This window comes from Shewanella sp. ECSMB14101, assembly GCF_000773485.1.
Lineage (GTDB): Bacteria > Pseudomonadota > Gammaproteobacteria > Enterobacterales > Shewanellaceae > Shewanella > Shewanella marisflavi.
On record NZ_JSFF01000002.1, the window covers coordinates 57,672 to 173,014 of the forward strand.

Here is a 115,343-nt window from a genome sequence, read left to right on the forward strand (position 1 = left end):
CTTACTGGATCGCCACTGCTATGGCCTATAGTCAGGGCGAAGTCAGTGTCGATACGGGTTATGCCATTATCATGGAAGATGACGATCGCGGTTATCTAAGCATTACTGGGCCTGCGTCTCATGATGGTAACGGCAACTATGAGATCGGCATCAACTGGGATATTCCGCAAACTCAGGCGGGCGATATCTATTATGGCGGTCTCGACCTGGGCAATATGCCGGGCGCCGAGGGAACCTTGGGCTTTACCTCGCTGGATATTCGTCGCGCCGACGATGCCGTGCAGTGGCAGGTGAGTCAAGACAAGGCGCGTAGCATGGATGTGGTGGATATTAGCCTGAGCATCGCTGCTAACCTTGAGAGCCAAGACCGTCAGTATGAGTTTGCCCTGCAGCTTCCAGAGGGAATGCGTCTGGCGCCTGAGACACTTAGCACCAATAACGATCAGGTGACTCAGGCGGTAACCGCCGATGAGCGCGGCTTTACCCTGACGGGCATGCAGGCGTCGACCCGCGACGTACAGCGCGAGTACAAGATGACCACCAACCTGACCGATAAGATGTGTCGCACGCCGATGATCGACGAGTACTCGACCGGTGGCTATATCGACCTGTTCGGTGAGTTCAAGATGCAGCCGATGGCCGACTGGTTTGTGGGCGACTATCGCAGCGCCTTCGACGTGCCTATCGACTGGTTGTTCTACAAGGAAGGCGCCAAGTTCGAGCTGTACAACCAGCCGAACGCCGGTTATCTGCGCATGCATACCGTAGGGGCCATGAAGCTCAACACGGGCTACTGGTACATGATGCTGCACCGTGGTCCAGGCTTCCTGGTCGAGGCGCTGGCGCCATTCTGGCGTGGTAGCTTCGAAGGTAAGTATCGTCGTCACTGGGAAGATCCGTGGGGACTGACCATTGCCTCTCAGTATGCCGAGGAGCGTCCAGACCTTGGGGATCTACTCTTCCTCGAGTTCGATAACGTGACCGATAAGAACACAGGCGAAGAGTATGATTTCGAAACGATTCTGCGTAGCGGCATCGATGACCGTCCGGGTCAGTTCGAGATCATCTATGCCTACGATAACCTGGGTGCCGATCTGGCCAAGGGGGCCGTGTTTATCGAAGGCTTCGATACTCAGTGGTCGACCAAGGCAGGCGCCAAGGGCGGCGGTCTCTATGAGGTGCTGGGCTTCGATAACTTAGATGAGGTGCTAGCCGACGATCTCGTGGTCTGTTTCGACTATGTGGGACCTGAGCAGAGCCGTATGGAGGTCAACTTCAAGGCGGTGATCAAGCCTGAGGCGACCGGTACAGTGCAGAATTTGGTACTGGATTATGATCTGCAGGGCGCGCCTTCAATGCAACAGACCCATGCTATCAGTGTGTTAGGGAATATCCAGCTGGCCGAGATCGCCGATCAGCTTGTAGCGGAAAACACGCCGCTAGAAGGGCTGACGGTAAGCTACATCGACGCCAACAAGGTGCCTAATACGGTGGAAGTGACTGGCGAGCATGTGAGCGCCGAGATCCAGGGAGATAGCTTTACCCTGATCCCCGAGGCCAACTTCCATGGTGATACCCTGGTGACCGTGACCGTGCGCGATAACGAGCACAGCAGCGACAGCGCCAGCACCAGCTTTATGCTGACGGTAGAATCTGATGGCGTTGAGCCAACACCACCGCCTCAGCCAGAAGTGGAGACTGAATCTAGCTCGGGTGGTGCACTAGGCTTTGGTTTGCTCAGTCTGTTACCACTGGCTTGGTTGCGTCGCCGCATGGCTAAGGCTAGCCGCGTTTAACGCTGAGTAAAGAGTAAGCAAAGACCAAGCACTTATGGTGCGGCGGGCGAAAAGGCGAGAGCCTGACTGCCACCCTAGGTGATGGATAAAAAGAGGAGCAATAGCTCCTCTTTTTTTTGCTTGGTTGTCGGCATCACGCTGCGCAGTTCTATGGGGTCTTTTGGTCGAAGTAAGTTTCACACAGGGTTAATTCAGCCTTACGGCTGAGAAAGTCGTGGAACTCCGTTCCATACTAGGGTCGGAGTGGCCTTTCGGCCTGAATTGAGTTTCCCAAACTACGTTTGGATTAACGTCGTGGGTCTTCAACCCACACCCGACCAAAAGGGGAAAATCGCCTGTTCCTCTTTTTGGAAATCCCCTAACGCCCCCGACGAAGTTGTTGATCCCCATGCTTCAATGAAAATCGCCTAACGACTCGGATGGAACTCCTGTCCCCCCCGAGTCTTAGCCATCGTCCATGATGGCTATACGGCATTTTTATCTGCGCCCTTCGGCAACTTCGATGGGGATTTGTTGTAGCCATAACCTTCATTTAAACAAATACGTAAAAGTTTACTCTGCTCCTACTAATTCAAAATGCCACCCTAGGTGATGGCATAAAAAGAGGAGCAATAGCTCCTCTTTTTTTGCTTGGTTGTCGGCAGAAAGACGCGAATGTAACAGCTTTTCTTCGATGGGGGGCGTCGGTGGACTAAGAGTGGGTCATCTCAAGATTCTCCTGACTGGCTGCCTGTAATCGATTCTTACTCTTTTGATAAAAGTAGGCCACGGTGAGCAAGATGGCGCCTATGATGATGAAGGCGACGACCTTCTGCAGCAGTTCGAAGGAGGCCATATCGACAAATAGGGTCTTGATACAGGCGAGACCAAAGAGAATACCAGCCAGGCGCACTAGACTTTCCTGTCGGGGCCGCAGGCTGATAAACATCAGTGTACTGCCATGGCAGACCAACAAGATGCTGCTGATTGGTGCGGCTATCTTGGTGCCCAGCTGATAGCTCCAGATAAAGTAACTCATCGCCAACAGGCCGTGCCAACCCCACAGCAGCAAAGGTTTCGGCAGTAGCTTCTTGTGCTGGGCTATGGCGAGTCGATTGCCCTTTAGATACCAGGCCAGTACCAGGAGTATGCCTAGCTCGCTGAGGCTAAACAGCAGATTAGTCATATCCAGCACAAGCGGGCGCTCGCTGTGCAATATGATTGGCATTAGTGATAGTAAGATAAGCAAGCCGTAGGCCATGCGATAGCCAGGCTTGAGCGCCTTGGCGAAACGTTTACCCAGAGCATTGTCCCGCTCTAGCAGCAGGGCAAAGTAGGTGGTCAACGCCAAGAACACCAAGGACCAACCCGGTGCAATAAGCCCCGACAGGCTCTGTACGGCGACGGCGACAACTAAGGCAAAATGGAAGGGGCTTAGGTGCCAGGGGAAGGTCAGCAGCAAGCGCCAGCGGCGATTTAAGCCGGCATAAAGCCTGAGTATGCTGCCCATCGCGAGGGCACCCAGGGCGAGGGCGATAAGCCCCTGCCATTGATTGTCAAGACAACTGATAGCGGTGGTTAGCATGGCTGTCGAAACTAGAATCTGGGTTTCAATGACCTGGCTTCTGTGTCGTACCAGGCGGGCCAGAGCTAGACTCAAGGCGCTTGCAAGCCAGAGATAGATGGGGAGCAGTTCCTGATAGCTGCGCAGCACCTTGGGGAGCAGCAATAGCGGTAAGGCAAGGTAACAGCCGAGCTGGACGTAATAGGCCAGACGCAGCAAGGGAGAGTCGCTAAAGTGCCGCTTGTACCAGTAATAAGCCAGTAGCAGGCTGCTAAACAGTTCGATGCGTGCCAGCTTGGCATTAAGTGGCTGGTCGCCATAGGTGATGCTATTGGCTTCCACCGTTCCCATGAAAATTAAACCGACTAATGGCAGTAGCCATATCCAGGCCATGATCTCGCTAAAGCGCAGCTGGCCTCTGGCGCTGTAGTGAAGCAGCAGCAGGCTGAGTAGAGGTAAAATGGTCAAATAGTAGGTGTCAGAGATTAGGTAAGCGATAAACAGAATACTGATGCAGGCAAGTTGCCCCAAAGCCTCTCTTAACAGCGTGTGGATCAGCCGCTCCGGCATTGTTAATACGACGAGCTGTGTCGTGATGAGTCGAGTCGCCGCCCAACAGGCGAGGGTGGTGAGCACCATGCTCATACTCAAGAGCACTGGGTTGTCCAGAGTGGCTGTAAGGCCATCAAACAGGCTGAGCAGGTTACTTGCGATCCCTACCAGGAGTAGCAGATATGCCTCAGTGCGAATGGAGATGAAATCATGTTTGCAGCCCAGCCAGAGCAGTAACAGGGCCTCGACTAAAAGCACCAGCCCCAGAAGTTCGGCGCTGATAAGATAGAGGGCTGCTATCCCTGCAAATACCCCCGCGGCGGCCAACATCAGCGGTGCAATCAGGGGATCACGCCTTACTTTCCAAACTATTAGGACGCTTATTAGAGCGTTGATAGCAAAGATCTCTCCTGCATAGGCAGTAAACTCACTCAAGGTGTAGAGAATGAAACAAAGCATGGCGACTGGCACCATGAGCAAACGGGCATTCAGTTTCATCTTGCGCTGTAAAGCGAGGCTGCTTAGTCCATAGAGATAGAAGAGGCCGTTGATGCAGAGCATCGCCATGATCGCCATGGAATCGATTGGCGTGAGAGGCAGAAATAGGAAGAAACTCAGCAACTGCACACAGGCGATATGTAGGAGTGCCGTGATCTCGATAAGCGCTGGCCAGTTGAGTCTGTGGCTCTGTGCCAAAGAGCAGGCGCCTATGATGAGCAAATAGGGGAGATAGAGCAGTGGTGCTTGGCTGGCATCGAGCAGCATAAGTGGCGCCAGCGAGCCGCCGCACAGGGCGATAACGGCCACCACCTTGGTCGCTAGTTTCATCGACAGGCCATAGCCCAAAAGTGTGTTTGCCAGCATCAGCAAGAAGGCGAGACTCTCAGGTATCAGCTCATAATAGGGGCCGAGGAAATAGATGGCGAGGTAGTTTAAGATGACGCCTAAGCCGACGATGCCCGAGGCATAGTCCTCCATGCCGGGTCGGGCGCGCCGGATAAACAGGCCGCCGGCGATCACCGTATTGGCGGTTACCAATGCCAGTATTGCCTTGCCCATCTCAGAGAACCAATGATTGATAGAGTATTGCAACAGGTAGCCGAAACCGAGCGTCAGTGTGATGATGCCGGCTAGGGTCATCAGAAATACCGCGCTCTGTCCCTTATCCCGATAGTGATCATAAAAGCCCTTCGCCTGCTCGCCGAGGGCGGCAAAGGGGCCGAGTAGTTGGGGGACTATCTGTCCCAGAGTTCCCTGTAGCTGAGCCGTTGCTTTGGCTAACTGAGGACTAATACCAACACGGGGACCTTTTTGAGGGGGATTCTGACTAGGAGCCTGTTTCTGGTTTTGCTTATCTGAATGCCAAATCTCATGGTGGTAGCCAGTATTTGCCGGTGAGGCAGATAGGCTCTCTTTTTCTGGCAATAGTTGCTCTTGAGTGGCACAGGCTTGAGTTTGGGTGTCAGTTTGGGTCTCTTGAAGGTGAGATTCTTGCGCGTTGACTCGCTCACTTAGCTGCGATAACTGCAGGCTAAATAGCGCCAGTTGCCGACTGAGCGTCGCCTGATCTGCGGCTTGTTGTGATTTGAGCGCATCAAGCGCCTGGCTGAGTTTGTTGACATCTTCCTTTAGTGTCATCGCCTTTCCTTTGGTCTTGCCAGCTTGTCCTTAGAATTTTCATTGTACTTGCAGTTGGGAAGTTAGGGAAATGATTGGTTTTTGTATGAATGCGGACGTTCGCTCGTTTTCCAAACTTCGTTTGGATTAACGTCGTGGGATTCCATCCCATACTAGGGGATGTGCGACCTGACGGTCGAGGTAAGTGTCACACAGGGTTAATTCAGCCTTATGGCTGAGTAAGTCGTGGAACTCCGTTCCACACCAGGGGAATTAAAGTCTTATGGTTGTTTGCTCTTTTTCCAAACTTTGTTTGGATTAACGTCGTGGGATTCCATCCCACACCTGGGCAAGGAGGACTGCTCGTCCTCGCCCTCCTTGCATCCACCCTGACGCCCCGACGAAGTTGTTGATCCTCATGCTTCAATGAAAATCGCCTAACGACTCGGATGGAACTCCTGTCCCCCCGAGTCTTAGCCATCGTCCATGATGGCTATACGGCATTTTCATCTGCGCATTTCGGCAACTTCGATGGGGATTTCTCGTAGCCACAACCTAAATTGAAGTAAATAAGTAAAAGTTTACTCTGACCCCACTATTCAACGGTCGAGGTAAGTTGTGGTGCTCCGTTCCACACCAGGGGAATTAAAGTTTTATGGTTGTTTGCTCTTTTTCCAAACTTCGTTTGGATTAACGTCGTGGGATTCCATCCCACACCTGGGCAAGGAGGACTGCTCGTCCTCGCCCTCCTTGCATCCACTCTGACGCCCCGACGAAGTTGTTGATCCTCATGCTTCAATGAAAATCGCCTAACGACTCGGATGGAACTCCTGTCCCCCCGAGTCTTAGCCATCGTCCATGATGGCTATACGGCATTTTCATCTGCGCATTTCGGCAACTTCGATGGGGATTTCTCGTAGCCACAACCTAAATTGAAGTAAATAAGTAAAAGTTTACTCTGACCCCACTATTCAACGGTCGAGGTAAGTTGTGGTGCTCCGTTCCACACCAGGGGAATTAAAGTTTTATGGTTGTTTGCTCTTTTTCCAAACTTCGTTTGGATTAACGTCGTGGGATTCCATCCCACACCCGGGCAAGGAGGACTGCTCGTCCTCGCCCTCCTTGCATCCACTCTGACGCCCCGACGAAGTTGTTGACCCTCATGCTTCAATGAAAATCGCCTAACGACTCGGATGGGACTCCTGTCCCCCCGAGTCTTAGCCATCGTCCATGATGGCTATACGGCATTTTCATCTACGCATTTCGGCAACTTCGATGGGGATTTCTCGTAGCCACAACCCATATTTTGTTTGAGATGAGTCTTGTTTTTATCTGTGTTAAGTGTATGTTTTATTTCGTTTAAATAACGAAAGTATACATAATTAAGACTAGACTGTTTCCTGACACGCCTGTATTTTGAGTAGAACTGAATTTGTCCAGCGAGGATGGCTTTTAGTTGCTTCAAAATTATTAGTCTGCGTTAAAGTGGACTCAGACGCTTAGGAAGGTATGTTTTACGTGAAATTAATGTCTTCCTTTATTCTCAAGGGCTACAAAAGGAAATTGTAATGTCTGAATCATATCAAACATTTAAAAAAGCAATCAGTGATGCTCAGGAGCTGGTAGATTGCTATGACAAATTGAATCAACCACCACAATCAGTTGCGCCAGAGGTCTTAAAAAGAGCTGCGTTAATAATGATTCTTACTGCATGGGAAACCTATGTAGAAGATATAGCTGCTGAGATATTTGATAAGAAATTTAGTATGTTGAAAGGATGTGCTATCGGTCAATTTATGGATAAGCAGTTTGAGAAGCGTTTAAAAATGTTTCATAACCCAGATTCGCAAAAGACCAAACAAATTTTTGAAGATTTCTTTGATATTGATGTGACCGAAAGTTGGACATTTACAAATTACATTCCCAAGCTGGCTCGTGAACAATTAAATTTGTGGATAGTAAAACGTGGTGATGCTGTTCATAGGGCACAAATCGATTTAAATCAGCCCCAAATTATCAATAGAAAAGAATTAGATAAGTGTATTAGATTTTTTAAAGATTTAGTTCAGAAAACTGATGAAGTTCTTGTACTCATTTAATTTTTTAAGGTGGCTTTTTAAATGGTTGAGGGTTAGTTATTTTTTGTATGAACTAAGGGGCTAGAAACTACGACAAGTCCCCATCGAAGTTGCCGGAGTGGATTGCAGAAAATGGCGTGAGACTCACATGGATGTGAGGCTAGCTTTCGGGGGGCTTGGATGCCCCATCGGAAGCGTCAGTCATTTTCAAATAGCCACGTAGGGATCACAACTTCGTCTGGGGCGCTGGGGGATTTCCAAAAGGGGAACAAGCGATTTTACCCTTTTGGTCGGGTGTGGGTTGAAGACCCACGACTTTCGCCTCCAAACGGAGTTTGGAAAATCAGTATTCGGCCGTAAGGCCGCACTCTTGACGTTAGCCATACAAACGAAGTTTGAACAAACCTCTCCTTATGACGTTAGTCATCAAAACGTTATTTAAACCATTGTTAACTGACAATGGTGATACGAATCGTTAGAATAACCTCCAGATTATTCCTATCCAGAGCCAACCCCATGCATGTACATATCTTAGGCATCTGCGGCACCTTTATGGGTGGTCTCGCACTCCTTGCTCGCGCTAACGGTCACAAGGTCACGGGCAGCGATGCCAACGTCTATCCGCCCATGAGCACTCAGCTCGAAGAGCAGGGGATAGAGCTCATCCAGGGCTTCGACCCAAGCCAATTGGGGCAAAATGAAGATGATGCGCCGGATCTGGTGGTGATAGGTAACGCCATGAGTCGTGGCAACCCCTGCGTCGAAGCCGTGCTCAATCGTGGTCTGAAATATACCTCAGGCCCGCAGTTTTTGGCCGAACATATTCTGACCAATCGCTGGGTGCTGGCCGTGTCGGGCACCCATGGCAAGACGTCGACCTCCAGTATGCTGGCTTGGATTTTGGAAGATTGCGGCTATGAGCCGGGCTTCTTGATCGGCGGCGTGCCGCAAAACTTCGGCGTGTCGGCGCGCTTGGGTAACTCGCCGTTTTTCGTGGTAGAGGCCGATGAATATGACAGCGCCTTCTTCGATAAACGCTCTAAGTTTGTCCACTATCAGCCACGTACTCTGGTGATCAATAACCTGGAGTTCGATCACGCCGATATTTTCGATGATTTAAAAGCGATCCAACGTCAGTTTAATCACGTAATACGCACAGTACCGGGTCAGGGCAAAATCATCTGGCCGTCGGCGAGTAACGCCGTACGTGAGGTGATCGACATGGGCTGCTGGAGTGAGCAGGAAACCTTTAATCTGATGGCAGGTAGCCCAGGCTGGTACAGCGAGCTGCTAAGCGAAGATGGCCACAGATTCGAGCTGTTTTTCGATGGCGAGTCCCAGGGCGTACTCGACTGGTCGCTTATCGGACAGCACAATGTAGAAAATGCCACCATGGCGATCGCCGCAGCCCGTCATGTGGGCGTCAAGCCCGCGGCGGCTATCGAGGCGCTGACCCGTTTCGTACCGCCAAAACGTCGTATGGAGCTGATCGGCACGGTAAATGATATTGCCGTGTATGATGACTTTGCCCACCACCCGACGGCCATCGCCACTACGCTGCAGGGCTGCCGCGCCAAGGTGGGGGAGGGTCGCATCCTGGTGGTGCTTGAGCCGCGTTCTAATACCATGAAGCGCGGCGTGCATAAGGATACTCTGGCCGGCTCTATGGCGCTGGCAGATGCCGCCTATTTGTATCAGGCTGACAATATCGACTGGGACGTGGAAGCGGCGATGGCTAAGGCCGAGTTACCCGTGACTGTGCTATACCAGATAGATGAGTTGGTGAGCAGGGTTGCAACGGACGCTCGCCCTGGCGACACCATCATAGTAATGAGTAACGGCGGCTTCGGCGGCCTGCACGGTAAGTTGCTGCACAAGTTGGAATCTAAGCTCAAGCGTTAAACTCGCGTCTTAAACGAAGAGAGTAATATGAATTATCCCAAGAAGGCCAAGGCGATCAGCCTGGCCTGGACCGGCGCCTCGGGTGCCCCCTATGGACTCAAGCTGCTGGAATGCCTGTTGATGGCCGATTACCAGGTGTTTTTGATGATCTCCAGTGCGGCGCGGGTGGTGCTGGCGACCGAACATGGCCTGCAGCTGAGTGCCAATGGCTACAAGGCTAAGGCACAGCTACTGGCATTGTTTGCCGAGCAGGAACTCACGCCAAAAGGGGAGCTGCATGTGCTGGGTAAGGAGGAGTGGTTTTCGCCACCGGCCTCTGGCTCGGCGGCGCCAAAGCAGATGGTGATCTGCCCCTGCAGCACAGGCACCCTGGCGGCGGTAGCCACAGGCATGAGCAATAGTCTGTTAGAGCGCGCCGCCGATGTGGTGATAAAGGAGCGCGGTCAGCTGATTCTGGTGCCACGGGAAACTCCCTTTAGCAGCATACACTTAGAGCATATGCTATCCCTGTCTCGTCAGGGGGCGACCATAATGCCTGCGGCGCCTGGCTTTTATCATGATCCCAAATCGGTGCAAGATCTGGTAGACTTCATGGTCGCTCGGATTTTAGATCATCTGGGCGTCGACCACGCGTTAACCAAGCGTTGGGGCTATGATAAGCACAGTGCCGACAATCGCGACAATTAACACAAATTTGAGAAGAGTATGAAACACACCACCGAAGTGATGATCTCGGCTGATGAGATTGAACAACAACTGGATATCCTGGCCGCGCAGATCAATGCCCATTACGCCAACAGCGAGCGCCTCTTGATGGTGGGCCTGCTAAAAGGGTCTGTGGTCTTTATGGCCGATCTTTGCCGCCGTATTAAGGGCCATGTTGAGATCGATTTCATGTCGGTATCCAGCTATGGCAATGCCATGACCAGTTCGCGCGATGTGAAGATTTTAAAAGATGTGCAGTCTGATATCGAAGGGCGTGATGTGTTGATCGTCGAAGATCTTATCGATTCGGGTAACACTCTAAACAAGGTGCGTGAGATGCTGATGCTGCGCGCGCCTAAGAGCCTGGCGCTTTGCACCCTGCTGGATAAGCCTGAGCGCCGTGAGGTAGATGTACCGGTCGACTTTATCGGTTTCACCATTCCCGACGAATTTATCGTGGGCTATGGTATCGACTACGCTGAGCAGTATCGTAATCTGCCTTATATCGCCAAAGTCGTACCCTTAGATTAATCGCATTTTAGCAATACCCTAAACTCCTGCCCTGTGCGGGAGTTTTTATTTACTCGCATTTGTCAAAAGAACGGAAGTAACTAATGACCCAAGAGCCATATGCTTTAGTGATTGACTCGCTTAGGAAGACCTACAAGGGCGGTGTCGAAGCGGTAAAAGGGATTAGCCTTAAGGTTGAGGCGGGGGATTTCTTTGCCCTGCTAGGGCCTAACGGCGCCGGCAAATCCACTACCATAGGGGTGATCTGCTCCCTGGTGCAGAAGAGTTCTGGCAAGGTTAAGGTGTTCGAGCATGATATCGACACCCAACTTGAGCTGGCTAAGATGTCTATCGGTCTGGTGCCTCAGGAGTTCAACTTTAACCAGTTTGAGACGGTGCAGCAGATAGTGGTCAATCAGGCCGGTTATTTTGGTGTCTCCCGCGAGCAGGCTTTCGAGCGCGCCGAGAAGTACCTGAGTCAGCTGGATCTGTGGGATAAGCGTAACAGCCCAGCCCGAGCCCTATCTGGCGGTATGAAGCGCCGCTTGATGATTGCCCGCGCCCTGATGCATGAGCCTAAGTTACTGATCCTCGATGAGCCCACCGCCGGGGTGGACATTGAGCTGAGACGCTCCATGTGGACCTTTTTAACCGAGCTTAACCGCAAGGGAGTGACCATCATCTTGACCACCCATTATTTGGAAGAGGCCGAGATGCTGTGCCGTAACATAGGCATTATCGACAAGGGCGAGTTGGTGGAGTGTACCAGCATGAAGTCTTTGCTGAGCCGTCTGAACATGGAAACCTTTGTGTTTGACCTCAGTGCCGATATCAGCGAGCCGCCATCGCTTAAGGGGATCAACTGCCGTCTGAGCGACCCACACACACTCGAGGTGGATGTGGAGAAGGCCCACAGCATCAATAGCGTATTCGCCCAGCTCACCGAGCAGGGGATCGAGGTGTTGTCGATGCGCAACAAGGCCAATCGATTAGAGGAGCTGTTTGTGGAGTTGGTTGAGCAAGGTAAGGGAGGTGCCAAAGTATGAACTCGAGCATGAATATGAAGCATGTCTATTTTACCGCCTTTAAGAGCATATTGATCAAAGAGGTGACCCGTTTCACCCGTATCTGGGTACAGACCTTGGTGCCGCCAGCTATCTCTATGACGCTCTACTTCCTGATCTTCGGTAACCTGGTGGGTAAGCGTATCGGCGAGATGGGCGGCGTGAGCTATATGGAGTTTATCGCGCCTGGGCTTATCATGATGTCGGTGATCACCGCCTCCTACTCCAACGTGGCGTCCTCCTTTTTCAGCGCTAAGTTCCAGCGCAATCTGGAGGAGCTTATTGTCGCGCCGGTACCACACTATGTGATGATTGCCGGGTATGTGGGCGGCGGCGTGGCGAGAGGCCTGTGTGTCGGCACCATAGTCACTCTGGTGGCCATGTTCTTCGTTGATATCAGTCTGCACCATGCGGGGCTGGTGGCCCTGACCGTGCTGCTGACCGCTATCTTGTTCGCCCTGGGCGGCCTGATTAATGCGGTGTTTGCCAAGAGTTATGATGATATCAGCATAGTGCCGACCTTTGTGTTGACGCCGCTGACCTACTTAGGTGGCGTCTTCTATTCGCTGACCCTGTTGCCTGACTTCTGGCAAGGGGTATCTCAGCTGAACCCAGTGGTCTATATGATCAACGTGTTCCGCTACGGCTTCCTTGGCTATGCCGATATCAGTATCTCGCTGTCGGTGGCGATCATGGTGGGCTTCTGCGTGGGTCTCTGGCTGGTGGCTTACTACCTGATCAGCCGTGGCATAGGCCTGAGAACCTAACCCTATATAGCCAGATATATTCAATAAAAAGCCCCATGAAATTGGGGCTTTTTTGTGGATGGATTGTGTGTGTGAGGGGGAAACAGCCTGGTTGTCGCCTCATTGGTCGTCGAGATAGCGCACTATCTCAAACAACTGGCTAATCGACTTGGCGCCGATTTTAGCACTGCAGAAGTGACCGTTTTGGCAGGCGTATTCACTTACCCAATCGATAAGCTGGGCTAACGTAATAGGCTCCATCAAGGGGATAAACTCGCCCGCTTGGCAGCGATAGGCTGCGCCCTGACGGTCGATAATAAGCAGGGCATCTTTAGGCAGATGGGCGCTTTCACGCTGCAAGTCATTCTGGTTATCGATAAGTAACAGCTGTTTGTCGCCGCTGACCTTGAGTAATAGGGGAAAGTGGATCATCAGATGCGCGTTGGCGCCTCCTCCGGCTCTATGTCGGGATGCTTCTGCTGGCAGCCCAGGTGATAATAGGCGCCGAGCTTATCTTCTATACCATGGGCTAAGCCAAAGGCATAACCCTTGATATAGATAAATAGATACAGGGGAGCGTCTTGGCCATCATCGTAGGCGGCCAGCGCCTGATGCAGATCTTGATTAATCTGTTGCTGATCTATCTCATATCCCATGTCAGTGGCCAGCTTGGCGCACAGCAGTGGCGCGATCACCTCACTTTGGGTGGTGAGATATTGGGCATGATCGACGAAGCTTTCAATATTGGGTTCCCTAGAGGTACTGGCAGGGCTAATGAACTGGTGGCGTAAATATAACCCCACGAGCAGCAGGCCGATAATAAGCAAGCTCAACTGGGTTTTGTTCATGGCCTTCCTCTTGGTCTTTGGTTAGTTTTGCTCGCCTTGTTTGCTACTTGCCTCTAACGCCGGATCTTCAGCTCCCTCGTTTGCGATGCGCTGTTTGTGCTGTTCTAAGGTGGCCATGGCATCGAGATTGAGTTGAATCAAGCCATCGAAGTAAAGGTTCATCTCCTCGAGTTTGGCAAGAAACTCAGGGTCATTCTTAGCCTGTTTTTGCCAATAGCGTTTACGATCCAGCTTCTGTTTTTCACTGGCCCTTAGGATCTCATAATAGCTGTTTTCCTGTTTGAGCCGGTATATTTCGGCATCGATTAGCTGCAGTAATTTTTCTTGGGTAAGAGTGCGCTTGTTTAATAAGGTCAGCAGGGGATCGAGCTTTTCCGCTTTTTGATCACTGTCGGTTTCCGTGGTGATCCCCAGTTGATACTCGATATGGTGCTGTTTGAAATCTTTGGGACAGGAGGTCTGACTAAAGACGATCTTTTCGCCCTTGATGCACTTATAGATGCCGTTGGCTTGGCTCAGGCCGGGAAGCAACAGAAGTGCGATGGCTAGGAGCAGTTTTCCCATGGGGCGATAATTCCTCTATCTGCGTCGGACGGTATCAACCTGAGGTGAAATGTCGTCGTAACGACTCTATTCCTTATTTCATCTATCAGGTTTGGCAATACTTAGGCGGGTCGGCTACTTGGGTATCGCGCTATATGACTTGCTAATACTATGGCGCAAGTCACGGATTAACACCAGTATTTTGCATGACGTGTGGGATCTTCGTTTGTTTTGTCGTGGGGGAAAGATAAAAAAACCGCGATGTGAGCTGATGTCACACCGCGGAGTTTGCTTGGGTGGGTTATCTAAACCTTAAATCGGTTGCGACTAACCTATCGGCTACACTCCTCTAGGAGGTAGGCCAGGTGGCGATAGGAGATACCGCTGTGATGTGATAGACCCACTTCACACATACGGTTAGCGTAATAGCCTTCCTTGATGTCCGCAGGGATCAGTTTCTTGATGTTGCGCAGCGCACTGGCGTTCATCTCAGGCTTGTACAAGCCCTTCTCACCCGCATAACCACAACACTCGATGCCTTCAGGTAGCTTAACGCCTGCACTACAGGCATCGGCTAAAGCTTGCATCTTAGGCTCAAGCTTCATTTTACGCGCACTACAACCAAAGTGCAGCGCGACGTTAACCTTCTTGGTGAAGGTCAGTTTAGGCAAGATCTTGTCGTGCATAAACTCGACCAAGTCGGTGATTTCCACCTTAGGGTTACCTGTCAGGGTGCGGTAAGTACAAGAGAGGGCATCGACCACAACGGGTACCTTGCCGTTTTCACTTAGTGCGCTTAGTGCATCGATTAGCTCATCGCGCTTAGCATCGGCATTTTTAAAGTCACCCTTAGATTCCCACATCTGACCGCAGCATAGATGACGGGTATTGTCAGGGGTCACCACATTATAGCCCGCACGTTCAAGTAAGGTAACCACGACATCGGGTAGGGTGCGATTGTCTGGGTCTAGTGGTGTTGGACCGAAAGTTCGACCGCCACATGCTGGGAAGTAGACCACGGTTTCTTTGTCTGGAGATGCTGGCGATGGCTTAGGCAGGTTAGCGCCTTTAGCGAAATCAGGATTCCAGTAAGGTACCTCTTTAGACACCATGCGGCCCACTTTCATCAGACCGTTGGTGACGCTGTCGCCGGTGACCTTATGGATGATGTTGAGTATATTGAAACCTGTGCTGATCACCTGGTTTACCGCGCCAAAATGTTTGGCTTGGAAATCCAGTACTTTCTGCTCAGTGGTAGTGATATAAGGTGTACGTAGCTTACGTACCAGATTACCCATGCTGTTGTCTACCGGACAGGCGATAGTACACAGCTGACAGGCCGCGCAGGTGTCGACCACATCATACTTGGCGGCAGCGCGCATCTCTTCTGCGGCTTGCTTGTCGCCAGAGGCGTCGAGACGGGCGATTTCACGTAAAGTCGCGATACGCTGACGTGGAGTGAAGTTGAGCGCAGAGGTCGGGCAGGTCTTTTCACAGAAACCACACTCAATACATCTGTCTACAAAGTCATCGACCACAGGGCAAGGCTTGATGTTCTTAACGTGCACGTTAGCATCATCGTTGAGAATCACCCCAGGGTTGAGCAGGCCTTGTGGATCGAAGATCTGCTTGATGCGCTTCATCAGGGTATAGGCGTCGGCGCCCCATTCCATTTCGACGAAAGGTGCTACCGCGCGGCCTGTGCCGTGCTCGGCCTTCATGGAGCCGTCGTACTTGTTGATCACCATCTCTGCCACATCTTGCATAAAGGCGTGGAAGCGGTCGATATCTTCCTGTGAGGCGAAGGTCGGTGTGATGATAAAGTGGAAGTTACCCGCTAATGCGTGACCGTAAATCACCCCTTCAGGGTAGCCGTGCTTGTGGAATAGCTCGGTAAGATCGGTCGCGGCATTGGCCAAGTGTTCTAGCTCAAAGGCCACATCTTCGATGATAACCGAGGTGCCTTTAGGACGCTCACCACCAATGATCGGGAACAGGCCTGAGCGCATTGCCCAGTACTTGCTGTAAACCTCTGGGTCACGGCTAAAGGTGATAGGACGCTCAGTTTCGATATGAGCCAGTTTGGCGATCACATCTTGGGTGTATACGTCCAGAGTGGCTTCATCGTTAGCACGGGATTCGATCAGCAGGATTGCAGAGCCTTCAGGTAGCTCGCTCAACCAATCAGGCATGCCTTTCTTACCTGTTACGGCTTTAATCGATGCCCAGTCCAGTAGCTCCGCAGCGGCGACGCTGTCAGATTTGATTGGTGGGATGGCACGGGCCGCATCTTCCATGTTGAAGAATACCGCCATGGCAGAAGCCTTGAACTTAGCCTCATCGACCGTGTTATAGGTTACTTCTTCGACGAAGGCCAGGGTGCCTTCAGCGCCGACGATCAGGTGGTTGATCAACTCAAATGGGTCTTCAAAATCCACCAGGGCATTAATGCTGTAGCCTGTGGTGTTCTTGATAGAGTATTTTTTACGAATACGATCGGCCAGTACAGGGTTGCTGCTGGTGAGTTTCGCCAGTTCGGTCAGCTCGGTAAGTAGCTCCTGATGCGACTCTTTAAATGCCGCCTTAGAGCGCTCACAGCCAGTATCTAGACGGGTACCGTCGGCAAACAGTAGCTTAGCCGAGGCGATGGTCTGATAGCTGTTCTGGGCCGTGCCGCAGCACATGCCTGAGGCGTTGTTAGAGACGATACCGCCAACCATGGCTGATGCCAGAGTCGCTGGGTCGGGACCAATCTTTTTGTTGAAGGGCTTAAGCACCATGTTGGCGTCGCTGCCAATGACTGCCGCGCCTAATGAGATTTGGTTGTGATCATCGCTAACGGCGATCTTTCTAAAACCATCATGGCCCAGAATCAATAAAATCCCTTCGCCAATCGCCTGACCAGACAAACTGGTACCGGCTGCGCGGAAGGTGACTGGGGCATTGTGGGCACGTGCCACTTCTAGGGTGCTTTTGGCATCCTCTAAGGTTTCGGCGTGTACCACTACCTCAGGGACGATACGGAAATAACTGGCATCTGTTGACCAGGCAAAACGACGCACTGCATCGTCTGTTACTGCTTCATTACCGAGTTTTGCGCGTAAATCTGCGACTACTGCTGAATAATTAATCGACATAACATTACTCTTTTAGTTGACCCACAGAAAGGCGGGGTCATCACTTCCGCCTTTCTCGAGTTATCTGTTATAGGCCGCCCCATAGGCTGGCGATAGTACCTGCAATCAAGGCATAACCCAGAGCGACTGGCATTGTTTTACGGATAATTTCTGATTCACGGCCTGCCATACCCACTACGGTAGCGGCAGCAACTACGTTCATCACACACATCATGTTACCCGCGTTGGCACCTATACCCTGAAGGGCTAGGACTAGCGCGTGGTTCATGCCGATGTTGTCGGCAACACTATATTGTAGACCCGAGAACATCATGTTAGAGAAGGTTGCAGAACCTGATAGGAAGGCACCGAAGATACCTACGATAGGTGACATCCAGGCCCAGATAGCGCCCATAGAGCCTGCAAGCATGTCAGCCAGAGCAACTGGCATAGACTGTAGACCCGCTTCGTTAGTCCCTGAGTTTAGGAAGATCTTAACCATAGGCACTGAAGCGCCTAGAGAGATAATAGTCGGTAGCATTGACTTGCAAGAGACCGTGATTGACTCTTTGATGGCTGGTGACTTCATCTTAAAGAGCACGAAACCTAGTATACACACTAGCACAAAGAAGGCGCCTGGGGCATACAAGGTCGCGAAACCGGCTTTCAGTTCGGTGCCCAGCAGGTTAGTCCAGCTGATGTTAAAGCTGGTCAGCCAAGACTTAAGCGGTGTAACGGTACGTGACAGTACTAGCAGACCTGCCATGATGATATACGGAGTCCAAGCGGCAACCTGAGAGAATCGCGCCTTTGTCTCAATCTTAGCTTTGCCTTCTTGGTTATCATTTTCAGCGAAATCGTTCCAAGGTGTCTCAGGTAGTAGCAGACCTTTACGTGCTACTGGGATCACAACGGCCATACCGACTAGCGCACCAATTACAGATGGGAACTCAGGACCGGCGAAGAAGTTGATCAACCATGCTGGTACAGTAAAGGCAAGACCGGCGAACAGGGCAAATTTCCAGATAGCCAGACCTTCTTTGAAGGACTTGTTACGGCCGAAGAAGCCTGTCAGTACTGAAACCAGTACCAGTGGGATTAGAGTTCCTGTGATCAAGTCGATAGTGATCATGTGCAGTGCAATAAACTGCGCATAGTCAGCGAAACTTGTACCGTGCTGAGCGATCTGCTCGGCAGCCATGCTCACACCACCTTGCATCAGACCCTGCTCCATACCGAAGAGGACAGGTAGACCGATGGCGCCAAAAGAAACACTGGTTGAGTCGGCGATAAGCGCAACCACGGCGGCGGCGACAGGTGGCACACCTAGCAGCACCAGCAGCGGTGCGCCGATAGCGGCAGGGGTACCGAAACCGGCAGAGCCTTCAATAAATGAACCAAACAGCCAACAGATGATGATCACCTGAACACGGGCATCACCACTGATATTGGTAAATCCTGCGCGGATGGTATCCATTGCGCCTGAATATTTCAGGGTATTAAGTAGGAACACTGCACCGAAGATGATGCTGAGTGGGGTGAGGGCGGATAGCAGCCCTTCAACCACGGAGGCACCGAGTATGGTGGTATCCATTTGCCAGATAAAGACGGCGGCAAGGCCAGTCATTACCATTGAGATGGGCATGGCGCGCGATGCAGGCATCTTGAGTAGCACCAAAAATAGCATAACGCTGATTACAGGCGTCAAACTGGCGAGTAGTTGAAGTAGGGTCATGATTGCCTCTTACTGTCGTCACTTGGTAGTTTTAATTTGTCGATGCTGACTCGTCCGATGCAGCATAGTGTGTTGGGGGAAAGCTATTCCTAAATGGAATCGGTTTATCCTTGATGCGTAATAAACGCTAATTCATCAAATGCAAATATGATCTAGATCATTATGTGCTGATTATGTGAGATGGAGTTAGATGTGTGTGAACTTAGTCTGACGCCTTAAACTAGAAATGTGACGCAGGTCACTAGGCGGCGAGGTCAGTTATAACTTTTCGGAACTAAGAATAGGTTTATTAGCCAAAAAACAGGTATTTTAAAGAGTAATTACTCTAATTAGGTCTCGAAAGTGGAAAAATCTGATCTGATAATTTCAGTTTAGAAGCTAATCGTTTCGGTGACGCTCTTGGGTCACTGTGACCCATGTCACCTTGTAACTCCTATGTGGAGAAGTTGAATTCTTGGTAAATAGGTATTACCACTTGCTTTCAGTGTATTAGGTTCGATAAGTGGTAATCTGTCTGAATCTTATGTAAATGAAATGCAGGTGATCTGGATCAGGGTCACTTTTTTGAGCTTTCCTCATACACGTAATTTATTTTCCAAATTTTGCGCAAATAATGGCCACGGCTGTGAGCCGATTTGGTGCGCAGCCAATGAGTTAAGAAGGATATTTGCGTGTAAGTTGCCGCGATTTGGTGCAGAGATGGGGGGAGAAGCGAGGTAAAAAAGAGATGAGGGTCAAAATCGGCTTCATCTTAGAGAGCTAAAATGAAGCCGTTAAGGTTAACGCTTATCGCTGAAAACAGAGGTTATCGATCAATCGCGTGCTACCCATGAAGGCGGCGGCTAAGATCACTAACTGCTTGTCATCATCACCGACGGCTTGCAGGTTAGCGGCGTTACGCACCGACAGATAATCAGGCTTGAATCCAGCCTGGTGCAGTTGCTCCTGAGCGCGCTGCACTACATTAGGGATAGCTTGACCAGCCGTGATCGCCTCGGCCATCTCATCCAAGGTGCGCTTTAGCTGAGCCGCTTGCTGTTTCTGCTCCTCACTGAGGTAGCCGTTGCGCGAACTCATCGCCAAACCTGAGTCTTCCCTGATGGTATCGACGCCAATGATCTCGATAGGCAGGGAAAGATCTTCTACCATGGCCTTGATCACCATGAGCTGCTGAAAATCTTTCTTACCAAATAGCGCCACGTCAGGTTGGACGATATTAAATAGCTTACAGACTATGGTGGTGACGCCGCGAAAATGACCCGGACGACTGGCACCACATAGTTCATCCGATAGCCCTGGCACCTCAACAAAGGTCTGCTGATCCATTCCCTTGGGGTAGATGATGGCCGGCGTTGGCGTGAACAGCAGCTCGGCACCGGCAGCTTCGAGAGCAGCTTGATCGGCGGCTAAAGTACGTGGATAGGCGTCCAGATCTTCGTTTTGCCCAAATTGCATCGGATTAACGAAGATAGAGACCACCACGTGATCGGCCTGTTTTAGCGCCTCGGTGACCAGGGTGATGTGCCCCTGATGCAGATTGCCCATGGTGGGTACAAAAGCCACTGTCTCGCCAGCTCTTTTCCACTGACGCACCTTACTGCGTATCTCGGCGATATCTTGGGTGGTGTACATGTTACTGCTACCTTAATTTAGCTAAATGTATGCTCGGCAGCGGGGAAGATCCCCTTGTCGACTTCTTCGATATAGGCGCGAATCGCGCTGCGGATCTCGCCGGTTTGAGCCAGATAGTTTTTCGAGAAGCGAGGAATATAGCCGCTAGAGATCCCTAATACGTCGTGCATGACCAGGATCTGACCGTCTGTGTCAGCGCCTGCGCCAATACCGATAACCGGAATCGTTAGTACTTCTGTGATGCTTTTCGCCAGTGCAGCCGGGATACATTCGACCACCAGTAACTGAGCACCTGCCGCCTCGATAGCCTTGGCTTCATCGATAATGCGCTGGGCGTTGTCGGCATCTCGCCCCTGAACCTTAAAGCCACCAAAAACATGTACAGACTGAGGTGTGAGTCCTAAGTGAGCACAGACGGGAATGCCGCGTTCGGTCAGCTTGGTTACAGTCTCAAGTAGCCAGTGGCCGCCCTCTAATTTGACCATGTTGGCGCCTGATTGCATGAGCACTGTCGCGTTGTTCATCGCCTGCTCTGGCGTAGCATAGCTCATAAACGGCATATCGGCGATCAACAGAGAGCGTTTGATACCACGGCGCACGCAGCGGGTGTGATAGGCGATATCTTCAATGGTGACCGGCAGGGTGTCGTCATGACCCTGCAACACCATGCCTAACGAGTCGCCCACGAGGAGGACGTCTATCCCTTCGCTGTCGAAGGCGCCGCCGAAGCTGGCGTCATAGGCGGTGAGTGCAGTGAACTTCTTACCTTCCTGCTTGAACTTCAGCAGGGTAGAGCTGGTTATTTTGGACATAATGCTGGTCTTAACTTTGATTTAGAAAAGGATTCGGCCTAGGGTCTGTTTACCTTTCAGGTTTAATTTTTGTTCAATCTAAAAGCGTTTTGCTCAAGGCGCGTGCTGTGCCGCATAGTTTTTCTATGCAAATAGCACGCAACGCAGGACAAGGCGTGTTTAGATGAACCCTTAGGGCAGCTTTTGCAGTCCATTTCTACGGTGCTATCGCCCGTCTATGTAGAATAACTACATTACACAGGCTCTGCCTGGTATAAATCGTCTACAAAATGCTGGAAAACAAAACAGTAAAGGTCAACAGACTCTACAGTAGTGTGCTTTATAAGCTAACTGGCGCCTAAGTTCAATGATCCAGGGCGAGTTGTTGAACTTGGCTCTTAAGTTCGGGGCTGATGAGTGATGCTAGTGGGGTACCACAAGGAAGGATCAGATCAGGAGACAGATCGTACAGAGGGATTAGCACGAAGCTGCGACTCTTCATGCCGTAGTGGGGCACCTTAAGACGGGGAATATCCAGCTGCCAGTCACCATAGAGCAGCAGATCCAGATCTAAAGTTCTCGCTCCCCAACGCACTTGCCGCACTCTGCCCTGTTCGTTTTCGATGGCTTGTAAAGCATCGAGTAGCGCCAATGGTGCGAGCATAGTCTGAAAGCGAGCCACCCCATTGAGGTAGTCCGGCTGCGGCACATCACCCATAGGGGCACTTTGGTAATAGGGAGAGACGCTCACCTGTCCGTCGCTTGCCAGGGATTTCAGTGCCTGACAGGCTTGATCCAATTGGACTTTTGGGGACGCGAGATTGGCCCCCAGTGCGACGTAGACAGTGAGCATTATTCGGCTTTAGGTGCTTTCTTTGGGCTGCGACGACGGCGATTGTTGCGGTTGCGGCTGCCTTTATTGACACTGCGGGCAATCACGCTTCGCTGCTCTTCGTTACCTTCGACAAAGCTCTTCCACCAGGCGGCGGATTTGGCGACATTGCCACCTTCGGCTTCTGCTCTAAGTAGCAGCAGATCATAGGCGGCGCGGAACTTAGGATGCTCGATAAACTTAAAGGCGCGGGTGCCCTGGTTACGGTCGAATCTCAGTTGCAGCTGCCAGATATCTTTTGCCGGTGTGCTGAATCGACGGGGAATACTGATGGTGCGGCATTGCTGCTCCATCACATCGCCCATAGCAGCGTAGAAGGCATCATATTGGGTTAGGCCACTTTCCAGCGCGATATCATCGGCTCTTTGGCTCAGGGGATACCAAAGCATGGCGGCATAGAAGAAGGCCGGAGTGACCGACTTGTCAGCTTGGACGCGCTCATCTGTGTTGCGCATGATCGCCTTGACCAGTTTATTAACCGGTCCCTTAGGATCTTCCTCTAACAGGTTATCGACCAGCGGGAAGAGGGGGGCGAACAGGCCAAAGTCGCGCATCATGGCTAGGTTGTTTTCTGCCTGACCGTTAAAGAAGAGTTTAAGCACCTCTTCATACATACGGGCGGCGGGAATATCTTGAAGCAGCGGCGCCAGTTCATAGATTGGCTCACTCGCGGCCTTATCTATGTTCATTCCCAGCTTCGTGGCGAAGCGCACGGCGCGCAGCATGCGCACAGGGTCTTCCCGGTAGCGTTTTTGCGGATCGCCAATCAGGCGCAGGGTGCGAGACTCGAGATCTTGTAAACCGCCGCCATAGCTGTGGATGGAGAAGTCGCTGATGTCATAGTAGAGGGCGTTGACGGTAAAATCGCGGCGCTCGGCATCTTCATCTATGGTGCCATAGACGTTGTCGCGCAATAGGCGCCCTTCAGCATTGACCTTAGAGATCTTCTCGCCACTGTCAACATGGTGCCCACGCAGTGTAGCAACTTCGATAACATCGCGACCAAAGACGATGTGGGCCAGGCGGAATCTGCGCCCAACCAGGCGACAGTTGCGAAACAGCTTCTTAATCTCTTCCGGTGTGGCATTGGTGACCACATCGAAATCCTTTGGCTCGAGACCGAGGAGGATGTCACGCACACCACCACCCACCAGGTAGGCTTTATAGCCAGACTTGTGTAGACGATAGAGTACCTTTATAGCGTTTTCGCTAATTTGCTTACGAGAGATTGCATGGTGTTTGCGTGCAACTATCTCTAGGCTTAGTCCCGCTTGTGTGGTTTCTGTGGTGTTTTGATTGTCGTCAAAAAGCTGCTTACAGAATTGACTAATACGGCGAAAAATAGGACACCTCGAACTTGGATCTTGAGTTAGGGTTAAAATTAGGCCGCTATGATAACCCAAATATGGGTTAAAGAGTATACCCGGGCTTTCCCGGTCAACTGGGTTTCGTGACGGCGGTTAGGTTTTGCATTTCACTACTTTAGCGCATCGACTTAAGCGCCTTGCGGCAGAAGGATCTCCTGCTGACACGGGATCCGCTTCAGGTCAAATTGGCTGATGGCCTGGGCTAACATGATTTCAACTTGGTCGATATCGCAAGGAGCTTGGCCCAGAAAGGCGAGCGCGGCATTGATACTGGCCTGTGGCGCCTCGATATCGATCGCCGGGGCATGATTCTGTTTTGAGAGCTTCATCCCAGGTTGGGCGCAGGCCAGTGGCAGATGTAGCCATTTAGGCGCCGTTTCGCCAAATAGCTCAAAGAGCGTCGCTTGGCGGGCGCTGGAGGTGAGCAGGTCGGCGCCGCGCACCACTTCGGTGATCCCTTGAAAGGCATCGTCCATGACCACCGCCAGCTGGTAGGCGTAGAGGCCGTCGCGGCGCTTGATAATAAAGTCCTCAGCCGCAAAGTCTGGTTCTACCTGGATAGGGCCCAGTAACTCATCATTAAAATGGTCTATGGCCAAGGTATTGTGAATGCGTATCGCGCCTTCAGTATGTTTAGGCATGCGCGCAGAGCAGCGGCCATCATAGGTGCCGCCCATCGCCTGGATCTGTTTGCGGGTGCACTGGCAAAAGTAGGCTTTGTCCTGCTGAACTAATGCGTCAAGCTGCGCCTGGTAGGCGCCTAGGCGATCGCTTTGATAGAGCACGGCGTCGTCCCATTGCAGGCCATAGGCATCTAGAGTCTTGAGGATAAGGTCGCTGGCACCTATGACCTCTCTCGGGGGATCGATATCTTCGATGCGCACCAACCATTTACCTTGGTTTGCGCGGGCGCGCAGAAAACTACCTAGCGCGGCAATTAAGGAGCCAAAATGCAGTGGACCCGAGGGGGAGGGGGCGAATCGACCAATATAGGCCTCTGCGCCGGTGGCTTGGGACGCGACGGCTTTGGCCATAGTGGTTTGAGTATTAGGGGGTTGAGAGTGGTCTGCTTGAACTATCACGGCAAAACCTTTAACGACACATCATAAAAAAGCGGGGCTAAGCCCCGCTTTACGCCAGATTAACCGGCCATCTGTTTCTCTTTGATCTCGGCGAGCGTCTTACAGTCGATACAGAGATCGGCTGTTGGACGAGCTTCGAGACGGCGGATACCGATTTCGATACCGCATGAATCACAGAAACCGAAATCGTCGTCTTCGATCTTCTGCAATGTCTTTTCAATCTTCTTGATCAGCTTACGCTCTCTGTCACGGGCGCGTAGTTCAAGGCTGAACTCCTCTTCCTGAGCCGCACGGTCGACAGGGTCTGGGAAGTTAGCCGCTTCATCTTGCATATGATTCAGGGTGCGATCCACCTCTTCACGGAGCTGACTACGCCAAGCATCGAGAATTTTTTTGAAGTGACCCAGTTGAGCGGTATTCATATATTCCTCACCTGGTTTTTCCTGGTAAGGATCTACACCTGCGATAGCGAGCACGCCAAGTTTTTTAGTGCCTTCAGGCATAACGCATCTCCTGTTCATCATTTGCGTTGTAGGGCGTCTTTATTAAAGGCCGATATCTATATCAGAATCTGATATACCACGCAAATTTTTTAAGCTGCCATAAGTTTATCTTTTGACTATGTCCTCTATTACGCATTAATTCAACTTTTACCTTCTATTTACAACTTGACAGGGCAGGATTTAATCAGACTGGCGCCACTTGGGGATAATTTACTGCTGTAGGCGAGGATCTCCACCCCATTTTGGTGGGCCTGAGTCAGAAGCTCGGCGTAGTCTGGGTCGATATGTTTGGCGGCGGCCACCGAGGTGATCCCCGTGTGTTGCACCACAAATAGCAGTACCGCTCTGTGGCCTTGCTTGACCATCTCCATCAGTTCACGCAGATGTTTTTGTCCCCGAGTGGTGACCGCATCGGGAAAGTAACCCTGGCCCTCTTCTAATAAGGTACAACTTTTGACTTCTATATAGCAGGCGGGTTTGCCCTCGCTATGCAGTAATAGATCGATGCGGCTATTCTCACTGCCATATTTTACCTCGCGGCGCAGGGTGTCGTAGCCGCTCAGCTCGGTAATCACGCCTGCCTCAATCGCCTCAGCCGCCAGGGCATTCGCGCGCCCAGTGTTGATCCCTATGATGTGGCCCTCATCTGAGGCCGCTTGTTCCCAGGTATTGGCATATTTGCGTTTGGGATTGTCAGAGGTGGAGAACCAGACGGGCTCGCCGGGATATAGGCAGTTGCGCATCGAGCCAGTGTTAGGACAGTGGATGGTGATCTCTGAGCCATCATCAAGTTGCACATCGGCGAGGAAGCGCTTGTAGCGTCTGAGCAATATTCCCTGTTCAAATGCGGGGGTAAAAATCATCTTGTCGACCTTATTATGCTGCTTATTATTTCTGTGGCTGGCTTTGACGTTGGTTTGCTATCTCTATGTGGTAACAGACCACGGCTGAGCGCAGCGATTCTACCTTATTTAGCATTATGCTGTCGCACCGCTCTGCTGGCCCAGGTGTAATGGGGTTGATTTAAGCGATTAGATAAAGGCCCATGATTGGCGTTATACTTGGCGCCATTATAAGGCGGAGCCGCTAAAGGTTTCGCGACTCTCTATACAGAAAAGGAATAACTATGAGCGACGTGATGAAGATTTATCTGACCAGCGATGCACCAGCAGCCCATTGGGGCAGCGCAGATGTGACCTTTACGGCGGGCCAGGCCAATATCCATCTGCAGGCGGGCGATCAGCTACGTCAGGTGCAGCAGGCGGCGCGTAAGCTACGCAATCAAGGGATTAACGAGGTGGCATTAGAAGGTGAGATCTGGGATCTTCACACTCAGTGGGCCTTCGCCCAAGGCTTTGCTACGGCCAAGCAGATAGGCAAGATAACCTGGACTGGCGACGACGCCATCAAGAAAGTGCTGGACGACAGACGCGACAGCGCGGCCTTCGCCAGGCAGTTGATCAACGAGACTCCTGAAAACTTGGCGCCGGTGACCCTGGCAAATCAGGCTGCCCAGTGGCTGACTAAAGTCGGTGGCGACAAGGTGAGCTATCGCATCGTTGAGGGTGAAGCCCTGCTGGAAGAGAAGTGGATAGGCATTCACTCTGTGGGCCGCGGCAGTGAGCGTGCGCCTGCGCTGCTCGAACTGGACTATAACCCACTGGGTGAAGACGCTCCTGTGTCGGCGGCGCTAGTGGGTAAAGGGATCACCTTCGACTCAGGCGGTTACAGCATCAAGGCGTCCGAAGGCATGCTGGGGATGAAGTGCGACATGGGCGGCGCGGCGACAGTGACCGCGGCGCTGGGCCTGGCGATCAAGTCTGGTCTGAATAAGCGTGTCAAGCTGTTCCTCTGCTGCGCCGAGAACCTGATCAGTGGCCGTGCCTATAAACTGGGGGATATCCTCACCTACAAGAATGGCGTATCGGTTGAGGTAGTAAACACAGATGCCGAGGGGCGTTTGGTATTGGCCGATGGCCTGCAAGCCGCTTGTGAGACAGGTGCACCGCTGGTGATCGATGCCGCGACCCTGACCGGTGCCGCCGTGATGGCCGTGGGGACTCAGTACAACGCCATCTTCTCGCCAAGTCGTGAGTTGATTAACCGCACCCAAGAGAAGGCTTCATCTGTCGCCGAGATGGTGTGGCCACTTCCCCTCGATCCTTGGCACAAAGAGATGTGTCCATCTGCCTATGCCGATACTGCCAACAGTCGTCCGGTCAAAGGTGGCGGAGCTGGCGGTGCCTCAAACGCTGCCGGTTTCTTGTGGCGCTTTGTGTCGGATGACACTCAGTGGCTACATATGGATCTGGCCTCGGCCTTTGCCGATTCGGCCAATGGCTTGTGGGCGGCGGGGGCGACCGCTCACGGCGTGTTAACCATTGCCGAGTTGCTGCAAGACTAAGCTAAGCAGTAGTGAATGAGAAAAACGCGCCAAGGGCGCGTTTTTTTATGTAAGTGTCCAGGAGGCCAATATCTCATATTGCACGCCTTGCTCACTGCTTTGGGAGTGATATAGATGCAGGGCATGGCCATTGAGGGTAAGAGTCGGGGATTTGATATCGGGCAGTGCCTTAGCCTTACGCATCAGGGTGATATGAGGCTGGAAGCTATGCTCACTGGTATGTAGCCCGAGTTGCTGCGCCAAACGCTGACATAGGTTAAACAGGGAGACTAGTTGCGGGTCTCGCGCCTCGCCTTTGAGGCAGAGGATCTTCGGCTTGTCCCAATGCGCTAGCGTGTTGAGCGTCACTTCAAAAGCCGGCAGCCGGCGTTGGTGGGCGAGCCGCGCTAAGGTTTCGCTTAGGGCCTCTTGCTGCGCCGCGCTACATTGGCCGAGAAAGGCCAGCGTCATATGCAGATTGTCTCTAGGGACTATGCGCCCTTCGTCACCAATGTTTGCCTGCAGCTGAGTCAATGTGTCGAGCTGAGCAGCATTGGGAGAGATGGCAAGAAAGAGTCGTTTCATGGGTCTATCACCTGGTTGCCGATAAAGGCCAAAGTGTGTTACAAAAATACAAAGCGAATAATATTCTATTTGTTTGATTTTAAGCGAGTTATTTCGTCAATGCTGCATGAGTAGCTAAATGTGTCCTGTTGTCGCGTACTACTAGTGTTTACAACTTAACCTATGGGTAATTCTATGATTTCTGACTATAATCAGTGTCTGTATCAGATTAGCCAATCTAAGGATTAGATAGTATATGTCATCCGATACGCAACACGGATCTCGATCGCTCGAGCAAACTCTTGCTTATTTGTGCGAGCATGATCTGGAAGAGGAACTGCAGCTAGTGTTGCAGGAACTTGCCATCGATAATAATTGCGATGGCTTGTTTTTGTTACGTATTGGCAAAGGCCGTCTGCCTGTGCAGATTGAGGCTATGTATCAGTCTGATACATCCATCTTTAGTAAGCGCGACGCCGAATTGTTACTCAGCCGGGTGGCCAATAATCGCCACCTGCATTCCTATACCTCGCTGCGCGAACCAGCCATCGTTGAAGATGTGGCGGCCGCTATTGACGATGACGATAGTCGTGTACGCCTGAATCAGGCCAAGATCCGTAGTGTATTGCTTTTACCCGTCGGTGGGATCAAGCAATATATTTTCGGGGCTTACCGCTACAACTGCGAAGGACATTGGCCAGAGCTCGTCAGGCAAAAACTACTGTTGGCGGGAAATTTACTGGGTCTGGCGCAAGAGGTGACGCATCAGCGATTAGCGGCCAAGAGTAATGAGCTGGTTTGTATCGAGCATCTTTATCGCCTGCCTATTCCCTGTGTGCATGTCGGTGCCGATGATAGAGTGATACGTTTTAATCAGAGCGCATCTGAAACCTTGCGTGTGGAGACGCTACAGCGAATAGAAAGTCTGGTACCTGCATTAGCTCAAAAACGCTTTCTCGATACCATGAACCTGGTTAAAGATCAGGTGCTTGAGCAGTCGAGCTGCGAGGTGCCGCTCAAATTTTCCCCCAATGAGGTCGATTCCAAGGTGACCTTTCTCTCCCTCTCAGGGGAAGATGGCCCCATACTCATGTTGGTTGAGCCCGTGAAAGAGGTGGTGGAAGTCACTGATGAGCAGCGACTCTCGCTGAACTTTGATAGCTTAACTGGCCTGCCAAATCGCGCCTATTTTGAGGCTATCTATGATCTGTCCAATCCCTGTGACTGTGAACGTGCCACCTTTGTTGGTTTCATTAATATAGACAGATTTCAAATAGTCAATAATGTCAGTGGTCACAGGGCTGGCGACCATTTGCTGTGCCAGTTGGCCTCTCGCTTGAGCCAGTTGGTGCGCAAGGAAGATGTGGTTGCCAGGCTAAGCGGTGATGAATTTGGCATTTTAATGCCTAATATCGACGGCAAGATTGCCGAGCAGGTGGCAGAACGTATCTGTCAGGCGTTGGCTAACCATGAATTTAGCTGGGAAGGGCGTAAACATTGCGTGAGCGTTAGCATGGGAGTGGCCCGCTGCGAGAGTGATATAGATTCGATATCGGATCTGCTGCGGCGCGCCAGTGCCGCCTGCCGCTTGGCCAAGGAGAAGGGCGGCAACGCCTGGTATTTCTATAGTGCTCAAGATCCTGTGGTAGAGAAGCTCAATACCGAGATGAGCGCCTCGGTGGATATCATTGGCGCCCTGGCTAACGACAGATTTGAGCTCTTTTATCAGCCCATAGAACCCCTGAGTGTGAGTGACGAAGGCTTACATCTGGAGATTTTGCTGCGGATGCGATCTGCCGATGGCGAGCTGATCGCGCCGGGGATCTTTCTACCCGCCGCCGAGCGCTTTAACCTGGTGGCCAAGCTGGATCGCTGGGTGATCGACAAGCTGCTGCGCTGGGGCAGTGAACATATCGATATCTGGCAATCTTTGAGTATGGTATCGGTTAACCTCTCCGCCTTGTCGATTGGTGATAGCGAATTTATCAACTGGCTGGAGATGCGTTTGCTGGGCGAGCCCGAACTGGTGTCTAAGCTCTGCTTTGAGATCACTGAGACGGCGGCGGTCAGCCAGCTGGATCAGGCGACGGAGTTGATCAGCATGGTGAAACCCATGGGATGCAAACTGGCGCTGGATGATTTTGGCTCAGGTTTCTCAAGTTTTGCCTATCTCAAGCTGCTCGATGTGGACTATGTGAAGATAGACGGACAGTTTATTCTACAACTGTGTGATGACAGGGCGGATCAGGCGATCGTCTCGGCCATCTGCCAACTTGGCCGCGACATGGATTTTGAAATCGTGGCGGAATTTGTCGAGTCGGTTGAAGTGGCCAAACATCTGGCGCGCTTGGGCGTCGAGTATGGTCAAGGCTATGGCATTGCCCGGCCGACATCCTTGGCGACCTTGAGTTCGGGTGAAGGCCTGCATTGGTATCGCCAGCTCTATTGTGAATAGATGTTAACCTTATAGCGCCCTTTAGCCGGGGCGCGTATGTTTAGTTTTGCCTTCATCCCTAGTAAACTGTCGCCAGTTTTTTGCCGATTGAACACCACCTTTGAACCAAGTACCTATCCATACACTCCTGCCTGAGATCCAACAGGCCCTGGAAAGCCATTCGCAGGTGATTCTGCAGGCGCCAACCGGGGCGGGTAAGTCGACCGCGTTGCCGCTGGCGATGCTCGACTGGTCACAGATACAGGGCAAGATCCTAATGTTGGAACCCAGACGTATCGCGGCGCGCAATGTCGCGCACTTTATTGCTGCGCAGCGGGGAGAGTCCGTAGGGCAATCGGTGGGTTATCGGGTACGCGGTGAGTCCAGCATCAGCGCCAAGACGCGTCTCGAAGTGGTGACCGAAGGGGTGTTGACCCGGATGATCCAGCAAGATCCTGAGTTATCGGATTATGGGTTGATCATCTTCGATGAGATCCATGAGCGCCATCTGACGACAGATCTTGGGCTGGCGCTGGCACTTGAGGTGCAGGCCTCGTTTCGCGAAGATCTCAAGATCATGGCGATGTCGGCCACTCTGGATGGCTTGCCTCTCTCAGATTTAATGCCTGATGCTGCTAGTCTTGTCAGCGAAGGGCGCAGCTATCCTGTCAGTTTGAGTTATCGTCCCGGCGCCGCTCATCAAGATTGGTTGCCCCATATGGCCAAGGTGATAGTCGACGCCTTGAGTGAGCATCAGCAGGGCTCTTTACTGGCGTTTCTGCCCGGCCAGCGCGAGATTGGGCGTTTACAAACCCTATTATCGGAGCGGCTCGACAGCAAGGTGTTCTTGATTGCACCTCTCTATGGCGCCTTGCCGCCCAAACAACAAGATGCCGCTATTGCCGCTCCGCCTAAGGGGATGCGTAAGTTAGTGCTGGCGACTAATGTGGCCGAGTCGAGTCTGACCATTGAAGATATTCAGCTGGTGGTCGATGCCGGTTATAAGCGTCAGGCCAGCTTTAATCCCAAGACGGCGGTGAATCGACTGTCACTGAAACGGATCAGCCAATCTTCAGCGGCCCAGCGCGCCGGCCGCGCCGGGCGTCTTAGCGCTGGCCACTGCATCAGGCTCTGGCCACAGCAGGAGCATGAGCGTCTGCTCAAGGCCGACGAGCCGGAAATTCAACATGGGGATCTCACTAATGCCGCCTTGGATGCTGCTTTCTGGGGAGTGAATACCCTACAAGCCTTGCCCCTTATTTCGCCGCCTAACGCGGCCAATGAAACCGTTGCCTGGGAGCTGCTTACTCAGCTTGAATTGGTGGATAGTCAGCGGCGCATCACGGCCCATGGCCGCGCCGCCTATCAGCTTGGCTGTCATCCCCGTCTGGCACATATGTTGTTGGCCGCCAAGGCGTTGGAAGAGAGCGGGAGTCCCTACTATTTGCCGCTGGCGGCGGTATTGGCGGCGCTACTTGAGGCGCGAGCCTTGCCCCGACGCGGCGCAGATATTACGCGATATTTAAACGAGGCCCGGGGGGGCGAGATTGCTAAGCTTGCAAAGCAATACCTGGTGAGAGTGGGCGGGAATAAAGCCTTTAGCCAGGTGTTGAGTGAGAGCCGGGATCAGGATATTGCTATCTTATTGGCGCTGGCGTTTCCCGATCGCATCGCCAAGGCGCGTGGGGTGAAGGGCTATCAACTTGCCTGCGGTGCTGGGGTGACACTCGGCGATGACGATGCGCTGCAGGGAGCAACTTGGCTGGTGGTGGCCGATTTTCAGGAGAGCGATGGGCAAAGTAGTGGCCGCATTCTGCTGGCGGCTAAGTTGGATCCTGCCTTGTTTGACGGCGCCCTGGCAAACAGGCTGCAGACCCAAGTCGTAACTGGCTGGGATGAGGAGAAGGCGCGTTTTTACGGTTTATCTCAACGGCGTATCGGGGCTATCATATTGAGCGAACGCCCCTTAGCGGCTCTGGATGAAGAGACGATTCATCAGGCTATCTATCAGCTGATCCGTACTAAAGGCCTTTCGCTGCTGGGATTTGATGATAAGGTGGAGCAGCTCAGGCGTCGGGTGGCGCTGGCGCGTCAGTTTGAACTGGCAGGAGACTGGCCCTATGTTAGCGATGAATCCCTATTGGCCGAGTTGCCCAAGTGGCTGGGACCCTATCTCAATGGGGTGCGCCGCCTGAACCAGCTCAAGGGACTGGATTTTTACACTCTGCTGCTCAATCGCCTGGAATGGAGCCAGCAGCAGGCATTAAACGAACTACTGCCGACTCACTGGCCGATGAAAACGGGTACTCGGGCGGCGATACGTTATGACGATTCGGGACGCGCCCTGCTTAGCGTGCGTCTGCAGGAGGCGCTGGGCATGGCTCAGAGTCCGCGTCTGGCCCAAGGTAAATTGGTGGTGACCATGGAGCTTCTGTCACCAGCCATGCGACCGTTGGCGTTAACCGCCGATCTGGCCAACTTCTGGACTGGCCCCTATGTCGAGGTAAAGAAAGAGATGAAGGGGCGTTACCCATGGCATCTATGGCCCGACGATCCGGCCAACACCTTGCCCACCAAATTAACCAAGAAAAAGATGTCAGCAAATGGGCTGTGATCGCCCTTTTGCTGTTTGACTGGAAAAGAGATGACGAATAAAGAGACGCCAAAGCAACGTAAGCCGCGTAAGTCGGCCAATGGCAAGACAAGCAAGCCTAAAGCCAGTGCCGTAAAGCCGGGATGGGGGCGCAAGATCTGGTCTTTGAGCTGGAAGCTCGGCCTGATCCTGTTTGCCGCCTTAACGATTTATAGCATCTATCTGGATCAGATCATCGCCCGTAAATTTGAAGGGCAAAAGTGGCATCTGCCAGCGCAGGTATTTAGCCGTTCTATGGCGCTTTATCCAGGGGCGGCGGTGAGTCATGATCAGTTGATCGCCGAGCTAAAGCTATTGGGTTATCGTAAGGTGGCTAATCCCCGTCAGGTGGGAGAGTTTTCCGCCTCTAAGACCAAGGTGGATCTCTGGCGACGTCCCTTCCTGCATCCTCAAGGTTCCCAAGAGGAACAGCGGGTGATGATCACCTTCGACAGCCAAGGGGTCGCCTCTGTAGCGCGCAGTGATAACCGTGAACTTGCGGTGTTTCATCTCGAACCCGTGCTGCTGGATCGCATGATCACAGGTGATGGCGAAGATAGGTTGTTTGTGGCCACAGATAAGATGCCCAAGGCGATTGTGGATGCCTTGATCTTGGTAGAAGACAGAAGTTTTTACGAGCATCACGGGGTAAATCCCTTTGCCATAGTGCGCGCCGCTATGGTGAATATCAGCGCCGGACGCACAGTACAAGGTGGCTCAACTCTGACCCAGCAGCTGGCGAAAAACTTCTTTCTTTCCAGCGAGCGTTCCATCATACGTAAGCTCAGAGAAGCCTTGATGGCGCTGATCATCGATTTTCGTTATGACAAGGACGAGATCTTAGAGGCCTACCTCAACGAGGTGTATATGGGTCAGGATAAGTCTCGCGCCGTGCACGGAATGGGGCTGGCCTCTCAGTTCTATTTTGGTCGACCTATTGCCGAGCTGACTTTAGCTCAACAGGCGTTTCTGATCGCCGCGATCAAGGGTCCTTCTTACTACAACCCTTGGCGTTACCCTGAGCGGGCACAAGAACGACGGGATCTGGTGCTGCGTCTCTTGATGGAGTCTGGCCAACTGCCTGTGGCCCAGTATAAGGCGGCGGTGGAGTCACCTCTTAGGGTGCGTCAATTTAGTCGACCTGTGCACAAGAAGCTGCCGGCGTTCTTTGCCGTGGTACGCGGTGAACTGTCGCGTCGTTTTGGCGATGCTTTGCTGCAACAGTCGGGCATTAAGGTCTACACAACCTTAGATCCTTTGGCTCAGGAGGCGGCAGAGCTGGCGGTGCGTAAGACGATGCAGCAGCTGGAGCAGCGAGACAAGGCTTTACAAGTTGGTATGGTGGTGACCGATAAATACTCAGCCGGTATTGCTGCTATGGTGGGCGACAAGGTGCCTAGTTACCATGGTTTTAACCGTGCGGTGGAGATCCGCAGGCCCATAGGCTCGTTAATCAAACCTTTTGTCTATGCCACGGCCTTGAGCCAGGGGGATAAATATACCCTGGCAACGCCGTTAAAGGATGAGCCCATCACATTGACCAACTCTCATGGTAAGACCTGGTCACCGCAGAACGTGACCAAGCAGTTCTCTGGCGAAGTGCCTCTGATGACGGCCTTTAAGAAGTCGATGAACGTACCAACGGTGAACTTAGGGATGGCCATAGGCACAGACGCGGTGGCAACCACTCTGGCCAAGTCTGGCTGGGATGAAGAGATCCCCGATTATCCCTCAATGTTGTTGGGTGCAGTCAATGGCTCGCCGCTGATGGTCGCCCAGGTGTATCAGACATTGGCGGACAATGGCCGTTATCGTCAGCTTAATGCGGTGACCCATGTGCTGGATGCAGACAATCAGCCCCTGGCGGCCAGTCAGAGCAACGCCAGCCAGGCATTGCCTGTAGCCAGCGACTTCCTGGTACAGCATGCCATGACTCAGGTGGTTGCATCTGGTACCGCTGCCAAGTTGGGGCAGGCGTTTCCTGGGGTTACCCTGGCGGGTAAGACAGGCACCAGTAATGATTCACGTGACTCTTGGTTTGCCGGTTTCGATGAACGTAACGTGGCAGCGGTTTGGGTTGGCTTGGATGACAATGGCAAGACAAGCCTTTACGGCAGCAGTGGTGCCATGGCCGTGTATCAGGCCTTCCTCAAACAGCGCGCGCCTATTGGTTTAAGACGCACACCGGTCGAAGGCGTGGTAAATGGTTACTTCGATGCCAAGACAGGCGTTGCCAAGCAGGCTAAGTGCGGCAATGTTATTGCCGTTCCCGCGCTGAGTGAGAGCTATCATCCGGCGAAGAACTGTGGCGAGCCGCTCTCTTGGTGGCAGAAACTGATGGGTGGCTAAGCCGCCCGGGTTAATCACAGCAATAAAAAAGCTCACCTAAGGTGAGCTTTTTTTATTGCTGTTTAGCAGCGTTATATATCTTACTTCAGGCGGCGCTGCTTGGGTCTTGCTTGCTGCCAAAGATAGAGACCAGAGATGGCCATGAAGATTAAACTGAGGGCGACCAGGTCCATCATCAGAGTGCCGGGCAGGCCTATGATGCGGCCACTGTGTAGGTCTAGTAACACACGTTCCCAATTGAGGTGCATGGCGCGGGCGGCAAGCGAAAGGCGCTGGCTGACGCCAGAGGTCGTTTCGTCGGCGAGGGGCGTTTGCCAGTCTAAGGGGGCAAGTGGTTTTGCCGCTTGCCAGTCGATGAGGTCGGCGTCACTTAAGTAACTGCCGGAAGCCGTGTTCAGCCAAAGCTGTTGGCTATCGCCTTGGGGAATAAGGGCCAGTGCACTTAGATCTTGGGGTAGGCCTGTGGCTCGGCTCTGCTGCTCGAGCAAGTTACCTGCTTGATCAAGCAGATACAGATGTTGGTCATCGATGGCCACATAGTGATTGCCATAGGCAAGGGCGCCAAGTAGCGGTCCTTGAGCCTCCAATACAGGTTTATCCTTGAGCCAAAGCAGGTTATCGCTCGCCGCGAGCAGGGGCTCTGTAGCGAAGACCATGATCTGGTTAGGCGCCTTGATACCATAATGATCCAGTAACCAGGCTTGATTAACATGAGCCGTATCTAGCTTGAGTTCATTGCTGTGGTTGATCAAGATGCCAGTCGCGGCGACCAAGCCCACCAGGATAGCACTGGCAATGCCTAGACGTCTGTGCCAGGGTCTGAACACTTTGGCGAGCTTTTGCCACAGAGGTTTACGGTGGGGATGGCGAGGTTTGTTTGTCATCTATGGCTTTCTTTATTTTGGCAATGTTAGGACGTTAGCAATCCAGGTAAAAGGATGCGGGCTGGTGGCCCAAGGAATACAAAAAGAGCAGGGGTATCCTGCTCGCTGGCCATAATATAACACTAACAGGGCAGATCGCCATCTGTGCTATTGAGTCACCTTGTCGTCTAGATAGAGGGCGATACGTGATAGCTTGGTGAGTGCGCGCACCGACAGGGTGGCGCCTGTGATACCATCGATATTGCGATCCAGTTGGTGATCGCCGGTCAATTTAGCCTGTTTAAATTGATCGGTGAAAAACTCGTGACGCACCTCATCACCTCGACTCTCGCGATAGACAAGCACCTTGGTTTGGGCGATCGCCTTGTTTCTGATATGTATGCCGACCGTGATGGGGGATTCCTTACCTATCTCTTCGAGGATCCATACGGTTTCGCCTTCCTGCTGCCAGTAACGTACTCGCATCTTGTTAAATTTATGGGCCAAGATATCTTCGATCACTTGCTTATCATCATCTTCTAACCAGTAGACCTTTGCCTTTGGCATAGGGGCGGCGAAGGCTTGGGTAATAAAGTCTTCGTTGCTTTGATAGACACTGGCGGCCTGCACGCAGAAGGCAGCGAAGAGTGAGGCAAATATGAGCTTAACAGAAAGAGATTTCATTGATTGATCCAGTAGCAAGGTAATGGATGAGGCCTGTGATAATGAATCCATTCACTATGGCTAAGACACCTCGTAAAGTGTCTTAGCCATAGGCAGTGCTCGTTTGGAGCACTGCTATGGAGAGCTAGCTTAGAATTGGTAGCCAACGCCTAGGTTGAAACCATCGGCATCTTTAGCGCCGCCAACTTTTTCGTAGTCAGCCTTAAATACTACATTTTCGTGTAACCAGTAGTTAATACCTACGTTGGTTTGCTCGACCTTAGTGTCGTCGCCGTTACCTGCATTGTTGTCATACTCGTTGTAGCGAGCAAAGATGCCAATGCTTTCATTGAAGCGGTAAGATGGCTCAATGTACCAACCGTTTTGCTCGTCGCGACCCAATGCTTCTGCTTCTTTACCGTCGATATCCCACTGAGCATACAGTGCCTTAACGGTGAAGTTTTCGATGCTGTAGATAGCATGAGCGGTTAACAAAGTCGCTGAAGCCGTGTCAACACCCGCTTTACCTTGAGTGAGATCAGACTGATATTGTGCCGTAGCCGCTAGCTCTAAACCTGCAACGCCTGTGTATTTAATGCGTGCGGTATAGGCTAGATCCGAGGCGTCAGCTTTAGCAACTTTTTGACGACCACCACGGATGTTATAAGTATCATCAACTTTCAGACCTGAAGTGATGGCACCGTCAAAGGCCAGGCCTGGTGCTGCTTTGATGTTGAGGTTGATACCCGCTTCCCACCAAGTCGCTGGCAAGATGTTTTTCTCAACAGGGTTACGTTCAACACCGTAGAACGCTGGTGGCTCGTGAGTTTCGTTGATGATGCCTACAGGCATTAGGAACAAACCAGCTTTACCGGTGAACATCTCGTTAAAGTCATGTTCTACATAAGCTTGTTCAAGTTCAACCTCGCCTGGCTTGTCATCACCAGAAAGTGCATGCTCAATTTCTAGCTCAGAGAAGAAACGTGTGTTTTCTGTGAACTCATGGCCAAAGAACAGCACGAAACGATGGAAATCGATATCTTTTTTGTCTTTACCTGATTTGTTGTCTGTGATGTTGTTGTAATGAAGTTCACCATAACCACCGATAGTGGTCGCACTCTTGGCTGAGCTGGTTTCTTCAACGGCATCAGCGGTTTTTTCTACACGTTGCTCAGTTTGCTCAAGACGCTTCTCAAGATCTTGCAGTACTTTCTGCTGCTGCTCGATCACTTTACGCAGTTCCTGAGTTTCATCAGAGGCAATAGCGGCTTGGCTAGCAAATGCGCTGACTAGCGCGGCGGCAATTAGCGTTTTCTTCATCATTTCTCATCCCAGTTGTTGTATCAGGGTTATTAAGTTGCTGGCGATTCTATCAATTGGATATCGTAATGCAAACAATTATCATTAAGTTTTTTGATTGAGATCAACATTTGTAAAGAAAGCGTAAAGCGCTGTGGTGATGTGCAGCTTGGGGTACTAGAAATAAATCACTTTATTAACACATGTTTGCATTGCATTTAGCCTTGCAGTTTTTCTGTAATAAAGGTTAATGCTTGGTTGTGCAATAAGTGTGTAGCAGGCCTGTTGTTAACTGTCTTATCCATTTGAGGGCAGAGTCATCACCTCTAATTGTGATTCACTGATTGAAAATTGCCCCTTGGGAGTCCAAGGGGCGGTAGCCTTAGAATTGGTAGCGATAACCTAGGGTGACGGATAATGGTTTACCAGCAAAATTTGAACCATGGATCTTCGTAGTGACATAGCTGGTGTCGAACAGATTTTCTGCGCTGAGATAAACCTCATGAGCCTCACCTAGATGGTAGCGTCCTGAGAGGTCGACAATGGTTTTGGCTTCGATCAGCTGCTCTGTGGCGATCGCCCCTTGACCTGCTTGGGTACGAATGTCATCGGTATAGCGTGCCGCTAGAGTGATCTGCCAGTTGTCACCGGCCATTGCTGCCGATGCAAATAGTTGATTTTCTGGCAAGTAAGGCAATTTATAGCCAGCCTCTACTTCTCCCCAAGGGTCAAAATCTGAGGTAAAGCTTTTGGCGAATTCGGCCTGTGTGTAGGTGTAAGCGAGCTTAACTGGAAAGCTGATATCGCCGTCGTGATTAAAGGTGTGATCTAAACTGAGTTCGAGACCACTGACTTCCACTTCGCCGCCATTGTATTGGTTGCCAATATTGTCATCATCACAGCCTTGTGCAGCGGTGCAGTTACCATGCATGTTACTGTAATCACTGTAAAAGACGATGGCTTCAGCATTAAGGCTACCACTGTTGAAGCGCGCACCTGCCTCATAGTTCCAACTTAACTCTTCCTGACGATCACTGTTACCAGGTGCGGCAGGGGAGAAACCTTTCTGCACGCCGGCCAGCAGTAACCAGTTGTCATCAAGCTGATAACTGGCCGAGAGTGACGGAAGCAGTGCCGAGAAGCTGTTGAGAACATCTTTATCGGCTTCGCCGTCTCTGCCGACATTACTCTTCCCCCAGTCGAGGCGACGAGTGTCGACATCTTCATAACGTAGGCCTGCGGTGATATTGAACTGGCCGATCTGAATTTTATCCTGAACATAGAGGGCAATAGCCTGGGCACTATCGATACGGTTAGAGTCGGTACCTGGGATCCCTGCGCTGCTCAAACGCATGACCTGATCTGCTCCCATGTTGTATTTATCTACCCACTGAAACCTGTCCATCTCATCTTCATGGTAGCGGGCCCCGATGGCGATTTCGTGATTATCCAGTAACCAGTTGAGCTCACTTTGAATACCTTGAGACAGATATTGACGATTATTGGCTTTAACATCGACGCTAAGATCGCCACTGGTGGGATCGCTATCGAAGTCAGCAGCTATTTGCGTGCCGTCGCCGCTGATGCTCTGTCCGTTCACTTTACTGGTTTTGTACCAGTTACGGGCAAACTCGTTGTAATAAACTATGGTGCCTAGCGACAAGCTGTCGTTGAGATCGATAAGATGATTAAGTTGCAGCTGTTTGTGCTCTGTGGTCATCTTGTCTTTCTGAGACGAAGAATATCTTTGGTAGGGATTGGCGGCAAAGTCGGCGTCGGTAAGGCCCATATAGGTTTCGTTGGAGATCTCGTCGGAATACTTAAGTTTCAATTCGAGGGTTTGCTGGTATTGGCTAGCCTTGTCACTACGAATACTCACCTTGGCTAAAGCGTCGTTTTTAGTGAATCCAGTGTTGCCATCGACGCCGTTAATGTCGCGAAAACCATCGGCCTGGTAGCGATAAAGCTCGGCCACTGCGCCGATGCGCTCACCCTGTCCGCCGGCGAAAGCATGTAGCTTGCCAAATCCATGTTGACCAGCAGCTATATCCACTTGACCCGCGAGGTCTTGCTCAGGGATCTGACGTGAGATGAGGTTGAGCACGCCGCCCGTGGTGCGTGGGCCATATTTGACCGTAGAGCTGCCCTTAAGCACTTCGATAGATTGCATCCTGCCTGACGTAGGAAAGTAGTAGGCTGCAGGAGAAGCATAAGGAGCGGGCGCTGCCAGTACACCATCTTCCATTATGGTGATTTTTTCGGAGCGGTTTTGGCCTGTTCCGCGCATGCCAAGATTTGGCCGCAAACCGAAACCATCTTCCTCCTGAACATAGACACCGGGCACCGAGGCGAGAGTGCGCATAATGTCACTGTATTTAAAGGTATCGAGTTCGGCTTGGGTGATTTGGTGAGCACTACCCGGGACGGTATTAAGCGGATTGCGCTGGCCGAAGATGGTTAATTGTTCCAGTGGTTTAGCCGTTTCATCACCGGCTTGGGCATAGCTGGGGGTGGCAAGGACTGATAGCAGACTCAAGCTAATAAGACTAAGCGAGGTATTAAGCGGGCGTAACATACAATCTCCAATGAAAATGCGAATGATTATCCTTTGCGTGGAGATGTTAGTGTTGAGTCCTTAATTTTAACTTAAATGGTTAGACGTTTACGTTTGTTAAATTTTGTATCTTTAAGTCATCGGAGAACTATTTGGTGGGTTTTGCTATAGACTGTGCCTCTTAAATATTAACTATCCCCCTATCGCTATCGAGCCATTATGTTTCTAAGTCCTTATTTTAAAAAAGATCAGCAAGTTGTTTCCGTCTCAGCACAGCAAGCGAGCGAGTTCGCTAAAGGTGTGGCGCAAGACTTCAACCCTATCCATGATGTCGATGCCAAGAAATTTTGCGTCCCCGGAGATCTGCTGTTTGCCTTAGTACTTGGTCAGTATGGACTTAGCCAGAAGATGCAGTTTCGTTTCGAGGGCATGGTAGGCAATGGGGTTAATCTGGTCTTTCCCGATAACGTAAGCGATGCCTTTGCCATTTTGGATGATAAGGATAAGCAATACCTCAGCGTCGAGCGCAGCGGTGATAGCACCTTGTGTGAGGTGCAGACAGAGTCTTTTATTCGCAGCTATGTGGCTTTCTCTGGCTTAAACTTCACCCATGTGTTGGTGCCGCTGATGAGGCAGCATGGTGTGATGATCAACCCTGCGCGTCCCTTAGTGATCTATGAAAGCATGTCGTTCGACCTGGCGAGTCTGGATTTTAAACATATCGAGCTGTCCCTGGTCGAGCAGAAGCTGGCTATCGAGGGTAAGCGCGGGGATGTGACTCTGAAGTTTGAGCTGCACTGCGGCGAGACCTTAGTGGGCACAGGAGAGAAGACACTCGTACTTAGCGGTCTGCGTCCACTTGAAGCCGAGAGCATGGATGAGATGGTGGCCCGCTACGAGGCGCGCCGTGTGAGTTACCAGCAAGGCAACTAACATCTTGGGGTCGGCGCGAGTCGGCCCTATTGCTACTCTTTAGCAGCCACGCTGCGCTACTTAGTTTGATATCTTAACTTCACACCTTTTGCTCTAGCTCTTTGTTCTGCAGGCTTGCCATTGCCTTGAAAATCACCTGAAATCGGCTGTGACGCACGCTTTTTAAACGACTATCCCATCCAAGCCCTGGGCCAGATTGCCAAGACACTGGCTTTGTTTTACTTTAGTGGGATTGTTTTGCTATTCCCCTTTGCTGCTTGCCCCTCGGGGCGGCCGACAAGCTCGTTTGGATAAGGAAAGAGATGCCAAGCTTAAATCGAATCGTGCTGATCAATACGCACCTCCCTGGCGTTGTGGAACTCGCCCTCGATGGACACACTAATATTTGTGGCACCAATGCCTCGGGCAAGACCACGCTGCAGCGTCTGGTGCCCGTGTTTTATGGTGAATATCCCAGCCGAGTGGTGCCCTCGACCCGTGACAGCTTCGAGCGTTGGTACCTGCCCCATGACTCCAGTTACATCATCTATGAGTACAAGCGTGACGACGGCCTGCTGACCCAAGCGGTGCTGGCCTCTGCCGGTGATGGCAAAGGGGTCAACTACCGTTTTATCGGTAAAGGCTTCGAACTGGCTGATTATGTAAAGTCCCAGCAAGGGGAGTCGATTCTTTGCCATAACATGGCCGAGCTGGGCCGTGAGATGAAACGCGCTGGTGTGGCGGTGACCAACCTGCTCAACACCCGCGAATATCGCGCCATCATTCAAAACGATCGCACTTTGCTCAGCACTGGCAGCAACCGTAGTGAGCTCAGGGCTTACGCCCGTCAATTCTCCCTGTGTCAGCATGAACATACGCTGCGTCACATAGAGAAGTTGGCCAAGGCGGTGCACTCCAAAGAGGGCAAGATGGAGACGATCAAGTCGATGATTGCCGCCATCTTAGAGGAGGATGGGGTTAACCCGCCCAGCTCACGGCTTAATCCACAGCGCGTCGAGTCTTGGATTCGCGAAAGTCAGTTGATCCAGGGCTTCGAGCAGATCCGCCCTGAATTTGACAAGTTAGAGCAGGAGTTCAATCAGCTACTCAGCGCCGAGCAGCGTCTGGCTGGCCTGAAACGTGGCTATGGTAAGGATGAATCTCAGGAGATAGAGCGTCAGGAGATCCATCAGCAGCGCTCAAAAGATCTGGGTAACAAGTTGCGTCAGCTCGACGATGAGTGGAAGGAGCTGCGCGACGAGCTCAACCTGGATCTCTCTGCCGCCAAGGGGGATGTGGCTAAGATAGAGCATGAGCTGGATATTATCGAAGATCAGCATGCAGGTTTTCTCGATGCCGACATCGAGCAGGCCAAGCTGGATCTTGAGCAGCTACCCAGCTGGCGCGCCAGCCTGGAGAATCTCACCGAGCGTCATAAGCTACAGACAGAGAAGCATCAGGATATTGAGGCGGCCTACAACGCCCGTCGCAGCAAGATTGGCGAGAATCTCAACCGTGAGCTGGAACAGCTCGACAAGGAGCAGGACAAGCATCGCGAAGCCAGAGACAAGCAGCAGGAGGCCGGCCGCGAGGAGCTGGCAGCCCTAGAGCAACGCTGGCGAGAGCAGATGGACGCGGGCCGTGCCAAGCACAATGAGCAGGAATACCAGCTCAAGTTGACGGCGGCCGAGTTGCAGATGCAGGTTAACAGTGTCACCTACAGCGAGGAAGAGAAGCTGGCCCTAGCGGTGTTTGACGAGCGTATCTCCCGCGCCGACGAGGAGCAAGAAGCCTGCAACGCCATGGTAGATCGCCTCACGGCTGAGGAGCGTAAGCTCAGAGCCAAGCGGGATCAGGCCAATGAGAGCCTGAGACAGGCAGGCGTTCGTGTGATTGAGCGCCAGGGGGCGCTGGATGAACTGCATCAGGTGCTTTTCCCTCAATCCCATACTCTGCTTGAGTATCTACGTAAGGAAGTACAGGGCTGGGAAGAGAGCATAGGCAAGCTGATTAACCCAGAACTACTACATCGCAGTGACCTGCATCCGGCCAAATCGGCAGATGGTGATAGCTTCTGCGGTGTCGAGTTGGATCTCAAGGCGTTGGCGACTCCAGAATATGCGGCCTCGGAGCAGGAACTCAGAGGACGTTACAGCGAGGCCGAGGAGGCACTGGCGAGCGCCAAACAGCTACAGACAGAGGCTGAAGAAGCCTTAGTGGCCATCAATGCTGAGCTGGATAAACTCAACCGCGAACTCACCTTTGCTAAGACGGCTTATAAAAACAGCCGCGACGATCTGCGCCGCCTGTTCGACGAGAAGCGCGCTGAGCAGGAGAAAATTAATCAGGCGCTAACCGCGCGTAAGGCTGATTCCCAGAAGCGTCTCGCCCGTCTCGACAGTGAGATGAAACAGCTTAAGGCTCAGCATCAGGAGTGGCTCGAGGAGCAAAACGAGCAGGCGCTCGAGGCGCGCATGGAGAAGAAGGCCTACTGGCAGGAAGTGGTTGGCGCCTTGGATGCCCAGCTGTCACAGGTAAAACAGAATATTAGTGAGCGACGCCAGGCGGCCAAGGCGGAGCAGAAGGCCTGCGAGCAGTGGTATAAGGATGAGCTGAAATCCCGCGGCGTCGATGAAGATAAGATCTTGAAGTTGAAGCAGGAGATCCGCACGCTTGAAAGCAATATCGGCAAGGCGGAGCAGCGACGCAGTGAGGTACTGCGTTTCGATGACTGGTATCAACATACCTGGCTTGCCCGTAAGCCTAAGCTGCAGACCGAACTGAGCAAGGTGAAGATGGCGGTGACCGAGTTGAGTCAACAGCTCACCACTAAGGCCAACGAGGTAAAACATCAGCGCCAGCAATATGATAGCGAGCGCAAGCAGTCTGATTCGATTCAGGTAGAGGCCTCGGAGAACTTGACCAAGCTGCGCGCCGTGATGCGCAAACTGGCCGAGCTGAAACTGCCCTCGAGTCAGGACGAAATGCAAGGTGGCCTTACCGAGCGATTGCGTCAGGGTGAAGAACTGCTGCTGCGCCGGGATCAGCTAATGGGCTCGGTAAAGCAGTATATTGAGCATTTCGATTCGGTGATCGCCAGCAAGTCGGGCTCTAGTTTGTCAGAGACCTGGGAGCGCGCCCGCGAGGAGTCAAGCTTTGTCAACGACAAGGGCATTCGCCTGTTGGATTATCGCAAGCTGGTACCGCAACTTGAGCAGCTGCTCAACGTCATGGTGCCTCAGGCGATCATGGGGCTGAGAGAGCAGGGGCGTAACTTTGGTATCGATCTGACCGCGTTTTATGATGTATTGGCGGATATCGATCGCCGCATTGCCTCGCAGAGTGCCCGCATCACCCGCGAGGTGGGCGAAGAGCTGTTCCTCGACGGGGTGAGCGAGTCGGCGGTGCGTATCCGCTCGCGCATCAGTGAGCTAGAGTTCTGGCCAGAGTTGGAGGAGTTCGTTAAGGCGTTTAAACAGTGGAAAGCCGAGGGCTTTGCCGACTTGCCTGATGAGCACTACACCAGCAGTATGCGCCGCGCGTTGGATATCATCGGCCGCGCCGCCCTAACCGGCGGTATCGCCAAGCTGTTAGAGATAGAGCTACGCCTGAAAGAGGGCAACAGCGATCTGGTGATCCGCACCGACCGTCAGCTTAACGAATCCTCGAGCCATGGTATGGCTTATCTGATCCTGTGTAAGTTCCTGCTGGCCTTTACCCGCCTGCTGCGTGGCCGCGCCGATGTGACCATTCACTGGCCGATCGACGAGCTGGGCACACTGCACCACGGTAACGTGAAGAAGATCTTCGATGCCTGTGAGAACAATAACATCTCTGTGTTGGGCGCTTTCCCTAACCCTGAGTCAGAGGTGCTTAACCTGTTTGCTAACCGCTACATCATCAATAAGCAAACTAAGAAATTACAAGTGGTTAAGCCGCAAGTTAACCCCATAGCCGATAAGCTGAGCCAGCGTTTTGCCAAGGAGGCTGTGTAAATGAGCAGTAGCACACAAACCGTATTAGTGGGCCAGGGCGCCTTGATTGAAGCCTTGCTGCGTGGCGAGTTTATCTGCCGTACCAGCAATGAAGAGGCCTGGCGCGCACTCAAGTCGCAAGCCACTCGTGATAACGTCGAGCAATACCTGAATCAGATTAATCGCACCCTGGCCTCGGCCGGAGAGGGCGAGGTGTTCTTCTGCGGTTACCTGCAATTGGGTGACGATGAGCGTAAAGTGATCTCCAGTCAGTTTCGCGATATCTGCCATGCGCTGATCCCATTGGTGGAATGGTTAGTACTGGTACAAGAGGCCAGCGGCCAGGACGCGCCACTGTCTGAAGGAGCGGCGGTGCGTCTCAACGAGTTACAGACCCGTATCGAAGATACTCCGGCGTTTCGCGAGCAGCTGGCTAAGATCAGCCACTATCGCCTGTTTGGCTCCAGTTCTACCCAGGTGGATGCACAGATCAAGCTGGTGTTTAAACGTCTGGTGGAGCTGGGATATCTGCTGCGTCCCAACCAGGAAAAGCAGATCTATATCGCCACCGGCAAGTTGGATTACCTCTATGAGGTGATCCGTTTCATCGATGAAACCGAAGGACTCAGCCTGGAGGCCCAGGCGGAAACCGCAACCCAGAGGGACTTGATCTGATATGAGTAGCAACTTACATCAGGCGGGGGTCACGCTACTTAAGCAGCTGGGACGCCATGCGGATCTCATCATGGATGTCTACCTGTCCGGTTCAGTGACCGAAGAGGGGGAGCGCGCAAGCGCCGTCGACAAGCTGCGTAAGGCGGATATCTTGTGGCAGCCCGAGGGCGAACAGGGGCTGAGGCTGAAGCGTTCGGTGCGTGCCCTGCTGGAAGAGGTGCTGAGCGATGAGCGTAATCGTCAGATCGATGCCAATGTTGGCTCCTCTCTCGCTACCATCAAGACCCTAGCTGACCACTACAAGGAGGCTCGTCAGGCGGCCGATTACAGTGCCAGCGAGGCTTATTTGGCGGATCTTAGCGAGCAGGTCTACAGCTTTACCGAAGGGCTGAAGTACTCGATTCGTGTGCTCTGGAGTCGGATCAACAACGAGTTCGGCTATGTGGGCACGATCAACGCCAAGATACGTGAAAACGAACTGGCCCAGAGCCAGGTGACCGAACTGCTTAATGGTCTGGAGATGTTCCAGTTTAGCGAGTTGGGTGAGCTCGCTGGGGATATCCGTGAGCTGCGTAAACTACTGGTGACCCGCTTGCAGGAGACGTTGAGCGACTGTACTCAGGAGCTGAGTGTCGTGCAGGGGCGTTTATTGGAGCTGCTGGGACGTTTCCGTCAGATCCAGGGGCGTACCCGCCTGCTTAAAGGTTGGCTGCTCTATACGGATATGCATCCAGATTATGAGGTGGCGGATCATGTGAGTCATAAGCAGTTGCCAACTCTGTTTAACCGCGCCGAGGCGATTCTGGCACCGGCTGCAGTGGATGTCGCCAATACCAGCCAAGAAGCTGAACTGCTTAGTTTAGTGTCGCAGATTAAAAGTATTAGCCGTGCTGGTCGCGATCCTCTGGTGCGCGAACATGATATGCCCTTCGCCTTGGTGGAGGCGGAAGACTTTGATATTCCCGATAATCCGCTCAAACTGGCGGTGGATGAGTATTTCTGCGCTGTGATCGATTCGGGACTAAGACAGTCGGCACTCGATTATCACCAAGCGCAAGGACTCGACTGGGATACCGAGAGCTGGTTGTATCAAGTGATCTGTGGTTACGAGGGCTTGCCCGAGGAACACAGACGCTATTTTGAGCTTGAGCCGATTGGCGAGCCTCACGCACTCTACAGTGGTAATTTTATTATTCGCGATGTGGAGCTCTGGTTGGCTTAAAGGCGAACTTTATTGGATTTTCTGATTTTAAAGTCGTTAAATCATTAGGTTAATAACTATTGATTTGACGACTTTGCTATTTTGTTCTTCTCTTTTCTATCTCCTGTTTATTGTTTCCTCACTAGTGCAACTCACTGCTATGCCGACTTGAATGGTTTTCTGTGCTTTTTTTTATTTATTTGCGACTTTTACATCTTCCCTGTCTGCAGCCTGTAGAGACTTTCACTGCTTGTTGGTGATGCCTTTGTGGCTATTTTGTTGTTTATTTGTGCTGAAAGTAAAAGTTTATTCACCGCACCTATCTGGTTGGTGTGATTTTTTGTATTAAAAATCATTGCATTATTATGTCTGTGGTTGATTGTTTGCTGGTCTGATCAATTTAACGTACCCAGATTATGATTGAATTTATGGGTAGCATGATCCACTATCACTGACCAGTAACGGGAAAGCTAAGGCTTTCATTCTCATCTCCACGTATAGATGGAGAGTGTAAAGCGCACGATAGATGCGCACATAACAAGGCAAGCAGATGACAAAATCACTTTCAACACGCATCTTTATCGGGCTGTTTTCTGGCCTGATCTTGGGTAGCATTATTCAGTATTTTTTAGCCGATGTGGGCTTCTTCTCCGGCACTTTGGTCGAGGTCGCTTCAGGCGTAGGCACCATGTTCGTCAATATGATCATGATGATGGTGGTGCCTCTTGTCTTCGTCAGTATCGTCTGTGGCGTGCTGGAGCTCGACGACCTTAAGAGCTTTGGTCGTCTCGGCGGTAAGACGTTCGGTTTCTATATTATTAATACGCTAGTGGCCATCTTCGCCGCTTTGGCTGTGGCATTGCTGCTTAACCCTGGGCTTGGGGTCGATATGACAGGTGGCAGCGGCGCAGAGATCACCGCCACTGAGCTGCCTAACCTGATGCAGCTAATTGTTAACATAGTGCCTAGCAACCCGGTGGCTGCGTTCACCTCGGGCAATATGCTACAGGTGATCTTTATGGCGCTGTTGGTGGGGGGCGTGATTAAGTCGATGGGCAGCGCCGTGCCACTGTTAAAGCAGGGCTTTACTGAAGGCAATAAGTTGATGATGAAGCTCATCAGCCTGGTGATGCAGTTGGCGCCATTTGGTGTGTTTGCCCTGATGTTCAAGCTGGGTGCAACCTTAGAAGCCAGTCTCTTCGTGAGCGTGATAGAGTATCTGGTGGTGATCTTAAGCTTGTTATTGCTGTGGATCTTTGTGGTCTATCCTTGGGCGGTGAGTCTATTTACTCCTGTGTCGGCCAAGGCGTTCAGAGCTAAGACACAAGAGCAGATTCTCTTCTCTTTGTCGACCGCAAGCTCTAATGCCACCATTCCTGTAACCATGCGTACTCTGACTGAGAAGCTTGGGGTTAAGCGCGCCGTGGCCGGTTTCGGTGTTCCGCTGGGCGCAACCATGAACATGGGCGGTGTGTCTATCTATATCACCATCGCTATCTTCTTCGTGGCAAACTCTTTCGGCGCGCCGATTGCTATGGAACAACTGCCTGCACTGCTGTTTAGTATCTTCCTGCTCTCTGTGGGGGCTGGTGGTGTGCCAGGCGGTGGCATGGTGATGATAGGTGTATTGATCCACCAGATGGGCTTACCCGTTGAAGCTTTCGTGATCGTTGCGGCCCTGGACAGACTGATCGACATGGTACTGACCTCTTGTAATGTCGTGGGTGATGCCGCTGTGCTCACCATAGTCGATGCCACCGAAAATGGCCATGAAACACAAGACCTAGAATCATCTGTGTCGCGTCCAAGCGAAGTAAGCTCTAGTTAACGGATAGCCTTAACTTGACTAGGAAATGGCTCGCCTTTTTGGCGGGCTTTTTTGTTTCTAGCCTTTGATTGAATAGTCTCTACGATACGGTATAGAGGTAAGGATTTATTAGTAAACAGTTAATTAACTTATTGTTAAAAATGTTGATTTTTCGTTTCGTTGGGGTATTTTAGGACGCTTGATGTAGCACTTTATGACTAGACAATGATATGCGGCAAGCCGCTGTCACTTCGAATAGATTGATGAAAGGGAATTCGATGAAACGACTAATGACCTTATTGCTCATCTTAGTGATGAGTACTCTCTCTGGCTGTGCCCAAAGGCTGCAGTCCATTTCAAAAGATGTTGATAAAACTTTGGCTGAGAACAGCGGTTACCTGTTGATCGGTGTTGATACTAACTGGGGTCTTCACAGCATTCTAATCGGTGGTGATAATCGCTTGATGCTGACCGAACGCGATCTCAAAACAGGCAGCAACTATATTCTGGTAACTGTGCCGGCTGGTCAGTATCGCATCCAAGATGTGAAATTTACCCGTTACGTCTATATGGCACTTGAGGAGGGCTATTGGGATTTTGAAGTCCGGCCAAATCAAGTGAGCTATGTGGGAGATTTGGATATAGACATAAGAGGGCTGTGGGAGATCACGTCTGCAGAGATTATTCTTGAAAACCGTTCGACTAAAGCGCTGCGTTTTCTCGAGTCCTCTTTTCCTAACATATTGCAGTCGCGCCAAGTGCGTTATTCCGGTCCTGGAGAAGATAACTTTCTCGAATTTGCTGAAGGTCTAGCCAAGTCGAAGGAGGCTGCACTATGAAATATATCATTGCTTTGGTGCTGCTCATCGGTAGTTTTTCTACCCAAGGGGTCCCCATTCCTGCTTCGACACTTTATCGCTCTCCCATGATGTCGCAAGTGACTTTTACTCCTGATGGTCAGTATATCTCGGCGCTTATCGTGGAGGAGGGGAAATCTTATATCTCACTCATAGATACCCGAGACAAGGAGTATCAACATATTGGTTCATTTAATTCAGATGAACGACTCAGTGGATATAGTTGGATTGATAATGAGACGCTCTATATCAGTTATTTATGGCGAGGCGAAGTAAGGAGTGTATTACTTAAGCTCTCCCAGCAAGAGGGAAAGTTTACCTCTGAACTGGTTAAGCTTCCCGACGATAGCTATTTAGTCGATCCTCTCATTGATGAACCTGGCTATATACTCTTTGCCAAGAATCGATACAAGGGACGCCCTAGCAATCAACTGTATAAGCTTACTATCCAGCAGTTGGTTGATAAAGATTTCGATAAGGCCAGCCTTCTCGAACACAAGCTGAAAGATGTCGTTTACTTTGGCTGGGATGATATACGTAGGGTTTTGTTTGCCGTGACCGTTGATATCGAAGCGATGAAGGGGGAGGTACTCTATCGTGAATTAACCGAGCTGCGTTGGAAGACCCTGTTTGAGATCACAGATAAGAAGATGCAGTTTAGCCCTGTTGGCTTTATTGGTGATGAAAAGCTGGCGGTCTTGAGTAATGAACATACCGATAAAATTGCACTTTATGAGTTTGATATTGCCAGTCAAAAGCTAGGCAAAGTTATCTATGAACATCCTAAGTATGATCTCGTTGACGCTCAGGTGAATATTGCCGGTAATGGTGTTAGCGCGGTGACCTATGTTGAGAATGGGCAGCATGTCAGTCAATTTCTTGATAACAGTACGACAGAAACTGACTCTCTGATAGCACGCCATTTCAAAGGTAAAGAAGGGGTGATCAGTGCCTATGCAAAAGACAACAGGCATCAAGTGTTGTTTGTTTATGCCTCGAATGATCCAGGTAGCTACTACCTCTATGACCGTCAGGCGGATAGGGTTGAACTGTTAACTGAACTCAATCCCGAACTGATGGCATATGAACTATCAGAGACAAAGGTTTTTTCGGTAGAGAGTGCGCCAGGTGTGGATGTCGAGGGGTATCTGACTTTACCCAATCAGAAAAGTCGCAATGGCGTCCTGTTGGTCATGCCGCATGGTGGACCAATCGGAATTCGTGATTATAACTACTTTAACAACGATACTCAGTATTTTACGAGTCGAGGTTTTACCGTTTTAAGAGTAAATTTCCGCGGTTCACAGGGCTATGGTAAGTCTTTCCTTAACAGTGGTAAGGGAGAATTCGGTAAGGCAATCGAGCAAGATATCACCGCTGCCGTCAACCATGTTAGCAAGCAACACACTTTCGAGAAAATGTGCGCCATGGGAGCGAGTTATGGCGGTTATTCAGCCTTAATGCTAGCAATAAAGCATCCCGACGATTATCAATGTGCCATAGGGGCTTACGGCATCTATGATCTCCCCCTCTTGTTCAACGGCAGCAATTACAAGGTGCTGGAGGAGTATCGTAAGACTGTAAGCGAAGTCGTTGGTGAGCTGAGTGATGATCTGCTGCAATATTCGCCCGTTTACCTGGCCGATAAGATAAAGGCTCCGGTGTTGCTGATCGCCGGCAAAGAGGATCGTATCGCCGACTTTGAACACTCTCAACGTATGCAATATGTACTGGAGAAGCAAAATAAGTCAGTCGAACATCTTTATTATGACAGGACGGCTCATGGTCAGAATACCTGGTACTGGCAGCAACATGAGAATGCGTATGTGGCCGATTACCTGAAACGAACCTTGGCCCTGAAGGAATATCATGAGATGTCTGGCGTTAAGCCTGAGCTTGCACAGCAGCTTGGGGACGATTTGGCCACTATCGCCGATGGCTATAACTTTAAGAATAAAGTTGAAAATAGTCCTTCTCAGGCGCTGGCCTACTATCGTCAAGCGGCATTAGCCGGCGACGGTCGCTCTGCCTATAACTACGGCGTTAAGCTGGTTTACAAAGGCAAGCAGTTGCTTAAAGAGACTCAAGGAGAAGAGACTAAAGAGCTCATGGGAGTTGACGATAGCCAGGAAGGCGCACGTTTGGTGGCTGAAGGTATTAGTTGGGCAGAGAAAGGCTCGGCCTTAGGTTATGCGTCGGCCAGTCATTGGCTAGGAAAGATATACGATCAAGGCGAGCACGTTACTCAGGACCTGGCTAAGGCGGTGGATTTTTATAATGCGGCGGTCGAGCAGGGATATGATGCGCGAGCCCTGCTGCGAATGGGAAAAGTATATTGTCTTGCCGAAGATGAATTGAAAGACGTGCAGCGTTGCACCGAACTACTTGCCCTGTCTAAGTTGGCTGACTTACCGAAGAAAGAACAGAAAAATGCTGTGACCGAAGATTCGCGCAGCCTCCTGCGTTGGGTAATAGGTCAGTTGTATGCCCACGGGCATTTCGATGCTCAAGAGACTCAGTTAATCCAAGACTTGGTGAAGCAGGAGTATGGTGTTTCGCTAGCACAAGTGGCGCTGGACGATGTCGAGATCGGGGCCGTTGAATACAGTCGTTATTATAAGAAGTATAGGGTTTATGATAAGGACAAACGTTTTAGCGCGTCACCTAGCCTTGAATTGGGGATGGTGTTTGGGGTGGAGCCTCAAAAAGGCGTCGATGAACAACGTAAGGTCGCCGTTATTGCCAAGTGGATAAAGGTCGACGATAAGGGACGTAAAGAGATAGTCCAGAGCGATCTGTTGTGGGGAAGTGCTGATGAAGACAATTGGAATACTCGAATCTCGTTCAAAGAGAAGGAGTTGTTTAAGGGTAAATTGACCGTTGAGTTGTCAGATTTAAATAATAATTTGCTGGCAACTAGGACGTTAGACATTCTTTAATTTAGCCGTTTGAGCATTAAAAAAGGGACGCGTTGGCGTCCCTTTTATTGTATCTGGCTAATGTTTACTGCGACTCGCTAATGCCTCTTGGTCAGACGGCGGCTGAGAGCACTTTGACTGATCCCCAGCATCTGCGCCGCCGCGGTTTGGTTGTTGGCAGTGCGGCTCATGGCCTCGTCGATCAACGCCTGGTTCATCTGTGTCAGTGTCGGCAGGGATTTAGGGAAAATGATGTGATCGCTAGGCTCAGCATCCAGCGACTTGTGTTCTTTAACCGCCTCCATAAAGGGTGAGATGTTGAGCGTCACGCCGTCGCTGCGGCTGACGGCATCGAATACCATGCCTTTGAGCTCATTCAGGTTACCGGGAAAGTCATAATCCAATAGTTTGGGCGCCAGCTCTCTGGGTTGCTGGGGGGCGCTTAGCGACATCTCCTCGGCGGCCTCGGCGATAAAGTGATTGATCAACATTGCGATATCTAACGGGCGTTCTGCGAGCCGAGGCAGTTTTATCTTATGGGCGCGCAGACGGTAGAGCAGATCGCTGCGAAACTCGCCGCGCTTGTTGAGGGCCAGCAAATCGTCTTGAGTGGAGAGGACAAATTTACACTTGATGGGGAAGCGACTATCGCTGCCCAAGGGGGAGTAACTCTTGCTCTCGATAAGCTCCAACAAGGTGATCTGCGCGCTCAGAGGCAGGACACTGATTTCACTCAGATAGAGGACGCCACTGCCTGCCTGGTGCAGCAGTCCGGTCACCGCATCGATTTCCCCGTTTGGCTGGTGGCTCAGTCGGCCGCAGAGTTTAAGTTCGAAGGTGTCGCTGGCAAACCCTGCGAGATTAAGGCTGACAAAGGGTTGCTCAGGGCTAAAAAGTTGATGGCAGGAGCGGGCAAATTCACTCTTACCCGTACCGCTTTCCCCCTGAATCAGCAGAGGCTCCGGGCTAAAGGCTACGGCCTCTAAATAGCGAAACTGATCCAGCAGCACAGGCTCACAGGTGAGAATATTATTAAACGCCTTGGGATTATCTAAGGTGCGGCTGAGAAAGCGCTCCTTAATATGTAAGTAGTTGCGCTCCAGCCCTACGACTTCCAGCGCCCGTCGCACCGTATGGGCCAGATCGCTGACGTTGTCCGTCTTGATAAAGTAATCATAGGCACCATGCTTGATGCAGCGCACTGCGGTGTCTACTTCGTTAACCCCAGTCACGATAATCACCCGGGTATTGGGTGACTCGGCCCGTATCATGGCCAGCAGCTCTTCGCCCGAATGAAATGGCATGGTCAGATCCAGCAGTACCAAGGCGTAGTCGCCCACCTGTAGGCGATTCAGTACCTGGCGGCTGTCGACGCAGGTATCTATCTCCGCCTCTGGCACCAGGCGGTTTAAGGTGACAGCCAGGGTACGCAGCCAAGAAGCCTCGTCGTCGACCAAAAGGATATTACGTGCAAGTTTCATCTGTTATTGCTACTCCTGAACCAAGGCAAAACTAAGTTGAATGCGGGTGCCTTTACCGGGTCTTGATTGTATCTGCATCAGGCCCTCATGCTCTTTGATAATACGGCTGCATACAGATAAGCCTAAGCCACTGCCACCCTCGGTGCGACGTGTGGTAAAAAAGGGCTCTGTGATCCGTTTAAGGGTTTGAGTGTCCATGCCACAACCATTGTCATTGACATTGATGATGGCGCGATCCTTGTCAATTTGTGTACTGATCTTAATATGCCCCTCTCTTGGCGGACAGGCATGACAGGCGTTTTGGATTAGGTTGATCAGCACTTGATGCAACTGTTGGGCATTACCCAATATCATGGGGCTCGGCAGGTGCAGTAATTTGGTGATCTGAAGTGTTTTAGTCTGATTTGCCGTAAGACGCAGGGAGACGTCGACTACCTCATTAAGGCTGACGGGGGCATGGTCCTGTACCAAGTTTGGCAGGGCATAACGCTTGAGATCATTGACGATACGACTGATTCGCTTGGCGGCTTCCTCAATAGTGTCGCAGCCAACAGTCATTTCATCCATAGCCTGAGCTGGCGAGAGTCCGGCGATCTGCCAGAAGGGATTGCGCTGCTGATAATAATCGGCCGCAGGGCCTAAGTCTTTCATCGCCGCGGAAAACATTGAGATGGCATGTAAGATAAGCCCTGTGGGGTTGTTGATCTCATGGGCGATACCGGCGGACAACTCGCCAAGTGAGGCCAAGCGACTGGCTTCTTCGTTCGCCTGACGTAGCTGATGTTGTTCGGTGGATTCTTCGAGCAATATCACCACCTGATCGCTTGCGATAGGGTGGATCTGCAGTTGCCAATATTGCTGCTGATACATCATGTCGGCGATCAGGGATTTTTGTTGAGACAACACCTTCAACACCGCGGGCCTGAGGTCGAATGCCTGCCCATGGATATAATGAAATGCCTCAGAGATCAGCAGGTGCACATTGTTGTCGTTACTCCACAGGCGTTGTAGTTCATCATTGACGATTGTGACGCCATGAGGAATACCGTCGAGTACGGATTGAAACTGTTTGGAGATATTGGAGATCTCTGCCTCGACTCGCCGGCGTTGTATCAGTTCGGCGTCGAGGGCCTTTTTACGTCTGCGCAGGCTGGCACTAATAAAGCCTGTGTAGATCATGCCGGTCGCCGAGACGATAGCCACCAGAATCGCCAGAGAGAACATACGTTTTTCTGTCGATGTAAGATCGACTTTTTCTCGTCCGGTACCAAACCACTTGTTTACCAGACGATCATATTCCCCTGACAGCTTGAGTTGGCGCAGCGCGTCATTGATCTCGTGCATCAATGCCGCTTTTTCGGAGTTACAAACGAAGTTGAAGGCGCCGTAGATAAGGGCGTCACTAGAGCTGCGCACCGAAGGATAGAGGGGGAGCAGGCGCCGGGCTACGAAGCTTTCGGCGATCACCACATCCACTTCGTTTTCGATCAGCAGCTTAAAGCCGGTTTCATAGAGATCCACATCGACGCGGTTAAATTTTTGTGGGTAGCCCGATAGATAAACATCGACAAAGGCGCCCTTTTTGATGGCGACTCGTTTACCCACTAAATCTGTCCAGTTGTTGATCAGCGCCTTGCCCTGCAAGGTATAGGCCCTGGCGTGGGTTGCATAGATGGGATCTGACTGACTCAGTTTCCTGTCTAGGTTGACCGGGCTAACTACGGCAATGACGTCGATATCGCTATCGGGATTGTGTACGTCGCTGACCAGTTGCTGGAAGCTCTTGCGGCGGATGATGATGCGTTTATCGATGATCTGTCCGATCCTGTTCATCAGCTCGACGTTGAACCCCTGGTCGACACCATTATTGCGCCACTCCAGTGGCGCCGTTTTTGAGTGAACACCAAAGACAATGCTCTCCTGAGCGAGCGCAGGAAAGCTGATAAATAGTATAAAGAGAAGTAAGCGTTTCATGGGGAAATGTTACGGCTTTTTAAAGCAATAAACTGTGCTGTATTACGCGAATTAGCGATTTCTGATCTAATGAAAAAGAGGTGTGATCCAGGTCTCGCCACGCTATGCGTTTTGGCATATACCCCTTTGTGATTATGCATACTTGCATAGGCTCTCGTTGGGCATGTGATTGAGGTGTCATTTCTGATATCCATTACCCTTCTCCGTTTGCCGCTTCGTCCTCCCTGATTAATCATTTAATTGAGCGATAGTGAGAGCCTGGGGTAGTCATCAATACCTATGAAGGCTTTCTTCTAAAGTTAAGTGTGAATCACTTTAATCTAAATATAATGTAAGTGCTTCTAAATTGGGCGGTTTTATCCGGTTCATTTAGAAGGGGGAGCAAAGATGAAAAAGATGAAACTTGCGGTTTGCCTAGCGACTTTGATGGGCACAGCCGGATTGATGGGTAATGCGATGGCAGCCGACAACCTGGCTGACTTCCATGCTCAAAACCAAGAGTGCGATAGCTGCCATACAGCCGATGGCGAGCTGTCCAACGACAGCCTAACTTACGAGAACGCTCAATGTGTTTCTTGTCACGGTACCCTTGCTGAAGTGGCTGAAACCACTAAGCATGAGCATTACAACGCCCACGACTCTCACTTCCCTGGCGATGTTGCCTGTACCTCTTGTCACAGCGCACACGAGAAGTCTATGGTTTACTGCGATTCTTGCCATAGCTTCGATTTCAACATGCCTTATGCGAAGAAGTGGGAACGTAATGAACCTTCTATTGCAGAATTGGCAAAAGATAAAGCAGAACGTCAAGCGGCTCTTGCTAGCGCACCTCGCGATACCGTAGACGTTGTTGTAGTGGGTTCTGGTGGCGCTGGCTTCTCTGCCGCGGTATCTGCCCATGATAATGGCGCAAAAGTCATTCTGATCGAGAAAGAGCCTGTTATCGGCGGTAACGCTAAGTTAGCCGCGGGTGGTATGAATGCTGCTTGGACTGATCAGCAGAAAGCTAAAGATATCAAAGATAGCCCTGAGCTAATGTTTAAAGACACCATGAAAGGTGGCCGTAACATTAACGATCCAGCGCTTGTTGAAGTGTTATCTTCTCACTCAAAAGGTTCTGTTGATTGGATGACCAAGATGGGCGCAGACCTCAATGACGTGGGCCGTATGGGTGGCGCATCGGTTAACCGTTCACACCGTCCAACAGGTGGTGCTGGTGTCGGTGCTCATGTTGTACAAGTTCTGTACGATAATGCGCTTGAGCGTAACATCGATATCCGCATGAATACTCGTGGTATCGAAGTGCTAAAAGATGACAGCGGTAAGGTTAAAGGTATCCTGGTTAAGGGTATGTATAAGGGTTACTACTGGGTGAAAGCCGATGCGGTAATTCTGGCAACCGGTGGTTTCGCGAAGAACAATGAGCGTGTTGCTAAGCTAGATCCTAAGCTAAAAGGCTTCATATCTACTAACCAACCTGGTGCAGTGGGTGATGGTCTAGATGTCGCAGAAAACGCTGGCGCAGCGATGAAAGATGTTGAGTATATTCAGGCGCATCCAACACTGTCTGTTAAAGGTGGTGTGATGGTAACTGAAGCGGTACGTGGTAACGGGGCTATCTTAGTTAACCGTGAAGGTAAGCGTTTCGTTAACGAAATTACCACCCGAGACAAAGCTTCTGCGGCTATCCTGGGACAAACCGGTAAGTCTGCTTTCTTGATTTTCGATGATTCAGTTCGTAAGTCGCTGAAGAAGATCGACAAGTATATCGGCCTGGGTGTTGCACCAAGTGCAGATAGCCTAGATAAGCTAGGTAAGATGGAAGGTATCGATGGTAAGGCATTGACCGAAACCGTGGCACGCTACAACAGCTTTGTCACCAGCGGTAAAGATGCTGACTTCGAACGTCCTAACCTACCACGCGCACTAAACGTAGGTAACTACTACGCTATCGAAGTCACACCTGGTGTTCACCACACTATGGGTGGTGTGATGATCGATACTAAAGCTGAGATCATGGATGCTAAGAAGCAAGTTATTCCTGGTCTGTATGGCGCAGGTGAAGTGACAGGTGGTGTTCACGGTGCAAACCGTCTTGGTGGTAACGCTATCTCTGACATCATCACCTTTGGTCGCCTAGCGGGTGAAGAAGCAGCGAAATACTCTAAGAAGAACTAAATCTTCTTAATTAACCTAACTCATAGGTTACTAACATAGTTTAGCAACATCCCAAAAGGTGGCTAGGAAGCCACCGCCAAAGCCACGGTCTCCGCCGTGGCTTTTTTGTATACGGATATGCTTATCCCCGGTGGCCAAGGAAGGCCAGAGAGGGGATTTGTGTCTGGAACACTTATGCCAATGCCCAGGGATGGAAGACTTGGGTGTTTCTCTGACGGTCACTCTTTAAATTGTTTGTGAGAGTAATAGCTGTTAACTTTTTGCGATTACTGAATAAAGTCTAGGTCGGTGACAAAGTTACACATAGTGTATACCTGTTGAGTCGGCAATATTGGTTAACCGCGTTATTTGAATGGTCACTCGAGGGAGGCGCTGTCATTGCGGCGGGTTGAGTCGGCTTCTAGTACCTGTGATAAGCTGTCGAATCGTTTGAAAATGGAGTTTAAAAAACAATGAACATTAACGCAACGCTCTGGGGACAAGTGTATTTTGCCCTGGCCCTTGTGGTGATTTACCTGACAATTAGGTTTGCAAAAGGAAGTGCTAACAATCTTGCGTTAGTTGTGTTTTATTCTTGTCTGTTAAATTTTATCTTTCCGCCTGGTGGATGGCTATATTGCTTCTATTGGTTTAGGCGCAGCGCTTCAGCGCAAATCAATGAATAACAAGTTGAGGCTATAATCGAGTTTAATAAAGCCTACTGTAAGTCTAAGTGTCACTTGTGGTGGCTGTTTGGGTGTTATGCATTAACAAGGAAGTAAGCCAAGGATTATGGACAGAGTGGTGGAAGTGCTCAAGGGTGAAGGGTTTAACGTCAGGCTTAAAAATCGTAAAGCCGTCGTGAAGTTAGATGGCTTGGCTAATCCTGTTATTGTGAGTAAAGATATTGCCGAGGATGAATATAAGCTTGGTACAAACGATTGGGGCATGTCGTTAGCGGCGGTCTTAATCCTTATACTCGGGCTTTATGGATATCAGCACCAGAGTGGCAGCTTAATTAATGTCGTTTTTATTGCCGGAGCCCTGTGGCTGTTTGTCGCCGTGTTGCTTACCGAGCTTAAAATGACAAAGTTGCTTGCCATTGTGGATAAGCTCAATCAAGAAAGGCAAAGATAACAAGTGATTATCGCAATATCACAGTCGTCACTGTGCTAGACACAAATTAATGTCAGGGGGTAAACATGGATGTGACTAAGAAGCAGTTAGATGCTGCGGCGCGGGAAAATATCATTTCAGTTCAGCAGGCTGAAGCCCTTTATCAGTTCTTGGCGGCTCAGCCCAGTGCTAACCCTAAGTTTACCTTTACCCATGTGCTCTACTATTTAGGTGGGCTTATCGCCATCGGCGCGATGACACTTTTCATGAACTTAGGCTGGGAGTCCTTTGGGGGCGCGGGCATTTTATCTATCTCAATGCTGTATGCGGCTATTGGCTTAAAGTTGACTAATAGGTTTTCGGCAAGAGGCCTCACCATTCCTGCTGGCATTTGCGCCACCTTCGTCGTCTGTTTAACGCCTTTAGCGATTTATGGGCTTCAACAATGGTTAGGCGTGTGGCCAGATTCGAATACATATAGAGAATATCACAGAGCCGTAACCTGGCATTGGTTATACATGGAGCTTGGTACATTAGTTGTCGGTGTCATTATTGCGTGGCGGTATAAATATCCTTTTTTAATTATGCCTATTGCAGTCACGCTCTGGTACATGACGATGGATATAACGGTTGTGATCTCGGGTGATGACATAACCTGGGGGCTGAGATCCTTAGTCTCATTGTATTTAGGTCTATTAATGCTTGGTCTCGCTTTCTGGGTCGATATTAGGTCTCACCATAAAGCTGACTACGCCTTTTGGATCTATATTTTTGGGGTTATCGCCTTTTGGGGTGGGTTAACCTCTCAGCACTCTGATAATGAACTGTCTAAGTTTATCTACTTCTGCATTAATCTGTTGATGATTGGCGTTGGCGCGCTGCTCGTTCGTAGAGTGTTTGTGGTTTTTGGCGCCCTGGGCAGTTGCGGATATTTGAGTTATCTGGCCTATGATGTCTTTGAAGATAATTGGCTGTTTCCAATAGCCTTATCCATTATTGGGCTTGGAGTGGTGTATCTTGGTGTGCTTTGGCAAAAGCATGAAAAAGTTATTACGGAAAAATCGAGAGCTCTACTTCCGGCGCCACTAAGGGCATTATTGGAATCCAAGTCGTAAATCGCCTCTTTTGATGTTTTATGCGCTAATAAAAAAGTCGCCAACGGGCGACTTTTTATTGATTAAACAGCTGTGCAATCAAGATTACAGGCTGGGTTCTTCGCTGTAGTCCTGACCGTGGTATTCAAGGCAGGCATCGACTTCGTTAGCCGAACCTAAGATCACCGCGACGCGCTGGTGGATCTCACTTGGCTGAATATCCATGATGGTTTCATAGCCGGTAGAGGCCTTGCCACCGGCTTGCTCAACCAGGAAAGACATAGGGTTCGCCTCATACATCAGGCGCAGTTTGTAGGGCTTCTCTGAGTTCTTGTTGTCGGTCGGGTAGGTAAACAGGCCGCCGCGTGACAATACGCGGTGCACATCGCCCACCATGGCCGCTATCCAGCGCATGTTGAATGACTTCTCACGCGGACCTATTTTGCCCAGTAGCAGGTCGGCGATATAGGTCTGCATCGGCGCTTCCCAGAAACGCTGGTTTGACATATTGATGGCAAACTCGCTTGTGTCCTTGCTAATGGACATGGCTTCGTTGGTTAGCAGGTATTCGTTGGTTTCTGGGTTTAGGGTAAATAGCTGTACCCCTTGGCCTGTGGTGAGGGCCAGCATGGTGGATGGTCCGTAGAGCACATAGCCTGCAGCAACTTGCTGGCGACCTGGCTGTAAGAAGCTCTGCTCGCTGAGTTCACCCTGAGGTGCTGGCAGTACCGAGAAGATAGTGCCGACCAGTGAGTTGATGTCGATGTTTGATGAGCCATCGAGAGGGTCGAAACAGACCAGGAAGTCGCCACTTTCACCCACTTCAACGATATGATCTTCCTCTTCTGAGGCCAGACCGCGAACCGAATTGTCGGCCTTTAGCGCGTCTTTAAGCATCTCGTTAGTGATCACGTCGAGCTTCTTCTGGGTCTCGCCCTGAACGTTTTCCTGCTCGGTGGCACCGAGTACGCCGGCGAGGGCGCCATGACGCACCGCGTCACTGATCGCTTTAGAGGTATCGGCCAGTGTGGTCAATAGCTGGGCTAGCGGGGCTTGGATCCCTTGAGTAGTAAGGTGTTGTGCCAGAGTTTGCATGTTATTTCCTATGACATTTGGAGCTAGGCTCACCATGGAGGTCAGATCGTATTTATAAATGCTAGTTATGCGGGCGATTCTACCCCAGTTGAATCATTTTTTCAGCGGCAATTTAGCCTGCCAAGATCGCGGTTTTTGTTTTATGTCACTTTAGGGCACAATGCTAGCCTGCGATTTGTTGGCTTTTAAACCTGTTTTATATCCAGGACATAATAATGACTAAAAAATGGATAAGTTCAGCCTTATTGGCGGTGCCTATGTTTTTATCTCAAACGGTAAGTGCGTCACAACCTCAACTTCCTCAGCCGGTCGGTGGTATGGAACCTTTAACCATAGAAAGACTCTATGCTTCGCCTGCGCTCGCGGGCAGTAGCCCCAGAGGGCTTAAGCTGTCGCCTGATGGTAAGCGGGTGACCTATCTGGCGGGACGCAAGGAAGATCAACACTTCTACGATCTCTGGCAGATGGAGGTGGCTACGGGCAAGCAGAGCATCTTGCTTGACGCTGATAAGCTGAAAAGCGCTGAGTTGTCAGATGAAGAGAAGGCGCGACGTGAGCGTCAGCGTATCTATGGTCAGGGGATCATGGAATATTTCTGGGCAGACGATAGTCAGGCGCTCCTGATCCCGGCATCGGGCGCCCTCTATTACTATTCGTTGAGCGACAACAAGGTCACGCCGTTGCCTGTGGGCGAGGGCTTTACCACAGATGCTAAGCTGTCGCCTAAGGGGCATTATGTCTCTTTCGTTCGGGATCAAAATCTCTATGTATTTGACCTGCGCAGCCAAAAGCTGACCGCCCTGACCACAGATGGCGGCGGTGCGATTAAGAACGGTATGGCCGAGTTTGTCGCCCAGGAAGAGATGGACAGGATGACGGGCTACTGGTGGGCGCCGGATGAGTCGGCCATCGCCTTTACCCGCATCGATGAGTCGGGCGTTGAGCTGGTGACTCGCAATGAGATCTATGCCGATGGCATCAAGTTGACCGAGCAGCGATACCCCTATGCGGGTAAGAATAATGTCGTCATCGACTTAGGTGTAGTTACGCTGGCCGATAAGCAGGTGCGCTGGGTCGACTTGGGTGAAGAGAAGGATATCTATTTGCCGAGAGTGAAGTGGTTACCAGATAGTCTGCAGCTCTCTTTTCAGTGGCAGAGCCGAGATCAGAAGACCTTAGATCTGCGCATTATAGATCTGCGCAGCCAAGATGCACCCATGACCATGATCCGTGAGGAGAGCGATGCCTGGGTGAACTTAAACAATGATCTGCATTTCCTTAAAAAATCGCCACAGATGCTATGGGCGTCAGAGCGTGATGGCTTTAATCACCTCTACTTGTTTGATCTGCAAGGGCGACTGCTGAAGCGGTTGACCAAAGGCGATTGGGCTGTGGATGAGTTAGTGCATGTGGATGAGCAAGCCGGCTGGGTCTACTTTACCGGTCGTAAGGCCAGCGTGGTTGAAAAGCATCTGTTTCGCGTGCCATTAAAAGGTGGCGCGATTGAGCAGCTGAGTCAGCGTAGTGGTATGCATGCGCCGGTGTTTGCCGACAAGGAGTCTATCTATCTCGACTATTTCAACAGCCTGGCGCAGCCGCCGCAGATCAGTTTGCATGACGAGCAGGGCAAACATCTGGCTTGGGTAGAGCAGAACAAGGTGGATAAAGCCCATCCCCTCTATCCATTCTTTGGTCAGTGGCAGCTACCCGAGTTTGGTCAGATAAAGGCTGAAGATGGTCAGGCGTTGCAGTACCGACTGTTTAAACCGACGCAGTTTGACGCCACTAAGCAATATCCTGTAGTGGTGCGCGTCTACGGTGGTCCCCACGCTCAGCTGGTGGTCAATAGCTGGAGTGAGCACGACTATTTCACTCAGTACTTACTGCAACAGGGTTTTATCGTGTTCCAGCTCGATAATCGTGGCTCTGCCCATCGTGGTACCAAGTTCGAGCAGGTGATCTATAAACACCTGGGCGAAGCCGAGGTGAACGACCAAAAAGCGGGTGTCGATTATCTGCGCAGCCTTAGCTATGTGGATGGCAAGAATATTGCCATCTATGGTCACAGCTACGGCGGTTATATGGCCTTGATGAGCCTGTTTAAGGCCCCTGATTACTTCAAGGCTGCCATCTCGGGCGCGCCAGTAACCGACTGGTCGCTGTATGATACTCACTACACCGAGCGCTATCTGTCACACCCAGAGACGAATGCCGAAGGCTATGAGGCCAGTAGCGTATTGCCGTATGTGAAAGGCTATCAGTCAGGGCTACTCATGTATCACGGCATGGCCGATGATAATGTGTTGTTTGAAAACAGCACCCGCGTCTATAAGGCGTTGCAGGACGAGGGTAAGCTGTTCCAGATGATAGATTACCCCGGCTCTAAGCACTCGATGCGCGGCGAGAAGGTGCGTACCCACCTGTATCGCTCACTGGCTGACTTTCTCGAGAGGCAGCTGAAGCACTAGGCTATCGCTCTTAAGCCTTAGCCCAAAATAAAAGCCCTGTAGCTTGATAGAAGCGGCAGGGCTTTTTTGTGAGTCGTGTAGGCATAATGAAAAGCGAATTGTCTTTACGGTAGGGTTAACTCTTTATTGTTTCTCATTGCTGGGATTAAGTCGATTTACTCATGCCCTATTCTTAGGTATCAACTTAGCTCTGAGTAGTATGGTCTGCTAACCCATTCATCACCTATCATTTTGATTGAAAATTATTTGTTGCTGGCGAGCCATGCGAAGTGAAATGCACCCTGTTATGGTATTGAGACACAGGGTGGCACTTTTATTTTGCAAGCTAATGACACTGTCTGACCTCATCTGTATCGCAATTGAATAATCACTTTTCGCAAAATTAAAGGGTGTTGTATGCTATTTCTATTAAATAGTGTTTTATCGATTAAGAGGAGGTTAGTTGTTCAACTTTTTTAGATGCATTTATTATATGTTTAATTGTTTTTTTTGGAGTATATGGGTTTTGTTCTCAATAATGCATTTAGTGTGATGTTTGTTGTTTTTTCGTTAATTCTAATTGGCGTGATTCTAATTTGATCTATTTCACTTTTTGATTTTCTCCTCCCTACTAATTAAATGAAAATCCATTTCTCATTATTAAATGGTGCTCGTGTTTTGTATTTTGATAAATCAAATTAAATCAGCAGCTTGTAGTCTATCACTTCTTTGGCACAGCTTCTGCAATTAAAAAGATTAAATGAGCCCTATGCTCGTTTGTTTGGATTTTATATATCCGTTTGCAGGGGTTGGTTATTCATCTCTATGTTGTGAAGAGTCGTTATATAAAAGTGGCTGACATTTAAGTTTCACTCAATTTTATGCTTAGCCAGTGTATAAAAAGGATTGCATAAAATTAATGGCTCGAAATGATGATTAGCTGGCCTCTATTATCATAGTTAATAGGAGTATCAGTAATGAAGAAAGAAAGTGATAATGAAAAAATCGCTTTAGATCCGTATACAGAAAATACTTTGAGAAATGGTATTTCACGACGTACTTTCCTGACTCGTGCGGCCGTAGGTACCGGCGCCATTGCGGTTTCTGGGTTAACTGGCCCAATGGCAACAGCCGCAACGCCTTCTAGCCAAGAATTTGCTCACAGTATCGATGGCGAGGCGACGCTGAATTTTCTACCTAAGCCAAAAGCTATTGCTGATAAGGATATTGCTTCTACACAAACTTTTGATGTCGTTGTCGTTGGTGCTGGTGCATCAGGTGTGCCTGCTGCACTGTCGGCTGCTGAGAATGGCGCTAAAGTTGCTGTGTTACAAAAGCAGTCGATTGTCGTCTCACAGGGTAACTTTGGTTCAGGTATTGATTTAAAAACTACCCCTAAAGCCTCTGTTGAAGCCATGGTTTCTCGTTTGATGAAAGATAGTGCTCATCGTTGTCATCCTGGTCTTTTGAGAAGCTGGGCTTACAACTCAGGAGAAGCGATATCTTGGGTTATCGACCGGGCTAAGAAAGGGGGAGCTAAAGTCGTAGACCTAGGCACTAAACCACAGCATGGTGTTCATGGGGTTAGCGAATACCCACTTAACTTTGTGTCTTCAGTCTTCGGTCCTAAGCCATACACTGTTGGTGATGGTATGCGCGCGCTCGCAAAGGTTGCTGAAAAAGCTGGAGTTAAGTTCTTTTTCAACATGCCCGCACAACAGCTAATCCAAGATAAATCAGGCAAAGTGATCGGTGTGATCGCTCAATCTCGTGATGGTCAGTATCACAAGTATATGGCTAAAAAAGGCGTGATTTTGTCGACTGGTGATTACCAGAATAATAAAGCGATGAGCAATTATTTCATCCCCGATTTGAAAAACTTTGAGCGCAAGCAACAAGACCGTACCGGTGACGGTTTCGCGATGGCGTATTGGGCTGGTGGTGTGATTGAACCTGCCGGCCACACTAAGATGCTTCATGATTTTGATGCTGGTCCTGCTTCAATGTGCGATATGCCATTTTTAGCTGTGAATCGCAAAGGTGAGCGTTTTGTCAATGAGACTGTTGAGATGTCTCTAATGAATAACTACCTGCGTGATGAACAAAATGCGGGGCATTACTCTCAAGTATTCGACTCAAATTACATGACGCAAGCAGCTGACTGGCCGGGACGTTTATATTCTCCTGAAGAAATGAAAGCCTATATGCCAGAAGATCCTGCGCCAAAGACTGGTGTCTATCCATCCCTCATAAATACCTACGTAGCAGATACCCTGGAAGAGCTTGCAGTAAAACTGGAATGCGATCCAAAGACATTCGTAGCTAACGTCAAACGATATAACGAGCTGTGTAAAAAAGGTCAGGATGATGATTTCGGTAAACCCTCATCAAAAATGGTGCCAGTGCTAAAAGCGCCTTTCTATGGCATCCATCGTCGCATGCGGGTGTCGGCTGTTTGTTCAGGAATGTTGGTTAACGACAATTACCAAGCACTGGATGCGGACGCTAAACCCATTGGCGGTTTATACGTTGTTGGCAATCTTGGTGGCGGTTTCTATGGTGGCGTTGATTACCCGCTAACTGTATTCGGACTGTCTTTAGGTCGTTGTTACACGGCTGGGTACTTGACTGGTAAGTACGTTGCCAAGTTGTAGGGCTAGAAAGGGTTAGATAAGCACTAAAGCCATTCCTATCATAAATAGAATTATGGGATAAGAAGATGAAATTTTTGAAAATACACCAACTCTTGCTTACCGTTGCGATGATCCTTTGTGTCAACGGAGTCGCTTCCGCGGAGACTATCGAACTCGGTAAGCTCCATGCCAATGCAGGGCTTAACTGCTCAGATTGTCATGGCGATGCCAAGAAAAAACAGCCAGCTCCTATGTTTGCTTGTTTACAGTGTCACGACACGCAAGAGCTTGCAGCAACAACAAAAGATGTACAGCCCACCAATCCTCATAAAAATCGTCATAACGGTACCGAAACTAATTGTAACAAGTGTCACCACCAACATAAGCCTTCTGAGAATGCCTGTATTGGTTGTCACCAACGTTTTGAGTTCAAAAAACTGCCTTAGTGGTTTTATACCTAATTGATTATAAGGCCAAATCTCATGATTGGATTTGGCTTAACAAAGGATGAAAATGATGAAAATGATAAATACTCGCAAAGCACTGTTACCACTAATAATAGGTTTGTCTTTATCTCCACTGGCTCACTCGGTTGATTTTAAGGTGGCTGACACCGACCTAACAGTGGGTGGTTATATCAAGGGCATGGCAACTTTCGATTCTAACGGTACTGTTACCGCACCATATAACGGTCACCTTTACAGTGTCTATGCGACGCCGATTGACGGCACTGCCAACGCGGATACTACCCATTTCAATATGACGGCTAGAGAGAGTCGTGTTTATTTGAAGAGTAAAACAGAGACAGATATAGGAACGATCTCTTCTTATTTAGAAGGTGACTTCTTTGCGGATATCGACTCTGATGGTCCAACTTGGTCAAACAGCCATGGTTTTAGAATCCGTCACGCCTATATTAATATCGATAGAGAGAACAGCTCTATACTCGTTGGTCAGACGTGGACCGCCTTCATGGACTTCGCCAGCTCATTGCCTTCCTTGGACTTTTCTTCAGATCCGGGGAATTCGTTTGTACGTCAAGCACAAGTGCGCTATCAGTACAATCTAAGCCCTGGCCAATACTTGATGGCCAGCTTAGAGAATCCCGCTTATGGTATGGCTAATATCGGTGGCACGCCGATTCGATACGTTAACTTGGACACCAACGGTGACGGTGTACACGATGCGAGAAGTGAAGAGAAACTACCAGATCTAATTGTTAAATATTTTCTTGCAAAGGGGCCTGTAACAATCAGTCCTCGAGTGGTGATTCGTCAGTTTGACTTGGATGGTCAAAGCAGCACTGGTTACGGTTTTGCTGTGGGCGCGAGTGTAAAATTTGGGCAGGGCCATAAGGCTGTCCTTAATTATACCTATGGGGATGGTATTGGCCGTTACGCCGGGCTAGGCTTTAATGCGGGAGCTGGCATAGACAGTAACGGGGATATTGAAACCTTAGGCTATCAAAGCCTGACTGGTGGCTTGATGTTTTCTTTAACCCCAAGTATACGCTGGCAGGTTGGAGCGGGTTACTCTGAGCAGGACGAAGATAGTTTTGACTCTGGGACTTTGACCGTAATGGCCAATAAGAAGGCTTTTTCTTGGCATACGAATCTGTACTGGGATATCACCAAAGACTTGCAGTTTGCCGTGGGAACCCGCTTCGGTGATGTTGAAAATATGGGAAGTGCTGAGGGAGATATGGTACGAACTCAGACTTACTTGCGTTACAAATTTTAAATGTATTGATATCTGATTCAATTGGCTTTTATTCTGCCATCAAGTTTTTGGATAACGAGTAAAATAATCAGATGTTTCTTAAAATAAAGGGCACCTCGGTGCCCTTTATTATTTTTTACCCAGTCTCATTTATGCTGAAACAGCACTCATCATCAAATAAATCTAGTGAATCCTAGGCTGTTAAGTCCGGTAGCACCTTTAGCTAGAGTTTAAATGTGTGATCTAGAGCATATTTAGCTTTGTCTAGCGACAGAGCATTCACTATGCCACTACATACTTATTAATAATGAAATTAGTTGAAGGTAGTCACGTAGGTTGTTTGTCTGCTGGTTTATAATATTTTCTTTTCGCGATTGGATTCTTATGAAAACTTTGGAATTAGATTTAAGAGAACTATTGTCTTTTAAACCCAGAGGTGGGGCAATGAGTTTCCTTGGCCATAGACTTTATATGACAGATATTTTTTCTCATGGTTTACATAAGATGGAGCTATGCGAAAAACTTGGGCAAGAAATGACACAGTCCCTTGTTGTGCGCTCAGGTTATATAAGAGGTTGGCTGTTAGCAGAGCAGATAAAACGCCAGATGCCGGATGTTTGGAAAGAAGCGCGTAAGGGCGAACTTGGACCTTTGCTGTTTTCCATGTGTGGCTTTGGAGAAATTCTTAGCCGCCAGCGACGCGACGGAATTAAAGCTAAACCTCTAATTGAAACCCACGCGATAAGTCTATATGAAGCAGAGCAGCATTTGCAGTTACGGGGTTTAAGTAAAGCGCCTGTGTGCTGGGAGCATATAGGTTTTGCCAGTGGTTACGTATCAAATATCGAGAATCGTACCGTTTACTTTATTGAGGACGAATGTAAAGCCAAAGGTGATAGCTGTTGCCATATTAGCGGTAATTACTTAGAAGAGTGGGGGGAAGAGATTAAGCCCTACTTGCCTATATATGATGGTATCTGTAATGAGAGTGTCGCAGCGCAGCTTGGCAATTTGCAATGTTGGGGTGATGCTTTGCCGCAAAACATGCAAGATCGAATTAACTCCTCTATGCAGTATCGCTCGATGGCCGATGGCTATCCTGTGTCCAAGAGCTATGAGATGTGCAGACTATTGGAGCTGGCAACCAATGTGGCGAAAGTGCCGACATCCGTGCTTGTTACTGGTGAGAGTGGTGTTGGTAAAGAAAAGTTGGTGCAATTTATTCATCGTCAGTCACCGAGAGCAGATAAACCATTGGTCGCTATTAACTGCGGAGCCCTGAATGAAACCTTGCTAGAAAATGAATTATTCGGCCATGTACGCGGTGCCTTTACGGGGGCGGAAACGACCAAGAAAGGCTTGATTGAGGCATCTGATGGGGGCACTTTATTTTTAGATGAAGTGGCAGAGCTATCACCTGCATTACAGGTGAAACTCTTAAGAGTCCTGCAGGAAAAAGAGATACGAAAACTCGGTGATACGGAGACTATTAGTGTCGATGTGCGCATAATCTCGGCGACTAATTGTTGTCTTGAAGACGCGGTTGACAAAGGAGAGTTTCGTCAAGATCTCTATTATCGTTTGAAAGTCATTGAGCTGGTTGTTCCACCACTGCGGGAACGCTCAGAAGATATTTTACCTTTGAGCCGTTTCTTTTTGGCGAAGTTTAATCAAGAGCTTGGAAGAGAGCATACTGGATTTAATTATAAGACAGCAGATTTACTGTTGAATTACTCTTGGCCGGGTAATGTGCGAGAGTTGGTGAATACTATCGAGCGGGCGGTGGTTCTGAGTCCTGGGCCGCAGATTATGCCAGAAGATCTACCGGATGAAATACGTGATGGTCTGTGCATGCCTTCAGTATCGGAAGACATTAGAGCGTTACATAAGGTGGAAGAGGACTATATTCTAGCGGTGTTAAAAAAACTTGATAACAATAAGACTCAGGCCGCAGAGAAGTTAGGGATGAGCCTGGCAACGCTATATCGAAAGCTGAAAGAATATGGTGCAATGTAGGCGTCTTTAACAGCTGCAGTGGCATAAGTGTTCCAGACACAACCCCCCTCTTAGCCCATCCATGGGCTTCGGGGATAACTCTCTATAAACAGAAAATCCATATACAAATACCAAAGCTATCCATCCATGGGTTTTGGCATAAGTGTTCCAGACACAAAAAAGCCAGTCGTAAGACTGGCTTTTTAAACTAAATCACATTTGCGCTAGCTGGATGTGATTTATGCTTCTTCTAAGTTACCGCAGAAACGATAGCCTTCACCGTGGATGGTGGCGATGATTTCTGGCGTATCTGGCAAGCTTTCAAAGTGCTTACGGATACGACGGATAGTTACATCGACAGTACGGTCGTGTGGCTTAAGCTCACGGCCAGTCATCTTCATCAACAGGTCAGCACGGGTTAGGATCTTACCTGGGTTCTCAACGAAGTGCAGCATGGCGCGGAATTCACTACGCGGCAGCTTGTATGACTCACCCTGTGGGCTTACCAGTGAACGGCTGTTGATCTCTAGGCTCCAACCGTTAAAACGGTAGAATTCTACGGCACTTTTCTCTTCGGCTTCGCCGCCAGTGCTGTTGACGCGAGTCAGCAGGTTGCGTGCACGGATAGTCAGTTCGCGTGGGTTAAATGGCTTAGTGATATAGTCATCAGCACCAATTTCCAGACCCAAAATCTTATCAACTTCGTTGTCACGACCGGTCAGGAAGATTAGACCGATGTTATTGATTTCACGAAGCTCACGCGCAAGCAGTAGACCATTCTTACCTGGAAGGTTGATATCCATCACGACAAGGTTGATCTTGTTTTCCTGCATGGCTTTATGCATCTCTGCGCCATCATTGGCTTCAGTTACCACATATCCTTCAGCCTCGAAAATACTTCTTAGCGTGTTCCGGGTAACGGCTTCATCTTCAACGATCAGAATGTGCGGGTTTTGCATATTTATTTACCTAATTTTTGTTTAAAACTGTTCTAACCATGAGCGCTAGTTGGTGTTGCTGCGCCCTGTCTGTCTTCGCGACAATTACTGAACTCACGTAGGTGCTTTCATCTAACTATATTGAAACAGCAACACACTTCATGATTAGTAAAGCAACGTATCTCTTTCAAAAGAAACGCGAACTGTATTCACTTCGATTAATAGTAGTCGGCATTAGTTCCGCTAACTATTTAATATTTTCAAGTTTAAATGCTAAATCAGCCTAAGCTCACATTTTATACAGGAAATCGACTAACTTTTGATGACCTTGTCGTCGACAAGATGTAACAAAAAGTATTTCATCGTGAGATGAGTGGAAGTGAATCAACGAACTTATTGTACTCGTTTTAGTCATTTGTTAACAAATGAAATGTTAACAAAATTACCTGGAGATATGATGTAAGTCACATCTATTTTTTTAACTCTTTGATTTTAAAGTTATTAATAAAATTTAATAAAGTGACCTACATCACGCTACTAGGAAGCTGGGTGAATTTTGCTATAATCGACTGAATCTAATTTAGGAATATTTTAGTGATGAGCACAGGCAACGAACACTTTTGGCAATGTTATCAGCAAACGCAATTCCTACTTACTCAACCTTTCTCTTCTTCATTATCTTTTGCAATCATCACCGCTTATAACCCCAAAGGCAAAAACCTCTCCCCCTCGCAAAATCGTCTTCTAGATAAACAGTTACAACGCCACATTTTACGTCTGCAATATCCATATCGTGCTTTGATCGGTGCATCGACCGACAGAGGCCATATGGAGAAGAGTTGGGCGGTGTCATTAGATAAGGCCGATGCGGTGGAGCTAGGTAAGGTGTTTAACCAAAATGCCATCTACTTTGTCGATAATGATGAGCTGTATTTAGTGCCTTGTCTGGTGGATTATGAGGAGTTGGGTTTAGGCAAGTTTTCCTCTCGGGTCTGCTTAGTCAACGAACTGCCTGAAATCAGCAATTAGCACCTGCAGCTATTATGAATAGCTTTCATTGTGGCGTGAGAAAATAACGTTGACTTTTTATTCCGTTATTTGATAGTTTTCAAGCATCCTAACCTTAAGGTTAGCGATACAGAAGAGGAGCGTTAACTAGGTAGTAAGCTTGAGGAGTCCAAACTCCGATGATGGTTTATGAGGGAGATTAGCGCCGAGATAGAGAGATGTTTGGTTTCATCTGTTTATCGGTCGACTGGGCTGAATCCCATCGATTGTCACCTGTTAATTGGTGGAGAGCTTCTGGTGGCAATCGCTGTTTCCCGTCTTGGGGTGCGTCATCTTTGCACCAGGCTCTTCGAACGAAGTAAGTTCGGAGCGTATTCAATGTTATTTATCTCTTTTCTGTCACTATCAGCTACTTGGGTTGAGGTGCGCTAATGTCTATTGTTGTTGCAAAATTTGGTGGAACTTCCGTTGCCGATTATGAGGCGATGAACCGCTGTGCCGATATTGTATTGGCCAATCCTGAAACCCGTGTGGTGGTGGTCAGCGCCTCGAGCGGCGTAACCAATCTTTTGGTGGAGTTGACGCAGGAGCGCCTCGACGATGAACGTCGCCAGCAACTGCTAAAGTCGATTGCCTCGATTCAATATAAGATCCTAGATGAACTAGGCCAGCCCCATGAAGTGGCTGCCCGCCTAGACGCTATCCTTAGCAGAATTGCGACCTTAAGTGAGACGCTTGCGCAAAGCCGTGATAAGGCAGTCATAGATGAATTGCTAGCTCAGGGCGAGCAATGTTCATCTGTACTGTTTGCTGCTGTGCTAAGAGAGAAAGGTGAGCGAGCCAGTGCCTTTGATGTGCGTCAGGTAATGCGCACCGATAGCCACTTTGGCCGCGCCGAGCCTCAAATCGAGGTGTTGCAAAGCCTCTGTAGCCAACATCTACTCCCCCTGCTCGCTGAGCAGCGTATCGTGACTCAAGGCTTTATTGGCGCCGATGAGCATGGCGCGACAACAACGCTAGGCCGCGGCGGTAGTGACTATTCTGCCGCATTACTGGCTGAGGCACTGGATGCCTCGGCGGTGGAGATCTGGACAGATGTGCCAGGTATCTTTACTACCGATCCTCGTCTGGCGCCAAATGCGCGTCCTATTCCTGAGATCAGTTTTAATGAAGCGGCTGAGATGGCGACCTTTGGCGCCAAGGTGTTGCACCCAGCAACCATATTACCGGCCGTCAGACATAAGATTCAGGTATTTGTGGGTTCCAGTAAGGCGCCTGAGCTGGGTGGCACCTGGATTCGCCATCAAGTTAGTGAAGAGCCCATCTACCGTGCGGTAGCGGTGCGCCGCGATCAGACTTTGCTTAATCTGCACAGCCTGCAGATGCTCCATGCTCAAGGTTTCCTGGCTGAAACCTTTGCCACTCTGGCAAGACATAAGATCAGTGTTGATTTGATCACCACTTCAGAGGTGAACGTATCGCTGACCTTAGATAAGACAGGCTCAGATTCGGCGGGTAATAGTTTGCTGAACGAGGCTTTGTTACAGGAGCTGTCGCAACACTGCCGTGTACGCGTGGAAGAGGGCTTAGCCTTAGTCGCGATTGTCGGCAATAAGATTGCGACCACCTCCGGCGTGTGCCGCCGTGTGTTTGAGGTGTTAGAGCCTCATAACGTGCGGATGATCTGTCAGGGAGCCAGCCCGCATAACCTGTGTGTGTTGGTGGCCGAGTCAGAGGCGGCTCAGGTAGTGAGCGCCTTACATAAGAATCTATTCGAAGGATAAAGATGAAACCGAGCCGTTCCATGCTTAAGATTGGCGAGCTAGCCACTGGTCAAGATCTTGAGCTTACTCTGTTTGAGTTTTCCCCCGAGAAGGTCAGCGGGCCTAGCGTCTATATTCAGGCCAATGTTCATGGCGCAGAGGTGCAGGGCAATGCCGTCATTTATCAGTTGATGCAGGCGCTTGAGCAGGTTGAGCTGAGGGGCAAGGTGACCCTAGTCCCTCTGGCGAACCCATTAGGGATCAATCAAAAGAGTGGCGAGTTTACACTGGGCAGGTTCGATCCCATTACCGGGGTTAACTGGAACCGAGAGTATCTCGATCATAAGCTGGATATTGCCAGCTGGTATCAGGAGCATAGTCATCTTGGGGACGTAGAGCTTATTGCCCACTATAGGGTCCTGCTGGTAGAACGATGCCACACTCGATTACATGAGCCTTGGGGGATCACTACTGGCCATAGGCTGGCGGTGAGTTTGCAGCAGATGGGGCATGAAGCGGATATAGTGCTGGATCTGCATACTGGTCCTAAGTCTTGCAAGCACCTCTATTGCCCTGAGTATGACAAAGATGCTGCCAAGGTTTTCTCTATTCCCTATACCTTGCTGATCCCCAATGAGTTTGGCGGGGCGATGGATGAGTCTATCTTCTGCCCCTGGTGGCAACTGAGCGAGTATTTATCCAGTCAGGGGCGTGAGCTTGAGGTGCCTGTATCGGCCTTTACCTTAGAGCTTGGGAGTCAGGAAAATATCGATCTGGCCGACGCCTTGGTTGATGTCGAAGGGATCTTGGCCTACCTCAGTCAACGAGGCGTGATTGGTGAGCGTATTGTGCCTGCGGATATGCCTAGGTATGCCTGTTACTTGAAAGATTACAAGAAGTACCATGCGCCACTGGGGGGTTTGGTGGAGTATAAGGCCAAGGTGGGGCAACCGCTTAATGCCGGCGAGCCACTCGCTAACATTTTACGTGTCGACAGGTATGGAGAAAAAGAGGCCATAGTGCCTTTAAGGTTGCCGGTAGATTGCGTGCCTGTGCTGCACTTTGCGTCGGCTTCAGTGTACCAAGGCACAGAGCTTTATAAGGTGATGACTAAAGTGTTTGCGCTTTAGTTTTATTGCTAGACCTGATTAGTATGTCGATATGCAAAAAATAAAAAAGGGAGCCAAGCGGCTCCCTTTTTCTGTTTAAGCTATCTACTTATTTACGACGACGTAGCGCAGCAAATGGTAGCATTAGCAGTGCAAACCAACCCAGTGAACCACCAGAAGATCTCTCTTCTTTGGCGTTAACAGTAATGGTTGCAGTACCCGCTTCACTTTCAAGTTCACCATCGCTAGCCACAACAGAGAAGGTCAGCGTGTGGTCACCCATTGGAGCGGTAAACTTAATTTCCGCACCACCATTGTTAAAGGTAACAGGTGTACCCGATGTTTGTGTCCAAGTGTAAGTGAGGCTGTCACCATCAACGTCTTTGCCGTTAGCCTTAGCGGTAACCACGAAGCCTTCGGTACTTGTCATACCTGTAGGTGCAACAGTTGGCGCATCGTTAACGTTGTTTACCATCACATTCACAGTCGTTACTTCGTTAAGGTTGCCTTCAGCATCCGTAGAAGTGTAAGTGAATGAGTCTTTACCGAAGAAATCATCTTCAGGTGTGTAGGTAACGGTACCATCTTTTTCAAGAGTCACTTCACCGTGTGCAGGCTCATCGACGATTGTCGCTTCACCTAGGGCACCCGCAGGTGCAACATCTATGATGCGTTGTGCATTAGCTGTCATGCCGTCACCAGTTACAGAGACGCGAGCTACTTTCTTAGTCACAGTGTCATTATCTAACACGTTTGCTTCCAAGGTCGCTTCTTCGTCAACAGAGAAGTTGTCTGTTTGACCTGGGTTAAAGCTAGTTGGTGTCGCAAGGTAGTCGATTTCTACGCTGCCTGAAGAGGTCGCTTGCAGTGCAACATAATCGTCAGTAGTAACAGTGCCACCTTGTCCGTTGTAGTGGAAGGTTGTACCTACGCTACCGCTGATGTTTTCCGCACCGATAGTGACATTGCTTGGCATGTTAGGGATATCTAGGTAGTTGAACCAAATATCTTCTACGTCACCAGTTTGGATCCATAGGCTGAAGCTGTACTTGTTGCCAGAGGCATCAGCATATAGCTGAGCATCTTTCCATTCGACAACAATCCACTGACTCTCGCCTGCGGCAACAACCTGAATGCCTAGCTGTCCACCACCAGTGTCGTCGGCAGTGCCGTCGCTTAGGTCGTAGTCACTCCAGAATGGTGCCAGAATGTTGTTTGGATTAGCGCTATCTGGTAGCGCCTTGTTGTTCCAAGTTCCAGACGTTGAACCGCCACCAACAACCGCAAGACCGTTGTCAGAGATAGTTAGCTGAGTGTAAGTCGCACCGTTGTACTTAAATGCCGGTAGGTTGAAGGTGAATGATTTCTCATCACATCCGTCGGCACAGGCAGGTACATAGGCGAGGTCTAAATCGAAGATACTTGGGCTTGCGCCGGTTCCTTTACCAGTCTGCATTTCGGGTAGTTCAAGTTGACCTACCCAAGTGATGCGGCCAAGAGCTTCATCGACTTCGAAACCATTTTGTGATGCGCCATTTAGCGTCACGGTCACATCGTCGGCAGAGGTAAGTTTAGTACCCTCTGGAGCCATAGCAGTAACGGTTACGGTATTTTCAAAGATAGTGTTGTTCACTACGGCTTTGATTGGCATATCTTCCGCAGCAGTCAGATCAGCCTTGGTTGCCATGGTAGAGATCAGTGATGCATCACTTGATTCTTTAGCCAGGATGGCAACGGGTAGGTGAGCATCTTGGTGAGATGCGCTCTTGATCATGACGTTACCGAAGATCCAAGCACCGTATTCACTGTAAGTTGAGTCAACGGTTACCGTGAAGGTTGCTGATTCGCCAGCTTCCAGCTCCAGTGATGAAGGCGATACGCTGATACCTGCGCTATCAGACGAAGCTGAAAGCTCCCAAGAGGTCTTCTCGTCACTCTTGTTGTATACAGTACGCGTGAAAGTACATGGACCAACACAAGAATCTGAAGCGATAGATGGCTTGTCGAAAGTCAGTACTGCTTTAGCCGCAGCATCCAAATCCATACGACCCGCACCCATTGCAAATGGGTCGGCTGGTGTTACTGCATCATCATCAAGCACACCGTCCATGTGCGCAGTAGAGGTTAGCGCTGTCTTGATGTCGTTGGCTGACCAGTCTGGGTGTAGCTGGCTCATCAAAGCTGCGGCACCTGCAACGTGCGGGCTAGCCATACTGGTACCTGTCATAGTGGTAAAATCAGTACCGTCTTGATCAGGAGAGGTTGCAGACAGGATAGAAGTACCTGGCGCTGCAAGATCTGGCTTCAGAATGTTTTGGTTACCGTTAGGGCCACGAGAGCTTGAGTCATTCAGAAGATCAGCAAACTTGCTATTAACGATACGAGTGACTTCTGCTGCGATAGTACCTGTTGTGTCATCGCCCAGACCTTCAAGAATTGCTGCGCCGTCTGCATTAGAGATCATTACTGCAGGCAGTGTTGAGTCTGGCATGTACATAGAGATTGGAGCACCTGGTACGCTGTTGTAAACGACCAATGCTTTCGCACCCGCAGCTTCAGCGTTTTCAGCCTTGGTTGCAAATGAACATGAACCGCGAGATATCAGTGCGATACCGTCTTTGAAAGAGTCGGCAGCAAACGGTGTACAGCCAAGGGTGTTTTCTGCATCGATATTAGCAGCAGCAATAATAGGTGCTGTGATATCTGTTTCTAACAGGCCATTGTTACCTTGCAGTGCAAGAATCTCTTCACCGTCAACGGTTAGGGCGTTAGCAAAGAAGCGACCCGTTGTGGTGTTAGCAACGGTAATACCTGATTCGATACAGGCTGGACAACCGATAGTTTGTGGGCCATTACCGCTGTTACCTGCTGAAGTTACTATAACTACCCCGGCAGCCTCAGCAGCTTCATACATAGATTTATATGGGCTGTTGGCTGGGTCGCCACCTGCGCCGCCACCCCATGAATTGTTGATAACATCTGCGCCATCATTAACGGCATGCTCCATCGCTTCCATCAGCATGATGTTAGAGCCGCTACCGCGAGCACATTCTGAATTAGTAAATAGAGCTTTGTAGACCATGAGGTAGGCCGCAGGTGCAACACCTGATAGCTCAACTTCTACACCTTCATAGGTTGTAGTGACCTTATTACCTACAGAAGTACCGGCAACGTGAGAACCGTGGCCACCGTAACCTAGTGGGCTCATATGTTCATCGGCACACACTTCAAAAGTAGGTTGTGACCAACGGGCAACGATTAGCTTGTCGTTACAGAAGCTTGCATCGACTGTTGAACAGTAGTCATCGCCTGGCATTCCTTCAGCCGGTTTTGTGAAACCTTCGCCTGCAAACATTGGGTTTTCTGGACGAATACCTGTATCAATTACCGCTACGCGAACGTCTTTACCCGCGTTTTCCATACCAGAAACAGCTTCCCACATTGCTGCAGAGTTAATGACGTCGTGAGATGAATCCATGTTCACTTCGTACATGGTCTCTGGGTAGACAGACTTAACGTTAGGCATAGCCGCTAGCTGCTCTATGCTTAGGCCTTGACCAACAATTGTTACACCATTGAATAGGGTCTTAAAGCTTTGCTCAACTTTGGCGTTAGGCACTTTTTTCGCCAGTTCATTCACAAATTGTGATTGCTCTTTGGCGAGGAAGCTAGCATAGCTTTGGGCTGGTGCTGACTGTACGTTAACTTTTTGACCTTTCTTAGGGGCTGTTGCAGCCAGTGAATCTATCCCGCCTTGGTATTTAGCTACTGCAGGAGAGTTCAGTTCAATGATGAAACGCTGCGGAGCAACTTGTGAAGGCTGAGAAGCTGTTGGCTTCTTATAGCTATCAGCAGAGGTAATTTCCGGAGCATATGGGTTTGCGGTGTACTGGTTGCTGGCTACAGCCGCACTCGAGATCAGCGCTGCTGAAATGGCTAGAGATAATTTAGTTTTCACAACTTCTTCCTTGTCAAATAGAAGTGTTTTGAGACACAAAACACTATTGGTATTGCTGTAACTTTGGTTACTAATACTTTTTTATTTTGTTGCTGTCGTGTTGACGGCTTGTTCTTTTTAACACAAAAGATTGCCAAAGTTAAAGCGGGTAGATGAAAAAGTTGTAAGTAGTTTTTTAGTAGTAGTATTCACTAAGGCTGGAAGCCCTAGTGAGACTGGCTTAGGGTTTAACCGCGCGGCTGATGGGGTTTTGTAAACTAATGAGTGTCTCAGTGGATTGAATCTCATCGATGGATTGAATGCGATTGATCAGCACATGTTGTAAACCATCAATAGATTGGCACATCACCTTGACAAAGATGCTGTAGTTGCCAGTGGTGTAGTAGGCCTCAGTCACTTCTTCTAGGGCATTGAGTTTGGCGATGGCGGCGGGGTAGTCGCCGGCGCTTTTGAGATTAATCCCGATAAAACAGCAGACGTCATAACCGAGCGCCTTGGGGTTTACCGTGATCTGGGCGCCCGTGATAATACCTGCCTGTTTCATCTTCTCTACTCGCACATGTATGGTGCCGGCACTCACACCAAAGCGTTTCGCCAACTCAGCGAAAGGGGTACGTGCCTCCTCCATAAGTGCTGAGAGGATCTGATTGTCGAGCTGATCACGCTGAAATGAACTATCCATTACTACATACCATTTTAAGTCAATAATATGAGGTAATTTACGGTATTGTTTAGCAAACTGCTAATTTTTTAGCGAGATGATTAAAGTTTTAGGTGTAAGCCAGTATGTCGTGGGCCTATTGTTGATCTGTGACCTGAGTAAAGGGGATCGGCGTGCTAAAGGTCATCGGCTGCTTGCTGTAGGGATGGGTCAGACTCAGGGATTGGGCGTGTAGCAACAAACGTGGTGCCAGACGCTTGGCCAGCGGATCGGCATAGAAGTTATCGCCCAGGATAGGATGACCTATGGCCATCATGTGCACACGTAGCTGGTGAGAGCGCCCGGTGATGGGGGTTAGCTTAACCAAGGTGGAGCGACGGGCTCGGCTAACCACCTCAAACAGTGTCTTAGAGGCCTTGCCCACTTGGTGGTCTACCTTTTGCTTAGGACGGTTGGGCCAATCGCAGATGAGAGGGTAATCGACGCTGCCTTGTTCGGGTTTTACATGACCGGCGACACGCGCATAGTAGATCTTATGGGTTTCCCTATCGCGAAACTGACGCTTGAGTTCCCGTTCGGCGCTGCGCCTTAATGCCACGACGATAATGCCTGACGTGGCCATATCGAGACGATGGACAATTTGAGCGTTAGGATGATCGCGTAAGACGCGGGTGTAGACGCTGTCATGATAGGCAGGATCGCGCCCTGGCACAGAAAGGAGGCCTGAGGGCTTATTGACTACCATAATATCCTTATCTTCATGAAGGATCTCGAGCCAAGGCTCGGTAGGCGGCGCATACACAAAATCAGTCATAACATGTCTTGACGGCTAAAAGGGCTGCAAAGATACCGCTAACAGGGCGCTTAATGCAAGTGTAGCGCCCTAAAACTGAGAGTCTATAAACGGGCTAACTGTGTAGAAAATACCACTTAAAAACCGTGGCCATTGACATGCATGATGGCAAAGGTCCAGACCACGAATGCCAGGCTTAGATGGATGAAGGCGTAGACGCCCTGATCCAGTCGCTCAATGCCTTTGGCCTGCCAGATCAACTTGGCGTGCAATAAGATATTGAGAGGAAACAGCATAAAGAGTGGGTAGAAGGCGATGGCACTATCGTCGCCAAATAAGGCGCGCGATACTATCGACCAAAATACCATAAGGGCGGTAACTAATGGCGGCGCGGCGAGCTGGTACTGTTCGGGGTAGGGAAACATTAATCGTCCTTAACGCTTATAGATCCTAGTTAGCTGGTTTTCGGCCAATATATTGCGCCTTAAAGCAAGGCGTCTCTTCACAGCCTACATTACCTTCGAAAGTGTGCAAAGTCTCCCAGTTGGAAAAGCATTTTACTAACTCTGCCTCGTGCAACAAGAAATCAGGGTTTTTCGGTCTGCCCACCTCTGCCTGTTGAGTGATAAAGGTTTCGTAGATAATCAGTCCGCCAGGCTTGATGCTCTCTTTAATGGTCTCAAATAAGGGGCGGTGCAGATAGTTGAATACCAGGACAATGTCATATTGAGCTTTGGGAAGCTGCGCCTTGCCAGTTTCCAAGTCCTTGGTTTTGGCCTGACAGTGAGGCGGTAGTTTGGGGAGGCGGCTTACGTCTCTGTCGACAAAGTTCACATGAGCGCCTTGGGCGGCCAACCAGAGGCCATTACGGCCACTGCCGCAGGCCAGGTCGAGCACCTGGGGATGGGTCTCTAGCCCTAAAAGCTGACTATTTTGCGTCAGCAGCGGCGCGGCTTCAACCTTTAATCTCTTTTCGTCCATCTAAGCGGCGTCCATGCAGTATTGAAAAGTGTCTCAGACCAGCAGGGCCATGGGAGACGACCACCGACAGCAGCACTATGGCGATCAGCAGTTCAGGTTTATAGTTAGCCAAGGGAATAAACAGCGCCAGAAGGCCGAGTTTCACTAACGTGAGCACTCCCTTGAGCTGAATAAGCCAACGCCAATCTCTCACTACCTCCCAGAGCATTAGCAGGCTGCCGCTGCCCATGGCTAAGATCCAATAGTTGCACCACAGCGTTTTGTCGACACCCAACAAGATACCGCCGCCAGCGCCTGTTATGCCTAAAATATGCAGGGCGCGCAGACTGGTTTTACTCAGGCGTTGTAGCCAAAATTTTTTCTCGGAAATCGGCTTATGCTTATGACTCATAGGGCGAAAGGTCTGTGAAAATTTGCGCCAGCTTAGCAGGAAATGGCTATAAAACACATTGGCAGCTCACAAAGATAACCATTTCGTGATCCAGAAGGTGATTTATCTTTGTTAAGTCACATCTTTCCTTAGCTATAATGGAGCGATAACAGGTTGAGGCAATTTGTGATTACTAGGATGACAAGCCTTTACCCCATTTAGATCACTATTAGGTAGCCAAGATGAGAATAGGTTTTTTTAGTGCCAAGCACTATGATATGGAACATTTCAACCGCACCAACCAGGCCTTCGGCGCGCAGATAGAGTATTTTGATTACCGTCTGTGTATGCAGACGGCCAAACTGGCCTATGGCTTCGAGGTGATCTGCGCCTTCGTTAATGACTCTCTCTGTGAAGAGGTGTTGGTCGAGCTCGCTAAAAATGGCACTAAGATCATTGCGATGCGCTGCGCCGGTTTCAACAATGTCGATCTGGACGCTGCGACGCGTTTGGGGATCAGGGTAGTCAATGTGCCCGCTTATTCTCCGGAGTCGGTGGCCGAGCATACGGTGGCTCTGATGCTGACCCTAAACCGCAAGGTGCATAAGGCTTATCAACGTACCCGTGATGCCAACTTTTCCCTCGAAGGGCTGGTGGGCTTTAACATGCATGGCCGTACTGTAGGAGTGATAGGCACGGGTAAGATTGGGGTCGCCACCATCAAGATCCTGTTGGGATTTGGCTGCACAGTAGTAGCCTATGATCCTTACCCTAATCAGGTTGTGACAGATATGGGGATTGACTATCTGCCGCTGGATGAGCTGTACGCGGTTAGCGATATCATCAGCCTGCATTGCCCGCTGACCAAAGAGAATCACCATCTGCTCAACAAAGAAAGTTTTGAGAAGATGAAACCAGGAGTCATGGTGATCAACACCAGTCGTGGTGGCTTATTAAATGCGTTCGATGCCATGGAGGCGCTCAAGACGGGCCAGATAGGCTCTCTGGGACTGGATGTTTACGAAAACGAGAAAGAGCTATTCTTCGAGGATAAGTCGAACCAGATCATTCAGGATGACGTATTTAGGCGCCTGTCGGCCTGCCATAACGTGATTTTTACCGGTCACCAGGCTTTCTTAACAGAAGAGGCCCTGGGGGCTATCGCCCATACCAGTTTGACCAATGTGCGTCAGCTGCTCAATGGCGAAACTTGCCCTAATCAACTATCTTAAATCGTCAATCGGGTTTCACCTGACAAGCTTGGCTCAGGCTGATAACTTAAGGGTAAGTTTATTGGCCTGAGGGCAAGATCATGATGGTAAAACAGGAAGTTCACGACATAGACACGCCAACGGGCAAGATGCGCTGTTATCTCTATCGCCCCGACAGTGAAGGTCTCTTTTCGACGATTATCTTCTATTCGGAAATTTTCCAGCAAACAGCGCCCATTGCGCGGGCGGCCACCATGATGGCCGGTCATGGCTTTGTGGTGTTAGTGCCGGAAGTGTTTCACGAACTCAATCCCATAGGCACAGTGTTGGCCTATGACGATGAAGGTAAAGATAAAGGCAATCAGGATAAATTTACCAAGGCGCTGGAACATCACGACAGCGACACTCAGGCGCTAGTGGACTTTGCCATGAGTCAGCCATTTTGTACCAATCAGGTGGGGGCTATGGGGGTCTGTATCGGTGGTCACTTAGCCTACCGCGCCGCACTCAATATCGATGTTGTCGCTGCGTTTTGTCTCTATCCTACAGATATTCATTCCAATACCTTACCGGCCAATCCTGGGAACGACTCTTTGAGCCGCACCGGGGATATCGAGGCGGAGCTGGTGCTCGTCTTTGGTAAGCAGGATCCTCATGTGCCGAGTGAGGGGCGAAGACTCATTTACGACAAGCTCACCGAGACGGGGCGCAAGTTCACTTATCTTGAGGTCAATGCTCAGCATGCCTTTATGCGTGATGAGGGGGATAGATACGATCCCGCCCTGGCGCTGCAGATCTATCAACAGGCGGTCGCCTTCTTTCAGCGGACGCTGCGTTAATCGTACTGCTTGGGTAAAAGTTGGTTGAACTAAAAGGCGAACCTGAGGTTCGCCTTTTGTCTTTCTCTAAACTGCGCTAAACACTCTGTTTTAAAAGCTGCGCTAAACGCTTGGTGCTAGCAGCTGACTAGAGCCATTTTCGGCGCCTAAACAGCCAGATCAACACGGCGGTGATGGTGAGCATCACGCCCCAGACGATAAAGTAGCCGTCTTTATATTTCAGCTCAGGAATATACTCGAAGTTCATGCCGTAGATCCCTGCAATAAAGGTCAGCGGTACAAAGATAGCTGTGATAATGGTCAATACCTTCATGATGTTATTGAGCCTATGGGCGCTGATGGAGATATAACCGTCGATCAGATCGCTGGAAACCTGGTAGAAGAGATCCGCCAGGCTGGCCGCCCTATGCTGGTGCTCGCAGACGTCGTTGATCTCGTGGTAGAGACTGTCGTCGAAGGGAACCGATGGGGCGCTGCGCAGGGTGTCAAACAGCTCCACGTGATAATGAAAGTTGCGTCTTAGGCGGGTGAGATCTGTCTTATACAGCACCACCTCGGCCAAGATCTTGTCATCTGCCGTGGTCAGCATCACTGTCTCTAGCTCCTCCAGGCGGCTTTCGAGATCGAATAAGATCTTATGGTAACGCTTAACCACATAGCGGCTGAGTTTCAGCGCCACGGCGCCTGTGTTTTGCAGCGACAGCTCACCCATCTCCAGTGCATTCATAGTACGTTCGATGGAGAGTGAGCGTTTGCTGTGACGGGTGACGATAAAACGTGGACCGACGAAGAGCGCCAACACTATGTTGTCACAGTTGATGGAGTCAGAGTCTGCCGATAGCCCCCTGAGCAGCATAAAGGTATGACCGTCAAAATCTTCCACCTTGGGGGGATGACGATCCCGGGAGGCATCCTGTAGCGCCAGCGGATGTAGGCCAAAATCCCGCTGCAAAGACTCGCTCAACTGATCGTCTATCTCGCCGTCGATATTAAGCCAGAGTATGGTGTCTTCTCGCTGTTGCCAGCTAGCGATTTGCGAGGCATCACCTCTGGTGAGCGTATCGGTTTGCGGATCATAGTGTAATGTCGTGAGCATCTATGCCCCCTGTCGGTTAATCGCTTTGTACTTGAGTATGGTCTTTCTCTGGCGATTCGCTTAACGGTTTGGTCTGCGTCTGATTTAATTTCAATACCCCTTTTTGCAACATCAGGTTGTTGGGGTAGGTGATGGTGATGCCGTCACTGCGCTCGATCAGCACATGGAACAGGCTGATCTCGGCGATGATGCCTGTGACATCCTCATCCTTGTCGATGATCTTGATGCGGTCACCGATGCGATAGGGGAAGACGAAGAAGATTAAGACCCCAGCGGTGATGTTGCTTAAAATCGACCACTGGGCCACTAAGGCTACGCCCAGTACGGCAAATACCGAGGAGATAAACAGTGAGACCTGTTGATACTCAATGCCCAATGACACCACCCACAGACAGGCGATGATGATAAATAGCAGATAGGTAATATATTGAGTCACCAGCTTAGTGCGCTTAAAGGAGACCTGTTTGGATTCGGCCAGCTTGGCTACCCAGTTGGTCAGCAGGCGCTGGGCAAAAACAAATATGCCGATGTAGAGGCAGCTAATAAGCAGAGTTTGAGTCATGGTGTGTGAGAAATCAGCTAAAGATTTCAAACAAATACTATAAGAATTGCCCGATTGCAATGTGAACTTGCGCTTAAAAAAACACGCCCCTTGGTGGGCAGTTGTGACGCAGTGAGTCGCCTTACTCAGTATTTAATGCCAAAGGCCTGTGCGCGATAGGCGCTTTTGTACTTTGCTTGCTGTGCTGCGCAAGGATTTGCGGCATACTAGCGCCTTTATCGCGCCTGTCACTGTTGGCGCCCAGCGGAGAAGCAGATGTCAGATTTTACCACCCTATATTCCAGTGAGGATGCCTTTGGCCCACTATTGGTGATGGAAGATAGGGAGGTGCGGCTACTTTCCTTTGGTGACAACGATGAGCAGAGCAAATTATCCAAGTCTGCTCTGCACCTCCCTATGCATACCTATCTGCAGGCCATGTTATTGGTGCTGCTGTTTATCAAGCCCAAGCGGGTGATAATACTCGGTCTGGGGGGCGGGGGACTTATTCAGGCGCTGCGTCATTTCGATCGGGGGATCAATATTACCGCCGTTGAGCTGAGAGAGGCGGTGATCGATATTGCCAAGCGCTTCTTCTGGCTACCCCTGGGCAAGAAACTTAACCTTGTTCATCAAGATGCCAATGCATTTCTGGCCGAAGGCAAGCACAAGAAGGCCGACGTTATCTTTGCCGATATCTATCATGCCGGAGGCGTGGATGAGCAGCAGCATAGTGAGGTATTTATTGCCAATGCCGCGGCGCTGCTCAAGGTCGATGGTTATCTGGTGCTTAACTGCTGGAAGGAGCACAGCCGCAATCAAGCCTTACTCGCCTTACTCAAAGAACACTTTAGCGATGTGTACGCCTGTCTGACTGGCGGTGGCAATTGGGTCGTGATCGCCGGTAAACAAGCCAGGCAGATAAGCAGTAGTGGCCTAAAGAGCGAGGCGCAGCAGTTATCGCAGCGACTCGACTTTCCATTGGCCCGCAGCCTGACCCGTTTTGAACCCTGGGAGTCCTAATTTGTTTCATTTCCCTTCATCGGTTTTTATCACAACAATAAGTTCAATCTTAAAAACCGATTAGTATGATAGCTTTTATCCGTTATATTTAATTATCCAGTCTCGTTATTATCTTCACATCGACAAAGAACACGGGGTTAAGGCAAACGCCTCACCCCACAAATTTACTGTTAATAACGAGCACTGGAGTAAACAATGACTCAATCTATCATCAATACCGAAATCAAGCCTTTCTCTGCCACTGCCTATCACAATGGCGATTTCGTCTCTGTGACAGAGCAAGACCTACTGGGTAAGTGGTCAGTAGTTTTCTTCTACCCTGCTGACTTCACCTTCGTCTGCCCAACAGAGCTAGGTGACATGGCTGACCATTACGAGAAGCTGCAATCAATGGGCGTTGAAGTGTACTCAGTGTCTACCGATACGCACTTTACCCACAAGGCATGGCACGACAGCTCAGACACCATCGGCAAGATCAACTACCCAATGATCGGTGACCCAACAGGTGTTATCTCACGCAACTTTGGCGTGATGATTGAAGAGGAAGGTCTGGCACTGCGTGGCACCTTCGTTATCAACCCAGAAGGTCAGATCAAGGTTGCCGAAATTCATGACCTAGGCATTGGTCGTAGCGCTTCTGAGCTGGTACGTAAGATTCAAGCGGCTCAGTATGTTGCCACACACGACGGCGAAGTTTGCCCAGCAGCATGGCAGCCAGGTGAAGATACACTAGCACCTTCATTGGACCTAGTAGGTAAGATCTAAGTATCACCTAAGGTCACTCGGGCCTCATCATCTCGAGTGACCTGGCGAAAGCCAAAGTAATTTTCATCATCATCTTTTTTATTGCCGGTTCATCTCCCCCTGCATTAGAGCCGGCAATTTTTCCCTAAGTTTTTGGCTCCCGTTGGGAGCCTCTTTTTCCTAGGAGTTATCATGTTAGATGCGAATGTAAAAAATCAGCTGACTACCTATCTGCAAAACCTCAAGCGCCCAGTTGAACTTGTCGTATCGGCAGATGAGCGTCCTAAAGCACAAGAATTAATGGCGTTGGCAAAAGATATCGCCTCGTTGTCGGAGCTCGTGTCGTTGACCGAATCAGAGGGTGTACGTACCCCGTCGATGACCATCACTAATGCCGATAGCGCGAGTCAGATCCACTTTGCCGGTTTGCCGATGGGCCATGAATTTACATCCTTGGTGCTGGCATTGCTGCACACGGGTGGCCATCCGATCAAGCTTGCGCCTGAAGTGATAGAGCAGATCCGTGACCTGCCCGGTGAATATCGCTTCGAGACTTATGTATCGCTGAGCTGTCAAACCTGTCCCGAGGTGGTGCAGGCGCTTAATATGATGGCGGCAATCAACCCCAATATTCAAAACACCATGATAGATGGCGCCTTGTTCCAGGATGAAGTGAACGAGCGCAACATCATGGCGGTACCTTCTGTTTACCTTAATGGCGAGCCGTTTTCAGTGGGTGGTATCAGCGTTGTCGAGATCCTTAACAAGCTGGACGTTAATGCGGCCAGCCGCCAAGCGGAAAAGTTAAATCAGAAAGAGGCCTTCGACGTGTTAGTGGTCGGTGGTGGCCCGGCTGGCGCCTCGGCAGCGATCTATGCGGCGCGTAAGGGCTTAAGAACCGGTATCCTGGCGGACAAATTTGGCGGCCAGGTGGCCGAAACCGTAGGAATTGAAAACTTTATCTCGGTAAAAGCCACCGAAGGCCCAAAGTTAGTGGCTAATCTCGAATCTCATGTGCATGACTATGATGTCGATATCATGGATAACCAGCGTGCCTTAAGTCTAAAGTCCGGTGAGTTGTTTGAGATCCAAACCGAAAGTGGCGCACTACTGCGCAGCAAAACGGTACTTCTGGCCACAGGCGCTCGCTGGCGCGAGATGAATGTGCCGGGCGAGAAAGAATATCGCGGTAAAGGCGTCGCCTACTGCCCACACTGTGACGGCCCGCTGTTTAAGGGTAAGCGCGTCGCCGTGATTGGTGGCGGTAACTCGGGCATAGAGGCGGCCATCGATTTGGCCAATATCGTTGAGCATGTCACTGTGCTTGAGTTTGACAGCAAGCTGCGCGCCGATGACGTGTTACAACGCAAGGCAGCTTCTATGGGCAATATTGAGATAATCACCCAGGCCATGACGACGGAAGTGGTTGGTGATGGCAAGCGAGTGCAAGGACTGAACTATACCGATAGGGCAACAGGTGAAAGTCATCATATCGCCCTCGCCGGTATCTTCGTGCAGATTGGCTTGGTACCTAATGCCGAGTGGCTCAAGGGCACACTCGACTTGACCGAGCGGGGCGAGATCATGGTCGATGCCAAGGGTCAAACCTCACTGCCCGGCGTATTTGCCGCAGGTGATGTGACTAACTCTGCCTATAAGCAGATCATCATCGCCATGGGTAGCGGTGCAACCGCTTCGCTTGGCGCATTCGACTACCTGATCCGTCTGGGTGAGCCGGCAGACGCAGTCGCTGCTTAATGGCAAAGGCGAGTATAAATAGTAAACAGCCAGCCTAATGCTGGCTGTTTTTTTATTCGTCTTTATAATTACTTAAGCTGAGTGAGTGTGAATAGTGTTGTAAAAGAGGGGCGAGCGCAGAGAAGGATGAATAGTAAGCCGAAAAGCTTTGACCAACTCCTAGTCCAGGAGACCCATATCTACCTTTGCCGTTCGGTAAAGTGGACCGCTTACCTGTCCGTATTTCTGCTGGTTGCCATTTTTTTTGCCACAGTGTTGCAAAAGCATCATCTGTTGAGTGTGCAGGATCTCTTGGTGTTGCAGATGCCTGCCTTGTGTATCGCCCTGTTTGGTCTGGCCGGCATTCTCTATCGTCAGCCTGAACGGCATCGCTTAGGATTGGTGCTGGCTTACCTGTTGGTGTTAGAGGTCGCCTGGATCTACTTTGTGGTGGGGCATTATTGGCTCACCAGCTCCTACAGCATATTAGGTGAATATACCTCTTTGGCTATTGTCGATTCAGTGGTGGATGTACTGGTGTTTACCTTTGCCATTTCACTGTTTCCGCTGCGTAACTGGTTATTGGTAAGCGTCATTCCGCTTTTATCGGTCAGTTTAGTGACTAGGATTATTGAGACTCCGGAAAACCCTATCTTTGCCGTGACCAAGTTTACCTGTCTCTTGGTGATCATGGTGACCGGACAAAAAGTGTTGCAGGAGTGGTTTAGAAAGGCGATCTTGCGAGATGCAGAGAAGCAACAGCTATTGCAACAGTTTAAGCATATGGCACTGATTGATGGCCTGACTAATTTGAGTAATCGACGTCATTTCGATGAGGTGCTGGCGCTGGAGATAAAGGCCGCCAAACGCACTAAGGATCCCTTGAGCATGATTCTTCTGGATGTGGACTACTTTAAACGACTCAATGATAGTATTGGGCATCAGCAAGGGGATAAGTGTTTGATCCGTATAGCAGAGGTACTACACGGTATCGCCTCTCGTCCAAGGGATCTTGCCGCTCGTTATGGTGGTGAGGAGTTTGCGGTCATATTGCCCGATACCGATCTCGATGGCGCAAGCCATATTGCTGAGCAGATCCGCGCGGCGCTGAAGGCCGCTGAGATAGCTCATCCTGAATCAGACGTGGGGCCATTTGTCACCGTCTCCCAGGGAGTCTGCCTATGGCAGCCTGGCCTGAGTGCCCAGGATTTGACCGCCAGCGCCGATCAGCTGCTTTACCTCAGTAAGGCGCAAGGACGGGATTGTTTCAGTGTGGGCGTGGCGAAGGCTGAAGAGTAGGCCATGCTGCGAGTATGAAAAAGCCCTCTAGATGAGGGCTTTTAAATTTTATGCTGATTAAGCTGTGGTATTAATATTGTGACCACTGTTTCCTACTGGCCCAGCGCTCGGCGCCGAGTCAACTGCTTCAATCAGTTGTAGCGCAATCTCTCCCTCTGCTTGTTGCTGCTCTTTAGCGAGTTGTGCAACTTTTACCCCAACGCTTCCATTGCTTAGGTTAGGTTGTAGATTACTGGTACCAACTGTTATTGCCATGCTTACCGCCTTAAACTGGGTGAGAGTCTATAGTTAACCAAATTTACATAGGTTAACTATAGTGCTATCGGCGTCATTTTGGAAAACTTGAGCCATTCTCTGCGCTATTGCTTCACCGTTTTGCGCTTGTCTATCTGTTTGCGAGTGATGCTGATAATAAAGGTCAGTAAGATAGAAGCTAGAATCAAGCCAACCGCGAGTACAGCATTTTGCAGTGCCGTCGGGTCTAGTGCCAACATGCCCCCAAGACCGATCATCATGATCCCTGACATGAGTTTCAGGGTTTGTCCCTCTTTCTCAGAGAGTTTGCGTTTACCTAAGGTGGCGCTAAAGGCGATCACTATGGCTGCTAACGGGATAACATAAACCACATTGTAGAAGGCCAGATAGAGGTAACGCTCATATGCTGGGAGCTCGTGCATTGACAGTACGCTGGTGTAGATCATCGGAAAGCCTGCGGTACAGAGTAGCTCATAAGCATTAGCCAATATCGCCAGTACAACAGTCCCCGCAATCATGGCCGCCATACTGCTGGCACTGGTGAGTTTACCCATGCGCTTAATGAGGCCTGTACGGTTTTCTGCCGACATGGAAAGGCTCACTTCCCCTTTGGTAAAGAAGTAATCCTTGATGTTAATGGTGCCGGCAATCAGTGCCAGAATACCTGCGCCTAGTATGATCAGGCCACCATCGCTGCCAGCGCCCAATAATTCAAAGATGTTGAGCCAGGCAATCATAAACAGGAAGTAGATAAAACCTGAGAAGAATACAAAGATGCCCCCAACTATCAACATGCGGGTACGACTCTTGGCGTTAACCATAATAGAGAGTAAAAACAGCAGCACGAAGAAGGCGCATGGGTTAAAGGCGTCAACGCCAGCCAGTACTACGGTGAGCACAGGTAAGGAAAGCTGCTCTGGTGCGACGACGCCGATCAGCGGCAGCTCAATGGGCTGTACCTTAGTAACAGGTGCAGCCTCGGGATTTTCACCTAAACCTATGTCACAGGTGCCGGGGTCGCTGCTGGCACTACAGGTGGCAAATAAGGGTTCTCCTTGGGCTGAGGACTCACCAGCATGGGGTTGGGTATCATCTGCTTGCACAACACCGCCTAAGGCTCGGTAGCAGGCCTTGAGCTGTGACAAGATAAATTGTCCGGTTACTGCCTCACTGCTATAGCCCACAGTGGCTTGCTCACAGGCGGCGATATAGGGGACTGAACGCGCTGCCACTTTGGTTTTTTCGGCTATGCTCTGCCATTTTTTCTGGGTGCCCGCTTGAGAAACCATGTGTGATTCAAGCTCTATCCATGGATACTTCTCTGGAAGGCTGTCGATAAAGGGATGAGCCTCGGCGCAGTGTGGACAGGTCTTAGACCAGAAAAAATAGAGTTTAATCTTAAGCTGACCGTCGGCGTCGACATAATGCCAAGTGGCATTTTCAGATACTGAATTATCTGCTGCCTGTGTGAAACTGGGTAATGCGCTGGAGAGTAGCAGAAAACAAAACATCAGGGCTCTAAACATAATCCCTCCCGGGGCTGGTTTGCCAAAAGACGATGACAAAGGCGTTCTAGGGATAGTGTACTGCGCGCCAACGGCGAGGCTAAGTTTATGTTTCAGATTTGCAACATAAATCTTGAAATATACTGGAAATGTTAACTTGCGCGGATTTTTATGTGTGCGGCCAGCGCCGCCCGGCAGTTAAGTGCACAGGCGACGAGTTTTAAAATAGTTGGTGGGTTTACTTAAGCAGATTGCGACTGGGGGCGACAGCGCTGGCAATGGCTGTCTCACCACTTTCTTGCTGACACCAATGCATACTCAGTGTTCGGGTATCTTCCTGGCTTGCGGTTAGTAGTTTGGTGACCACAGGCTGGTGGTAGTCTGACTTCGTCAGGAAGTTTTTCACTCGCTCAATACGGCGATTGGCGAGCCAGAGATTATATTCCCTGATCTTTTTGTCTGTTTCGCCCTTGTAGAGCGGGAATTCCAGTAGCAGATAGCCCGTATCAGCCTGGGTCTTTTCGATCAGCTGTTGTAGTTGTTTGGCATATTGGCTGTCGAAATATGAGCTGTTTTTGTCAAAAGGGATATCGCCCAAACTGATGTTTTGTGGGCAGCGTGCATGGACCTGTGCCGCAAAGAGAATTGACAAGATCACTAGCAGTTGTCGCTTCATAGTGAACACCTCCAATGTGTTTTTTAGTGTATAGAGCTAAATAATGCTGGGAATTTAGGGGATTGTCGCTGGAAAAGCAACCGTATTCACAGGCGGGTTTTAGGCTTTATGTCGATGAGTTTGAGTATTTAACCTAGCGCCAGTATTTAGTCGGTTTGCATCTAGATGGTTTTGCTAAGTTATTTGCTTAAGTCTATGTAAAATTGACGGATTATTGACTGTTTACGCATCAAAAAAATTTATTGATAAATTTTCACTTTAGTCGGTTCATGGCGTAAACTTGGCAAAAGTTGTGTGCAATTTAATAATGGTAGCCTTACCCATGAGCCAAGATACTCAGCCTAACCCGTTGGCACTCGAAAACCAGGTTTGTTTCTCACTATACAGCGCCGCCAATGCCATGGTACGTGCCTATCGTCCCCTATTGGAGGCGTTGGATTTGACCTATTCGCAATACTTGGCGATGTTGGTGTTATGGGAACACCCAGGGATCAGCGTTAAGACCTTAGGTGAGCAGTTACACCTGGATTCTGGCACCCTGACACCCTTGCTCAAACGCCTGGAAACTAAAGGGTTAGTCACCCGTGGCCGCAGTGATACCGATGAGCGAGTGCGAGTGCTACAACTAACTGATGAGGGCAGGGCGTTGCAACAAGAGGCTAAGTCGGTTCCACTACAGATGCGTTGCAAGCTGGGGGGGGAACCCGAGGAGTTTGCCGAGCTTAAGCGCTTATGTGATAAGGCCTATGAGTATCTGCAACGGGCGAGCCAAGGTTAAAGGTTAATTAAACCAAAGGAAGCGCTATGCAAGCAGTGGATTTAGTCGTGATTGGCGGCGGTATTACCGGGATTGGGATCGCCCAATGTGCCCAGGCCGCTGGTTACTCTGTGGTGCTGCTTGAAAAAGATGGGCTGGGTGAGAAGACCTCGTCGAACTCCAGTAAACTGATCCATGGTGGCCTGCGCTATCTTGAGTCGGGTCAGGTGAGTTTGGTGCGCGAATCGCTTGCCGAGCGCAAGGCGCTACTGACCTTAGCCCCCGAGCTGGTAAAGCCAGTACCCTTCTATATTCCTATCTATAGTGACAGTCGGCGCGGTCCCTTGGCCATTCGCGCCGGGCTAAGCCTCTACGCCCTGCTCAGTGAGTTTGACCCCTTGGGGCAGTTCAAGTCGATACCCGCTAACCAGTGGGGTCAGCTCGCCGGACTCAAACTGAAAGGGCTTAGGGCCGTGTTTCGCTATTGGGATGCCCAGACAGATGATGCCAGCCTGACCCTGGCGGTGGCCGAAAGCGCCCGGGCACTTGGCGCGCAGCTGCTGACCCAAGTAGAGCTTAAGCAGATAGAGCACAGGCCAGATTCTTGTATCGTGAGCTATGAAACGGGCGGTGAAACGCATTGGCTTAGCAGTCGCTGTGTCATCAATGCCACGGGGCCTTGGGTCAATCAGACCCTGGGGCAGGTGGTCCCTAAGATCGAGGCTTCACCGGTTGAGCTGGTACAAGGCAGTCATCTGGTGCTGGATATTCCCGCGCCGAGTGGCATCTTCTACCTGGAGTCTATCTACGATAAGCGCGTGGTGTTCGTTATGCCTTGGCAGGGAAAGACCATGCTAGGGACTACCGAAACCCCTATCGATGCCGTCGATGCAGCGGGTGTGACCCATGCAGAAGAGGCTTACCTGCTGGGGATCTATCGTCACTATTTTCCGCTGTCTGAAAGCCAAGGGCCTCTTGGCGATCGGATCATAGGCCGTTATTGCGGCGTGAGGGTGTTGCCAAAGCAGTCGGGAGAGGCGTTCGATCTGCCCAGAGACACCATGATGGTGTCTAGCGAGACACACCCGAATTTGTTGACTGTCTATGGCGGCAAGCTCACCACCTTCAGGCATACGGCCAAGGAGGCCGTAGTCTGGGTGAAAACGCGCCGCGGGGTTAAGCCGGTGCGGGCCGATGTCGACAGTTTAAGGCTGACACCTGTGCAAGCGACCCAGAGTACACCTGACAATGGTGATTTTTCTCCTCAAAAAGGCTAAAGTAAGGCGCCTTTTTTAAGCCTAGCTGCGAGCAAAATATCTGTGAAGTGTGCCTATTTCGATGCCAATCAATGCCTTTCCTGCCGTCATATCAAGACGCCCCTGAGCGAACAGGTGGCCGCGAAATCGGCGACGCTCGAGGCGCTGCTAAAAGATCTGCCGGTAGAGCAGTGGCTGCCTCCTGTGGTGGGGCCTGAGTCAGGCTTTCGTAATAAGGCCAAGATGGTGGTTTTAGGCGCCGCCCATCAACCCATGTTGGGGCTGGTGAGCCCTAGCGGTGAGGCGGTGAGCCTGTGTGACTGTAGCCTGTATCCTCAAGATATGCAGCAACTGCTGCATCGGCTGGAACGCTTTGTACGCCAGGCGGGGATCCCGCCCTATCGCGTAGATAAGGCCAAGGGCGAGCTGAAGTTTATTCTGCTGACCCGCAGCCAGGTGCGCGGCGAATATATGCTGCGCTTCGTAATGCGCTCCGAGCAGGCGATTCCCCGTATCGAGCGCGAACTGCCAGCACTTTTGGCGGAGCATCCTGAGATCAGGGTGGTGTCGGTTAATTTGCAGCCCGTGCACATGGCTATCTTGGAAGGGGAGGAGGAGATCTTTCGGACCCAAGCCACACGTCTCGAGGAAGTGTTTAATCAGGTGCCCCTCTTTATTCGCCCAAAAAGTTTCTTTCAGACCCATCCAGAGGTGGCGGCCAAGCTCTACCAAAGTGCCCGTGAATGGACGCGGGAGTTGGCGCCAAAATCGATTTGGGATCTCTTCTGTGGAGTGGGGGGCTTTGGTTTGCACTGCGCCTCTAAGGACGTCGCCCTTACCGGTATTGAGATAGAGGCTGAGGCCATTGCCTGCGCCAAGATGTCCGCCGAGACGCTGGGCTTGACCAATGTACGCTTCACCGCGCTCGATTCCACCACCTTCGCCAGCGACAGTCGCGGTGAAGAGAAACCGGATCTTATTATCGTCAACCCACCCAGACGGGGAATTGGCGAGGCGCTGTGCCATTCGCTTAGTGAATTTGCGCCCCAGGCGATTCTCTATTCAAGCTGTAACCCCAAGACACTGGCCAATGATCTGCGCGCCATTTCAGGGTATCGAGTGACTAAGGTGCAGCTGTTTGACATGTTCCCCCATACGGATCACTTCGAAGTGCTGGTGATGTTGCAGCGTCAAGCCTAACGCTTGTCATCGGCGCGTCATCTTGTTGTCATAATCTAGTCTCATCAACCTAGGATGAGGAGGTTAGCTTGGGAGCGGTTTTCAAACAGTTTCTGCTGTTAGGTCTGGTCTGTTTTGGCGGGCCAGCGGCCCATATCGGTTATTTTAAGCGACGTTTTGTCAATGAGCTTAAGTGGCTCGATGCAGAGCGCTTTGGGGCTATTGTTGCCTTGAGTCAGGTGATCCCAGGGCCTGGATCAAGCCAGGTGGGATTTGCCATTGGCCATCACAGGGCTGGCATTACCGGTGCCATCGCGGCCTTTGCTGGCTTTACCTTACCCTCATTTATACTCCTTTATCTATTGGCGGTGGCGAGCCTTGGCTGGCTGGAGACCAGCTGGTTTCAGGGACTGATCCACGGCCTTAAGCTGCTCGCTGTGGTGGTGGTCGCCGACGCCGTGTTGGGAATGTTTAGCCAGTTTTGTCGCCAAGGGCTGACTCGATTGCTGATGTTGTGCGCCGCCTTAGTGACGCTGCTGCTGGGCGGCCTGGCCATTCAGCTGGCGATTTTGCTGATGGCTGCCGGTATTGGCGGCTATTATTTGTCCCCTACTGCCCTGGAAAGTATGCCCGATGAACCCCTGCAGTCCCTGAGGCTGAAACCTATACCACTTGCGCTGTTTTTGCTGCTTTTTGGCGTCGCCTTGTGGTGGATAGGAGCGGGCGGTGGGCTAACCCAAGTGTTTGCGCAGTTTTATCAGGCGGGCGCCTTGGTATTTGGTGGCGGCCATGTAGTGCTGCCGCTACTTGAAAGCAGTGTTGGTCAGCAGCTAGGCAGTGAACGTTTTCTTACTGGCTATGCGCTGGCTCAGGCGGTACCCGGGCCCATGTTCACCCTGGCCGCATTTCTCGGGGCCGAGTCTTGGTCAGACGCGCCGCTGTTAGGCGCCATAGTGGCAACCATGGCGATCTTTTTGCCCGGTTTTTTACTGCAGCTTTCAGTGCTTAGCAGTTGGCAGGCCTTGATGGCCAGGCCAAAATTTCGCGGCGCCATTATGGGGCTGAATGCCGCCGTGGTGGGCTTGCTGCTGGCGGCGCTGATCTCGCCGGTGATCACCTCTGCCATAGCTTCTGCACTGGATCTTCTGTGGGTGTTAGTGGGAGGCTATCTGTTGCGGCGTTATCGCCCCAGCATCTTGTGGCTCTTATTAGGCTATGGCCTGCTGGGGGTCGTGCTTGGCGTGGCGAGCGGTGTTAATTAACCGCTTGATTGCGCCATTGAATGGTAAGGCAGGCGCCGCCCAAATGGCTGGCTTGGGCGACCTCTAGTCGTCCCTGATGCCAGATGGCTATCTTGCGGGCAATGTATAGCCCCAGGCCATAACCCGAGCCGTCTGATTGTTCCTTATCCCGGGCAAAGGCAGCCAGTAGCTGCTTGCCTTTGCCTTCGAAGCCTGGGCCATCATCTTCGACGCGGATCTGGCAGTTGCCTTGGTCACAGTAAAAACTCACCTCGATGCGGCTTTGGGCGAAGCGAAGGGCATTCATGATCAGGTTTTGGGTGGCAATGGTCATGGAGTTGGGGTCGAGGCACACCTGGTTGTCATCACCATCGAAATCGATCGCTATCTTGTGCTGGTAGATAGCAAATTTCTCCTCCAGCTGCTTGAGGAACTGTTTCGGCGTCACCCAACTCTTCTTCAGCTGGTTTTCCCTATGTTCTAACTTGGCAAAGGAGAGATAGTTGCTGGCTAGCTGCTCTATCTCATCGATATCGGCGTTAATTCGCTGCCAATACTTGTCATCCAGTTGCGCCTTACTCAGTTGCAGGGCAAAGCGCATACGTGCCAGCGGGGTCCTGACCTCGTGGGAGATGGTGCGCGACAGCTCCTTATGCATCTGCAGAAAGTCGACTATCTGTACCGTGACATCGTTAAATACCTTGGCCAGTGGATAAATGGCCGAGCGTTTGCTGATGATCTGCTCCATCTTTCTTGGGTTAGCACCGAAGTCGACAGCCGATTGCTGCAGGCGAGAGAGATCCCGAAACAGCGGCCAGATCAGCAGTAGGGCGAGAGAGCCTAGGCTTGCATAGAGGGCAAAAATAATCAGCTCGGTGGGCATGGGGTGGTTAAGTGGCTTCACTACGGGGCCAAAGGCGATAATCTCATTTTTATCAGCTGCTTGGCGGTAGTAGTAGGTTTCGCCGCCACTGAGAGTAAGGGCGATGGTTTCACTCTGGCCCAGCTTGTCGCTAAGATCGCTTGGCAAGGCCAGCTCATCGGCTGGCAGGCGGCGGATCAGGACACTCGCATCTTTGTCGCTCAAACCACGAAACACACTGTCGACATCTATCTGGTAAGACTCTACCTGCTGCATAGCGCTGTGGATCTCGCTGAAGGACCAGATGATCAGCGCACTGCTTAATATCAGTAGCGCATAGAGACGGTAGAATTGATATTTCATTAGCGAACCGACGTCTGCGGCAGATAGTTAAACAGATAACCTTGGCCATGGACCGTCTTGATGGTGAGCCCGGCAATCTGGTAGCTGTCTATCTTCTTTCTCAGACGACTGATTTTAAGATCTATTGCTCTATCCAGGCCGTCGTAGGGCCGCCCCACATATTGTTCAAACAGAAATTCGCGGCTGAGCACCTTGCCCGGGTGTTGGGCGAAGATCCACAAGAGATTAAATTCTTGAGTGGTTACCTTCTGCGCCTTACCGGCAATCGACAGCTGCTGGTGGGTGTGATCTATGGTGAAGTCATGCAGTGTGATGGCTTCAGATTTTGCCTCACCAGGCATTTTTCTAAGGTTAGCCTTTATGCGTGCCACCAAGAGCTCTGGATTGACCGGCTTGACAATATAGTCGCTGGCGCCAAGTTCCAGGCCTTTTATCTGGTCGTGCTGACCATCGAGGGCGGTCATAAAGATGATCACGCATTGATAGCGCTGTTGCAGCTCGGCAAACAGACTAAAGCCGTCGGTATCCGGCAGCATGATATCGCAGATGATGAGATCGAACCTCTGATCGGCAGGCAACTTGGCGACCGCTTGGGCCGATTCGCTATGGGTCAGGTCGAAGCCTTGCTGTGTCAGGTAGAGCAGGGTGAGTTCGGCCAAATCCAGATCATCTTCGATCAGCAGTATCTTAGGTTTGGTCATAACAAGTTCCAGTTAAGTCCTCGCCGTTTACGGGTGTTAACGGGTTGAAAAGTGGCGAGTTTGATAGTCACTTCGTCGAGTATTTTGTCGTTAAGGGTCTTAATCAATACCTGGGTATCCTGGGTGAGGGTCAGCTCGAGCAGGTGATCCACATCCAAGCTGTCGAAGCACTGTTCGGGCGCGTTGCGCAGGGCTATCCAGATACAGGTTTGTTCAAGGGCATCGAGTCGATAGCTGATCTTAAGCGTCATATGACAGGGGCTACCAGCCTCAATGACGGCACAGGTCTTAGGTTTGACATTGACCTGTGTGGTGTTGCCATAGGAGTGAAAGCTGGCGACCAAGGACAGTAGCAGCAGGTATTTCATCAGGCTGACGGCGTTAGAAGGCATAGCTGACTCCAACGAATCCCGATAGGTATCCATCCTTTTCTACCATAAGGTTTTTGGTGATCTCATCTCCTAACCAAGTGTAGGTGATTATCGCGACGAAGTTGACATCTTGCCAGAGAGGCAGATTGAGCACGCCACTGGTATGGTAATTAATCGCGGCCGATTGAGGTTGAGGAACACGGCTTCGACCCAGTTCAGATTGGGTAAAGTGATAGTAATAGCTGATCAGCTTGCTGCTTTTACGGATCGCACCGACCTCAAATCCCAGGGCACCCCACGAAAATGCCGCGTTCTTTTTCACCTTAAAATGCACTTCGCTGCCATGGTGCACACCACTGACATCGTGAAAATAACCTAGGGTAATGTCGGCGTAGGGGGTGAGCCAGCTAGTGCTCAGGCCGCCGAGATAGGAGATGTTGCGCTCAATTTCTACCTCAGGGATCTCTGGACCAAACAGCGGCTGTTTATTGGGTTTGAAACCGAGTATGTCGCTGAGAAAGACCTTGTTCCAGCCATCCAGTTCGAAGAAGAAGCCGTCTTCGTTGAGACGTGTTTGCAGATCCACCAAGAAACGCTCTGACTCATAAAGGCTATAGCCTAAGGTGAAGTTTTCGATATAGAAGCGTTCATCATAATAGGACCAGCTAGGTAGTACATAAGTGATGATATCGTCGGATTTCGCTCTGGGGTTCTCGATTCCGCCATAGCCTGCGGCGAGGGTGAAGTGAAATTCGCCCGTGGTAATATCATCTATCTGGTCATCGGCCCTGGCTTCGAACAGGATAAACCCTGATAAGAAAATAAGACCCGACAAAAGGTACTTCATGGTCTTCACCCACATCCTAAAACAGAAGAGTAGAATCTAAAACGATCCTAGGTTAAAAGTCTGTAAAAATATTAACAAGTGTACAAAATGCTACATGCATTGCCATGCTATTTCGAGTAGGGCACGGGCGGTTTTTGTGTCCCCGTTGGCCTGGCTGAACCTAGTACCATAGGGGGCTTTGCTGAGCTTTTACCGCCATGAATAGATCTGAATAATCATGCCTTGTCAGTTTATACAAGGTACTGAGCCATCGTCGCCATTAGTCCTGAAGTTTCGCTGTTGACAGACTGTGCGTAGCAATTTTGCCATGGATTTTACTCCAGTATGTAGCAGTTTTGTTGTATTCAAGTCATGAGGCTAGTCTAGTTTGGTTCCAGCTTATTTGCCTGTTTTTAATCAATTTATATTGATTTTATAAAGCGCTTAAACTTAGGCGTATGTCCCCTTTCTTAACTAAATTCACCGGGTGTTAACTATATGTTTGTTTTTTAACAAAACTACAAAATGCTACACCAAAGCAGTCTCCCTTTGTTTCGGCAACATGATTATATGTCATTTCGCTGGTGAATATATATGCAAATAAAAAATCTCATCAGGGCATAACTAAAATAAGGTGGACAGTTTCATGAGAGTGAAAACATTAGTAACAGCTGTGGCGGCAGCGCTCTATAGCGCCGGCATGGTGCAAGCGGCAGCAGTGTCGCCAGGTAAGGTCGAAAGACTCGAGCCACTGAAAATTACCGCAGAGCAGGCGAAGCAGCTCAACGCTGCTAGTGCGCAGCAGGTTAACCTGTTGCAAAACGACGGCCTTAACGTGCAGATCGCTCGCCAAAGCGATAAGTTCGTTGTCGAAGAGGGTTTGACAGGGGAGCACGTTTATATCGTCAGACTCCATCAGAAGCCCCTGGCACAGGCGGGCGCTAACCTGCTGGCTCAAGGTGGCAGTGAGCGAAACACTGTTAAGACTAAACCCGGTGAGGCCAAGTTGTTTGTCGCTGGTCAGCCGGTAAATCGCGAGATTAAACAGTATCGCGATCAGTTACTGAGCAAGCAGCAAGCCGTGATTGCCGAGTTGTCGGCTACCCTTGGCGATCGCCCTGTACGTCAGCAGTTTACTAATGCGGTCAATGGTTTCTCTATGGCCATGACTCAAGAAGAGGCTCAGCGCGTATCGCAACAGGCCAATGTGGCCTCTGTTCGTCGTTCTAAGACCTATGAGCTCTTCTCTGACGTTGGCCCAGAGCTGATCGGTGCCGATAAGATCTGGACAGGTAGTGTAACGGATTCTGTGCCCTACAAAGGGGAGAATGTGATCGTCGGTATTATCGATACCGGGGTAAACACAGACCATAGATCTTTTGCCGATGTCGGCGATGATGGTTATGACCACCAGAACCCTTGGGGCGCTGGCCAATATGTGGGTGACTGTTTGAAAGAGGGCTTCGAAGGCCTGTGTAACGACAAACTCATTGGTGTACGCTCCTATCCTGTGATCACCGACTTTTTTACCAGTGGTGAATATGGCGACACTCGCCCAGCAGTGGGTGAAGATTATCAGGGGCACGGCTCTCACGTGGCCTCTACCGCTGCGGGTAACGTGCTGTTAGATGTGGACTTTGTTAATCCTGCACCGGGCGCCGTCAACGATGGCAGCGTGGTCAAAGAAGCACTCTTCCCGCGCATGAGCGGTGTGGCACCTCACGCCAACATCATCTCTTATCAGGTCTGTCACCCATCAAATGAAATCAATCGCGGCTGTCCGGGTGAAGCCCTGATCGCTGGTATCGAAGATGCCATCAGCGATGGTGTGGATGTGATTAACTTCTCTATCGGTGGCCAGGACTCTCATCCTTGGAGCGACGACGTGGAACTGGCGTTCCTGTCTGCTCGCGAAGCCGGGATCTCAGTGGCGGCTGCGGCAGGTAACTCTGGCCAGCCTCAGGGATATCAAGAATATTTCGGCGCCATCGATCATGCCTCACCTTGGTTGATGAACGTGGCGGCGAGCACTCACTCGCGTGAGATCTTGGTTGAGACCAAGCTAGTCGATCCTATGGGTGGCAGTGAAATGCCGCGCTGGAGCGAGATCGTCGGCGGTGCGGTGAACACCAGCTCGGTAACGGGTTTAGTGGTGAAGGCCAGCGACTATGGCGATGAATATTGTGGCGAGCCATTCCCTGCAGGGACCTTCGATCTGACTGATGCGGGTGGTAACCCGAGCGATGTGATCGTGGTATGTAAGCGTAACAATCTCAACGATCCTAATGGTATTGCCCGTAACGCCAAGGCCGACAACATTAAGGCGGGCGGCGCCGATGGCATGATCATGTACAACTATGCCAATGCCGACACTATCGTGGCGACGGCGGCTTATTCAGTGCCTAGCATTCATATCACCAAACAAGAGTGGGATGGTCGCTGGGACAACGGCTTGTCGGGTTACGGCCTGAGCGATTGGTTAGCTAAAGGTAGCGACCATGTGCTAACCATCTCTGAAACCTTGATCGATCGCGACTTAGATCCTGAGCGCGCCGATTGGTTGGCAGCCTTCTCGTCTCGTGGCCCTAGCCCGTCGACACCAGAAGCCCTGATCCCGGCCGTTGCGGCTCCTGGCGTTAACATCTATGCGGCCTTTGCCGATGAGCATCCGTTTGTAAGCGGCGGCGCCTCGGGTGACTTTGCCTTCCTGAGCGGTACATCTATGGCCTCGCCGCACGTTGCCGGTGCCATGGCACTGCTTAAGCAGGCTAAGCCAAGCTGGAGCGCTACCGAGATTCAATCTGCGCTGGCAATGACCGCCGAGAACAAGGTGCAGTACCGCAGACTCAATGATGAGAATGGCGATGTGGTTCTGGCGTCGACCTACCGTGCTGGTACAGGCCGTATCAATGTGGCCAATGCAGCCAAGGCTGGCTTCATCATGGATGAGACAGTGGATAACTTTAAGGCTGCCGATCCGCAAAACGGTGGCGCGGTGCACAAGTTGAATATCCCTCAGCTAGTGAACTTCGAGTGTAAGCCACAGTGTCAATGGATCCGTACCATCAAGGCCACCACAGCGGGTAGCTGGAGTGTGACCCATGATGACGTGATTAACTGGGCGTTTGATTCTCGTTCACAGCTCTCACAAAACGGTGTGTCTATTAAGGTAACGCCGAGCGAGTTTACCCTGGAAGCGGGCGAAACCTTGGATATCGTGGTCGAAGCGTCGATCATGGATACCCAAGATTGGTTCAGCAACGCGGAAGTGGAGCTGCACTCTAACCTGATCTTCACCGAAACAACGGGTAATGCATCAGAAGCTCATTGGCCTGTCGTCTTTAAATATGACAAGAACGGCATGCCGGGACGTCTGGCAGCGACCGCCCATCGTAACGACGGCAATGCTATCGTTAAGGGCATCAATCTACCGGAAGGTGACAACATCTACGGTCGTATCTTTACGCCGGTGAAGGCTGATGTGAAGAGCATTACTCTGCCAAAAGATGACGACGGTCAGTTCCCTTGGAGCAGCAATGCAGATTTGACTGTACCTATGGAAGATCGCGTAGATGAAGCGACCCATGTTGAGATGATTCAGGTACCAGCAAATGCTCGTCGTTTGATGGTCGAAACCTTTGGTACCACAGAGAGTGAACTGGAAGGCTCCTTAGATAAAGGTAATCTGCTGGTTTATGTGGGTAAGGACTATAACGGTAACGGTAAGGCAGATCCGTTTGAAGAGTTACTGTGTGTCTCTAACCACATTCAGTACAACAACTTCTGTAACATCAACCAGCCAGAAGAAGGCCAATATTGGGCACTGTTCTACAACCCAAGAAAGGGAGCGGCGCAGAACAACTACTATGACGCGATGGAAGAGACCTTCGAATTTGCGACAACCGTAGTGACTGACGATGTAGCTGCTAACATGAGCCTGGAAGTACCTGCCAGCAATGGTCAGGATCCGGTGGATATCCAGGTGAACTGGAACATACCTGAGATGGTTGAAGGCGATGTTTACTACTCACTGATCGACTTTGGCAGTTCAGAGATCAACGCTGGCAACATAGGCAAGGTGGCCTTTAAGCTTGAGCGTGGTATCGATGATGTACATCTGGATGTGCCGCAAACCGGTGCCCATCTGGGTGAGCAGGTGCCATTCACCTTCGAGGTTCAGCCTAACGATAGCGGTGCGGATCGCGCCTTTACCATTAGCGCCGATATCCCAGCAGGCCTGAGCCTGAATGTGGAAGATGTATTGACCTCATCTAAAGAGATAGTGACAGATATCACGGTAGAAGATGGCAAGCTGACCATTAGCGGTATTCAGCCTAATACGGCGGATGTTGAAGCTAGCTACAATATAACCACTAACTTAGAAGATGCCATGTGCCGCACGCCAGACTTTGGTAACAAGAATCCGGGTGGCTATGTGGATCTCGAAGAGTTCCGTATCTACCCAATGTTCAGCGGTTTCGCACCAGTTGAATACGATGCCAATGGCCGTGCCATCAATGGTAAGGACAACAACATCCTTTACCGTAAAGGGATTGAGCTACCTATCGATGTGATCTTCAGTGGTCGTTATGACAACTTCCATCTGTATAACAACAGTGAAAACCTCAACGTAGGTAAGCAAAATGCACTGGATATTCATGCTCACGGCATAGTATCGCTATGGGAAGGTCAGCCTTTCTTCTTCCCATATCATGATATCTTCCCGTATAACAGCTTCCCGTATGAGACGATCGGTATGATGTGGCGTGGTTTCGAGGTGCTGGACGTCAATGCACCAAAAGCTATCTTGTCGGCGCCACTGGTGAATAACTGGAGTGAGCGTTCGGGTATTTCGATTGCCAGCACGCAAACCGGTTGGGGTATCCTGGAATACGATAATGCGCGTACATACCTGCCAGCGGGCCGTGATGCGAACCGCGTCTATCAGTGGCAAGAGCTGGATGACAGATTCGACTTCGAGCTGATCTTCAACGTCAATACTCGTCATGGTGATGGTGAGTACGAGATGATGATGGCCTATGACAATCTGGACTTTGGTTCACAAGACGGTCGTGGTTCTGTCGGTCTTCAAGGTTTCCGAGGTGCGCTGTATCAGTATGGTCCTTTGGAAAAATATCTTGGCGAGCAGTTCAGCTATGGTGAGTTGGATAAGAAGCTGTCTGATGGCCTGGTGATCTGTTACGACTATGTGGGTCCTGAGTCATCACAGTTCCAGGTCACTGCTTGGACTCGCGTGAAGGACAATGCCGCCGGTCAGGATCTTACGGTTAACGCCGTGAGTCAGGTGGAAGGCATGGCCGATATCAATATGAGCCATACGGTAAGTGTTGCGTCTAACATTAGCCTAGGCTCAATCGCCGACCAGAGTGTTGCTGAGAACACTAGCCTGGAAGGGATTACCGTGATGTACGCCGATGAGCAAAACAGTGTTAACCAGATCACCGTGACCGGTGAGCATATCACTGCGGTCGTCGACGGCCACACCTCTGGCAGCGAAATTACTATCACACCAGAAGAAAACTTCTATGGTGAGGTAGAAGTCACTGTCACAGTGAGTGATGTGGAAAACCCAAGCGATGCAGCATCGACCAGCTTTATGCTGACGGTTGTCTCTGACGGTGTTGAGCCACAGCCTGAGCCAGAAGTTTTGCCAGAAGTTGAAGAGAGTGACGACGGCGGTGCACTAGGCTTTGGCGCCCTGATGCTGCTGGTATTTGCTGGCCTGCGTCGCAAGGTTGCACGTTAATCGCCACGAGTAGTTATTAGGGTCACTTCGACCTAAATCATTAACTTAAGTGATCGCCAGTATTCTAGGGATGGAATACTGGCTTTTTTGTTAGTGGGGGGAGTTACATCAGGTAGATAATATTGATCTATTACAATTTATTTCGTATTAGCCACTGACATGAGTACTTTTTGACTATATTTTACATACGTATGAAATAAATCCTGTTTGGAGATAAGTATGTGGCAATTAAGAATGAAGAATAAGCTGTTGGTATTTGCTCTCCTGCCTCTGATATTAAGTTTTATATTTTTAGTTTCAATTACCTACAATTTGGAATCTAACTCGCTCGAAGAGAATATGGAGACCTTTAAAACCAGTCTTTACAGCGAACGTAAGGCGCAGCTAAAAGATCAGGTCGATATCGCCTTAGACATAGTCTCACACCAGGTGTCACTTGGGGCGGCAGGCGACGTCAACAAGGCGCTGCGCAATGTACGCTTTGGTAGTGCGGGCTATTTCTTTATTTATGATTTTGACGGTTATAACCGTTTTCACGCCGTTAATACCGCTTTGGAAGGTACGGCGCAGATTGGCATGACAGACCCTAATGGTAAAAAGATCGTCGTTGGTCTAATCGATGCGGCCAGAAGCGGTGACGGATTTTTTATGTACGACTATGCCAAGCCAGGCGTCACAGGTTTAGTACCTAAGATTGGCTACGCTGCCACAGTGCCGGGTAAAAACTGGATCTTGGGTACAGGTGCCTACACCGACGATATCGATGCTCAAGTGGAAAGCTATCGTGAGGTGATGACCAAGCATATGAGCGAGAAGGCGATGATGATCTTGGCCTTTGCCTTGGTGCTGGTGGTGATCACTGCCGTGGTGATGTTGGTGGCGGCTCAGCGTATGGTTAACCCTATTCATAATATGGTGCAAAACCTTGAAGATATTGCCAAAGGTGAAGGGGATTTAACTAAGCGTCTCGACGTGCAGGGGGTGGATGAAATTGCCATGCTTGGCCGCGCCTTTAATCAGTTTGTCGATAAGCTACAGGGGATCATCAAGGATGTTGCCAGAGCCACGGTCGAGGTGAAAAACGGCGCGGATAACATCTCATCGCAGACGTCGGCCATGGCGCAGCAGCTGATCAGTCATAACAACGAGACAGATCAAGTCGTGACGGCCATTACCGAGATGTCGGCAACGGCCTCAGAGGTGGCCATGAGCACTACTCAGGTGGCCGAGGCGACTCAGGCGGCGACTCAAGATGTGGGTAACGCCCAGCAGTGCGTCGACAGCTCGCTACATGAAGTGTCGACCCTGATGTCTGAAATCGATATGGCCGCCGGACACATCAACTCGCTTAATGAGCAGTCACAGAAGATCAACAGTGTGCTGAGCGTGATCGGTGGCATTGCCGAGCAGACTAACTTGCTCGCCCTGAATGCTGCCATCGAGGCGGCGCGCGCCGGTGAACAGGGTCGCGGTTTTGCCGTGGTGGCTGACGAGGTGCGTAGCCTGGCCAGTCGTACTCAGGCCAGTACCTTAGAGATTAACGAGATGCTGTCTGAATTGCATAACCTGGTATCGCTGGCAGTCAGCAGTATGGAGTCGAGCCAGCAGAGTTGCCATCGTTCGGTGACCTCGTCGCGGGCTATCTCAGATAGTTTAGGAGCGGTAACCTCTGCGGTGACCTCAATCAATGATATGAGTACTCAGATTGCGACAGCCGCCACCGAGCAAAGCTCGGTGACCGAGGAGATCAACCGCAACGTGTTTGCTATTCAAGATATCGTCAATGAGCTGCTGCAGGCGAGTAACAGCGCCTCAGATACCAGCCAGACATTGGCCCATGAGGGACGCACTCTAGACAGCCTGGTAGGACAATTTAAGGTGTAGCGAGTGTTATAAATAAGAAGGCCGCAACTCATGTTGCGGCCTTTTTTATGGCCTGAGCGGTAGCTAGCCTATGGCCAGGTTATCGCCTCGCTGGTCTTGTCGATTCTGACAGCACAGATCTTAAATTCGGGGATCTTGGCCACTGGGTCGAGCACATTATTGGTGAGCTTGTTAGCCGCCGCCTCTGCAAAATGGAACGGCAAGAACAAGACGCCAGGTTGGGCACGACGGGTGACAAAGGCCGCGATATTGATGCTGCCGCGACGGGTCGACAGGGTCAACATATCGCCATTGGCTATCTGCAGGCGATCGGCGTCTATGGCCGACATCATCACCCTAGGTGAACCCAGCTCGTTGAGGCCTGCGGTCTTGCGGGTGAGCGTGCCTGTGTGGAACTGCTCCAGCAGACGTCCGGTCGACAGGGTGAAGGGGTAATCTTCACAGGGCTGTTCGGCTGGCAGTCGATAACTTACCGGCTGCATCTTGCCTTTGCCGCGGGTGAAGCTTTGCTGATGCATTAATGGTGTGCCGTCATGCCCCTTTTCCGGGCAGGGCCATTGCTTGCCCAGCAGACCGCGTTCGCTATTGGGATCGGTATCCTGCCAGTCGATGCCATGATACTGAGGCGTCACCTGAGTCAGTTCCTGCCAGATCGCCTGCTCGTTGTCATAGTGCCAATCGGCCTGCATCAGCTTGGCGATATCTGTGATGATCTGCCAGTCGGGTCTAACCTGACCTGGGCTGTTAATCGCCGCCTGCAGTCGCTGTACCCGGCGTTCTGTGTTGGTGAAGTGCCCTTGCTTCTCGGCGAAACTGGCTGCAGGTAACACCACATCGGCCAGCTGCGCCGTTTCAGTCATAAAGATATCTTGCACGATCAGCAGCTCGGCCGACTCCAGCCCTTGCATCACATGGGCTTGATCCGGGTCGCTCAGTACGGGGTTTTCTCCCATGACATAGAGCGCCTTAAGCTTGCCATGGGCCAGAGCGTGCATCATCTCGGTGGCGGCTAAGCCGATTTGATTCGGCAGATTCTCTTGCTGCCAGGCGCGTTTGAATTTCGCCTGAACCTCAGGATCGGTCACCTTCTGGTAGCCGGTGAAGTAGTTGGGCAGTGCGCCCATGTCACAGGCGCCCTGAACATTGCTCTGACCGCGCAGAGGGTTAATTCCAGCGCCTTCAATGCCTATGTTGCCACACAGAAGTTGCAGGTTGGCAATGGCGGTGACGTTGTCATGGCCAGAGGTGTGCTGGGTGATCCCCATGGCGTAGTAGATAGCGGTTTTCTCAGCTGTACCTATCATCTTGGCCAGACGCGCTATCTCATCGGCGGTGACCCCAGTGATCTTGGCCGCATTGTCTAGGCTGTAATCTGGCTTCATCACCTCGGCAAAGAGCTCGTCGAAGCCTTCGACACGGCGACTGATGTAGTCGCTGTCGTGCCAGCCATGCTTGATGATCTCCTGCATGATGGCGTTGAGCAGCATCACGTCGCTGCCGGGGCGGTGACGCAGGTAGAGTTCGGCGCTGTCGGCAATGCTGACCCGCTTAGGATCGGCGACCACTAACCGGGCGCCATGTTGGCTGACCGCCTGTTTGATCTTGGAGGCGATGATGGGGTGCGCCGACTCGGTATCCGAACCTAGGATAAAGATAAGATCCGAGAATTTTATCGACGGAATATCATTGGTCATCGCGCCGCTGCCCAGACTCTCTTGCAGGGCGGTCACGGTCGAGGCATGACACAGGCGCGCACAGTGATCTATGTTGTTGGTGCCGATAACACTTCTAAACAACTTTTGGAACAGATAGTTATCTTCGTTGGTCGCCTTGGCCGAAGCCAAGCCCGCAATGGCGTTGCCACCATGTTCTGCCTTGATGCGGTTAAGCTTGTCGCCGATAAAGCTTAGGGCTTCTGGCCAGCTAACGGGGACTAACTCGCCTTGCTTGCGCAGCAGTGGCTGGGTCAGGCGTTGCTGGCTATTAATAAAGTCGAAACCGAAGCGGCCCTTGACGCAGAGCATCCCCTCGTTGACCTCGGATCGGCTGTCGCCGGAGACGCGTTTGATCTCACCTGTCACGGGATCGCTATGGATGATGACACGACAGCCCACGCCGCAATAGGTGCATACGGTTGAGGTCTGTTTCAGTTCGCTATTAACGCCCTGGCGCTTGTCTCTGGCATCGGTCAAGGCGCCGGTTGGGCAGACCTGAACACAGTTGCCACATTGTACGCACTGGCTGTCGGCCATGGTGGCGCGAAAACCGGCGCGAGGTGCTTGACGGCTAGGTTCTGTGGCGACTTCCTGGGGCAAAGCCAGGTAGCTGTCTGGCTCAAAACTGATCGCCTTGTGTCCCGATTGTTGATGACAAACGGCGACGCAGGCGCCGCAACTGATACAACGGTTAGGATCGAAGTTGATAAAGGGGCTGCTGGCATCCTGAGTAAAGGCGCGGTGGCCTTGCTTATCTAGCGTGGCACCGTCGACTCGGTATTCGGTGGCGTAGTCGCGCAGGGCACATTCGGTATTGGCCTGACAGCCGCACTCCAGACAGCGGGCGGCTTCGAGCATCGCCTCTTCATCGTTAAAGCCCAGCTCTATCTCATCGAAGTTGCTGAGGCGTTTATTGATCGCCAGCTCTGGCATCTTGGCCTTGGCTTGCAGCAATCTGTCAGGGAAGTGTTGCTCATCTGGCTTTTGCTTATCCTGCTTTTGCGAATTAAAGGGGGCTTGTGTGAGTTCGCAGCTTAGCTCGCCACTGAGTAGCTTCTCGATAGCATTAGCCGCTTTACGACCATCGGCCACCGCCGCGACCGCAGTCGCTGGACCTGTGCGCGAGTCGCCTAGTACAAAGAGTTTCTCGACCCCGGATGACATAGTGTGTTCACAGCCGGAGAAGGTGTTCCAGCGGGTCAGCGCCAACTCGCCGGTGGAGAGCTGGCTTTCAGGGTGGATCAAAAACTCCATGTCTGGTGTCTGGGAGACGGCAGGGATAACGGTATCAAAATCTTCGGTAAAGGTTTCGCCTGTGGCCTTAGGTGAACGTCTGCCCGATGCGTCTGGCTCGCCCAGACACATCTTTTCAAAGGTGACGGCTGTGACACGGCCATCGGCATCACCATGGTTTTCCACTGGGTTGGTGAGGAAGTAGAAACGCACGCCCTCATGTTCCGCCTCTTCGATCTCATAGTCTTCTGCCGGCATCTCGTCTCGGGTACGGCGATAGACAAGCGTTACCTCGGCGCCTTTACGCAGTGCGGTGCGGGCACAGTCGATAGCCGTGTTACCGCCGCCGATCACAGCGACTTTCTTGCCTGTATGGTAGCGGTTTTCCATGCAGTGATCTTTGAGGTAATCCACTCCCAGGTAGCAGCCTTCAAGATCCACGCCTGGATAGTTCATGGGCACTGCCTTTTGGGCGCCAATGGCGAGACAGACGGCGTCGAATTGACTGATTAGCGCCTTGAGGTGGATATCTTGGCCAAGACGGGTATTGGTCTGTATCGTGAGGCCGTTTTGGCACAGTAGGTCGATCTCTTTGTCGAGAATTGTCTTAGGAAGACGGTACTCGGGAATACCATATCTTAGCCAGCCGCCCGCCTGGGGCATGGATTCATAGATGGTGACCTCGTGCCCGGCATTCGAAAGGTAGTAACCGGCGCTGATGCCGGCAGGACCGCTGCCTATGATGGCGACCTTTTTACCGGTAGCGGGGGCCTTGGGCGGCACATAGGTATCGTCGCTGTCGAGATCGAAATCGGCGGCGTGGCGTTTAAGTTGACGTATAGCCAGGGGCTCATCCAGTTCGCCGCGTCGACAGGCGGATTCACAAAAGGCTGGGCAGACACGGCCGATAGAGAGCGGCAGGGGCAGGGTCTGTTTGATCACCTTGACCGCTTCTTTATGGTTTCCTTGGGCGATATGCAGTAGATAGGACTGTACATCCACACCGGCTGGACAAGCCTGCTGGCAGGGGGCTTCGCAGTCGGCGAAGTGATCGCTCAGCAGATGTTTCAGCGCGGCCTGACGGCGTTTACTGAGTGTGGCGGAGTGGGTGATCACTTCCAGTGGCGCTTGGATCTCAGTTTTGCAGGCCTTGACTGTGCTGATCTGGCCGCTGGCATCGCGCAGCTCTACATAGCAGAGATTGCAATCCTGTTTGCCTTCGAGCTTGTCGTCCAGTTGTTTACCCAGATGACATAAATTTGGGATCGCTATACCCGCTGCTTTGGCGCAGGTTAACAGATCGTCGCCCCGGTTGGCTTTGACGATTTGACCGTCGAAGGTGAGTTCTATCATTGTAGGGACCTTTTATTAGAATCTAAGCGTTAGCTAGGTAACCTTGGTCTCGATGGCAAATCTATTTTTAGGTGAATGCTTATAGGTAAATTAGAGAAACAAGGTTTGCTTGAGTATACCTAGAGCCCTTTTCGCCACAGGTCTTAGTAGTGATTTTTTGTGCTGCATTTGCAGTGTTGTTCACAAATTGCGCTGGGTTTGTTGGCTTGCACCATGCTAACGATGAAGTGGTTTGAGGTGGATCACAGTTTGCGGTTAGCGGGTCATCTTCTTAACGAACACCACCACGAACAGGGCGATGGTAAAGCTGCCGGTAAAAGCCTCGATGGCGGCGATTGCCCGGGAGTAACCTATAGGCGTAAAGTCGCCGTAGCCCAAGGTGGTAAAGGTGACGACTGAGTAGTAGAGGCAATTGAAGAATAGCGTCAGGTTGGTCCAGAATTCATTGCTCCACTTAAACACGTGGACGTTGCCGTCATAGTTTAAGCCTGTAAACAGGTAGAGCAGCGCGCAGACGAAAATAAACCCCATCGAAAATCCGATCACCCTGTTAGGGGCTTCGCCATAGCCGCAGAAGATATCGATTATCTTAGACAGAATGCGGGAATAACTGAATTTGGGCATCTGGTGGCGGCGCATGGTGAGCTCTTTACGCAGGTAATTACCGCCCATGGCAAACAAGCCTTCGCGCTCGGCGGCTTTGCGCAGATCCCGGTAGATCTCTTCGGCCTGTTCGAAATAGTCCTGGGCGATCTCCTGCTCGCCTACCCGTTCAGCCTCATTGGCCAGGCGCTCCTGCTTTAACACCTTGCCGGTATTGATGTTCTCTATCTTGGCACCATTCCATTTGATCCCTAGCAGGTTGGTGCCCACCAGATTGGCACAGTGCACATTGGCCTCGCGCAGATCGGCCTTCATCAGGCTGGCATGTTGCAAGTTGAGATTAAACATGTGCGCCCCTTGCAGGTTGGCGCGGTACAGCTCGGCATGGCTCATGTCGAAGCCGGTTTTTTGGTGGTGTCTGACCAGATCTATGCCGGGCAGATTGGCCCGTTTGAGGGAGATCCCCCGTAGCATGCCGCCTCCACGGGCAAAGGCCTCTAGGCGGGCGATATCTTCCGGCTTATCTTTAATGATTTTAGGATCATGCCAATAGCATAGGCCTGAGGCTTCGGCTGGTTCGGTGCAGGAGAAGCCTTCATCTTCATGGTAGCAACATTGGTTCTTTGGTTTCATATTGAACAGTATAGCCAGCCTGTAGAAAAGGGGAGGATCGAATCTGTGGGGTAGGGTTTGACTGCCATTTCTGCTGTGATATCGCCACTTTATGTAGCATGACTTCACAACATCGGCTCTGCCTTATATGAATTGCCTACAAACTGCTGCAGAAATAAACAGGGAAGGTCAACAGCCCCTATGCGAATAGGGGCGATTGAGTTAAAATACCGCGTTTGCATTCCTGCCTATCGATTTTTAAGTAGAAGAGTCATGTTTGAAGTAAATCCGGTTAAATCTAAAATCAAGGAGCTGGCTGAGCGTACCCAACTTCTTCGGGGGTATCTTTGACTACGATGCCAAGAGTGAGCGTCTAGAAGAAGTTAGCCGAGAGCTGGAAAGCTCGGAAGTGTGGAACGACCCAGATAATGCCCAGGCTCTGGGGAAAGAGCGTGCCGCATTAGAAGCCGTTGTTAAGACCATAGATGATATGGACAGTGGCCTTGAGGATGTCGAAGGCCTGCTGGAACTGGCTATCGAAGAGGAAGACGAAGACACTTTTAATGATGCTAACAGCGAGTTGGCACAGTTAGAGAAACGTCTGGAAGAGCTTGAGTTTCGCCGCATGTTCTCGGGTCCTCACGATGCATCAGATTGTTATCTGGATATCCAGTCGGGCTCAGGTGGTACCGAGGCGCAGGATTGGGCCAACATGGTACTGCGTATGTATCTGCGTTGGGGCGAAGCCAAAGGTTATAAGCCAGAGCTTATGGAAGTGACCGACGGTGATGTGGCCGGTATCAAGGGTGCGACCATTAAGTTTACCGGTGAATATGCTTTCGGTTCACTGCGCACCGAAACGGGCGTGCATCGCTTAGTGCGTAAGTCACCGTTCGACTCTTCGGGCAAGCGTCATACCTCTTTCTGTTCTGTGTTTGTCTACCCGGAAATTGATGACTCTATCGAGATCGATATTAATCCGGCGGATCTGCGTATCGACACCTATCGCGCTTCGGGCGCGGGTGGTCAGCACGTTAACAAGACGGAATCGGCGATTCGTATTACTCACTTGCCTACTAATACTGTGGTGCAGTGTCAGAACGATAGATCCCAGCACAAGAACCGTGACTCGGCAATGAAGCAGCTAAAGGCTAAGTTGTACGAACTGGAAATGTTAAAACAGAATGCCGATAAGCAAGCCGCCGAAGACGCTAAGTCTGATATCGGTTGGGGTAGCCAGATCCGTTCTTACGTGCTGGATGATGCCCGTATTAAAGATTTGCGTACCGGCGTCG

The 115,343-nt window shown here is 50.6% G+C and carries 81 protein-coding genes and 1 riboswitch (2 of these 82 cut by a window edge); of the genes, 42 read left to right on the plus strand and 39 right to left on the minus strand.

Going from position 1 to position 115,343, the window contains the following annotated elements:
• Positions 1-1,796: the final stretch of a S8 family serine peptidase gene (locus NY07_RS02750; RefSeq protein ID WP_235363885.1), read on the plus strand. The gene continues 3,043 nt to the left of window position 1, outside the view; only the last 1,796 of its 4,839 coding nucleotides appear in the window; the start codon falls outside the window, past its left edge; its stop codon occupies positions 1,794-1,796.
• 691 nt (positions 1,797-2,487) lie between these two features.
• Here NY07_RS02750 and NY07_RS02755 read toward each other — a convergent pair.
• On the minus strand, positions 2,488-5,529 hold the full coding sequence (locus NY07_RS02755) for a DUF2339 domain-containing protein (RefSeq protein ID WP_033537832.1): 3,042 nt from the start codon (positions 5,527-5,529) through the stop codon (positions 2,488-2,490).
• 1,547 nt (positions 5,530-7,076) lie between these two features.
• Here NY07_RS02755 and NY07_RS02760 point away from each other — a divergent pair.
• From NY07_RS02760 to NY07_RS02785, 6 genes are all read left to right on the plus strand, one after another.
• The gene (locus tag NY07_RS02760; RefSeq protein ID WP_033537833.1) at positions 7,077-7,607 is read left to right on the plus strand and encodes a HEPN domain-containing protein; all 531 of its coding nucleotides are present in this window, start codon (positions 7,077-7,079) and stop codon (positions 7,605-7,607) included.
• 495 nt (positions 7,608-8,102) lie between these two features.
• Positions 8,103-9,488 carry a UDP-N-acetylmuramate:L-alanyl-gamma-D-glutamyl-meso-diaminopimelate ligase gene (gene mpl / locus NY07_RS02765; RefSeq protein ID WP_033537834.1) on the plus strand — a complete coding sequence of 462 codons (1,386 nt, stop codon included), beginning with the start codon at positions 8,103-8,105 and terminating at the stop codon, positions 9,486-9,488.
• A 27-nt stretch (positions 9,489-9,515) separates the two neighbouring features.
• Complete coding sequence (locus NY07_RS02770) at positions 9,516-10,175, plus strand: flavin prenyltransferase UbiX (protein ID WP_033537835.1); 660 nt, start codon at positions 9,516-9,518, stop codon at positions 10,173-10,175.
• 18 nt (positions 10,176-10,193) lie between these two features.
• A complete protein-coding gene (gene hpt, locus NY07_RS02775) occupies positions 10,194-10,724 on the plus strand; it encodes a hypoxanthine phosphoribosyltransferase (RefSeq protein ID WP_033537836.1) in 531 nt (176 codons plus the stop codon).
• Between the two features lie 83 nt (positions 10,725-10,807).
• Positions 10,808-11,749, plus strand: coding sequence for an ABC transporter ATP-binding protein (locus NY07_RS02780; RefSeq protein ID WP_033537837.1), 942 nt, complete (start codon positions 10,808-10,810; stop codon positions 11,747-11,749).
• 14 nt (positions 11,750-11,763) lie between these two features.
• On the plus strand, positions 11,764-12,534 hold the full coding sequence (locus NY07_RS02785) for an ABC transporter permease (RefSeq protein WP_033538003.1): 771 nt from the start codon (positions 11,764-11,766) through the stop codon (positions 12,532-12,534).
• A gap of 99 nt (positions 12,535-12,633) precedes the next feature.
• Here NY07_RS02785 and NY07_RS02790 read toward each other — a convergent pair whose 3' ends face one another.
• From NY07_RS02790 to sfsA, 12 genes are all read right to left on the minus strand, one after another.
• Positions 12,634-12,945, minus strand: coding sequence for a DUF4144 family protein (locus tag NY07_RS02790; RefSeq protein ID WP_033537838.1), 312 nt, complete (start codon positions 12,943-12,945; stop codon positions 12,634-12,636).
• The gene (locus tag NY07_RS02795; protein WP_033537839.1) at positions 12,945-13,361 is read right to left on the minus strand and encodes a hypothetical protein; all 417 of its coding nucleotides are present in this window, start codon (positions 13,359-13,361) and stop codon (positions 12,945-12,947) included. Before NY07_RS02795 ends, NY07_RS02790 begins: the two co-directional genes overlap by 1 nt.
• Before the next feature lie 21 nt (positions 13,362-13,382).
• Positions 13,383-13,925: a hypothetical protein gene (locus NY07_RS02800; RefSeq protein ID WP_033537840.1), complete on the minus strand. Its 543-nt coding sequence runs from the start codon at positions 13,923-13,925 to the stop codon at positions 13,383-13,385.
• A gap of 311 nt (positions 13,926-14,236) precedes the next feature.
• Positions 14,237-17,041 carry an FAD-binding and (Fe-S)-binding domain-containing protein gene (locus NY07_RS02805; protein ID WP_033537841.1) on the minus strand — a complete coding sequence of 935 codons (2,805 nt, stop codon included), beginning with the start codon at positions 17,039-17,041 and terminating at the stop codon, positions 14,237-14,239.
• 67 nt (positions 17,042-17,108) lie between these two features.
• Positions 17,109-18,755, minus strand: a complete 1,647-nt coding sequence (locus NY07_RS02810) for an L-lactate permease (RefSeq protein WP_033537842.1) — start codon at positions 18,753-18,755, stop codon at positions 17,109-17,111.
• A 786-nt stretch (positions 18,756-19,541) separates the two neighbouring features.
• A complete protein-coding gene (panC, locus tag NY07_RS02815; protein WP_033537843.1) occupies positions 19,542-20,387 on the minus strand; it encodes a pantoate--beta-alanine ligase in 846 nt (281 codons plus the stop codon).
• A gap of 17 nt (positions 20,388-20,404) precedes the next feature.
• Positions 20,405-21,199, minus strand: a complete 795-nt coding sequence (panB, locus tag NY07_RS02820; RefSeq protein WP_033537844.1) for a 3-methyl-2-oxobutanoate hydroxymethyltransferase — start codon at positions 21,197-21,199, stop codon at positions 20,405-20,407.
• Positions 21,200-21,542: 343 nt separating this feature from the next.
• Positions 21,543-22,031 carry a 2-amino-4-hydroxy-6-hydroxymethyldihydropteridine diphosphokinase gene (gene folK / locus NY07_RS02825; RefSeq protein WP_033537845.1) on the minus strand — a complete coding sequence of 163 codons (489 nt, stop codon included), beginning with the start codon at positions 22,029-22,031 and terminating at the stop codon, positions 21,543-21,545.
• Positions 22,031-23,473, minus strand: coding sequence for a polynucleotide adenylyltransferase PcnB (gene pcnB / locus NY07_RS02830; protein ID WP_052125460.1), 1,443 nt, complete (start codon positions 23,471-23,473; stop codon positions 22,031-22,033). Before pcnB ends, folK begins: the two co-directional genes overlap by 1 nt.
• Positions 23,474-23,565: 92 nt before the next feature.
• Positions 23,566-24,471 (minus strand): tRNA glutamyl-Q(34) synthetase GluQRS, encoded by a 906-nt coding sequence (gene gluQRS, locus NY07_RS02835; protein ID WP_033537846.1) that lies wholly within the window; start codon positions 24,469-24,471, stop codon positions 23,566-23,568.
• 107 nt (positions 24,472-24,578) lie between these two features.
• Positions 24,579-25,022: an RNA polymerase-binding protein DksA gene (gene dksA, locus NY07_RS02840; protein ID WP_011866925.1), complete on the minus strand. Its 444-nt coding sequence runs from the start codon at positions 25,020-25,022 to the stop codon at positions 24,579-24,581.
• A 158-nt stretch (positions 25,023-25,180) separates the two neighbouring features.
• A complete protein-coding gene (gene sfsA, locus NY07_RS02845; protein ID WP_033537847.1) occupies positions 25,181-25,885 on the minus strand; it encodes a DNA/RNA nuclease SfsA in 705 nt (234 codons plus the stop codon).
• A 263-nt stretch (positions 25,886-26,148) separates the two neighbouring features.
• On the opposite strand from sfsA, the gene pepB reads away from it, so the two are divergent.
• Positions 26,149-27,426, plus strand: coding sequence for an aminopeptidase PepB (gene pepB / locus NY07_RS02850; protein WP_033537848.1), 1,278 nt, complete (start codon positions 26,149-26,151; stop codon positions 27,424-27,426).
• A 45-nt stretch (positions 27,427-27,471) separates the two neighbouring features.
• Here pepB and thpR read toward each other — a convergent pair whose 3' ends face one another.
• A complete protein-coding gene (gene thpR / locus NY07_RS02855; protein WP_033537849.1) occupies positions 27,472-27,990 on the minus strand; it encodes an RNA 2',3'-cyclic phosphodiesterase in 519 nt (172 codons plus the stop codon).
• Between the two features lie 235 nt (positions 27,991-28,225).
• Here thpR and NY07_RS02860 point away from each other — a divergent pair, with 235 nt between their 5' ends.
• The 3 genes from NY07_RS02860 (at position 28,226) to mrcB (ending at position 35,384) form a co-directional block, all read left to right on the plus strand.
• Positions 28,226-30,424 carry a putative bifunctional diguanylate cyclase/phosphodiesterase gene (locus NY07_RS02860; RefSeq protein WP_033537850.1) on the plus strand — a complete coding sequence of 733 codons (2,199 nt, stop codon included), beginning with the start codon at positions 28,226-28,228 and terminating at the stop codon, positions 30,422-30,424.
• Positions 30,425-30,524: 100 nt separating this feature from the next.
• A complete protein-coding gene (hrpB, locus tag NY07_RS02865) occupies positions 30,525-33,017 on the plus strand; it encodes an ATP-dependent helicase HrpB (protein WP_033537851.1) in 2,493 nt (830 codons plus the stop codon).
• 30 nt (positions 33,018-33,047) lie between these two features.
• A complete protein-coding gene (gene mrcB, locus NY07_RS02870; protein WP_033537852.1) occupies positions 33,048-35,384 on the plus strand; it encodes a penicillin-binding protein 1B in 2,337 nt (778 codons plus the stop codon).
• Between the two features lie 80 nt (positions 35,385-35,464).
• Here the strand turns inward: mrcB and NY07_RS02875 are convergent, their stop codons facing one another.
• The 4 genes from NY07_RS02875 to NY07_RS02890 form a co-directional block, all read right to left on the minus strand.
• The gene (locus NY07_RS02875; protein ID WP_033537853.1) at positions 35,465-36,268 is read right to left on the minus strand and encodes a PepSY domain-containing protein; all 804 of its coding nucleotides are present in this window, start codon (positions 36,266-36,268) and stop codon (positions 35,465-35,467) included.
• A gap of 147 nt (positions 36,269-36,415) precedes the next feature.
• Positions 36,416-36,931: an FMN-binding protein gene (locus NY07_RS02880; RefSeq protein ID WP_033537854.1), complete on the minus strand. Its 516-nt coding sequence runs from the start codon at positions 36,929-36,931 to the stop codon at positions 36,416-36,418.
• Positions 36,932-37,060: 129 nt separating this feature from the next.
• Positions 37,061-38,230: a porin gene (locus tag NY07_RS02885; protein ID WP_033538005.1), complete on the minus strand. Its 1,170-nt coding sequence runs from the start codon at positions 38,228-38,230 to the stop codon at positions 37,061-37,063.
• Positions 38,231-38,591: 361 nt separating this feature from the next.
• On the minus strand, positions 38,592-40,784 hold the full coding sequence (locus NY07_RS02890; protein ID WP_033537855.1) for a TonB-dependent receptor family protein: 2,193 nt from the start codon (positions 40,782-40,784) through the stop codon (positions 38,592-38,594).
• A gap of 198 nt (positions 40,785-40,982) precedes the next feature.
• Here NY07_RS02890 and NY07_RS02895 point away from each other — a divergent pair, with 198 nt between their 5' ends.
• The 7 genes from NY07_RS02895 to NY07_RS02925 all read left to right on the plus strand — a co-directional run bounded on the left by NY07_RS02895 (position 40,983) and on the right by NY07_RS02925 (position 53,128).
• Positions 40,983-41,696 carry a DUF3581 domain-containing protein gene (locus NY07_RS02895; RefSeq protein ID WP_033537856.1) on the plus strand — a complete coding sequence of 238 codons (714 nt, stop codon included), beginning with the start codon at positions 40,983-40,985 and terminating at the stop codon, positions 41,694-41,696.
• 302 nt (positions 41,697-41,998) lie between these two features.
• Positions 41,999-45,670, plus strand: coding sequence for an ATP-binding protein (locus NY07_RS02900; RefSeq protein ID WP_033537857.1), 3,672 nt, complete (start codon positions 41,999-42,001; stop codon positions 45,668-45,670).
• Complete coding sequence (locus tag NY07_RS02905) at positions 45,671-46,324, plus strand: condensin complex protein MksE (RefSeq protein WP_033537858.1); 654 nt, start codon at positions 45,671-45,673, stop codon at positions 46,322-46,324.
• 1 nt (position 46,325) lies between these two features.
• Complete coding sequence (locus NY07_RS02910) at positions 46,326-47,546, plus strand: hypothetical protein (RefSeq protein ID WP_033537859.1); 1,221 nt, start codon at positions 46,326-46,328, stop codon at positions 47,544-47,546.
• Between the two features lie 529 nt (positions 47,547-48,075).
• On the plus strand, positions 48,076-49,353 hold the full coding sequence (locus tag NY07_RS02915; protein ID WP_033537860.1) for a dicarboxylate/amino acid:cation symporter: 1,278 nt from the start codon (positions 48,076-48,078) through the stop codon (positions 49,351-49,353).
• A 257-nt stretch (positions 49,354-49,610) separates the two neighbouring features.
• Positions 49,611-50,171 carry a hypothetical protein gene (locus tag NY07_RS02920; protein ID WP_033537861.1) on the plus strand — a complete coding sequence of 187 codons (561 nt, stop codon included), beginning with the start codon at positions 49,611-49,613 and terminating at the stop codon, positions 50,169-50,171.
• Complete coding sequence (locus tag NY07_RS02925; RefSeq protein WP_033537862.1) at positions 50,168-53,128, plus strand: prolyl oligopeptidase family serine peptidase; 2,961 nt, start codon at positions 50,168-50,170, stop codon at positions 53,126-53,128. Before NY07_RS02920 ends, NY07_RS02925 begins: the two co-directional genes overlap by 4 nt.
• Before the next feature lie 77 nt (positions 53,129-53,205).
• Here the strand turns inward: NY07_RS02925 and NY07_RS02930 are convergent, their stop codons facing one another.
• Positions 53,206-54,588, minus strand: coding sequence for a sigma-54-dependent transcriptional regulator (locus NY07_RS02930; protein WP_033537863.1), 1,383 nt, complete (start codon positions 54,586-54,588; stop codon positions 53,206-53,208).
• A 9-nt stretch (positions 54,589-54,597) separates the two neighbouring features.
• Positions 54,598-56,562: an ATP-binding protein gene (locus NY07_RS02935; RefSeq protein WP_033537864.1), complete on the minus strand. Its 1,965-nt coding sequence runs from the start codon at positions 56,560-56,562 to the stop codon at positions 54,598-54,600.
• A 387-nt stretch (positions 56,563-56,949) separates the two neighbouring features.
• Here NY07_RS02935 and NY07_RS02940 point away from each other — a divergent pair, with 387 nt between their 5' ends.
• The 3 genes from NY07_RS02940 (at position 56,950) to NY07_RS02955 (ending at position 60,950) form a co-directional block, all read left to right on the plus strand.
• Positions 56,950-58,740, plus strand: coding sequence for a flavocytochrome c (locus NY07_RS02940; RefSeq protein WP_033537865.1), 1,791 nt, complete (start codon positions 56,950-56,952; stop codon positions 58,738-58,740).
• Between the two features lie 783 nt (positions 58,741-59,523).
• The gene (locus NY07_RS02950) at positions 59,524-59,856 is read left to right on the plus strand and encodes a hypothetical protein (protein ID WP_200884288.1); all 333 of its coding nucleotides are present in this window, start codon (positions 59,524-59,526) and stop codon (positions 59,854-59,856) included.
• Positions 59,857-59,921: 65 nt separating this feature from the next.
• On the plus strand, positions 59,922-60,950 hold the full coding sequence (locus NY07_RS02955; protein ID WP_033537868.1) for a hypothetical protein: 1,029 nt from the start codon (positions 59,922-59,924) through the stop codon (positions 60,948-60,950).
• Between the two features lie 84 nt (positions 60,951-61,034).
• Here the strand turns inward: NY07_RS02955 and NY07_RS02960 are convergent, their stop codons facing one another.
• Complete coding sequence (locus NY07_RS02960; RefSeq protein WP_033537869.1) at positions 61,035-62,024, minus strand: class 1 fructose-bisphosphatase; 990 nt, start codon at positions 62,022-62,024, stop codon at positions 61,035-61,037.
• A 215-nt stretch (positions 62,025-62,239) separates the two neighbouring features.
• On the opposite strand from NY07_RS02960, the gene NY07_RS02965 reads away from it, so the two are divergent.
• The 5 genes from NY07_RS02965 to NY07_RS02985 all read left to right on the plus strand — a co-directional run bounded on the left by NY07_RS02965 (position 62,240) and on the right by NY07_RS02985 (position 70,839).
• Positions 62,240-64,492: a S9 family peptidase gene (locus tag NY07_RS02965; protein WP_033537870.1), complete on the plus strand. Its 2,253-nt coding sequence runs from the start codon at positions 62,240-62,242 to the stop codon at positions 64,490-64,492.
• Positions 64,493-65,448: 956 nt separating this feature from the next.
• Positions 65,449-67,125, plus strand: coding sequence for an FAD-dependent oxidoreductase (locus NY07_RS02970; RefSeq protein ID WP_033537871.1), 1,677 nt, complete (start codon positions 65,449-65,451; stop codon positions 67,123-67,125).
• Positions 67,126-67,190: 65 nt separating this feature from the next.
• Positions 67,191-67,550, plus strand: a complete 360-nt coding sequence (locus tag NY07_RS02975) for a cytochrome c3 family protein (protein ID WP_033537872.1) — start codon at positions 67,191-67,193, stop codon at positions 67,548-67,550.
• 67 nt (positions 67,551-67,617) lie between these two features.
• On the plus strand, positions 67,618-68,844 hold the full coding sequence (locus NY07_RS02980) for a DcaP family trimeric outer membrane transporter (RefSeq protein WP_140946939.1): 1,227 nt from the start codon (positions 67,618-67,620) through the stop codon (positions 68,842-68,844).
• 363 nt (positions 68,845-69,207) lie between these two features.
• The gene (locus NY07_RS02985) at positions 69,208-70,839 is read left to right on the plus strand and encodes a sigma 54-interacting transcriptional regulator (RefSeq protein WP_033537874.1); all 1,632 of its coding nucleotides are present in this window, start codon (positions 69,208-69,210) and stop codon (positions 70,837-70,839) included.
• A gap of 218 nt (positions 70,840-71,057) precedes the next feature.
• On the opposite strand, the gene arcA is transcribed toward NY07_RS02985, so the two are convergent.
• A complete protein-coding gene (gene arcA, locus NY07_RS02990) occupies positions 71,058-71,777 on the minus strand; it encodes a two-component system response regulator ArcA (RefSeq protein ID WP_033537875.1) in 720 nt (239 codons plus the stop codon).
• 576 nt (positions 71,778-72,353) lie between these two features.
• On the opposite strand from arcA, the gene NY07_RS02995 reads away from it, so the two are divergent.
• The 3 genes from NY07_RS02995 (at position 72,354) to NY07_RS03005 (ending at position 75,657) form a co-directional block, all read left to right on the plus strand.
• Positions 72,354-72,785: a DUF3293 domain-containing protein gene (locus NY07_RS02995; protein ID WP_033537876.1), complete on the plus strand. Its 432-nt coding sequence runs from the start codon at positions 72,354-72,356 to the stop codon at positions 72,783-72,785.
• A 104-nt stretch (positions 72,786-72,889) separates the two neighbouring features.
• Positions 72,890-73,066: riboswitch (Lysine riboswitch) on the plus strand.
• Between the two features lie 129 nt (positions 73,067-73,195).
• Positions 73,196-74,548, plus strand: a complete 1,353-nt coding sequence (gene lysC / locus NY07_RS03000) for a lysine-sensitive aspartokinase 3 (RefSeq protein ID WP_033537877.1) — start codon at positions 73,196-73,198, stop codon at positions 74,546-74,548.
• Positions 74,549-74,550: 2 nt separating this feature from the next.
• The gene (locus tag NY07_RS03005) at positions 74,551-75,657 is read left to right on the plus strand and encodes a succinylglutamate desuccinylase/aspartoacylase family protein (protein ID WP_033537878.1); all 1,107 of its coding nucleotides are present in this window, start codon (positions 74,551-74,553) and stop codon (positions 75,655-75,657) included.
• 88 nt (positions 75,658-75,745) lie between these two features.
• Here NY07_RS03005 and NY07_RS03010 read toward each other — a convergent pair whose 3' ends face one another.
• From NY07_RS03010 to NY07_RS03035, 6 genes are all read right to left on the minus strand, one after another.
• Positions 75,746-79,594, minus strand: a complete 3,849-nt coding sequence (locus NY07_RS03010; protein ID WP_033537879.1) for a S8 family serine peptidase — start codon at positions 79,592-79,594, stop codon at positions 75,746-75,748.
• Positions 79,595-79,814: 220 nt separating this feature from the next.
• Positions 79,815-80,276, minus strand: coding sequence for a transcriptional regulator AsnC (gene asnC, locus NY07_RS03015; RefSeq protein ID WP_011864588.1), 462 nt, complete (start codon positions 80,274-80,276; stop codon positions 79,815-79,817).
• A 115-nt stretch (positions 80,277-80,391) separates the two neighbouring features.
• On the minus strand, positions 80,392-81,069 hold the full coding sequence (gene rluA / locus NY07_RS03020; RefSeq protein ID WP_033537880.1) for a bifunctional tRNA pseudouridine(32) synthase/23S rRNA pseudouridine(746) synthase RluA: 678 nt from the start codon (positions 81,067-81,069) through the stop codon (positions 80,392-80,394).
• A gap of 116 nt (positions 81,070-81,185) precedes the next feature.
• Positions 81,186-81,473, minus strand: coding sequence for a hypothetical protein (locus tag NY07_RS03025; protein WP_033537881.1), 288 nt, complete (start codon positions 81,471-81,473; stop codon positions 81,186-81,188).
• A 25-nt stretch (positions 81,474-81,498) separates the two neighbouring features.
• A complete protein-coding gene (locus NY07_RS03030) occupies positions 81,499-82,029 on the minus strand; it encodes a class I SAM-dependent methyltransferase (protein WP_033537882.1) in 531 nt (176 codons plus the stop codon).
• On the minus strand, positions 82,004-82,420 hold the full coding sequence (locus NY07_RS03035) for a hypothetical protein (protein WP_033538006.1): 417 nt from the start codon (positions 82,418-82,420) through the stop codon (positions 82,004-82,006). Before NY07_RS03035 ends, NY07_RS03030 begins: the two co-directional genes overlap by 26 nt.
• A 221-nt stretch (positions 82,421-82,641) precedes the next feature.
• On the opposite strand from NY07_RS03035, the gene NY07_RS03040 reads away from it, so the two are divergent.
• Complete coding sequence (locus NY07_RS03040; protein ID WP_033537883.1) at positions 82,642-83,631, plus strand: 2-hydroxyacid dehydrogenase; 990 nt, start codon at positions 82,642-82,644, stop codon at positions 83,629-83,631.
• An 80-nt stretch (positions 83,632-83,711) separates the two neighbouring features.
• On the plus strand, positions 83,712-84,449 hold the full coding sequence (locus NY07_RS03045) for a dienelactone hydrolase family protein (protein WP_033537884.1): 738 nt from the start codon (positions 83,712-83,714) through the stop codon (positions 84,447-84,449).
• 127 nt (positions 84,450-84,576) lie between these two features.
• On the opposite strand, the gene NY07_RS03050 is transcribed toward NY07_RS03045, so the two are convergent.
• The gene (locus tag NY07_RS03050) at positions 84,577-85,545 is read right to left on the minus strand and encodes a magnesium transporter CorA family protein (RefSeq protein ID WP_033537885.1); all 969 of its coding nucleotides are present in this window, start codon (positions 85,543-85,545) and stop codon (positions 84,577-84,579) included.
• Positions 85,546-85,561: 16 nt separating this feature from the next.
• A complete protein-coding gene (locus NY07_RS03055; RefSeq protein ID WP_033537886.1) occupies positions 85,562-86,107 on the minus strand; it encodes a mechanosensitive ion channel domain-containing protein in 546 nt (181 codons plus the stop codon).
• Between the two features lie 255 nt (positions 86,108-86,362).
• Between NY07_RS03055 and NY07_RS03060 the strand changes: the two genes are divergently transcribed.
• The 4 genes from NY07_RS03060 to NY07_RS03075 all read left to right on the plus strand — a co-directional run bounded on the left by NY07_RS03060 (position 86,363) and on the right by NY07_RS03075 (position 90,889).
• On the plus strand, positions 86,363-87,109 hold the full coding sequence (locus tag NY07_RS03060; protein ID WP_033537887.1) for a spermidine synthase: 747 nt from the start codon (positions 86,363-86,365) through the stop codon (positions 87,107-87,109).
• A 195-nt stretch (positions 87,110-87,304) separates the two neighbouring features.
• The gene (ahpC, locus tag NY07_RS03065) at positions 87,305-87,874 is read left to right on the plus strand and encodes an alkyl hydroperoxide reductase subunit C (protein ID WP_033537888.1); all 570 of its coding nucleotides are present in this window, start codon (positions 87,305-87,307) and stop codon (positions 87,872-87,874) included.
• A gap of 171 nt (positions 87,875-88,045) precedes the next feature.
• A complete protein-coding gene (ahpF, locus tag NY07_RS03070; RefSeq protein WP_033537889.1) occupies positions 88,046-89,611 on the plus strand; it encodes an alkyl hydroperoxide reductase subunit F in 1,566 nt (521 codons plus the stop codon).
• Between the two features lie 126 nt (positions 89,612-89,737).
• Entirely contained in the window at positions 89,738-90,889 is a 1,152-nt protein-coding gene (locus NY07_RS03075; protein ID WP_033537890.1) for a GGDEF domain-containing protein, read from the plus strand.
• 57 nt (positions 90,890-90,946) lie between these two features.
• Here the strand turns inward: NY07_RS03075 and NY07_RS03080 are convergent, their stop codons facing one another.
• The 3 genes from NY07_RS03080 to NY07_RS03090 form a co-directional block, all read right to left on the minus strand.
• Positions 90,947-91,144, minus strand: a complete 198-nt coding sequence (locus NY07_RS03080) for a hypothetical protein (RefSeq protein WP_011864602.1) — start codon at positions 91,142-91,144, stop codon at positions 90,947-90,949.
• 104 nt (positions 91,145-91,248) lie between these two features.
• Complete coding sequence (locus NY07_RS03085; protein ID WP_033537891.1) at positions 91,249-92,670, minus strand: cytochrome c biosynthesis protein; 1,422 nt, start codon at positions 92,668-92,670, stop codon at positions 91,249-91,251.
• A gap of 217 nt (positions 92,671-92,887) precedes the next feature.
• A complete protein-coding gene (locus NY07_RS03090) occupies positions 92,888-93,325 on the minus strand; it encodes a hypothetical protein (protein WP_033537892.1) in 438 nt (145 codons plus the stop codon).
• A gap of 322 nt (positions 93,326-93,647) precedes the next feature.
• On the opposite strand from NY07_RS03090, the gene NY07_RS03095 reads away from it, so the two are divergent.
• From NY07_RS03095 to chrA, 4 genes are all read left to right on the plus strand, one after another.
• Entirely contained in the window at positions 93,648-94,103 is a 456-nt protein-coding gene (locus tag NY07_RS03095; RefSeq protein WP_269768262.1) for a MarR family winged helix-turn-helix transcriptional regulator, read from the plus strand.
• Positions 94,104-94,129: 26 nt separating this feature from the next.
• A complete protein-coding gene (locus NY07_RS03100; RefSeq protein ID WP_033537894.1) occupies positions 94,130-95,359 on the plus strand; it encodes a glycerol-3-phosphate dehydrogenase/oxidase in 1,230 nt (409 codons plus the stop codon).
• Between the two features lie 42 nt (positions 95,360-95,401).
• Positions 95,402-96,538, plus strand: coding sequence for a 23S rRNA (uracil(747)-C(5))-methyltransferase RlmC (gene rlmC / locus NY07_RS03105; RefSeq protein WP_033537895.1), 1,137 nt, complete (start codon positions 95,402-95,404; stop codon positions 96,536-96,538).
• Between the two features lie 68 nt (positions 96,539-96,606).
• Positions 96,607-97,779, plus strand: a complete 1,173-nt coding sequence (gene chrA / locus NY07_RS03110; protein WP_033537896.1) for a chromate efflux transporter — start codon at positions 96,607-96,609, stop codon at positions 97,777-97,779.
• On the opposite strand, the gene NY07_RS03115 is transcribed toward chrA, so the two are convergent.
• The 4 genes from NY07_RS03115 to NY07_RS03130 are packed head-to-tail and all read right to left on the minus strand — an operon-like array spanning position 97,772 to position 100,902.
• Complete coding sequence (locus NY07_RS03115) at positions 97,772-98,983, minus strand: sensor histidine kinase (RefSeq protein WP_033537897.1); 1,212 nt, start codon at positions 98,981-98,983, stop codon at positions 97,772-97,774. The two genes, chrA and NY07_RS03115, sit on opposite strands and share 8 nt — an antisense overlap.
• Positions 98,983-99,684 carry a response regulator transcription factor gene (locus tag NY07_RS03120; RefSeq protein ID WP_033537898.1) on the minus strand — a complete coding sequence of 234 codons (702 nt, stop codon included), beginning with the start codon at positions 99,682-99,684 and terminating at the stop codon, positions 98,983-98,985. The genes NY07_RS03115 and NY07_RS03120 overlap by 1 nt, the downstream gene beginning before the upstream one ends.
• Positions 99,681-100,076, minus strand: a complete 396-nt coding sequence (locus tag NY07_RS03125) for a DUF3019 domain-containing protein (protein WP_052125461.1) — start codon at positions 100,074-100,076, stop codon at positions 99,681-99,683. Before NY07_RS03125 ends, NY07_RS03120 begins: the two co-directional genes overlap by 4 nt.
• Positions 100,066-100,902 carry a MipA/OmpV family protein gene (locus tag NY07_RS03130; RefSeq protein ID WP_235363886.1) on the minus strand — a complete coding sequence of 279 codons (837 nt, stop codon included), beginning with the start codon at positions 100,900-100,902 and terminating at the stop codon, positions 100,066-100,068. Before NY07_RS03130 ends, NY07_RS03125 begins: the two co-directional genes overlap by 11 nt.
• A 625-nt stretch (positions 100,903-101,527) precedes the next feature.
• Between NY07_RS03130 and NY07_RS03135 the strand changes: the two genes are divergently transcribed.
• Positions 101,528-106,648: a S8 family serine peptidase gene (locus tag NY07_RS03135; RefSeq protein ID WP_033537900.1), complete on the plus strand. Its 5,121-nt coding sequence runs from the start codon at positions 101,528-101,530 to the stop codon at positions 106,646-106,648.
• 219 nt (positions 106,649-106,867) lie between these two features.
• A complete protein-coding gene (locus NY07_RS03140; protein WP_033537901.1) occupies positions 106,868-108,532 on the plus strand; it encodes a methyl-accepting chemotaxis protein in 1,665 nt (554 codons plus the stop codon).
• Positions 108,533-108,600: 68 nt separating this feature from the next.
• Here the strand turns inward: NY07_RS03140 and fdhF are convergent, their stop codons facing one another.
• Both fdhF and NY07_RS03150 read right to left on the minus strand, forming a co-directional pair.
• On the minus strand, positions 108,601-112,833 hold the full coding sequence (fdhF, locus tag NY07_RS03145) for a formate dehydrogenase subunit alpha (RefSeq protein WP_033537902.1): 4,233 nt from the start codon (positions 112,831-112,833) through the stop codon (positions 108,601-108,603).
• A 255-nt stretch (positions 112,834-113,088) separates the two neighbouring features.
• Complete coding sequence (locus NY07_RS03150) at positions 113,089-114,069, minus strand: ion channel (RefSeq protein ID WP_033537903.1); 981 nt, start codon at positions 114,067-114,069, stop codon at positions 113,089-113,091.
• Positions 114,070-114,321: 252 nt separating this feature from the next.
• Here NY07_RS03150 and prfB point away from each other — a divergent pair.
• Positions 114,322-115,343, plus strand: a protein-coding gene (prfB, locus tag NY07_RS03155) for a peptide chain release factor 2 (RefSeq protein ID WP_161783148.1) whose coding sequence is annotated in 2 segments (ribosomal slippage) — positions 114,322-114,396 and positions 114,398-115,343 — 1,098 coding nt in all; it runs 77 nt beyond the window's last position. Because the reading frame shifts where the segments join, the coding sequence is not laid out codon by codon here.

Excerpts from the sequence above, each read along its gene's own strand:
- rluA (WP_033537880.1), bottom strand. The coding sequence starts at position 81,069 with ATGACTGATTTTGTGTATGCGCCGCCTACCGAGCCTTGGCTCGAGATC.
- NY07_RS03100 (WP_033537894.1), top strand. The coding sequence starts at position 94,130 with ATGCAAGCAGTGGATTTAGTCGTGATTGGCGGCGGTATTACCGGGATT.
- NY07_RS03140 (WP_033537901.1), top strand. The coding sequence starts at position 106,868 with ATGTGGCAATTAAGAATGAAGAATAAGCTGTTGGTATTTGCTCTCCTG.
- NY07_RS02920 (WP_033537861.1), top strand. The coding sequence starts at position 49,611 with ATGAAACGACTAATGACCTTATTGCTCATCTTAGTGATGAGTACTCTC.
- NY07_RS02940 (WP_033537865.1), top strand. The coding sequence starts at position 56,950 with ATGAAAAAGATGAAACTTGCGGTTTGCCTAGCGACTTTGATGGGCACA.
- NY07_RS02970 (WP_033537871.1), top strand. The coding sequence starts at position 65,449 with ATGAAGAAAGAAAGTGATAATGAAAAAATCGCTTTAGATCCGTATACA.
- NY07_RS02905 (WP_033537858.1), top strand. The coding sequence starts at position 45,671 with ATGAGCAGTAGCACACAAACCGTATTAGTGGGCCAGGGCGCCTTGATT.
- gluQRS (WP_033537846.1), bottom strand. The coding sequence starts at position 24,471 with ATGGCCAAAGCCGTCGCGTCCCAAGCCACCGGCGCAGAGGCCTATATT.
- NY07_RS02965 (WP_033537870.1), top strand. The coding sequence starts at position 62,240 with ATGACTAAAAAATGGATAAGTTCAGCCTTATTGGCGGTGCCTATGTTT.
- NY07_RS02755 (WP_033537832.1), bottom strand. The coding sequence starts at position 5,529 with ATGACACTAAAGGAAGATGTCAACAAACTCAGCCAGGCGCTTGATGCG.
- NY07_RS02980 (WP_140946939.1), top strand. The coding sequence starts at position 67,618 with ATGATGAAAATGATAAATACTCGCAAAGCACTGTTACCACTAATAATA.
- dksA (WP_011866925.1), bottom strand. The coding sequence starts at position 25,022 with ATGCCTGAAGGCACTAAAAAACTTGGCGTGCTCGCTATCGCAGGTGTA.
- NY07_RS02875 (WP_033537853.1), bottom strand. The coding sequence starts at position 36,268 with ATGACAAACAAACCTCGCCATCCCCACCGTAAACCTCTGTGGCAAAAG.
- NY07_RS02930 (WP_033537863.1), bottom strand. The coding sequence starts at position 54,588 with ATGAAACTTGCACGTAATATCCTTTTGGTCGACGACGAGGCTTCTTGG.
- NY07_RS02925 (WP_033537862.1), top strand. The coding sequence starts at position 50,168 with ATGAAATATATCATTGCTTTGGTGCTGCTCATCGGTAGTTTTTCTACC.
- fdhF (WP_033537902.1), bottom strand. The coding sequence starts at position 112,833 with ATGATAGAACTCACCTTCGACGGTCAAATCGTCAAAGCCAACCGGGGC.
- NY07_RS02885 (WP_033538005.1), bottom strand. The coding sequence starts at position 38,230 with ATGAAGAAAACGCTAATTGCCGCCGCGCTAGTCAGCGCATTTGCTAGC.
- NY07_RS02860 (WP_033537850.1), top strand. The coding sequence starts at position 28,226 with ATGTCATCCGATACGCAACACGGATCTCGATCGCTCGAGCAAACTCTT.
- NY07_RS02810 (WP_033537842.1), bottom strand. The coding sequence starts at position 18,755 with ATGACCCTACTTCAACTACTCGCCAGTTTGACGCCTGTAATCAGCGTT.
- NY07_RS02780 (WP_033537837.1), top strand. The coding sequence starts at position 10,808 with ATGACCCAAGAGCCATATGCTTTAGTGATTGACTCGCTTAGGAAGACC.
- NY07_RS03045 (WP_033537884.1), top strand. The coding sequence starts at position 83,712 with ATGATGGTAAAACAGGAAGTTCACGACATAGACACGCCAACGGGCAAG.
- NY07_RS03025 (WP_033537881.1), bottom strand. The coding sequence starts at position 81,473 with ATGTTTCCCTACCCCGAACAGTACCAGCTCGCCGCGCCGCCATTAGTT.
- mrcB (WP_033537852.1), top strand. The coding sequence starts at position 33,048 with ATGACGAATAAAGAGACGCCAAAGCAACGTAAGCCGCGTAAGTCGGCC.
- NY07_RS03125 (WP_052125461.1), bottom strand. The coding sequence starts at position 100,076 with ATGCCTTCTAACGCCGTCAGCCTGATGAAATACCTGCTGCTACTGTCC.
- NY07_RS02800 (WP_033537840.1), bottom strand. The coding sequence starts at position 13,925 with ATGGGAAAACTGCTCCTAGCCATCGCACTTCTGTTGCTTCCCGGCCTG.
- NY07_RS02895 (WP_033537856.1), top strand. The coding sequence starts at position 40,983 with ATGTTTCTAAGTCCTTATTTTAAAAAAGATCAGCAAGTTGTTTCCGTC.
- ahpF (WP_033537889.1), top strand. The coding sequence starts at position 88,046 with ATGTTAGATGCGAATGTAAAAAATCAGCTGACTACCTATCTGCAAAAC.
- arcA (WP_033537875.1), bottom strand. The coding sequence starts at position 71,777 with ATGCAAAACCCGCACATTCTGATCGTTGAAGATGAAGCCGTTACCCGG.
- NY07_RS03005 (WP_033537878.1), top strand. The coding sequence starts at position 74,551 with ATGAAACCGAGCCGTTCCATGCTTAAGATTGGCGAGCTAGCCACTGGT.
- NY07_RS03085 (WP_033537891.1), bottom strand. The coding sequence starts at position 92,670 with ATGTTTAGAGCCCTGATGTTTTGTTTTCTGCTACTCTCCAGCGCATTA.
- NY07_RS02985 (WP_033537874.1), top strand. The coding sequence starts at position 69,208 with ATGAAAACTTTGGAATTAGATTTAAGAGAACTATTGTCTTTTAAACCC.
- NY07_RS03050 (WP_033537885.1), bottom strand. The coding sequence starts at position 85,545 with ATGCTCACGACATTACACTATGATCCGCAAACCGATACGCTCACCAGA.
- NY07_RS02760 (WP_033537833.1), top strand. The coding sequence starts at position 7,077 with ATGTCTGAATCATATCAAACATTTAAAAAAGCAATCAGTGATGCTCAG.
- NY07_RS03095 (WP_269768262.1), top strand. The coding sequence starts at position 93,648 with ATGAGCCAAGATACTCAGCCTAACCCGTTGGCACTCGAAAACCAGGTT.
- thpR (WP_033537849.1), bottom strand. The coding sequence starts at position 27,990 with ATGAAACGACTCTTTCTTGCCATCTCTCCCAATGCTGCTCAGCTCGAC.
- NY07_RS03030 (WP_033537882.1), bottom strand. The coding sequence starts at position 82,029 with ATGGACGAAAAGAGATTAAAGGTTGAAGCCGCGCCGCTGCTGACGCAA.
- NY07_RS03135 (WP_033537900.1), top strand. The coding sequence starts at position 101,528 with ATGAGAGTGAAAACATTAGTAACAGCTGTGGCGGCAGCGCTCTATAGC.
- NY07_RS03080 (WP_011864602.1), bottom strand. The coding sequence starts at position 91,144 with ATGGCAATAACAGTTGGTACCAGTAATCTACAACCTAACCTAAGCAAT.
- panC (WP_033537843.1), bottom strand. The coding sequence starts at position 20,387 with ATGTACACCACCCAAGATATCGCCGAGATACGCAGTAAGGTGCGTCAG.
- NY07_RS02915 (WP_033537860.1), top strand. The coding sequence starts at position 48,076 with ATGACAAAATCACTTTCAACACGCATCTTTATCGGGCTGTTTTCTGGC.
- NY07_RS02890 (WP_033537855.1), bottom strand. The coding sequence starts at position 40,784 with ATGTTACGCCCGCTTAATACCTCGCTTAGTCTTATTAGCTTGAGTCTG.
- mpl (WP_033537834.1), top strand. The coding sequence starts at position 8,103 with ATGCATGTACATATCTTAGGCATCTGCGGCACCTTTATGGGTGGTCTC.
- sfsA (WP_033537847.1), bottom strand. The coding sequence starts at position 25,885 with ATGATTTTTACCCCCGCATTTGAACAGGGAATATTGCTCAGACGCTAC.
- NY07_RS02975 (WP_033537872.1), top strand. The coding sequence starts at position 67,191 with ATGAAATTTTTGAAAATACACCAACTCTTGCTTACCGTTGCGATGATC.
- NY07_RS02960 (WP_033537869.1), bottom strand. The coding sequence starts at position 62,024 with ATGCAAACTCTGGCACAACACCTTACTACTCAAGGGATCCAAGCCCCG.
- hpt (WP_033537836.1), top strand. The coding sequence starts at position 10,194 with ATGAAACACACCACCGAAGTGATGATCTCGGCTGATGAGATTGAACAA.
- NY07_RS03060 (WP_033537887.1), top strand. The coding sequence starts at position 86,363 with ATGTCAGATTTTACCACCCTATATTCCAGTGAGGATGCCTTTGGCCCA.
- NY07_RS02790 (WP_033537838.1), bottom strand. The coding sequence starts at position 12,945 with ATGATCCACTTTCCCCTATTACTCAAGGTCAGCGGCGACAAACAGCTG.
- NY07_RS03055 (WP_033537886.1), bottom strand. The coding sequence starts at position 86,107 with ATGACTCAAACTCTGCTTATTAGCTGCCTCTACATCGGCATATTTGTT.
- NY07_RS02880 (WP_033537854.1), bottom strand. The coding sequence starts at position 36,931 with ATGAAATCTCTTTCTGTTAAGCTCATATTTGCCTCACTCTTCGCTGCC.
- NY07_RS03075 (WP_033537890.1), top strand. The coding sequence starts at position 89,738 with ATGAATAGTAAGCCGAAAAGCTTTGACCAACTCCTAGTCCAGGAGACC.
- NY07_RS02770 (WP_033537835.1), top strand. The coding sequence starts at position 9,516 with ATGAATTATCCCAAGAAGGCCAAGGCGATCAGCCTGGCCTGGACCGGC.
- NY07_RS02935 (WP_033537864.1), bottom strand. The coding sequence starts at position 56,562 with ATGAAACGCTTACTTCTCTTTATACTATTTATCAGCTTTCCTGCGCTC.
- pepB (WP_033537848.1), top strand. The coding sequence starts at position 26,149 with ATGAGCGACGTGATGAAGATTTATCTGACCAGCGATGCACCAGCAGCC.
- asnC (WP_011864588.1), bottom strand. The coding sequence starts at position 80,276 with ATGGATAGTTCATTTCAGCGTGATCAGCTCGACAATCAGATCCTCTCA.
- NY07_RS02785 (WP_033538003.1), top strand. The coding sequence starts at position 11,764 with ATGAAGCATGTCTATTTTACCGCCTTTAAGAGCATATTGATCAAAGAG.
- NY07_RS03115 (WP_033537897.1), bottom strand. The coding sequence starts at position 98,983 with ATGAAATATCAATTCTACCGTCTCTATGCGCTACTGATATTAAGCAGT.
- NY07_RS03150 (WP_033537903.1), bottom strand. The coding sequence starts at position 114,069 with ATGAAACCAAAGAACCAATGTTGCTACCATGAAGATGAAGGCTTCTCC.
- NY07_RS03130 (WP_235363886.1), bottom strand. The coding sequence starts at position 100,902 with ATGAAGTACCTTTTGTCGGGTCTTATTTTCTTATCAGGGTTTATCCTG.
- NY07_RS02795 (WP_033537839.1), bottom strand. The coding sequence starts at position 13,361 with ATGAACAAAACCCAGTTGAGCTTGCTTATTATCGGCCTGCTGCTCGTG.
- NY07_RS03090 (WP_033537892.1), bottom strand. The coding sequence starts at position 93,325 with ATGAAGCGACAACTGCTAGTGATCTTGTCAATTCTCTTTGCGGCACAG.
- panB (WP_033537844.1), bottom strand. The coding sequence starts at position 21,199 with ATGTCCAAAATAACCAGCTCTACCCTGCTGAAGTTCAAGCAGGAAGGT.
- NY07_RS03120 (WP_033537898.1), bottom strand. The coding sequence starts at position 99,684 with ATGACCAAACCTAAGATACTGCTGATCGAAGATGATCTGGATTTGGCC.
- NY07_RS03035 (WP_033538006.1), bottom strand. The coding sequence starts at position 82,420 with ATGAGTCATAAGCATAAGCCGATTTCCGAGAAAAAATTTTGGCTACAA.
- NY07_RS02955 (WP_033537868.1), top strand. The coding sequence starts at position 59,922 with ATGGATGTGACTAAGAAGCAGTTAGATGCTGCGGCGCGGGAAAATATC.
- NY07_RS03040 (WP_033537883.1), top strand. The coding sequence starts at position 82,642 with ATGAGAATAGGTTTTTTTAGTGCCAAGCACTATGATATGGAACATTTC.
- NY07_RS02995 (WP_033537876.1), top strand. The coding sequence starts at position 72,354 with ATGAGCACAGGCAACGAACACTTTTGGCAATGTTATCAGCAAACGCAA.
- NY07_RS02900 (WP_033537857.1), top strand. The coding sequence starts at position 41,999 with ATGCCAAGCTTAAATCGAATCGTGCTGATCAATACGCACCTCCCTGGC.
- ahpC (WP_033537888.1), top strand. The coding sequence starts at position 87,305 with ATGACTCAATCTATCATCAATACCGAAATCAAGCCTTTCTCTGCCACT.
- folK (WP_033537845.1), bottom strand. The coding sequence starts at position 22,031 with ATGCTCACTGTCTACGTCGCACTGGGGGCCAATCTCGCGTCCCCAAAA.
- lysC (WP_033537877.1), top strand. The coding sequence starts at position 73,196 with ATGTCTATTGTTGTTGCAAAATTTGGTGGAACTTCCGTTGCCGATTAT.
- NY07_RS02805 (WP_033537841.1), bottom strand. The coding sequence starts at position 17,041 with ATGTCGATTAATTATTCAGCAGTAGTCGCAGATTTACGCGCAAAACTC.
- NY07_RS02910 (WP_033537859.1), top strand. The coding sequence starts at position 46,326 with ATGAGTAGCAACTTACATCAGGCGGGGGTCACGCTACTTAAGCAGCTG.